Genomic DNA, 99,190 nt, shown 5'->3' with positions numbered 1-99,190 from the left:
CGCGAGGGCGAGGTGCTGGTTGAGGTGAAGGCGACCGGCATCTGCCACACCGACGAGTTCACGCTGTCGGGCGCCGATCCGGAAGGCATCTTCCCGGCGATCCTCGGCCATGAAGGTGCCGGCGTCGTCGTCGATGTCGGCAAGGGGGTGACCAGCCTGAAGAAGGGCGACCATGTCATCCCGCTCTATACGCCCGAATGCCGCTCGTGCCCGTCATGCCTGTCGCGCAAGACCAACCTGTGCACGGCGATCCGCGCCACCCAGGGCCAGGGCCTGATGCCGGACGGCAGCTCGCGCTTCTCGATCGGTGGGGAAAAGATCTTCCACTATATGGGCTGCTCGACCTTCTCGAATTTCACGGTGCTGCCCGAGATCGCGCTGGCCAAGGTCAACCCGGACGCACCGTTCGACAAGATCTGCTACATCGGCTGCGGCGTCACCACCGGCATCGGCGCCGTCATCAACACCGCCAAGGTGGAGGAGGGCGCGACCGCTGTGGTGTTCGGGCTCGGCGGCATTGGCCTGAACGTCATCCAGGGGCTGAGGCTTGCCGGTGCCGACATGATCATCGGTGTCGATCTCAACAACGACAAGAAGGCCTGGGGCGAGCGCTTCGGCATGACGCATTTCGTCAACCCGAAGGAGGTCGATGGCGACATCGTGCCTTACCTGGTCAACCTGACCAAGCGTGGCGCCGACCAGATCGGCGGTGCCGACTACACCTTCGACTGCACGGGCAACACCAAGGTGATGCGCCAGGCGCTGGAGGCGGCGCATCGCGGCTGGGGCAAGTCGATCGTCATCGGTGTTGCCGGTGCCGGCCAGGAGATCTCGACGCGCCCGTTCCAACTGGTGACGGGCCGTACCTGGATGGGCACGGCGTTCGGCGGCGCGCGCGGCCGCACCGATGTGCCGAAGATCGTCGACTGGTACATGGACGGCAAGATCGAGATCGATCCGATGATCACCCACACGCTGAAGCTCGACGAGATCAACAAGGGCTTCGATCTCATGCATGAGGGCAAGAGCATCCGGTCCGTCGTGCTATATTGAGGCGGTGGCGACTGTAATCCGCGACAGTAAACAGGGGAAAGCAGAGGAGGAAATCATGACCAATTCGGTAACGATACATCCGGCACTCGACGGCGGGATAAAGCCGGGCGATGCTGGCTTCAGCGGCGGCACGCTTGTTTGCGCATGCAGCAGCCGGCCGGTGAAGGTGGCAATCAAGGGGCAGATCGCCCATAACCATGCCTGTGGCTGCACGAAGTGCTGGAAGCCGCAAGGTGCCAGGTTCTCCGTTGTCGCGGTGGCTGCCCATGAGAATGTCACCGTGCTCGAGAACGGTGACAAGTTGGCGGTCGTTGACCCCTCCGCTCTGATCCAAAGACACGCCTGCAAGGAATGCGGCGTGCACATGTATGGTCCGGTCGAGCGCGACCATTCGTTCAAGGGGCTGGATTTCATCCATCCTGAGCGCTTCGAGAAAGGCGGATGGGCCGAACCGGGCTTTGCCGCCTTCGTCTCCTCGATCATCGAGTCGGGCGTCGATCCCTCCGAGATGGATGGCGTGCGCGCCCGCTTGAGAGAACTCGGCCTTGAACCCTATGACTGCTTGTCGCCCGGATTGATGGATTACATCGCCACCTGGACAGCCAGGAAATCCGGAGCTCTTCCGAGCTAGTGTCGGTTTTGCAGGTTGGGCTTAGAGCGTTTCCGCTGTTGACGGAAACGCTCTAACTCTTTGTTTTTACGCAATTCTGGACGGAAAACCGTTACATACTTCTCTTGGAATTGCTTCGCGCCGGGAGCGCGAGCAAAGGCACTCATCGGCACGAGTCCGGTGAGCTTGCCTGGCGCTGCTCGGTTAGGCGATGACAGCTCGGTTCGCCCTGCCGTCAGCGCGCGTCTTGCGTCTGGTTGGATTGTGAAAATTTGGAGCGGGTAGCGGGAATCGAACCCGCGCGTTCAGCTTGGGAAGCTGACAGGCTACCATTACATCATACCCGCGCGTCGCCTCGTTAGCATGGCCGCAGCGCTTACGGCAATGACAAAGCCGCAACTTGAAGCGCGCGCCTCGAACGCGTATCTCAGCGGAGGAACTTCGAAGGAGAAGAGCCTTGTCCGCATTGACCCGCTTTCTCGGCGACAGCCCGCTCAAGGTGTTTTTGAAGCTGCTGGTGGTGTCGTTTCTCGTCGGCATCGTCATGAGCGCGTTCGGCTGGTCGCCGTTCGACGTGCTCTATGGCATCCGCAACTTCTTCGTCGATCTGTGGAACCTCGGCTTCCGTGCCGTCGATCGTTTCGTCGGCTACATCCTGCTCGGCGCGGCCATCGTCATTCCGGCCTTCATCCTGCTCAGGCTGGCCAGCTACCGCAAATAAGGGCGTTCCCGGCGCCCTGAACGCTAGGCCACGGCGGCAGCCTCCTCGAACAGGATGGCGTGGCGGGCGGCAAGCGTCGGCACGTCCGTCGAATAGCCGCCGCCGATGACGCCACACAGCGGCATGCCGCGCGCCCGGAAATGCTCGATCACCAGCCTGTCGCGGGCGCGGATGCCGGCATCGCTGAGCGAGAGCCGGCCAAGCCGGTCCCCCGCATGCACGTCGACACCAGCATTGTAGAAGACAAGATCCCAGCGTCGCCTGCTTGAAAGCTCCGGCAGGATATCGGCCAGCCGCTCCAGATAGGCGTCGTCCTGCATCCCGTCGGGCAGCCCGATGTCGAGATCGGATGCGATCTTGCGCACCGGATAGTTGCGTTCGCCATGCATGGAAAAGGTGAAGACGCGCGTCTCGTCACGCAGGATATCGGCAGTGCCGTCGCCCTGATGCACGTCGAGGTCCACCACCAGCACATTGGCGACAAGGCCTTCCTCCATGAGCGTCAGCGCGGCAACGGCGACATCGTTGAAGGTGCAGAAGCCTGCGCCTTGCGCGCGCCTGGCATGGTGGCTGCCGCCGGCGGCATTGCAGGCGATGCCGTGTTCGAGCGCCAGCCGTGCCGCCAGCACCGTGCCGGCCGCCGCAAGCTGGGCGCGCAGCGAAACGCGGGGGCCGACCGGAAAACCGATCTCGCGCTCGATCCTGGCCGGAACGGCGCAGCCGATGACCTGATCGACATAAAGAGCGTCATGCGCAAGCTTAAGCCATTGCGGCGCTGCCTGCCTCGGCTGATGCAGCGCCTCCGCCAGCCCGCGCGCGACCAGCGCCTGCATCAGCAGCGGATATTTGCTCATCGGGAAACGGTGGTTGACGGCGAAACCGGCGTCATAGTCGGGATGGTGGGCGATCTGCAGGGGCAAACGGCGGATACCTCGGGCCAGGACGACAATTCGATTGCCCGGGCCGCAATGTCAGTTGCGTGGCAGGGCGAAATTGGGCCACATCTGCCACCCGTTCAAGACATTCCGTGGGAGAGAAAGCTGGATCAGGCGTCGTCAGCGGCTGCGAGCCGGCCGTTCTCCGTCACCAACCGCTCGGTGCTTGCCATCGCGGTGCCGATGACGCTCGCCTATCTCACCACACCGCTGCTCGGCCTGGTCGATACCGCGGTCGTCGGCCAGTTCGGCGATGCGGCGCTGCTGGGCGGGCTTGCCGCGGGAGCGCTGGCGTTCGACGTCGTCTTCACCACCTTCAACTTCCTGCGTTCCGGTACCACCGGGCTGGTCGCCCAGGCCTTCGGCCGTGGCGACGGCGCCGAGGAGCAGGCCGTGTTCTGGCGTGCGGTGCTGATCGCCGTCGTCGCCGGCGTCGTTCTTGCTGCGCTCGCGCCGGTCGTATCCTTGCTTGGCCAGAAGTTCATGGGCGCCGATGCGCGCGTCAGCGAAGCAATGGACACTTACGTCCGCATTCGCCTGCTGGCAGCACCCTTTTCGCTCGTCAACTATGCCATCCTCGGCTACGTGCTCGGGCGCGGCGAGGGCAACCTTGGCCTGTTCCTGCAGATCGTGCTCAACGGCATCAACATCGCACTGTGCATCGTGCTTGGCCTTGAGCTTAACTGGGGCGTGGCGGGCGTTGCCTGGGCAACGCTGATCGGCGAGTTCTGTGCCATGCTGCTGGGGCTGGCGATCGTGCTCAGACGCTTTGCGCGCATCGGGCGCCTGCCCTTGAGCCGCATTCTCGACTGGCCGGCCTACAAACACATGATGTCGCTGAACCGCGACATCATGATCCGCTCCTTCTCGCTGCTGGCCGCCTTTGCCCTGTTCACACGCCAGGGCGCGCAGTTTGGCACCGTCACGCTCGCCGCAAATGCCGTGCTGATGAATTTCTTCCTGATCGCCGGCTATTTCCTCGACGGCTTTGCCACCGCGGCCGAACAACTCGCCGGCCGCGCCATCGGCGCCCGTGCCGAAAGCTCGTTCCGGCGTGCCGTGCGGCTTACTTTGTGGTGGGGCTACGGGCTGGCCGGCACGGCGACCGTGGTGCTGCTGTTCGGCGGGGCGGCGCTCGTCGGTGTCGTCACCACCTCGGATGCGGTGCGCACAATAGCCGACACCTATCTGCCCTGGGCGGCTTTCACGGCAATGAGCGGCGTGCTGGCCTTCCAGATGGATGGCGTCTTCATCGGCGCCACCTGGTCACGCGACATGCGCAACATGATGCTGCTGTCGTTCTGCGTGTTCCTCATGGCTTTGCTGACGCTGACGCCAGCCTTTGGCAATCATGGCCTCTGGGCCTCGCTGCATGTCTTCCTGCTGGTGCGCGGCATCAGTCTCTATTCGATCATGCAGCGGCGGATACGCCAGGCGTTCTAGGGCAATTCCAGGAAAAGTGCGTTGCGGGTTCCGTCCGCAATTTGCGTAAAAACAAAGAGTTAGAGCGTTTCGGCGTTTCCGGGAAAAACGGAAACGCTCTCGACGCTGCGTCCTCGCGCGTAGACCGAATGGCGCTGCCTGCAGCCGACAATTCCCCTTGGCCGACCCGCTGCTGCTGCAATCTCGCGGATCACATGCGTCGGCGGTTCGGTCACGATTTTTCGTATCCTGTCTGACAGGTTGACAGGTATGCTAAAGGCGTGCATTTGTCAGCCATGTCTAAACTGGATGTTCCCCTCGAACCGCTCAGGCAAAGGCGGCTGTCCGAACAGGTGGCCGACCACATCGTGCGCCATATCGTGGAGAACCGCCTGTCGCCGGGCGATTCTTTGCCGAGCGAAGTCGAACTGGCACGCCTTCTGGGGGTGAGCCGGCCGGCCGTTCGTGAGGCGACCAACACGCTTGCCGGACGCGGGCTGATCCAGATCGTCAGCGGCAAGCTGCCCACCGTCCATTCCCTCGCGGAGGGGCCGTTTTCCGTGCTCGTCAACCACGCCCTGGTGACGGGCCAGGTTTCGATGCTGAAGGTGCTTGAGGTCCGCAAGCCGTTGGAAGAGCAGGCGGTCGTGCTTGCCGCACGTCATCGGCGCGATGAAGACATCGAGGCGCTGAAGGCGCTTTTGCCGAAGCTCGAAGCCTCCGTCGGCGACGTCGATGCTTTTTCACGGCACGACATGGCATTTCATCGGGTGATCGCAAACGCCACCGGAAATATCCTGCTCGCATGCATTCTGGCCGGCATCGCGAATGTGTCGCTGGAGTCGAGCCGCACTGGCCTTTGGCAGGCGAAAAACGATGCCGAATGGACGGAGATCGTTGAATTGCATCTCAAGATTGCGGAGGCCGTCATTGCCGGCGACTCCGAAGCCGCCTCCCGGCATATGCGAGCGCATTTTGCGTCCGCACAAGGCCGGCTTGAACGCGATGAGCAGGAGAAAACGACAGAATGACGCAGAAGATCAGCGACGCCGATGCCAGGACTTTCGAGCTCGTTCGCGAGAACCTCTTCACCGCCGTGCTCGGCGACGTGATGGACGCCTTGGGCCTCAGGCATCAGTTCCTTCCGCCCGCGATCAGAATGCAGGTGCCCGGCACGAAGATCGTTGGACGTGCGATGCCGGTGCTCGAAGCAGACTGCGCCAGCGACGAAAGCGCAAACAGCGGTGCTTTTGGCCTGATGTTCGAGGCTCTGGACAGCCTGCAGCCGGGGGAGATCTACATCTGCACGGGATCCTCCCCACGCTACGCGCTTTGGGGCGGTCTGATGAGCACCAAGGCGAAGGCCCTTGGCGGGCTCGGCGCGGTCGTCGATGGATTTCACCGCGACACGCATGAGATCCTGGCGCTCGGCTTTCCCGTTTTTTCGAACGGCTCCTATGCCCAGGACCAGCGCGTTCGCGGACGCGTCATCGATTATCGCTGTCCGATCGAATTTGGAAATGGCTGCCGCGTCGAACCGGGCGATCTCGTCGTCGGTGATATCGACGGCGTCGTCATCGTCCCCCGGAAGCACGAGACAAAGGTGCTGGAAAGTGCGTTGGCCAAGGTGCGAGGCGAGGAAGAGGTGCGCTCGATGATCCTTGCAGGCACATCGACCGTCGAAATCTTCGCCAAGACTGGAATCATGTGAGGTCGGGGCAAAAGAGCGGACGATGACGGAAGGCAAACCAATGACGCAGACCGAATCGACCATGCGCGGCGCGCTGCCGGCGAAAGAAGCAGCAAAGGCCGCGAACATTCGCCGCGCGGTCACGGCAGCAACCGTCGGCACGGTCATCGAATGGTATGACTACGCGCTCTACGGGGCGGCGTCCGGTCTGATCATAAGCAAGCTCTTCTTTCCCGATCTGTCGCCGGTCAACGGGGTGCTCGCCGCCTTCGCGACCTTTGCCGTGGGATATTTCATCCGCCCGCTTGGCGGCCTCGTCATCTCGCATATCGGCGACCGGTTCGGCCGCAAGCCCGCCTTGATCTTGTCGATCTCGCTGATGGGGGCGGCTACCGTCGCCATGGGCTTCCTGCCTGTCCATGCCCAGGTCGGCATTCTGGCGCCGATTCTTCTCATCCTGCTGCGGCTGTTGCAGGGGTTCGGGGCAGGGGCGGAACTCGCCGGCGCGATCACGCTGGTCGCCGAATATGCGCCGGCCGACAAGCGCGCCTTCTACACCGCGATCCCGAACGCTGCCACCGTCGTCGGCATCATGCTGGCGACCCTGGCGTTCCTGGCGATTTCCTATGTGCCGGAAGAGATGCTGCTAGGCTGGCTCTGGCGCGTGCCTTTTCTCGTTTCGGCTCTTCTCTTTGTCGTGGCCCTCTATATCCGCAACCAGTTGGACGAGACGCCCGAATACAAGGCGGCAATGGAAAACGCCGAAACGCGCAGGCACGAACAGAAGGTGCCGGTCGGCGCCCTCTTGCGTGGCAGCCCCCGGGAGGTGGTGTTCGGGTTTCTCACGGTCACCGGCCACAACGCGAATGCCTATATTCTGAGCGCGTTTGCCCTCAGCTACATGACGAACACGCTCGGCATGTCGCGGACGTCGAGCCTGACCGCCACGGTGGTCGCCACCGTCTGCGGCATCGTCGGCGCGCCGCTGCTCGGCATGCTTGCCGACCGGATCGGCAGCGCGAAAGTCTATATGCTCGGTGCCGGGTTCGTGCTTGTCTTCGCCTTCCCGCTGTTTTGGGCGCTCGACACGCGCAATATCGTCCTGGCAGCGATCGCCATGGGCCTTTGCTATGGAATAGGATTCGGTGGCATGGCGGGCGCGCAGGGAGCCTTCCTCGCCAACCTCTTCCCGACCCGCTACCGCTTCTCGGGAATAGCCGTCACACGCGAGCTCAACGGCGTCCTCGTCGCCGGACCCACGCCGCTCATCGCCTCGGCGCTTGTCCAGTATGGTGATGGCCGTCCCACCTATGTGGCCCTCTACCTGATGTTGTGTTGCGCGCTGACGATCGTCTCGGTGCTTGCAGTCCGGCACCTTTCAGCGCACGACTAAGAGCAATTCCAGGAAAAGTGCGTAGCGGTTTTCCGTCCGGAATTGCGTAAAAACAAAAGGTTGGTTTCTGCGTGTCCGTCTTTCTTGGAAACGGTTCCGGATTGCAGGGCGGGCCTGCCCGTTCAAGCCGGTATCAGGAAAAGTACGGCCGCAGATTGCTGCGAACCCGGTCCAGCACTGTAGCGCCGGAAAGATCGGGGACGAAGGCCTTCCCGGTGATGACTTCGTAGGCCTGTTTATAGACCTCCGACGTCTGTTGAATGAGTTCCGCGGGGATTTCCGGAATGGCGTCCTTGTATGGATCGCAACGCTCCGCCACCCAGGCGCGAATGAAATCCTTGTCGAAGCTGCGCGGTCGCTCGCCGGTTTCGAAACTCTTCCCGTAGCTTTCCGCGATCCAGTAGCGGCTGCTGTCGGGGGTATGGATCTCATCGGCCAGGACGATCTTTCCTTCCCTGTCCGTGCCGAACTCATATTTGGTGTCGACCAGGATCAGACCGCGCTCCGCGGCACGGGCCTGGCCGCGCGCGAAAAGCGCCAGGGCGTAGTCCGAGACGGTTTTCCACTGCGCTTCCGTCAGGAGGCCTCGTTCGAGGATCTCCGTGCGGGACAGCGGCTCGTCGTGGCCCCCGTCGAAGGCCTTGCTGGTCGGCGTGATGATCGTCTGCGGAAGCTTCTCGTTGTCGCGAAGGCCATCGGGCAGGCGAACGCCATACATGTCGCGTTCGCCGTTTCGGTATTTCGTCAGGACCGACGTGCTGGTGGTTCCGGCAAGATAGCCGCGGACGACGATTTCGACGGGCAGGATGTCGAGCCGGGTGCCGATGACGACATTGGGGTCGGGATAATCCAGCACGTGGTTCGGGCAGATATCCGCGGTTTCCTCGAACCAGTAACGGGCCGTCTGGGTCAGGACCTGGCCTTTGAACGGGATCGAAGCCAGGACGATATCGAAGGCGCTGAGACGGTCGGTCGCGATGATGATACGGCGGCCATCCGGCAGATCGTAATTCTCGCGGACCTTGCCTTTGTAATAGTTGGGAAGCTCGGGGATGAAGGCATCCGAGAGTGTTGGTGAAGCGCTCATCTTGGGCTCCTAGATCGGCTTGGCCAGCCACTCGGCCAGTCTGCTGTCGCGCAGGTCGCGGATGGATTTCAGGCCGTCCTTCTCCACCGTGCGCAGCATGCCGGTGACGATGCGCCCCGGCAGCGCCGGGCCAGCATAGATCATGCCGGTGTAGAGCTGGACGAGGTCGGCGCCGGCGCGGATCTTTTCCAGCGCGGTTTCGGTGGAGTCGACGCCGCCGACGCCGATGATGGCGCGGTCCGGGCCGAGCAGCTTGCGCATCCGGGCCAGCACCGCCGTCGAGCGTTCGAACAGCGGCTTGCCGGAAAGCCCACCCGTTTCGCCGGCATGGGCAGCGCTCTTCAGCGTCGGGCGCGTTATCGTCGTGTTGGAGACGATGACACCGTCCACCGCTTTTTCGGTGACCTCCGCAGCGATGTCCTCGAGCTCGGCCTCGACCAGATCGGGCGCGATCTTCAGGAACATTGGCGGCTGGCTTGCCGCCTTGGCCCGCGCCGCCATGACACGCGACAGCAGTTCCCCCAATTGCTCGCGCGCCTGCATGTTGCGCAGGCCGGGCGTGTTGGGCGAGGAGATATTGACGGTGAGATAGGAAGCCAGCGCCGCGAAGCGTGTGACGCCCTTTTCATAGTCGCCGCTACGGTCGGCGCTGTCCTTGTTGGCGCCGATGTTCACGCCGACGATGCCACCGCGCCCTCTACGGGCCAGCAGGCGCTTTTCGGCCGCGTCATGGCCTTCATTGTTGAAACCCAGCCGGTTGATCACTGCCTCGTCGCGGGTCAGGCGGAAGATGCGCGGCTTCGGGTTGCCCGCCTGCGCCAGCGGCGTCACCGTGCCGACCTCGGCAAAGCCGAAGCCGAGGCCAAGCAGCGCGTCCGGCACCTCGGCGTTCTTGTCGTAACCCGCGGCCATGCCGAGCGGGTTCGGGAAATCCAGGCCGCACAAGCTGACCTTGAGGCGTGCGTCGCGCGGCGGGCGCGAAGCCACCGGCATGCCGCAGCGCAGGGCGGTGATGGAAAGTCCGTGCGCTGTCTCGGGATCGAAGCTGAACAGGACCTGCTGGCCGATGCGGTCGATCAGGCTCATTCGGCCTCCAACAGCGGAAACACATGGTTGCCGTCGGCGTCGAGCGGCAGCGGCTTCACCCAGGCCACGGCATCGAGCGTGAATTCGGCATAGAGGTGCGGGAACAGATCGCCGCCGCGCGAAACCTCGTATTTCAGCGCCGGCCCGAGCTTCGCCTCGTCGAGCGCCACCAGCACCAGGTCGTCCAGTCCGGCGAAATAGCGGGCCGCCGTTTCCTTGACCTGGGCGCCTGTCGAGAAGTGGATGTACCCGTCGGCAAGGTCGATAGGGGCGCCGGTGAAACGGCCGGCGGCTTCGGCTTCCTGCCACAGCGACTGCGGCGCGATCTTGTAGATAAATCGTGACATGGCAGCGCTATAGTCCGATTGTGGCGGCCGGGAAAGAGCGCGATCCGCGCTCTCCCCATTTCTGGCATAAAGCGCGACCACACTGCGCGAAACGGCTGAAGGAGAACACCATGCGTATCGAAAGGCTCATCGTTCCAGCCGCATTGGCCGGGTTTCTCGCGGCTCCCGCGCTCGCCGAAGACGCCAATCGCTTCAAGCTGGAAAAGACCAACGAAGGTTACGTGCGCATGGATACGCAGACCGGCGCGATGTCGATCTGCAATGAGCGCGACGGCCAACTGGTGTGCCGTGTCGCCGCCGACGAGCGCAGTGCTTTCCAGGACGAAGTGGACCGGCTGCAGGGCACGATCAAGACGCTGGACGAGCGTGTCACCAAGCTCGAGAACTCGCTGGCGGCGCGGCTGGAATCCAAACTGCCGTCCGAAGAGGAGTTCAACAAGACGATGGGTTACATGGAGCGTTTCGTGCGCGGCTTCATGGGCATCGTCAAGGACATGGAAAAGGACACCGATCCGACCAAGCCGGGACTGCAGAAGACCTGAATGGGTTGGATTGCCAGCCGGTTTTCCCTGGCTGGACGGCTAGCTTGGTCCTTCGACTTACCTGCTTCGGGCTGGTCCCTGTCGTTTCTTCAGCGTTCCGGAATGGATCCCCGACACTCTCCAGTCGCTTCGCTCCCTAGGAGGTCGAGGATGACGGGAGGATGGATGTTTCGGCCAATCTCCAACGCTGGCGATGACACCGGTGTTGGAGATGACACCAACGTTCGCAGATGACGCAAGGCGCAGGAACTTCGTCATCCTCGACCTCGTGAGCGACCGGAGGGAGCGGAGAGTGTCGGGGATCCATTCCGGAACGTCGATGATAATGTCGCAATTGGCCATGCTTCGTTTCCTGCTGCTTGCGGGACTGCCTGTTGGAAAATACCCGCCACGATCTTTGCCGCTTGAAAACGCCGGCCGTGACCGCATAATCCAGTCCGCTTGATCCTGCGGGAGAAGACAGGGATCGGGGAGGACCATTTGCCGGCAGGCTACAGCTTCGTCATCGCTGACGATCACCCCTTGTTTCGTGGTGCCCTCAAGGCAGCGCTTGCCGGCGTCGGCGACGTTGGCGCTATCCATGAGGCCGGCGACTTCGAAAGCGTCAAGGCGCTGGTTACCGTCAATGAGGATATCGATCTCCTGCTGCTCGACCTGTCGATGCCCGGCGCCAGCGGTCTCTCTGGCCTGGTTGCCTTGCGCGGCATCCACCCGTCGGTGCCGATGGTCGTAGTCTCGGCGCATGACGATCCCGTCACCATCCGCCGCGCGCTGGAACTTGGCGCTTCGGGTTTCATCTCGAAATCGGCCAGCATGGAAGAGATCCGCGACGCGGTGAAGTCCGTCCTCGCCGGAGATATCGCCGCCCCCGCGGGCATCGATCTCGGCGTCGAACGCGACCCGGAAATCTCCGACCTCATCAAGCGCCTGCAGACGCTGACCCCGCAGCAGACGCGGGTGCTCGGCATGCTGGGCGAAGGGCTGCTCAACAAGCAGATCGCTTACGAACTCAACGTCTCGGAAGCCACGATCAAGGCACATGTCTCCGCGATCCTGCAGAAGCTCGATGTCGACAGCCGCACGCAGGCGGTGATCCAGCTGTCCAAGATCGGCACCGACCCGCTCCAGGGTGGCAGTTAGGTTCTTGGGCATTCCGCAATGATCGAGTGCCTGCTGGGTTCTGCGCTATAGCCCCCTCTCCGTCTCGGCTTCGCCGATCCACCTCTCCCCCATTTCATGGGGGCGAGGAACCCAGGCTGGAGAAGCGCCGGCGTCGCGACAGCGATTCCTCGTCCTGCCGAAGGCGGGGAGAGGTGGATCGGGCGAAGCCCGAGACGGAGAGGGGATCTTTTGCGCGGCGAATAAGACGGACCAGCCAACCTATTCCGCTGCCGGCGCCAGCGGTTTCACGCGCGCCATCATGGTGCGCAGCGCAGCCGGTTTCACGGGTTTGTTGATCACCGGAACATCGAGTTCGGCCGCCGCCATGCGCACTTCGCCCGAACGGTCCGCCGTCACCAGGACCGCAGGTATCGCGTCGCGGTAATGCCGACGCAGCCGGACAATCACGTCGAGCCCGGTTTCTCCATCGAGATGGTAGTCGGCCAGGATGAGGTCGGGTTGAGGTGCCTTGTCCCCCCTTGCCTGAAAATCGGCCGAGCCGGAAAAAGTTGTCACCGTGCAGCCCCAGCCTTCTATCAAAAGCCGCATGCCCTCCAGGATGCGCGCGTCATTGTCGATGCAGGCGACCGTCAGGCCCGCCAGTGTCGAGCCGGCGCGGGCAGGGGGGCGTGGCCGGACTTCGGGCGCGGCTTCGGCTGCTTCCGCCAGCGGCAGCACGATCGAGAAGCGGGTGCCCTTGCCCTGGTTGGAGAACAGCCTGATCTCGAGCCTCAGCACGCGCGCGATACGATCGACGATGGAAAGGCCGAGGCCCAGCCCTTGCGCCTCGCGCGCGCCCTCGTCCAGCCGGGTGAATTCGCGGAACACCGTGTTCAGCTTGTCGCCGGCGATGCCGATGCCGGTGTCGATCACCTGCACCTCGGCCAGTTCGCCGCGCCGCCGTACCCCGACGAGGATCTGGCCCTTGCGGGTGTATTTGATCGCGTTGGAAACCAGGTTCTGGATGAGGCGGCGCAACAGGTTACGGTCGGTGGTCACCGACAGCGATGAGGGCATGATGGTCAGCTTCAGCTGTTTTTTTGCGGCGAGCGGCTTGAAGTCGGTGCCGATCTGGGCAAGCAGGCCATCGAGCCGGAACGTCGTTTCTTCCGGCTTCATCGCGCCGGCGTCGAGCCGCGAAATGTCGAGCACGGCACCCAGGATGGTTTCCACAGATTCCAGCGAGGACTCGATGTTCATCGCCGCCTGGCCGGCGACGCCCTTGCCGGCCTTTTCTATCAGCGAGGCGCAATAGAGCCGCGCGGCATTCAGCGGCTGCAGGATGTCGTGGCCGGCGGCGGCCAGGAAGCGCGTTTTGCCGAGATTGGCTTCCTCGGCCAGCATCTGCGCCTGCGCCAGTTCTTCGTTGACGCGGGTAAGCTCGGCGGTGCGGCTCTTGACGCGCTGCTCCAGCGATTCATTGGCGCGTTTCAGCGCAAGGTCCGCCTCCACGCGTGCCGAGATGTCGGCATAGGTCGCGACCAGCCCGCCATCCGGCATCGGGTTCGAGCGCAGTTCCAGGATGCGGCCGCTGGTCCTGAGTTCCATCTGCCAGGGGCCGGCGAAATTCGCGAGCCGGTCGAGCACCGTCAGCCGCGTTTCCTGCAAGATGTCGCCACGGTCGGCGAGATGGCGCAGGATCTGATCGAGCGACACGCCGACCTGGCCCATGTCGTCAGGCAGGTCGAACAAGGCGCGGTACTGCCGGTTCCAGCAGATCAGGCGGAAGTCGCGGTCGAAGACGGTGATCCCTTGCTCCATCTGGTCGAGGGCTATCTGAAGCAGGTCACGGTTGTGCTGGAGAGCTTCCGTCGCGTCGTCGAGCAGGCGAAACGCGTCCTTGGATTCGCGGTCGTTGCGGCGAAACAAGAGCGACAGGACCAGCCGTGCCGAAGACGAGCCGACAGCGCTCGCCAGCAGCTGTTCGGAAAAGCGGATCACCTCCATGCTGGCCTGCTCGTTGCCGTACAGGGTGATGCCGTTGTCGCGCTCGAAACTCTGGAACGACCGTTCCGTGCGCTCGACGCCGAGATAACGGCCGATCGTGTCCTTGAGGTCGTTGACCGTCGTGGCGGTGCGGAAGCGGCGCAGGCTGGGCATCGGGCCCGTATCGCGCGGCACGAAGATCGCTGCCTGAATGCGCTCCAGCGGCACGGAAATGCGTGACAGGGAGCCCAGAACGAAAAACAGCGCGTTGATCGACAGGCTCCACATCACGCCGTGGTTGAGCGGTTCGGCGACCGTACCGAAAAGGGCCTGTGGCCTCAGCGCCTCGATGCCGAACAAACCGTTGGCCACGATGGCGTTGTCGGGTGCTGCGAGCGAGGGAAACAGCAGCGTATAGGCCCACACCGCAATGCCTGCCACCATGCCGAGCGCGGCACCCCTTCCATTGGCGCGGCGCCAGATCAGGCCGCCGATCAGGGCCGGCGCGAACTGTGCGATCGCCGCGAACGACATCAGGCCTATGGAGGAGAGGCGGGCGCTGTCGGTCGAAGCGCGGTAGTAGAGGAAGGCGATGAACAGCACGATGAAGATGGAGCCGCGCCGCACATTGAGGATGAGCGTCGACCAGTCCTCGTTTTCCGATGCGCTGTTCTTCAGCACACGGCGCACGAACAGGGGGATGACGAGGTCGTTGGAGATCATGATGGCGAGCGCCACGCTCTCCACGATGACCATGGCCGTGGCTGCGGAAAGCCCGCCGATGAAGGCGGCCATCGCCAGCCCGTCATGGCCGCCGAGCAACGGCAGCGACAGCACGTAGAGATCGCTCGATGTGCGGTCGCCGACAACGGTCAGCCCGGCCAATGCGATCGGCAGCACGAACAGGTTGATGGCGATGAGGTAGAGCGGGAAGACCCAGGTGGCGGTGCGCAATTCGCGCTGGCTGCGGTTCTCGACGATCATCACGTAGAACTGGCGTGGCAGCATCACGATGGCGAAGGCGCTGAGGCCCGTCAGCACCAGCCAGGTGGCAAGCGAGGTTCGGTAGCTCATCGCCTGCTGCACCTGGGCGTTGGCGCTGAGCCGGTCGAGCATGTCGCCGGGACCGCCGAAGATCAGGAAAGTGACGAGCAGGCCGATGGCAACGAAGGCGGCCAGTTTCACCACCGATTCCACGGCGACCGCCAGCACCAGGCCGTCCTGGTGTTCGGTGGCATCGGCGTGGCGCGTGCCGAACAGCACGGCGAAGACAGCCAGCAGCATCGCCACGATCAGCGATATGTCGGAAACGAACGGATCGAAGGAAGGCGGCGAACCGGAATAGTGCTCGACCATCAGGCTGACCGAGCCGGAGATCGCCTTCAGCTGCAGCGCGATATAGGGCACTGCGCCGACGGTTGCGATGAGTGTGGCGATCGCCGCCACGGTAAAGCTCTTGCCGTAGCGGGCGCCGAGGAAGTCGGCCACCGAAGTGATCTTTTCGGCCTTGGCCAGCCGCACGATGCGCGACAGCAGCGGAAAGCCGAAGGTGAACAAAAGCACCGGGCCGATATAGATGCCGAGGAATTCCCAGCCGCGCCCGGACGACAGCCCGACCGAACCGAAGAAGGTCCAGGAGGTACAGTAGATGGCAAGGCTGAGCGCATAGATCAGCGGCCGTGGCCGGCCGGGCCCGCTTACAGCGGCGCGCCGGTCGCCGATGCTGGCCACCGCGAACAGCAGCGTCACATAGGCGAGCGCTATGATGACGATGAACCAGCCCTGCACGCCGGATGTTCCTCCCTGACCAATTGTCGCTTCGAGGCAATCACAGCTTCACAGAACTGTCCATTACGACCTTGGGTGCGACCCCACAGCCGACGCATCGCAACTCTACGTTTCGTTTTTGCTCGTGCTGCGGTGCGTTTTTGTTATTGTTTCTGCGAATCGGCAGAAGGGCCGGTTGCCGAGGGTCGCGGCATTGGGCCGCGAAAAGGAGGACAAAATGCTGAAAGAGTTTCAGGAGTTCATCTCCAGAGGCAATGTCATGGATCTGGCGGTCGGTGTCATCATCGGCGCCGCCTTCAGCAAGATCGTCGACTCGCTGGTCAACGACATCATCATGCCGATCGTCGGCGCGATCTTCGGGGGGCTGGATTTCAACAATTACTTCTTCGGCCTGGCGTCGTCGGTGACGGCCACTTCGCTGGCCGAAGCCAAGAAGCAGGGCGCCGTCTTCGCCTATGGTTCCTTCATCACCGTGGTGATCAATTTCATCATCCTGGCCTGGATCATTTTCCTGATGGTCAAGGCGGTCAACAATGTCCGCCGCCGGCTGGAAAAGCAGAAGCCTGCCGAAGCACCCGCCGCACCGCCGGCCGACGTCGCGCTGCTCACCGAAATCCGCGACCTGCTCGCCAAGAAGTAATCTCAGTCCTCTGGACCAAGAACCCGGTCGCTTGCGGCCGGGTTTTGCTATTTTCGGGGCAAGGCAAACACGATAGCACTCCGGGACAATTTCAAGCCGGAAGATACCCATGGATCTGGTCGAGACCCTGCGCGCGGAAGCACGTGCTGCACCTGAAAGCGGCATTGTCGCCGTCATGAACCACGGCCGCGGCCGCGACGGCATGATTCCGCTCTGGGCAGGCGAGGGCGACCTGCCGACGCCCGCCTTCATCACGGATGCCGCGAGCCGTGCACTCAGCGGCGGCGAGACCTTCTACACCTGGCAGAAGGGCATCCCTGAGGTACGGCAGGCGCTCGCCCGCTATTACGAGCGCCATTTCAACAAGAGCTTCGCGCCGGAGGAGTTCATCCTGACCGGCTCCGGCATGCACGCCATCCAGCTTGCGCTCGATGCCGTTGCAGGCAAAGGCGACGAGGTCATCTATCTTTCGCCGGCCTGGCCGAATTTTGCAGCGGCGGCGGGCATCAGCGGCGCGGTGCCTGTGCCGGTCGTGCTCGACCTCACCGACAATGCTGGTTCCGGGGGCTGGTCCTGCGATGTCGAAAAGATCGCGGCGGCGATCACGCCGCGCACGAAGGCGATCTTCGTCAACACGCCGTCGAACCCGACCGGCTGGACCGCCGACCGCGAAACGTTGCAGGCGATCCTGGAACTCGCGCGCGCCAGGGACCTCTGGGTCATCGCCGACGAGATCTATGCGCTGTTCCACTATGATGGCGGCCGTGCGCCGTCCTTCATCGACATCATGCGCGACGACGACCGCATCCTGTTCGTCAACAGCTTCTCGAAGAACTGGTCGATGACGGGCTGGCGCGTCGGCTGGATCAAGACGCATCCTTCCCTGCAGCAGGTGTTCGAGAACCTGATCCAGTATTCGACCTCCGGCGTGGCGCAGTTCATGCAGCGCGGGGCGGTGGCTGCCCTCGATGAAGGCGACGCTTTCGTCTCCAGCCACGTTGCGCATGCACGCCAGGCACGCGATCTTGTCTGCGGCATCCTCGGGCAGACCGGCAAGGTGCGTTTCGCGGTTCCGCCCGGCGCCTTCTACCTGTTCTTTTCCGTTGACGGTTTGAACGATTCCCGCGCTGCCGCGTTCGACATTGTCGACCATGCCAATGTCGGGCTGGCGCCGGGTACCGCTTTCGGAGCAGGCGGCGAGAAATTCCTCAGATTGTGCTTCCTGCGCCGGCTGGACCAGCTTGAAGAAGCCGCGACCCGCATCGCCGACTGGACGCGGCGCTTGTAATTTCGCGCAAGATTGTTACGAGCAATATTATTACGTGCCTCTGAGAAGGCGAGATCTGCCGTTCCCGACGGAAGGCTTGAGGAAAGTACGCCAGATGACTGCCCAGACGACTGCAAAGCCGCGCATTGAACTGATCCCGCATGCCTCGCCGACCTCGCCGGAGGCGCGTGCCGCGCTGATGGCCAATCCGGGCTTCGGCAAGGTGTTCTCCGACCATATGGTCACGATCACCTGGACCGTGGAACGCGGCTGGCACAACGCGCAGGTTCGTGCACGGGCACCCTTCGCCATCGACCCGGCGGCGGCGGTGCTGCACTACGCCCAGGAGATCTTCGAAGGCATGAAGGCCTACCGCACCCCGGACGGGCTGGCACTGTTCCGCCCGGAGGAGAATGCGCGCCGCCTCAATCTTTCAGCCGAGCGCATGGCGATGCCGGCGATCCCGGAAGAGCTGTTCATCGAGGCGGTCGAGACGCTGGTGCGCACCGACGCGGCCTGGGTGCCGGAAGGCGATGGCAGCCTCTATCTGCGTCCGTTCATGTTCGCCAGCGAAGCCTTCCTCGGCGTGCGCCCGGCCACGGAATACATCTTCTGCGTCATCGCTTCGCCGGTCGGCGCCTACTTCAAGGGCGGCTACAAGGCAGTGAGCGTCTGGGTGTCGGATGATTATACCCGCGCGGCGCCCGGCGGCACCGGTGCCGCCAAATGCGGCGGCAACTATGCCGGCAGCCTGATTGCCCAGGCCGAGGCTACCCGCAACGGCTGTGACCAGGTCGTCTTCCTTGACGCGGCCGAGCGCCGCTGGATCGAGGAGCTCGGCGGCATGAACGTCTTCTTCGTCATGGACGACAAGCGCATCGTCACCCCGCCGCTCGGCACCATCCTGCCCGGCATCACGCGTGCATCGATCATGAAACTCGCCGCCGAAGCCGGCTACACGGTCGAGGAACGGCTCTACAGCTTCGACGAGTGGCAGGCCGATGCAAACAGCGGCAAGTTGCGCGAGGCGTTCGCCTGCGGCACCGCCGCCGTCATCGCCGGCATCGGCACGGTGAAATTCCGCGAAGGCTCGTTCTCGATCGGCAACAGCGGCGACGGCGAGGTCACCTCGCAGCTGCGCGCCAAGCTGGTCGGCGTGCAGCGCGGAACCGTCAAGGACGACCACGGCTGGATGCGCAGCATCTGATACGGCTCGACCGCTGCATTGCGGTCCTGTTTCCGGAATTGCCTGAAAAACCAAGTGCCAAAGTGGTTCTGCTGACAAGCGGAACCACTCTGGGGCGTTGCATGCCTTGCTGAAGTGTTGGAGCTAAACAAGATGTCGTTCATTCCCAGAATCGTCGTGGCTTTGGTGGTCGCGCTCATCGTCGGCTTCGGGTTCATGGTTTACGACAAGAAAACCGGCGCGGAATGGGTGGTCTCGCCCGAGCAGATCGCTGCCGGCAATGGCTCCGTGGAGACGCGTCCCGGCACGGTCGCGGTGCGTGCGATCCGCAGCGAGACCGCCGACGTGCTTCCCTACAAATGGGCGATAAGCGGCATCATCGCGGGCGGGCTGGCCTTTTTCATGCTGCGCCGCAGGAACGCCTGATCCCCGAGCGCGCGACGTGGCACCGTCAAGAACGACGGCTGAATGCGCGGCTACTGATATTTTCCAGAACGCGTGATTGCCTTTAGCAGGCAGCTTCGTAATATCTCTCTGAGTATAACGGAGCTGCCGTATGAAGCCATTCGCGCCTTGCTGCCCGTCCTGATCCTGCTGGCGACACCGGCCCTGGCCACGGACGGCATCGCGCTTTCAGGTGCGGGCATCACCACGGGCACACTGACCGCCGCGGACCTCGACAAGTTGCCGGCAACCGAGCTGGACGTCTCGTTCAAGACCAGGAACGGGATGGAGAAAGGCCACTTCAAGGGCGTTCTCCTGTGGTCGCTGCTACAGGAAAAAGGCCTGTCCAGGCTCAGCCAGGAGCATCACGAAGACCTGAAGCACACCTTCCTGGTCACCGCGGATGACGGCTACAGCATCGCCTTTTCGATCGGCGAAATCGCGCCGGATTTCGGCAACCGCGCCATCATCCTCGCCATCGAGCAGGACGGAAAGCCGCTGGTTCCCGGCGAAGGCTTGCGGCTGGTCGTACCGGGCGATGCCCGTGGCGCCAGGAGCGTCAAGGGCGTGGTCTCGATCGAAGTGAAATGAACTTGTCGCGCAACGTGTGCGGCGCGATCACAACATGCGCGAAACCGCAGGGGCGAACCTGAGAGATCGCGGCGTTGACGCTCTAAGGTGCCAGCCGCACGGTGATCGCTGCGTTCGGGGCGGACAGTTGCTCCGCGAGACCCTGGGCTTTCGTCGTATCGAAGCCGTTGATCGTGATCATGCCTTGAAGGATAGGTTCTCGAACAACCGGTTCCAGGATCACTGTCTCGCCGACCAGAAGCTGCGTTTTTTGGCCGATCGCGGCGCGGGTGAAATCGCCGAAGACCTTGGCGCTGTCCGGTGTCAGCACGATGCTCACGACGGTTTCGCCGTAAAGCGGATCCCTGGTGGTTTCGGCCTTCGCGATCTTGAGCGAGATCGGGGCAATGGCTTTCGGTGGTTCTGCCGCTGCTTGTTGCTCTGCCGGTGCGCCAGACTTGGCCTCGCCGTTGAACCCCTCCAGGTCGGAAGGCTGCGTCGTGGTCTGTCCCAGCGGGCTGACGCTCTGAGCAGAGACGACCTTGGCCTTCCACGCCGGTGGCTCGGGCAGGGTCGGCAACTGGTCGTCGCGCCAGATATGGGTGACGATGGTGAGCTTCGTGCCGGCACTGTCCACCGTCACGTTGTCCAGGGCTTCCACTGTCGAACCGTCCTGCAGCGACACGACCAGCGTCAGGTCACGGGATTTTTGCGGGCTTAGGACCCGCGTCATCTGTTCATCCGTCAGTTGTTTCGCGCGTTCGCCGAAGCCCGCGATTATCTTTTCGGTTGGCGCTTTCGTAGCCGCCTGGAGGGCTGCCGGATCGAAGCTCTGCAGCATGCTGAAGGTGGCGATGCGCCTGGCGCTGTCGGTCGACACGAGTTTCCATGCCGATGTCGCGGAGACGATTCCATCCCCGATGCTTTCGTCGCCTTTTGCGCTCCACGCGCTGCCGACCTCGATGGTGGCGTCCTGCGAGGCCTGTCCCAGGCTGAGAGCAATGACCTCGGGGATGAGCACGTCGACCACCTTGAGTGGGTTGTCCTTGACTGCCTGAACCATGCGGCTGGCGACGCTGTCGGCTGGCACCGTCGCCCCACCTGGTCCAGGTGCTGCGATGAGGCTTTCCATGTGGGCAACAATCTGGTCGGCTCCCGCCAATGCAGTCGGATAGCCGGTCAGATCCGTCTCGACCTCCAGCTGCTGCACGCCGTAGGCGGTGAGCGAATTCCGATATTGCGCATTCATCGGGTAGGAATCCGCGGTGCTCAAGGCCGCCGGCGGAAGATCGGCCGAAAGCACCCAGCGCACCCGCATGCCCTTGTCGTCGCGCGAGACCACCGCGGTCTGCTGGCGGAAATCTCCGCGCATCACCATCGCGGCTGCTTCGGGCTTGTCGAACCACAGCGACATATCGGTCTCGGTCGTCTTCTGGATGCGGTAGGTATGGACGGTGCCGATTTCCGGCTGATACCGGGGAATGGTGACGTTTTCCCCCGCCTGCACGACGGCTGCGGTGATCACCTGGCCGCCCACTGCAAGGACAAGCAGGGCCAGCGTTCTCAGCCGGGGCTTGAAACGATCATCGATGACGCGAAATGGCATGAAGGTTATCCGGTCTAAGTGCTCCGGCGCCAACCTAGAGCAATTCCAGGAAAAGTGCGTAGCGGTTTTCCGTCCGGAATTGCGTAAAAACAAAAAGTTAGAGCGTTTCCGCGTTTCACTGAAAAACGGAAACGCTCTGGAGTATCCATTTTTGGCCAAGGAAGAGGCGGCGCGTCATTCCTGTGCCCGCGCGTCGACGCGTTCGCTGATACGCACCTTGCCAATGCGGCGCTTGTCGAGCGAGAGCACTTCGAAGCGCCAGCCGTTGGTCTCGAACGCCTCACCTTGCTTCGGCAGGTGGCCGAGTTCGGTGAGGATATAGCCGGCGAGCGTGGCATAGCGGTTCGCGTCATCGACCAGGTCGTTCTCGATGACACTGCTGAGCTGGCGGATGTCGATGAAGCCGTCGGTCAGCCACGCCCCGTCCTCCTGGCGTTCCAGCGCCGCAGCCTCTTCATCCATGTCCGGGAACTCGCCGGCGATGGCTTCCAGGACGTCGGTCGGTGTCGCGATGCCTTCGAGCGAGCCATGCTGGTCGACGACCATGGCCATCTGCACCGGCGAGCGGCGCAGTTGCTCCATCACCTCGAGCACATTGGCCGCCTCGTGCACGATCACCGGCTGCCGGGTCATGCGCGCCCAGTCGATTGCGTTGCCGTCGAGCAGCGAATTGGACAGATCATTGGTGATGGCGACCCCGACGAAATCCTCGACGCTGCCGCGCGCGAGGACAACGCGGCCATGCGTGAGCCTGAGGATGTTGGTTCGCAGCGTCTCTGCATCCTGGTCGAGGTTCAGCCATTCCAGCTCGTTGCGCGGCGACATGATGGAACTGACGGGTCGTTCGCCGAGGCCGAGCACGCCGCGGATCATTTCCTTCTCTTCAGGCTTGAACAGGTCGCCTTGCCTCGCCTGCTCGGCAATCACGTCGACGATCTCGCCCAGCGGCTGTTCACCGATGCGACCGCCAAGCAGCCTGAAGACGGCCTCGGATGTCCGTTCGCGCAGATCGCCGGTGCTGATGACCTTTTCGCGGTTGCGGCGACCAAGCTGGTTGGCCGCCTCGATCAGGACCGAGAAGCCGATGGCGGCGTAGAGATAGCCCTTCGGAATATGGAAACCGAAACCTTCGACCACGAGGCTGAAGCCGATCATCAGCAGGAAGCCGAGGCAGAGGATGACCACGGTCGGGTGCCTCGAGACGAACGCCATCAGCGGCCTGGAGGCGGCGGTCATGACGGCCATGGCCACGCAGACGGCGGTGATCATCACCCAGAGCTCGTCGACCATGCCGACGGCGGTGATGACGCTGTCCAGCGAAAACACGGCGTCGAGCACCACGATCTGCACGATGACCTGCCAGAAGGCCGCCTGGAACACCTTGCCCCGCTTTGGCTTGTGTCCGCCCTCCAGGCGTTCGTGCAGTTCCAGCGTGCCCTTGGCGAGCAGGAACACGCCCCCGAGGATGAGGATGACGTCGCGGCCCGAGAACGAGAACGGGGCGATCGAAAACAGCGGTTGAGTCAGCGTCACGATCCAGGAGATCGAGAACAGCAGCACGATGCGCATCATCAATGCCAGCGACAGGCCGATCAGGCGCGCTTTGTTGCGCAGGTGTGGCGGCAGCTTGTCGGCCAGGATCGCAATGAAGACGAGGTTGTCGATGCCGAGGACGATTTCGAGGACAATAAGGGTGATGAGGCCGGTCCAGATGGTTGGATCCGCGAGGAGTTCCATTGTCGGTCCTAAACGTTGTTGCGTGAACGCAGAAAGCCCCCGGCGGGAACACCGGAGGTCAAGACAAAGCGAAGCGGATCATGAAATGAACAGAGGCAGCTGGTTCCGCATCGCGGAGCCAGCTGCCTTCGGTGTCGACCGTCGCCGGCACTACTGTCGCTGGTACTGTCGCCGTCGTCAGGCAAGAGCGTGTAACGTCCCGTTACGCGTGTAATTTCTGCGGCGCCACTCTAGAGCGTTTCCGTTTTTAACGGAAACGCGGAAACGCTCTAATTCCTTGTTTTTACGCAATTCCGGGCGGAAAACCGTTACACTTTTCCTGGAATTGCTCTAGCAGCCGCACATCAGGTCCGAAAGTCGATCACGGACAGTTCATGCGATCGATCCCGCTCAGCCGCCGGACTTCGGCACCAGCAGCGGGATGACACGTTCGGTCTCGGTAACGGCCGGGCGCCCGGTGGAGCCGTAGGGAATGCCGAGCGCATCCCAGGTCTCGACCAGCGCGTCGCGCAGGCCGTCGATCAGCGCGTCGTCGTGGAAAGGCGTCGGCGTGATGCGCAGCCGCTCCGTGCCGCGCGGCACGGTCGGATAGTTGATCGGCTGGATGTAGATGCCGTGCACGCCGAGCAGGCGGTCGCTCGCCATCTTGCAGAGCTCCGGCTCGCCGACCAGCACCGGCACGATATGCGTGGCGGAGTTCATCACCGGCAGTCCGGCGGCGGCCAGCACCTGCTTGGTACGCTCGGCCTGGCGCCTCTGGCCGTCGCGTTCGACCTGCGAGGCCTTGAGATGGCGGATCGAGGTTGTGGTTGCGGCCGCGATGGCCGGCGGCAGCGCCGTGGTGAAGATGAAGCCCGGTGCGTAGGAGCGCACCGCGTCGATGACAGCGCGCGGGCCGGTGATGTAGCCTCCCAGCGTGCCGAACGCCTTGGCCAGCGTGCCTTCGATGATGTCGATGCGGTCGACCAGGCCTTCCTGCTCGGTGATGCCGCCGCCGTGCGGACCGTACATGCCGACGGCATGGACCTCGTCGATATAGGTCATGGCGTTGTATTTGTCGGCGAGGTCGGCGATCGCCTCGATCGGCGCGATGTCGCCATCCATGGAATAGACGCTTTCGAACACGATCAGCTTGGCGCGCTCGCGCCCGGCGCTCTGCAGCAGGCTTTCCAGGTGCGCCACGTCGTTGTGGCGGAAGATCTTCTTCTCGGCGCCCGAGCGGCGGATGCCTTCGATCATCGAGGCATGGTTGAGCTCGTCGGACAGGATCAGGCAGTTCGGCAGCAGCCGCGCGATGGTCGAGATGCCTGCTTCATTGGAAACGAAGCCGGAGGTGAAGACCAGCCCGGCCTCCTTGCCATGCAGGTCGGCCAGCTCGAGCTCAAGTTCCACCAGCGGGTGGTTGGTGCCGGAAATGTTGCGGGTGCCGCCGGCACCCGTGCCCATGCCGCCGGCAGCAGCCTGCATCGCGGCGATGACATCGGGGTGCTGGCCCATGCCGAGATAATCGTTGGAGCACCAGACGGTGATTTCCTGGGCACGGCCATTGGCGCGCCAGATCGCGCGCGGAAACTTGCCCGCGATGCGTTCCAGATCGGCGAATACCCGGTAGCGGCGCTCCGCATGGAGCTGGTCGATCGCTTCCTCGAAGAACCGCTGATAGTTCATCTGTGCTTCCCAATTTGCGGCCGGATCATAGTCACAGCCCCGTCCGGCGTCCATGGACCAGCTTTGGTCAAAATGCCACGGCCAATCCGCGAATGTCCATTGAACCAAATTCTAACGAACACGGTCTGTGAACTATTCCCTTGATGTGGATCAAAGGCTGCGTCGCAAAAATGACGATGCCGTCACATTGCTTCTTAAGGCTTTCCGGCTAGCGTCTGCAACAATCCTGCGCATGAGAGTGTTTGCGGATTTTAGAGGGGAGTAGGCCGCATGGCCGTGTTGGTGACGGGTGGGGCCGGCTATATCGGCAGTCACATGGTTTGGGAACTTCTCGATGCCGGCGAAGAGGAGGTTGTCGTCCTGGACCGGCTATCGACTGGTTTCGACTGGGCCGTGGCGCCGGAAGCCAGGCTGGTTGTCGGCGATGTCGGAGACAAGGATCTTGTCGCCAGAATCATTCGCGAGCATGGCATCGACGCCATCATCCATTTCGCAGGTTCCATCATCGTTCCGGAATCGGTGGCCGATCCGCTCGCCTATTACGAGAACAACACCTCCAAGACCCGCTCGCTGATCGAAGCCGCGGTTCGAGGCGGGGTGGCGAATTTCATCTTCTCTTCGACCGCGGCGGTCTATGGCGGCAGCCGGTTGGAGCCGGTGACGGAAGACGCGACTACCATGCCAGAATCGCCTTACGGCATGTCCAAGCTGATGAGCGAGTGGATGCTGCGCGATGCCGCCGCCGCCTACGGCCTGCGTTACTCGGCCTTGCGCTATTTCAATGTCGCCGGTGCCGATGCCAGGGGCCGCACGGGACAGGCTTCGCCGCGCGCAACGCATCTGATCAAGGTGGCCAGTGAGGTTGTGCTCGGCAAGCGGCCTTCGCTCGAGGTTTTCGGTACCGACTATCCGACACCCGACGGGACCTGCCTCCGTGACTATGTCCATGTCAGCGATCTCGTGACCGCGCATCGACTGGCCCTGCAGCGGCTGCGTGCCGGTGCTGGCAACCTCGTCGCCAATTGCGGTTACGGCCACGGCTATTCGGTACTCGAGGTGATCGAGGCGGTGCGCCGTGTCAGTGGCCGCGACTTCGTTGTCACCATGGGACCGCGCCGTCCCGGCGATGCCGCATCCGTCATCGCCAATGCCGATCTGGCCCGTGGGGAATTGGGCTGGGCGCCGCACCGCGACGATCTCGATCTCATCGTGCGCGATGCGCTTGAGTGGGAGCGTGTGCTGGCAGGGAAGAACTCCGCGCGCAACTGAACCCCGTAAAATCTGGACTATCAGGTCGAGGCTCGAAATGCCCACCGATTGCCGTTATGAGGACGCGGCGTCGCGGGCGCCTCAAAGCATGATCCGGAACGAAGGTCAGCGAAGCAAAAGGTGCGGACCTTTCGGGCAAGGTCATGCGGCAAAGGCAAGCGGCGTGATCCCGAAGGCGATCGCTTGGTTGGGGAGGCGATTTTGAAGATTGTGGTTCTTGGCGCCGGCGTTGTCGGCACGGCGGCGGCCTACTACCTGGCCAGGGACGGCCATGAGGTCACCGTCGTGGAACGTCACGAGACGGCGGCGCGCGGCACCAGCTATTCCAATGCCGGCCTGGTCTCGCCAGGCGATGCGACCGCCTGGGCCTCGCCGGCCGCGCTGAAGACCTTCCTGCGGGCGCTCTACAACCATGATCTCGGCATCAAGGTGAGACTGCGTTTCGATCCTTATTTCCTCGCCTGGAGCCTACGGTTTCTCAGGCAATGCACCCGGGAACGCCTGCGCGCCAACAGCGAGGTGAAGCTAAGGCTCGCGCTCTATTCGCGCGACTGCATCAATGCGCTGCAGCAGCATACCGGCCTGTCCTATGACGAACGACGCCGGGGCATTCTTTACTTCTTCCGCACGCAGAAGAGCCTGGAGCACGGCACCGCGAACTACGAGTTCCTGGCCGAACACGGCCTGCCGATCGAGATCGTCGATCGCGACCGTCTGGTCGAGCTCGAGCCCGGCCTTGCCGGCGCCAGGGACAAGATCGCCGGCGGTGTCTATTCACCGATCGACCAGACCGGCGATTCCAGGCAGTTCGTCGAAAATCTTGCCGCTTTCGCCGTCGAAAGGCTGGGCGTGAAGTTCCTCTACGGAACCACGGTGGAAGGCCTCGACATCGAGGGCGACACAGTCCGCAATGTGATGACGTCCAACGGGCCGGTTTCCGGCGATGCGGTGGTGATCTCGATGGGGCCGGAAAGCGGTCTGCTCGGCCGTCGCTACGGCATCGACCTGCCGGTCTATCCCGTCAAGGGCTATACCGCGACGGTGCCGCTGGAGGACGAAAGCAAGGGGCCGACCATGGGCGGCGCCGACGAGGACCAGTTGATCGCCTATTCGCGGCTCGGCAACCGCCTGCGCATCGCCTCGACGGCCGAGTTCACCGGCTTCGACCGCAGCTACCGCCCGCGCGATTTCACCGCCATGTTCCGGACGGCGAAGGACCTGTTCCCCGGCGCTTTCGACGAGAAGAAAGCGGAGCTGTGGTCGGGTCTCAGGCCGATGATGCCGAATTCGGTCCCGGTCATCGGCCGGGCCAGGTACAGGAACCTGTACCTCGATACCGGACACGGCCATGTCGGCTGGACGATGGCCTGCGGCTCCGGCGCCTTCCTGGCCGATCTCGTTGCCGGCCGCAAGCCGGAGATCGACCCGCAGGGTCTTGTCTACAAGGGTTAGGTCACAGCGCGGCATTCAGGTGCACGGCGAGCGAGGAGGCTGACCCGCTCGACTAAAGCGGTTGAGAACTCGCCGGCTGCAACGTCATCACCTCGACTTCCCGATTTTGCCGGGAAATGATCGCTGCTTGGGCAATGCCGGCAAAAGCGTGGCGGGTTGCCTTGTGGTGGCGGAGGGTGTGATGCGGCGTTTCCTGAAGATCATTTTTGCGGTGCTGGTGGTGTTGATTGTCGCCGGGCTCGGCTTTTTCTTCTTCGTGCTGCCTGCGCGTGTCGAGCAGGCGATGAACGGTGTGATCAATCCTCCGCCTTATGCCGCGTCGGACAGGGCCAAGGCGCTGCATGAGACGCTGACGATCGCCGATCTGCATGCCGACCCGCTGTTGTGGGGTCGCGATCTCCTGGCGCGTGGCACCCGTGGCCAGGTCGACATACCGCGCCTGGACGAGGGCAACGTCGCCCTGCAGGTCTTTGCCGTGGTCAGCAAGTCACCGCGTGGCCAGAACATCGAGCACAATGACGGTTCGACCGACAACATCACGCTGCTTGCGATCGGCCAGCGCTGGCCGATTTCCGCGATCTTCAGCCTCAAGGAGCGTGCGCTTTACCAGGCCGCCAGGCTGAACGACATGGCGGCGCGCTCCGATGGCCATTTCGTCGTCATCAGGTCGAAGCGCGACCTGCGCCGTTTCCTCGATCGCCGCAAGGTGGAGTCCGGCCTCGTTGCCGGTCTGCTCGCCATCGAAGGCGCCCAGGTGCTGGAGGGCGATCCGGCCAATGTCGACGCGCTCTTCGATGCAGGCTTCCGCATGATGTCGCCGGCGCATTTCTTCGACAGCGAGATGGGTGGGTCCGCGCATGGCGTCGACAAGGGCGGGCTGACCGACAAGGGCCGCGAGATGGTCCGCCGCATGGAGGAAAAGGGCATGATCCTCGATCTCGCTCATGCCTCGTCGGCCACCATAGACGATGCGCTCGCCGTCTCAACGCGCCCCGTGGTGGTTTCCCACACCGGGGTGAAGGGCACCTGCGACAACAACCGCAACCTGTCCGACGATCAACTGAAAGCCCTGGCGGCCAAGGGTGGGTTGATCGGCATCGGTTATTGGGAAACCGCCGTCTGCGGCAAGGACGCAACTGCTGTCGCCGAAGCAATCCGGCATACGGCCGACGTGGCCGGCATCGACCACGTCGCGCTCGGCTCCGATTTCGATGGCGCCGTCACGATGCCGTTCGACACCACCGGGCTCGTCCAGGTCACCGACGCCTTGCTGACGGCCGGCTTCAATGACGAGGATACCGGCAAGGCGATGGGCGGCAACGAAATCCGTTTCCTGCTCGAAAACCTGCCGGATTGAGATCTGTCGTTTCGGCCAGCACTTGGGGGGTCTCATTTTTCCAGCGTTCCGATACGGCGACGACAGCAAGGCGATCCAGACCCCAGCTTCGTCCCGCTGCGCATTGTGCCGATTATTTCCCGCACATGGCGCCTTGCGTCGAAACGCGTTTGGGGCGAGTCATTGGTCCCGTCGTGAATCACCACTCTGGGGCGGGGGTATCTCTGGAGAAATGGTCATGCAACCAGTCCGCCATGCGCTGATATCCGTCAGCCTTGTTGTTGCGCTCGCCTTCGCGCCGCTTGAGCTTGCCATCGCCGCTTCACCGGCGCCGGCCAAGGGCGAAAACGGCATGGTCGTCACCGCGCAGCGCCTGGCCACCGAGGCCGGCGTGGAAGTGCTGAAAAAGGGCGGTAACGCCGTCGACGCGGCGGTCGCCGTCGGCTACGCGCTCGCCGTCACCTATCCGATCGCCGGCAATATCGGCGGCGGCGGGTTCATGACCATCCGCTTCAAGGAAGGCAAGACCACCTTCCTCGATTTCCGCGAGCGTGCACCGCTTGCCGCCACCAAGACCATGTATCTCGACAAGGACGGCAACCCGATCAAAGGCGCCAGCCTCGACGGTTATCTGGCCGTCGGTGTGCCGGGTTCGGTCGCGGGCCTGGAAATGGCGCGCGAGAAATACGGCACCTTGCCACGCGCCGACCTGATGGCGCCGGCGATCCGGCTTGCCGGCGATGGCTTCACGCTGGAGCAGGGCGATGCAGCCGCTCTTGCCTCCGACGCCGAGCGGCTGGCCAAGGACCCGGCGGCGGCTGCCATCTTCCTGAAGCCGGACGGCAAACCCTTCGGCATTGGCGAGAAGCTCGTCCAGCCGAATCTCGCTGCCACGCTCTCCACGATCTCGGAGAAGGGTGCTGATGCCTTCTACAAGGGCGGTATCGCCGATACCATCATTGCGGCATCGAGCGCCAAGGGCGGCATCCTCGCCAAGGCGGATTTCGAACAGTACAAGGTTCGCGAACTCGCCCCCATCACCTGCAATTATCGCGGCTACGAGATCATTTCTTCGCCGCCGCCGAGCTCCGGTGGCGTCATCATCTGCGAAATCCTCAACGTGCTCGAAGGCTATCCGCTCGGATTTCTCGGCTATGGTTCGGCCGATACGGTGCACCTGATGGCCGAGGCGATGCGTTATGCCTATGTCGATCGCAACTCGGCGCTCGGCGACCCGGACTTCGTGCAGAACCCGGTCGAAAAGCTGCTCGACAAAGGCTATGCGGCACAGATCCGCGCCAAGATCGATCCGTTCCGCGCCGGCGTTTCGAAGGATCTGATGCCGGAGGGCTTCGGCGAGAGCAAGGAAACGACGCATTATTCGATCATCGACAAGGACGGCAACGCGGTTGCCGTCACCTACACGCTGAACGGCGCCTTTGGCGCCGGCGTGGTGGCAGATGGTACCGGCATCCTGCTCAACAACGAGATGGACGATTTCACCCAGAAGCCAGGCGTGCCCAATCTTTATGGCCTGGTGCAGGGCGAGGCGAATGCGATCGCGCCGAAGAAGACCCCGCTGTCCTCGATGAGCCCGACCGTCGTCGCCAAGGACGGCAAGCCATTCATGGTCATCGGCAGCCCTGGCGGCTCGCGCATCATCACCATCACGCTGCAGGCGATCCTCAACGTGATCGACCATGGCATGAACATCCAGGAGGCGATCGACGCGCCGCGTATCCATCATCAGTGGTTGCCCGACACGCTCTATGTCGAAGACAACGGCCTGTCGCCCGACACGCTGAAGCTGCTGGCGGGAATGGGCTACAGCCTGAGCGTTTCGGAAGAAGGCAAGACCTGGGGGCAGGCCGCTGGCATCCTGGTCGGCGGACGCAGTCTGGGTGAGATCCAGAAGGGTGGCGGCGCACGCTACAACGGCGCCATCGACAGCCGCGCGGTTGCAGGAGAAGCGCAGGGATACTGACCACCCCGGCATCGCGAGCGTGGATGGACGCTGGTGTTTTATCACATCCTGACCTACAGCGCGGATCATGACCGTCGCGTTCCGCCGTTTCTGAGGGGGCGTCTCGCCCCTGTGCAGCTTCGTCGCTACACCGATCTCGATGGCGAGCCCCGCGACAACCATTGGAGCGAAGCTGAGTTTCGCTACGTCTTTGACGGCCCGCTGTGGTACACCTCACGCGAGAGGCGGATCGATCTCGATTTCTATCCGATCTATGATGGCTTCCTCGCCTCAGAGAGATTGATCGGGCTTCTTGAGCATCATATTCCGAGCGGGCTTCGCGTTCATCCCGTCGAGATGGTGCATGAAGACGGGCAGTCGAATTCGACGCGGAAAATGAGTTTCTGCCAGATCCGCGACCGGCGACCGGCCTGTGACCTGTCTTGCATGGATATCGGCGGAGCGATCCACCCGGAATTGGCAGGTCCGAATCGGATCCAGACGCTACGGGGTCGGACAGTAGTCGCCTGTGCGCAGAGCATTGTCCTCCAGCCGAAACTGCCACGCTGGTTCGAGGCAACAGATGTTATCCCGTTTGGCTTCTTGGTCGATGACGGGGTGCGGACCGAATGTGAAAAGGCCGATATTGTTGGTCTCCGTTTCGTTGATCTGCGCGAGGTAGTTATCGTTGACTTCATGCCGAGTGCTTCGAGCGGATATTCGCTGCAGGGCCCGCAATGGCGGCTGCGTGATGATCTGAACAGGTGGCGAGAGATCAACGGTCCGCCGATCCGCGATCAGTTCTTTGATCCATCAAAGCCAGATCCCGAGATCGCGGCTCTGATTGCCAATGCGAAAACAGCCTATGGCAAGCTATGATCTCCTGGTTATCGCAGCTCTTCGCTGCCTTTAGATAGAGTGCGCAAACCAAAAAGGGGCGCAGGGGAGGCGATTACCCCCCCGCACCCCGGCCAAACCCGGCAGGGGGCTTAGGGGTTCGGCATCTCGGCCTGCTTTGCGGCAAGCAGTTCCCCGGCGGCGCGATCGGCGTCGGTGACTGAGGTCAGCGGCCGCAGCCTGCGTGCCAGCCATCCGTTCAGGTCGTCCATGACGGTGAACATCACCGGCACGAACACCAGCGACAGCAGCGTCGAGGTGATCAGGCCGCCGATCACCGCGATTGCCATGGGTGCGCGGAAGCCGGCATCGGCGCCGACACCGATGGCCGCCGGCGCCATGCCGGCCACCATGGCGATCGTCGTCATGATGATCGGCCGTGCGCGGGTCGTGCCGGCCTTCATCAGAGCTGCGCGCCGGTCGAGGCCCCCACGCCTGGCTTCGATCGCATAGTCGACCAGCAGGATCGAGTTCTTGCCGACGATGCCCATCAGCATCAGGATGCCGATGACCGACGACAGGTCGAGCGCGGAGCCGGCGATGAGCAGCGCCAGCGCCGCGCCGCCCAGCGACAGCGCGATCAGGATCGTCACCGGCTGCAGGAAATCCTTGAACAAAAGGACCAGCACGGCAATCACCATGAGCACGCCCGCCAGCACCGCGAGCGCGAAGTTGCGAAACATCTCGGCCATGGATTCGGTGTCGCCATACTCCTTGAGGCTGACGCCGGCCGGCAGCTGCTTGTAGGCCGGCAACTCCATGATCGCCGCCATAGCGGTGCCGAGCGTGGCATTGTTGTCGAGATTGGCTTCGATGGCGACCTGGCGCTTGCGGTCGAGGCGCTCGATCTGGCCTTCCTCGGCACCGAAGCTGATGTCGGCCACCGAAGTGAGCGGCACCATCTTGCCGCCCGACGTGCCGACGCGCAGCTTGCGCAGCGCTTCCAGGTCCGCCCGGGCGGAGCTGTCCAGCAGCACGCGGATCGGCACCTGGCGATTGCCGAGATTGAACTGCGCCGAGGCTGAATCGATCTCGCCGAGCGTTGCGATACGGGCGACGGTTCCGAGCGCCATCGACGATACGCCAAGGCGGGCGGCCTCGTCCGGCCGAGGCTTCACCACCAGTTCCGGCGCCAGCGGCGGCTCGCTCGACAGCACGTTGGCGAGCTGAGGAAGGCCGCGCATTTCCATTTCGAGCTTGCGCGCCGCATCCGACAGCACCTGAGTATCCTCGCCGACAAGGTTGATCGCGACCTCCTTGCCGCCACCGTCCGACAGGAAGGTGAACTGGATATCCGGCGTCGTCGCAAAGATCGACCGCACCGCCGCCTCAAACCCCTTACGGTCCTCGTTGCGCTCGCTGCGTGGCGTCAGCCGGATCAGGAAATTCGCCTGGTTCACGTTCTCGGACGTCACCAGCACCGTTTCCACTTCCGGCCTGGCCAGCAGTTGTTTGACGATGCCGTCGGTCACGCTTTCGGTCTCGTTGAGGCGGGTGCCGGGCGGCAACGTAACCTTCACCTGCGAAAGGTTGCCGTCGCTGGTTGGCAGGAAGCCGGTTGGCAGCATGGTGAGCAGCGCGACCGAGCCTGCGAAGATCACCGCCACGATGGCGAGCGCGGTCTTGCGGTGGTCGAGCGTCCAGGCGAGCAGGGCGGTGTAGCCGGTCGAGATCCTGGACGGTTTCGCGTCATGGTCGATGTGTTTCGCTGGCTGCATCAGATAGGCGGCCATCAGCGGCGTGAGCAGGCGCGCGACCAGAAGCGAGAACAGCACGGCAATGGCGACCGTCAGGCCGAACTGCTTGAAATATTGTCCGACAGCGCCGCCGATGAAGCTCACCGGCGCGAAGATGGCGACGATGGTCAGCGTGGTGGCGACCACCGCCAGCCCGATGGCGTCTGCGGCCTCGATCGAAGCGATATAGGGCCGTTTGCCCATATGGATGTGGCGCTCGATGTTCTCGATCTCGACAATGGCGTCGTCAACGAGGATGCCGATGACCAGCGTCAGTGCCAGCAGGCTGATCGAGTTCAGCGTGAAGCCGAGCAAATCCATCGCCGCGAAGGTCGGCAGGATGGAAAGCGGCATTGCCAGCGCCGAGATCATGGTGGCGCGCCAGTTGCGCAGGAACAGGAACACCACGATGACCGTCAGCACCGCGCCTTCCACCAGCGCGGTGGAGGCCGCATCATAGCTTTCCATCGTGTACTGGACCGTCGAGATCAGTTCCTTGATCTCGATATCCGGCGAGCGCGCCTGGATTTCAGCGATGCGGGCACGGGTGGCGTCGGCGACGGTGGTGTCACTGTAGCCCTTGCCGCGCGACACGGAGAAACCGACGGTGGACTCGCCGTCTTGCCGCGCGAAGAAGCGCGGCTCCGCCGAACTGTCGGTGACGGTCGCAATGTCGGCCAGTTTCACCCAGCGCTTGTCCGGCAGCGGCACGGAAAGCTGCGCCAGCTCCTCCACCGTCTTGACGCTGCCAAGCGCGCGGATCGACTGCTCGCGTCCGCCGATGGTGCCGCGGCCGCCTGGAATGTTGGCATTGATGTCGCGCAGGGCGGAATTGACCTGGTCGGCGGTCACGCCCAGTGCCAGCATCTTGTCGGGGTCGAGCGAGACGCGGATTTCGCGGGCGACGCCGCCCAGCCGCTGCACTTTCTGGACGCCGCTGACGGCAAGCAGTTCGCGGTTGATGGTGTCGTCGACGAACCACGACAGTTCGACCGGCGTCATGCGCGGCGCCCTGACCGTGTAGTAGAGGATGGCGCTGCCATCGACGTCGACGCGCGCAATCACCGGTTCCTGGATCGATTGCGGCAGGTCCGAGCGGATCTGCTGGATCGCCTCGCGCACGTCATTGGTGGCGCGGTCGGGATCGGTGCCGATCTTGAATTCCACCTCGGTGGTGGAGGAGCCGGTCGTGATGGTCGACTTGATGTGGTTGACGCCCGCAAGGCCGGACGCCGCACCTTCGACGCGCCTGGTAACCTGCGTCTCCAGTTCTGCCGGGGCGGCGCTCGACTGCGTCACCGTGACCGTCACGATCGGGAAGGTGACGTTGGGGTTGGCGTTGATCGGCAGCCGCATGAAGGCGGCGAGACCCGCGAAGGTCAGCACGATGAACAGGACAATGGTGGGGACCGGCTTGCGGATCGCCCAGGCGGAAATGTTGCTGGTGTGCATTTTTTAACTCGGTGGTCCTTCCGAAAATCGATCTCGATTTTCGGGGCCTGTCATTTCTTGACGCTGCCGGCCTGCACCAGGTCGACGGCGGTCACGGCGTCGCCCTCGCGCAGGGCTGCACCCGCCTTGGCGACAATCCGTTCGCCGGGCTCGAGGCCAGTGCGGATCTCGACCCTGCCGCTCCTGCGCAGGCCCGTTTCGACCGGGCGACGCTGCACGCGGCCGTCACTGACGACGAAGACGGCGCAATCGTCGGTGCCGCGTCCGTAGACCAGCGCGCTGTCGGCGACGACGATGGCCTCGCGTTTGGCGAAGATCACTTCGGCCCTGCCGAAGGCTCCGACAAACAGCGGCTCCGTGGTGTCGAGCGTGATCTGCGCCGATCCCAGCCGGGTTTCGCGGTCGATCTTCGGGGCAACGATGCGCACCTTGCCACTGACCTCAACGGTACGGCCGGCAAGCTTCACCTTGACCGGCTGGCCGATAGCCAATGCGGGCAGGTCGGCTTCCGGAACCTCGGCGGCGAACTCGACCGCGCCATCGCGTATGAGGCGGATCAAAGGCTCGGCACCGGCCTGCGCGCCGGCGCGGGCCAGGCGTTCCGAAACGACACCGTCGGCGGGCGCGCGAATGGCTGCGCGTTCCAGTTGTCGCTTAGCCTCGGCGCGCTGTGCCTGTGCCTCGGCATTCTCCGCCCGCTGCACGGCAACGCCTTGCCTCGCTACCGCAACGGCCGAGGCGCGATCCTCATAAGCCTGCTCGGAGATCGTCCGGGTCATTCTCAGACGCTCGGCGCGTTCGTACGCCGACTGGGCTTGCGCCAGCGTTGCCTCCTGCTGGGCAAGGGAGGCTTTGCTGCGCGCTACGCGGCCTTCCGCTTCGCGCAGCTTGTTCTCCAGCATCGCGGTCTCCAGCTGGACCAGCACCTGGCCGGCCTTGACGTGCTCGCCGACTTCCACCTCGACTGAAGCGATGCGCTGATCCTGCAAGGACGTTCCGACAGCGATCTCGTCGCGCGCCACCAGAACGCCGGTAAAGGTCAATGTCCATTCGGCTGGCTGCCGTTCCGCGATGAAAGTCGAGACGGTGCGCTGGGAAAGATCCGCCCGGGCCGATGCCGCGGCCCCTTCGGCCAGCAGCGGTCCGGTGCCCGCCGCCACGATAAAAATGGATGCCGCCGCTGCCCTGAAGCAATTCCAGGAAAAGTGCGAAGCGGTTTTCCGTCCGGAATTGCGTAAAACCAAAAAGCGAGAGCGTTTCCGCGTTTCCGTGGAAAACGGAAACGCTCCGGCAAAGCGAGAAACGTAACGCATGGGTCCTATTCGCCTATATCTGCGGCGTCCCTGCCGCTTATTAAATTATTAGACTAGTCGATCTAATTAACGACTCAGCCGAATGTCAATGCGCGGAAATGTGATGGTTTCTGCGTTGACACGGGCACATATCGCCATTTATTAGACTGAGCAGTCTAAAAATAAAAAGGCGGAATTGAGGCGGTATGCGCAAGGTCGACCCCGAGAAGCATGAGGCGAAGCGCCAGCAGATATTGCAGGCAGCCGTCACCTGTTTCGCGGTCAAGGGATTCCATCGCACCTCGACCGCCGAGATCTGCGCCGAGGCCGGCATGAGCCCGGGGAATCTTTTCTATTATTTCCCGAACAAGCAGGCGATCATCGCCGCCATCGTCGAAGAGGAGCGACGCCAGACCGCCGACTATTTCGAAGGCACGGTGCAGTCGGCGGACCTGTTTGCCGAACTGCTCGACTTCATGGACATCGTGCTCGAGCTTGCTTCCGATCCCACCTATCTCAAGCTGGCATTGGAGATCGCGGCCGAAGCAATGCGCGACGAAGAGATCGGCAAGCTCGTCACCAAGAACGACAACGAACTGCAGGTGTCCCTGAACACGCTTCTGCGCAACGCGGCTGCCCGCGGCCAGGTCGATCCGACGCTCGACCCGGCCGACAGTGCCCGCTGGATAGCCGCACTGATCGACGGCGTCTTCAGCCGTGTCGCCATCGATCCCGGTTTCAACCCCCTGGAGCAGCGGCCGATGCTGCGGCTCCTCATCACGCGCTTCCTGCGGCCAGGCGCGGCGCCGACGACCTGAAACATCCGAGGCGCTATGCGGTCGCGCTGCTGCAAGGCAACCGTTCATCACCATGGCAGACGATCCAAAGGCACTGCGCCCGGCGCGCACCATATGGCCCTATACCGGGCTCCAGGCTGCCAGCGTCACCGTCAATCTCGCCAACGCGATCACCGCGGTGGTCTATCCCTGGCTGGTCTACGATTTGTCGGGCAACGCGAGCTGGATGGGCATCATCGCGGCGCTGACGCTGTTCCCGGCCATCTTCGGCTCGGCCTTCGGCGGCATCATTGCCGAAAAGGTTGGCATCCGCCGCATGGCGCTGGTCTCGGTGGCGATGGGAGCGGCCGCGGCTGTTGCCGCGGCCGCTGCCCACGATGCCGGCCTGCTCACCATCGGAGTGCTGGCGACGCTCGCCTTGCTTGGCGCCGTCCTGGACGGGCCCGGCGGCATTGCCATTGAGGCACGTGTGCCGGAGATCGCCCGGTTGGCGCGCCTGCCGCTGATCCGCGCCAATGCGATCGACGATCTGGTCGACAATGGTGCAGCGATAGCCGGGCCGGCGATCGCGGCTTTCCTGGTCGCAGTCACCAGCACGACGGTGCTGTTGTGGATCATCGCCGGGATCAATCTGCTTGCCGCCATGCTGGTGGCGGCAAGCCTGCCGCGTTTCCGGTTGCGCCGCATCGCCGGGTCGACATTGGGTCAGATGAAGGCGGGGCTCGGCTTCATCTTCGGCCAGCCGGCCTTGCGTTCCGCCCTCATCCTGGCCGGCATCGGCACCAGCGTGTTCGTTGCCGTCGAGAGCATTGCCCTGCCGGCAATCCTGCGCATGGAAGGGAGATCGGCAGCCTTGCTCGGCATGTTCCTGGCCGCGGCTTCGGCAGGCGCTATCGCATCCAATGTCGCCTTGGCCTTCGCCAGCCAGGCGCCGTCACTGCGCGGCATCTTCAGCGTGGCCTTTGCCGGGCTCTCCGCCGGCGTCGCATTGTTGCTGTTTGGACGTTCCGCGCCGATCATGATCGCCTCCGGTGCGATGCTGGGCATTGCAGCCGGACCTTTGTCGCCGGTCTTTGCGACGTTGCTGCAGTCGAGCGTGCCGAAGGACCTGCGCGCCAATGTCATCGGCATCTCGATGAGCCTCGTGCTGCTCGGTGCGCCGCTGGCGGCATTGATCACAGGTGCCGCATTGGATGCCTTCGGCTCGACCGTCGTGCTGATCGCCTGTTCGAGCCTGCTCCTGTCCTGCGCGCTCGCAGCAACCGGCATGTCGGGTCTGCGCGGAGTGACGGCGGACCTCTCCGGTAAGACGGTGAAACAGGATTAGTCCAGTTCTCCCCGGTTCGCCGATTTCTGTTCTGCCAGGCATTGCCACAAAGTATAATTTCATTGCCCGATCAGAGCGATATCGTCGCCGTGCTCTATTCGTGCGGGGATGCATCGTCGTACGAGGGCAGGCCCGTCTGCAGGCATACGCCTACAAAAGAGCAGACGGGCTTTGCTTTTTTCAGGATTGTGGATAGGGCTAGTGCTGCGACGGGTAGCGCCTGCCGGTTCCCGGCCTCAAAATCAGCTCATTCCCTCAGATCATCCTATTCATTGTGCTGCTCCTGGCAGGCGAGCCAAGACCGATTACCCAATCGCTCTCGTATCTGTATAGATATGGCATTGCGGAAGGATGGCCTCATGCGCGTTGCTGTAGCTTGTATCGCAATTGCCCTGGTTCTGGTTGGCTGCGCGTCTCCGTCGCGCGTTGTCGGCAGCGGCGCGAATGTCACGGTCGCACCAGACCTGCCGCTGCACGCATCGATCATGCAGCGGGTGAGCGCCATGATTTGCGCTGACAGCTTTATTGCTCCGACGCCTTCGAGTGCCGACGCGTTGAAAGCCCTGCAGGATGAAGCAGCGGCAATTGGAGCTTCCGGCGTCTACAAGGTGAAATATGCGCAGACCGGATTGCTCGACCGCTGCGGCCTGCTGCCTGGACTGGAGGCGACCGCAATCGCGTATCGGATGTGAGAGCGCCCCCCGCGGCATTGCGGGCTGAGCCAAAAGGTTTGCACATTCCAGTCAGCTTTCGGCAGCACAAGGCAGCCCCGACCTGTGGCATGCGGCGGAGTGAATTGGCGATACGCCGCAGAGGCACGCCGTGTGCGACCGTCAATGTCGCCAGCGGCATAGGGCGTGGCCGCGATTGTCAGCATTCTTCCCGAAAATAGAGGAGGATAGGGGATGCGTTCCATTCGCAGCTTGGCCTTGGCCGTGTTGTTGCTGGCAGTGCCTGTCGTGGCTGTTGCGGAGGAGATACCAGCTCCGAGCCAGGCCGAATGGGCAGGCGCGAAGAAAAGCATCGATCTGCCGAACGGCCAGAAGATCGCCTATGTCGAGATGGGCGACACGACCGGCAAGCCGCTGCTGCTTATCCACGGCTATACCGACAACAGCCGCAGCTGGTCGCTGCTGGCACCCTATCTGAAATCGAGGCATGTGTTCGCCATCGACCTGCGCGGCCACGGAAAGTCGAGCGCACCGGATTGCTGCTACGCCATCACCGACCTGGCAAACGACGCATCGCTCTTCCTAGACGCCGTGGGCGTGAAGAAAGCTGACGTCGTCGGACACTCGCTGGGATCGATGACCGCGCAGATGCTGGCGGCGACCCATCCCGAGAAGGTCGATCACCTGGTTCTGGTCTCGTCTTCGCTGAAGCCGGGCGGCGGGCCAGGTTCCTGGCTGTGGGACAACATCATGCCGCTGCAGGCACCTATCGACCCGAATGGCAAGTTCATGACCGACTGGTACTGGAACCCCAATCCAGTGGACATGGACTATATCGACCGCGAGCGAGCCGAGAGCGCCGGGGTTCCGATCCAGGTCTGGCACGGCGTCATGTGGGGGCTGTCTGCCTATGACTTCAGCAGCCTGGCACCGACCATCAAGGCGCCGATGATGATCTTCTGGGGCGACCAGGACCAGCTCTTCGACAGCAAGCATCAGGACGCTTTGAAGAAGGCCTATCCAGCCGCGAAATTCGAAGCCTTTGCCGGCGCCGGCCACAACATGTTCTGGGAGTTTCCCGAGAAGGTGGCGAAGTCCTTGAACGGGTTTCTGGACGCGCCGTGAGACTCCTGGAAGCCGACCGGGCAGAGAATGCTCTCCGGCCCCGGAAGCCCCCTAGATCGCCGATGAATATCCCTTTGTAAAAGGATCGGTCGCGCCCGATATCACGCCCTCCGGGCTCCGGAGCACGATGGCAGGCCGCGCTAACTCGTAGCCGAATGGCGCGAACTGCTCTTCGACAAGCCGCGTAGGATATCTTTTCTGGTCCCAATGCCTGACGTTATGCGCCAGACGTTCCGACACGAGGATCGCCGGTCCGCTGGCGTCGATCCGGGCCGCAAGGACGCTGCCTTCGGCATTCATGCGCCTTTCGATGATGTTGATCGCCAACTGGACAACGGCACTTATGATCCGGCGTCCGCCGGGCGCTCCCAGCGCGGCCCGGGCCTCGCTGTCTTTCGTCAGGATCATTGGAGCCATGTTGGCGAGCGGCCGTTTGAGGCCGGCAATGCTGTTGGCTGCGTTCGGGCGCGCGTTGAACCATCCCATGGCTCCGTCGAAGAGCAGCCCGGTCCGACGACAGACCACTTTGCTGCCGAAGTGATTGGCGGCCGTGTGCGTCAGCGAAACCGCCATTCCCTGGGCATCGATGACCGAGACGTGTGTCGTGCCGGATGTCGGTTCGGTCGAACCGGCCGCTATCCACTCCTGCCGTCGCCTCCGGGAGCTGTCATGCGCCCACGGGTCATGGGCCGCGATGCCGGCGAACATCTCCCATGGCGATGGATCGCCCGGCAGGCTCCGGGGTGCAGGTGCCTCGGTTTCGATCAGCGTTGCGATTTCGTCGATATAGGCGTCGGACAATAGACCGTGCTCTGGCACCGGCACGAAATCCGGATCCGCCAGCCAATGATAGCGGTCGGCGAAAGCATGCCAGCTGACATCGGCCAGACGCTGCAGCCGCTCGTCGGTATCCGACTGCGGCCCGCCGGTCGGAAACAGGCGCTCCCAGAGCTTGAGCATCTGAAACTGCGTGAGTGTGCCGCAAGGCGCACTCGGCCCCCAGACATCATGGTCGCGGAACCGGAGGCGCCGTGCCTCGACAATGCGCGTCGTTTCCTCGCGCAGGTCGTCTCTGGAGAGAAGTCCTCCCAGTTCTTGGGCTGTCTCGACGAGGTTGTCGCCGATCGCGCCGTGGGTGAGAGCTGTTATGCCATCTTCGGCAATCATCGCGAGCGTCTCTGCAAGCCGTGCCTGCTTGACCATCGGAGGCGTTCCGAGACTGGTTTCGCCCAGATGGGCAACCGGGATCGGGTCGCCATCCGACAGAAAGACCTCGCTCGCCCCCGGATTGCGGCGAAGGGCTGCGAGATTGGCCAGAACCTCGAGCGCGAAGTAGGAATCCGCCGGAAATCCATCCCTGGCAACCGCGATTGCGGGCTCGACGACTGTCCTGAGCGGCAATTTCCCGAACCGCTCATGTCCTTTTATCAGGCCCGACAGAGTCGCCGGCACGCCAGCAGCCTTGATGCCTTCCAGGTTCTCGTCATCGACAACGGTGGAGATCCCCAGGCCACGATCCGTGCTCCTGCTCGTATCGATACGGTACATGCCGGGGGATGCGGCGCCTGGCGCGCGGGGCGCGAATTCCACGGAGAAGGTCTTTCGCTCCTCTGGCGAATGGACCAGCATGAAACCGGATCCGGCCAGCGTGGTCTCCATCGGTTCGATGACCCCGGCGACCAGACCTGCGGCGACCGCGGCATCCACCGCATTGCCGCCCAGTTCGAGCATGGCAATCCCGGCATCGGCGCTTTGTTGCCTCGCGGCCGAAACCGAGCCCTTGCGGCCGCTGGCGCTTTGCTTGGTGATGGATTGCTTGGATACAGACATCGTTCGCTCGCTCCTTCGTCAGGATTTTGGGCTCAGCTCGGACTGATAGGTTTCCCTGAGGCTGATAAGACTGAGGAGGCTCAGCAGCGCGCCGACCGCGACGAACGCCGACACGGCATAGATCGTCCCGAAGCTCGAAAAGAGCCAGACGGCGATGAAGCTCGACGGCCCGCTCCAAATCACCGAAGCAAGCTGGTAGCTGACCGAAACGCCGGTGTAGCGGATCTCGGTCGGAAACGCCTCGGCGAGATAGCTGGACTGCACCGCATAGGTGCCTGCATGTCCAACTGCCCAGGCAAGGATGCTGGCGACGATCATGCCCGCCAGGGTCTGGGTGTTGATGAGCCAGTAGAAGGGGAATGCGATCACGAGCCAGCCCAGCAGTCCGATCACATAGACGGCCTTTCGGCCAATCCGGTCGGAGAGCGTGGCGAAGAAGAAATATGCCGGGATGCTGGCGACGGCGCCGATCATGCCGGAAATCAGCACCCAACTGGCTGGAAGGTGCAAAGTGCCCTTGGTGTAGGCGCCGTAGAATGAAATCAGCGCATAGGCGCCGAATGAAAAGGCTGCCTGCAACAGCACGGTCAGCGCCAGCACCTTGAAGTGGTCGCGAAAGAGAACGGAAAACGGGATGCTCTTCTTCCTGGCATTGGCTTCGGATTGCTTGGTCTCGAGGAAGACCTTCGATTCGGTCACGGTCAGACGCACATAAAGACCGAAAACGACCAGCACTCCGCTCATCAGAAAGCCGATGCGCCATCCCCATTCCAGGAACGCGGCTTCGCTGGTCAGGAAAATGACGACCTGCAGCACGGCGTTGCACAGGAAAAAGCCGATCGGATTGCCGATCTGGCTGAACGCGCCGAAGAAGCCGCGCTTGCCCTTCGGAGAATGTTCGATCGCCATCAGTGCTGCGCCGCCCCATTCGCCGCCGATGGCCACGCCCTGGGCGAGACGGAGGATCACCAGGATCACCGCTCCCCACACGCCGATCGTGGCATATCCGGGAACGAGACCGATGAGAAAGGTGGCGATCCCCATCAGAAGAAGGGTGGTGACGAGAGCCGCCTTGCGTCCGACCGTGTCTCCGAAATGCCCGAACAAGGCGGCTCCGAGCGGCCTTGCAAGGAAGGCGACCCCGAACGTCCCGAACGAGGCGAGAAGGGCCGTGGTTTGGTCGGCTTCGGGGAAGAACACATGCGGAAAGACCAGCGCGGCGCAGATCCCGAACAGGAAAAAGTCGTACCACTCGACTGCCGTGCCGATCAGACTTGCCATTGCGACCCGCATCGGCGGCACGGCATTGACCTTCTCGGATGGCAATGCGGATTGGGTGGCTGCACGAGCCGTCATAAAAATCCTCCCAGGATTTGATAAAACGTTTTGGCAAAAGTTGCCAAAACGATTGGGCAATGTCAAATCTTTTCAAAACCAGCAATGAGGGCTGAATTGTCAGCGACGATCAAGGATGTTGCGGAGGCTGCTGGCGTCTCCATAACGACGGTTTCCCACGTGCTGAACGGCAAGGGACGCACGGGAGAGAAAACGCGTGCCGCGGTTCTCGCCGCAGTTGAACGCGTCGGCTACCGGGCCGACCCGGTCGCCCGGAGCCTCCGAACCGGGAAGACCGGTGTCCTTGGCATCGTGTTCCGGCCGAGCGACGCCATCCGCGGTTCGATGAGCGGAACCGAGTATCATATCCGCCTGGCGGGCGCGGCAGCGGCAGCGGCGCTGTCCAGAGGACTTGGCCTGTTGCACATTCCGGAGCTCAAGGAGGGGGCTTTGTCGGCACTGCCCATGGACGGTTGCATCGTTGTCGCCCCTCACAGGAGCGATCCCGTTGCCGCGCTGCTCAGACAACGGGAGGTGCCCTTCGTGTTTGCCGACCCGGAACCCGACGATCCCACCTTTGAGTGGAGCGTTCGGCGTGACGACTACAATGGCGTCCGCTCCCTGCTCGACCATCTGCGCGGCAACGGCGCCGGAAGCATATCGTTCTTTTGCGGTCGGGACGAAAACAGCTGGCTTGTCGAGGCGAGACGGGCGTGCAGCGACTGGGCGACGGAGACCGGCATCCGCGTGCGCACCGTCCTTGTGGACGAGGTCGGGGGCGCGGAGGCCGCACGCCATGCAGCCAGGACCGAGCTGACCTCTCCACAACGGCCCGATGCCATTATCGCCGCGACGAGCCGGTTCGCCGCCGGTGTGGCGCTGACGGCGGAAGACCTTGCCATCCCGATCCCGGGCGAGCTCATGCTGTCCACGCTTTCAGACAGCGAGATCGCCCGTAGCCATCCTGTACCCGTCACGGCCCTGGACCTCCATGGCGCCGCCATGGGCCGCGAGGCCGTCGCGCTTCTCGTCAGGAGACTTGAAGGGGAACGCCTTGACGTGCCCGTGGTGATTGAACCAACACTCCGCGAGCGCGCGTCGACGGCACGACCGAACAGCGGGCACGCTCTAGACCTGGAATAGTCTCACGCGTTGAATTGTGATCAGCCAGCCACCTTGCTCGCCCCTTGCGTTCCAAGATTTGAGAAATGCTCTGTTTTCGAGAAGCTCGGCTTCTTCGATCAGGCGGGGACGGATTGTCTCTTTTCGGGTGCGAACGTTCCTGGACCGTCGACATTGACGACGGTCTCGCCTTCGCCGCGGGAAATAGGCGTAATCGCCTTTCCCGATTTCGAAAGAGTCCTGTCCGTTCTCACCGAAATCGACGCGGATACGACCTGACAGCATGTACATCACGCTGTCGAATTCCTCGTGGTGGTGCCACTGGCTCGGCGCATCCAACGCCGTGACATGGCATTGGCCGACCCAAAGGTTGCCGGCTGCGAGCGCCTTTCTTCGGTTCTGACCTGGCGTAATCGGGCCATCGACCAGCTGGTTCGCTTTGACGTATCCGATCTTCTGAAAGAGACCCATGCTCATGGTAGTTTCCTCTTTGGTTTGGAAAATGCGCTTCTTGAAAGAAGCCGCGTTTAACTTAAGCTAGCCAAATGAAGACAACTGGCCAATTTCTGTCGCCAACAAGACAAGCTGAAATTCTGCCGTTCGAGACCGCCCCGCGGCCGATCGTGGGCTTTGCCTGCGATTACCCGTCAGGCTTGTCGTCGGGCTTTCACAGCCACCCGAGAGCTCAACTGCTGTATGCGATCTCGGGTGTCATGCGTGTGGAGACGCAGGCCTCGAACTATGTCGTACCGCCGACGACGGCACTGTTCCTGCCGGCTGGCGCGCAGCATGCGGTGAACATGGATGGGCCGGTGGCGATGCGGGAACTCTTCCTGCGGGAGGACGCCGCAACGCGGGTCGGAGGAGAGCCGAAGGTCATCGCCGTCTCCGGCCTGCTGCGTGAAGTGATCGTTGCGGCGTGTGCCGAACCCGTGGAGTGGGAGCCGCATGGCCGAGGTCACCACCTGGCGGAATTGGCTCTCGACGAAATCGCAAGAGCGACGCCTCTGCCGCTCGGCTTGCCTTTGCCTCGAGATGTCCGCTTGCGCAGGGTGGTTTCAGCACTCCGCGAGCGGCCTCATGACCAGCGGAGCCTGGAGGAATGGGGGGAGGTCGCCAATGCCTCGAGCCGAACGCTGGCTCGGATGTTTCGGGCTGAGACAGGATTGAGCTTCAGGCAGTGGCGCCAGCAGGCTCGTTTGACCGAGGCCTTGAGTGCGCTGACGATGGGGGCGCAGCCTGCGAAAGCAGCCTCGATTGCCGGCTTCGAGAGCATCCCCGCCTTCGGGGCGGCATTTCGTGTCTTCTTCGGTATCACCCCGGGGCAGGCGCGGCTTCTTCATCCCGGCGCTCGCCGGCAGTGAGAGTTGTCGGCCGAGCACGGCGTGGTGTCGGCGCCGCGCTGTCAGCCCTCAGGCCGACGACCTTGAAGGCGAACATAAGATTGCGACAGTGGTAGCGGCGTATTCGAACCCGAAGGGTTCGCAAGGGCGATCGCCCGTCGGCCGATCAGGCCGCCCCATCGGAGCGGTGAGCGAAGCGAACTCGCGTGAGATAGAAGAAATGGTGCCCAGGGGCGGAATCGAAGGAAAAGAGATTTCTATATATTTTCAGTTATTTAGAAACATCCTCCGGCGAATTCATCCAACAGAAATACCAACAAAATAATTCTGTGGATTGATCTGATTCCGGCATGCTCAATGCCATCGGAGTGCTGTTGCGCTGCTCTCCAGCCTCTCCCCAAGCGTAACGCGCATCTCAGCGTATATAAAAGCCATACCTGACCTTAGGCATCTAGCAGATGCTTGGCGCACCACCGTAGTGGTTCAATCAGCCGAGCCAGATCACATGAAGTCCCACCCACACGGATACGAATTTGCCCAGATTGCGGGTCGCCAAAGGCGGATCTAAGAATGGTGCGTGGGGCGAAGTTTCACGAAGCGCAACTATCGGCGGAGAAACTCGAAAGAGTTCTAGCTGTAGCTGCCTACTTGGTCGTTCGCCATGGAGATGCTTATTCGCCAACCTTCGAGCGGTTGGAAGATGAGCTCGACCGAGCACGGCGCCGCCTCGGAAATTGGGAACGGGCCCGGCTCGTGCTAGCCGAGTTTAAGCAGAATGGTACTGGGCAAACGGATGCTGGCGGCGGCAATAGGCTGCACAGCGATCATGCTCCAAGGCAGCTGGCGAAACCCTCCCTCATTCGACGCTGATATGGGCTAGTGGTTAGATGCTGGCGGGTTGAAAGCGATCCTTTGAAGCCATTCGCGCTTTTGAACCAAGGACGGTCCTGCGCCGTATTTCGGGCGAATCCACTTGTGGCCCATCAAAGAGGCGACAACTTTCTCCGGCGCTTCAATCGCCGTTAATCGATCCTCGAAAGTATGCCGGAGGCTGTAGAGACTGTGCTTTGGTGTCGGCAGAAGTTTTTTGTTGGTCAGCGCTTTATTCACGAGCGCCGAAAGCGAGGCCGCTTTGTCCCGGTAACGCGGAAAGCCATTGGGATGAAGCTTGATCGCTTCCAGCGCGCAGCCGACTAGCGGGATGTCACGGGCGGAATGATCTGTCTTTAGGCGCCGACCGTTAGGGCGTACTTGCACATGCGGAACCTCGTGATCGAGACGGATCGTTTCCTCGGTTAGATTTGCCGCCTCGGAGAGGCGCATGCCTGTGTCAGCAATCAAATAAACAAGATCGCGCGCTTCATCGTTGAGCCCGTCGAGGGCTCCCTCGGCGAGCACTTCCCTTTGCACGAATTCCGCCGTGAATGCCGCGCGCTGGTTTGCCACGGCCCCCGAAAGACGCAAGTTCCCGAAAATCGGTTCCAGCCTGAGCTGGTGAGTAAGGTCTACAACACGCAGCATCTTGGAGATATGGCCGATATCTTTATTGGCTGTGGCAATGTCGAGGCCTTCTTTCACGATCCTTTTCTGCCACCATTCGCGAAAGCTGACAGCATCATCCCTCGTCAGGCGAACGATCTCCTTGTCGCCGACGACATCAATCAAATTTGCCAGCGCGCGATTTTTGGGGTTCCGCCATTTCTTTATCTGGTTCGCAGACATTGACAGGAAGGTCTGTTGTTCGATCGCCTCGAAGTCCTTCAGAAGTCCGCTTAAGCGTAGAGCTGGCCTCCGCTCTCCTCCCATCACCGCAGAGACACTGCTTGCGTCATCAACCGCATTTCTGTCGAGAGGCAACGTGATGCGGGCTAGAAGATCATCGAGTGGGCCCGCTGCCAACTCCTCGTTGGTGCGGTAAGTAAGCCCCAACGAACGCGCCCTTTTTCTTGCCTCCTCGAAGCGCCGCACCGCATCAGCGGAGTCGCCAGCGGCAAGTTTCCGCCAATAGGCTTCGAGCTCCGCCGCGAGTTGCCGCACGGCATCGGTCGCCCGCACGGCTCGAGGATCGTCAACTACGGCAATCCCGGTAGAGACGCGTACCAGCCCGCGCTGATCGAGTGCTTCAAACGCCTTGGGCACCCTGCGTATGAGGTACCAGATACCATCACGTTTATTCGGCCTTGGTGCTGCGGATTTCCGCATGCGCAAAACCTAATGTTACACAGTTTGTTACACAAAATAAGATATGTCGCGATTTTCAACGATCAAGGGCATGATGAACTATTTGAAAATAAAAGATTTTTTTTGGAGGATAGGTGGCGGAGAGAGCGGGATTCGAACCCGCGATACGGTTCCCCGTATACACACTTTCCAGGCGTGCGCCTTCAACCACTCGGCCACCTCTCCGTCCTCGCGCTGTCGCGGCCGGTTTCGCCGCGCCGGTCTCGAGGGAGCGCATCCCTTTCGGAAAGCGGATTTCCAATCCGCATCGAACTGCCGTGACCGATGGCTGGTTCTTTTCCAGCGCCCTGAGCCGTCAAAGCTTCGGGCGCGGGGCTCATCTAGTCGATCCAGCGGCGAATGCCAAGTCATATCGATGGTAATCCCGGTGCATCTGCGCGCTTTCTTGCGACGGTGACGAAAGGTGTGTGGTTCTCTCAGGTCGCGAAGCCACTCGGCTGCCTTCCGAATGTTAGTGCTGTCCGTCCGCGGGATATCCAGAAAGCGACGATGACGAAGGTGGAAAAGCTTTATCGCCCGTGTCCGATTGCGTGGCGCCGCATCACGCCATATCTGTAGGCAAACAGACGCTGGAAAGGTCTGCATGTTCCGTTTCCTGTTCAGACTTGCCGCCATGGTGGCGTTGGCCGTTGCGGTTATCATGGCCGTGCTTGACACCACTCGGACGGTTGCCGCTTCGCATCTGGTGATGACACCGCTCAAGGTAAGCTGGAGCGCGGTTTCGCCCGATACTTTGGCCAGGACGGAAGCGTTCGTGCGCGAGAAGGCAGGTGCCGTGGCCTGGGATGCGGTGATCGACAAGGCGCTCGATCTGCCGGGCTTCGTGCTGTTCGCCGTGCTGGCCTTCCTGCTCTACGCGATCGGCTACCGCAGGCAGCGACGCGCGGGGCATTTCGCGGCCAATGCGTAACATTCCGGCGTCTGCGGCGAATTAGAAATCGATGAACAGGGAGACATTCATGTTTTTCCTCAGTGATATGTTGAACAAGAAGATCAATCTGCCGAAACCAGAAGAGGCGTTGCCCGGCCGTGATCGGCCGATCCCGACCGCCTCGAAACACTTCGTCTCGAAACGACCGTTGAAGGGACCCTATCCGGAAGGGCTGGAAACGGCGTTGTTCGGGCTTGGCTGCTTCTGGGGCGCGGAACGGCTGTTCTGGCAGACCGAAGGCGTGTGGGTGACGGCAGTCGGCTATGCTGGCGGCATCACGCCCAATCCGACCTATCAGGAAACCTGCACCGGGCTCACCGGACATGCCGAGGTCGTGCTGGTCGTGTTCGATCCGAAGGTCGTTTCCTATGCAGAGCTGCTGAAGATATTCTGGGAGGCGCATGATCCCACGCAAGGCATGTGCCAGGGCAATGATGTCGGCACTACCTATCGGTCCGCCATCTACACCTTCTCGGATACCCAGCAGCAGGCCGCGATCGCCTCGCGCGATGCCTATCAAGCCTCGTTGCGTGCAGCCGGCCGCGACAAGATCACGACCGAGATAGCACCGGCGCCCGAATTCTACTTCGCCGAGGAGGATCACCAGCAGTATCTGGCGAAGAATCCTTACGGCTATTGCGGGCTCAAGGGCACCGGCGTGAGCTGCGCCATTCCCGCCGCCGCCGCCACGGCCTGACAACAGGCGGCGGGTGGCACCAGCCGCCGCTAGCGTCCTATTCAGAAACGATTTTCCATGGCGCCGCATCGGCGCCATGCTTTTTCCAAAGGGTCAAAATTCCACGTGAGTTTTGTTCCTAGCCGTGCAAGATAAAGCTTGAGCGGGAGGGAACAGCTCCTGCCGGACGCCGCAAGCCGGGCCGGAACCCCGACCTGCGGCAGACTGGAAAAATAAACCTCAGGGGTGTGGATCCTATGAAACGTATCGTTCTCGGCCTTCTGGCCGCAACCGCGCTGGCCTTCCCGGTCATGGCTGAAGATATCAAGCCTGCGTTGCTCTATGATCTCGGTGGCAAGTTCGACAAGTCCTTCAACGAAGCCGCCTACAATGGCGCCGAGAAGTTCAAGAAGGAGAGCGGCGTCTCCTATGTCGAATTCGAGGTGTCGAATGCCTCGCAGCGCGAGCAGGCATTGCGTCGCTTCGCCGAAGACGGCCGCAGCCCGATCGTCATGGCCGGTTTCTCCTGGGTCGATTCCCTGACCAAGGTGGCCAAGGAATATCCGGAACTGAAATTCGCCATCATCGACGATCAGGTCGACCTGCCGAACGTGCGCTCGCTGAAGTTCAAGGAACAGGAAGGCTCCTACATCGTCGGCCTGCTGGGCGCGATGGCCTCCAAGAGCAAGAAGGTCGGCTTCATCGGCGGCATGGACATTCCGCTGATCCGCAAGTTCGGCTGCGGTTATGTGGGCGGCGCCAAGGCAAACGGTGCGACCGACGTCATCTACAACATGACCGGCGACACGCCGGCGGCCTGGAACGATCCGGCCAAGGGTGGTGAAATTGCCAAGACCCAGATGGACCAGGGCGCCGACGTGATCTACGCGGCAGCCGGTGGTACCGGCGTCGGCGTGCTCCAGGCTGCGGCGGATGCCGGCAAGCTCGGTATCGGCGTTGATTCCAACCAGAACGGCTTGCAGCCCGGCAAGGTGCTGACCTCGATGCTGAAGCGCGTCGACGTCGCTGTCTACAGCGCGTTCATGGATGCCAAGGACGGCAAGTTCACCGGCGGCATCAACAATCTTGGCCTCAAGGAAGGCGGCGTGGACTACGCCCTGGACGACAACAACAAGGATCTCATCACCGCCGATATGAAGGCGGCCGCCGACAAGGCCAAGGAAGAGATCATCGCCGGCAAGATCGAAGTGCACGACTATTCCAGCGACAACAAGTGCCCTTATTGATCGACTGCTGAATCAGGATGAAGAACCGCCGGGCGAAAGTCCGGCGGTTCTTTTTTGGCCACCCTTCGCGGTGGTCCACCCGGCCGGCTGGCGTGAGCCTTGCCGTGTCGGTTCGATGCAGGCAGGTGTCCACGGCAGTTTCAAAGACCTGTCGCAGCCGAGCCGACGAGAACCGCCATGTCCCCGATCCTCCGCAAGATGCGGCATTCCGACCTGACGCCGCTCGCGGAGCTGCGACACATCACCTTCTTCGGCGACGGCAAATTCCCGCAGGAAGCGGATATGGCCGGGCTGGCGAAGCTGATTGACAGTGACGGCTTCGAGGTCGGTTTTGTCGCCGAGATCGATGACACGCTGGCAGGCTCATGCCTGTTCGTGCGCGAGGAGATCGAACAACTGCACGACGTTTCGCCCTGGCTCGCCGGATTGGTCGTCGCGGAAGCCTATCGTGGGCGCGGGCTCGGCAGCGCGCTGGTCGAGGCTGTCGAGAAACATGCGCGGTCGGTCGGCAGCGATGAACTCTATCTCTATACCGACAGCGCCGAGGCGCTCTATGCCAAACTCGGCTGGGTCGTCGTCGAACGAATGGACATCGACGGCGAAGCGCTGGCTTTGATGAAACGGAAACTTTAGTCGAGGATGCCTTCTGATCCTGGCTGTCTGCTTCAGCCTATGCCCATACGACCGACGAGATAGCCAAACGCGAAGGCGACGATCAATCCGGCAGCCACTGCAATGGCCAGTCGGCCAGGCAAGGCATGCAGGCCGATGCCGGCAGGGGCACGCGGCCCATCGATGATACGTCGGTCGGTCCTTGACGTTTCGTGTCCCACAGAAGGCATTTGCGGCAGCTCGGCTATGCGGGCGACAACCTCCTGCCAGGGCCGGCCAGCCTCCTGCGTGGTGGTGCGGTCGAACAGGTGCATGCGTTCGGCCAGTTGCATCACGGCATTGCGGAAGGCGGGGTCGATCTCAAGGTCGCGTTCCGCCCGCTCGCGGTCGCGTTCGTTCATCAGCCCGAGCACATAGTCGCTGGCGCGTGCGATGCGGTCGCTTTCTCCAGTCATCGCTGCGCTTTCCTTGCTAGAGCGTTTCCGTTTTTCACGGAAACGCGGAACACTCTAACTCTTTGTTTTTACGCAATCCCGGACGGAAAACCGTTGCACACTTTTCCTGGAATTGCTCCAATAGCGCTTCGCCTTCACCAGTGCGGCGGTTTGGTCACGGGAACGTCCGGCGCGGTCTGCTCCTCCAGCGCCAGAAAGCGGCTGGTCAGCGCGTCGAGCTTCTTCTGCAAGCGTTCGATTGTCTTCCATTGTTCGCCGACCTGACCGGACAATTCCTCGATGGTCTTGTCCTGCTCGGCGATGTGGATTTCCAGCGTCGTCAATCGTTCTTCGGACATGTCAATTTCCTTAGAGCGCCGCGCATCCATCTGGAGCCGCAAGGACGCCCCAACACTTTTGCATCTGCGCTGCATGCTTTGAGACTTGAGTTGCACAACACCGCCTGCCAATAGCGCATGCCTCGTGTGTTCGAAATTGACAAGCATGCCGGGATTTGTCGAGAGTGGATGCCATGGCCGGCCAATTGGCAGGGAACGGGCGCCGTGTTAGGCATTTTGACCAAACGATAAAAAACCTGTGGGAACGATCGCATGGCGGAAGCCGCAATCGAGCTGATCGGCATCAGCAAGAGTTTTGGCGCGGTGCGCGCCAACCGCGACATCAATCTCGAGATCACGCGCGGCACCATCCACGGTATCGTCGGCGAGAATGGCGCAGGCAAGTCGACACTGATGTCGATCCTTTACGGGTTCTACCAGGCTGACAGCGGCGAGATCCGCGTCAACGGCAAGCCGACCTCGATCAAGTCGTCCAACGATGCCATCGCGACCGGCATCGGCATGGTCCACCAGCATTTCATGCTGGTCGACAATTTTACCGTGCTCGAGAACATCATCCTCGGCGCCGAAAGCGATGCGCTGCTGAAATCCTCGATCGCGAAAGCGCGTTCGGAACTCGAGCGGCTCGAGCGCGAATACGGGCTGGAAGTGGACCCCGACGCCATCATCGAGGAACTGCCGGTCGGTCTGCAGCAGCGCGTCGAAATCCTCAAGGCGCTTTATCGCGGCGCCGAAATCCTGATCCTGGACGAACCGACCGGTGTGCTGACGCCGGCGGAGGCCGATCACCTGTTCCGCATCCTCAGGCAGCTGAAGGAACAGGGCAAGACGATCGTGCTCATCACGCACAAGCTGCGCGAGATCATGGCGATCACCGATTCCGTCTCCGTCATGCGCCAGGGCACGATGGTGGCGACGCGCGAAACCAAGCAGACAACCGTCGAGGAACTGGCCGAGCTGATGGTCGGCCGGCGCGTGCTTTTGAGGGTCGAGAAGGGCGAAGCCAGGGCTGGCGAGGTCAAGCTTTCGGTCAAGAATCTGGTGGTGAAGGACCAGCGCGGCGTCACCATGGTCGACGATGTTTCCTTCGACGTGCGCGCCGGCGAGATTGTCGGCATCGCAGGCGTTGCAGGCAATGGCCAATCGGAGCTGCTCGAGGCGATCTCGGGTATCCGCAAGGCGGTCTCGGGCAGCGTGACGCTGGACGGCAAGCCGATCGACCTGACCGGCGCTGCCGACCCCGGCGAGCTGCGTCAGCGCGGGCTCGCGCATGTGCCGGAGGATCGGCATCATGTCGGCCTGGTCCTGGCCTTCGAGGAAAACGAGAACTCGATCCTCGGCTACCACAACGACAAGCGCTACCTCAAAGGGCCATTGCTCGACGTCGATGCCATCATGGCTGACGCCAAGGACAAGATCGCGAAATACGATATCCGCCCTGCCAATCCGCGCTTGAGGACAGCCAATTTCTCAGGCGGCAACCAGCAGAAGATCGTGCTTGCGCGGGAAATCGAGCAGGATCCGGGCGTCCTGATCGTCGGCCAGCCGACGCGTGGTGTCGACGTCGGTGCCATCGAATTCATCCACAAGCGGCTGATCGCCATGCGCGACCAGGGCAAGGCGGTGTTGCTGGTTTCGGTCGAACTCGATGAGATCCGTTCGCTGTCCGACCGCATCCTGGTGATGTTTGCCGGACGCGTCGTCGGCGAGCGTGGGCCTGAAGCCAGCGAGGGCGAGCTTGGTCTGCTGATGGCCGGCGTCGAGCAGAAGGAAGCAGCCGAATGAGCACGCCCTATGCCAAGCTCCCGGCCTGGGCCGACTATGGGCTGATCCCGCTCATCAATCTGGCTGTCGCCTTCATCGTCGCAGGTCTTGTCGTGCTGCTGGTGGGGGAAAACCCCTTCCGCGCCGCTGCCATCCTGGTGGAAGGAGCCTTCGGGCGCGGGCAAGGCATCGCCTACACGCTGTTCTACGCGACGAATTTCATTTTTACCGGCCTTGCCGTCGCGGTCGCGATGCATGCTGGCCTGTTCAACATCGGCGGCGAAGGCCAGGCTTATGTCGCGGGCCTCGGTGTGGGGCTGGTCTGCCTGGCGCTCGACAGGGTGGTGCCCTGGTATGTCACATTCCCCTTCGCGATTGCCGGCGCTGCCCTGTTCGGCGCGGCATGGGCATTCATCCCGGCCTATCTGCAGGCCAAGCGCGGCTCGCACATCGTCATCACCACCATCATGTTCAACATGATCGCGGCCAGCCTGATGATCTATGTGTTGCGCGACATCTTGAAGCCGGAAGCGATGCAGGAGGTCAAGACGCGCATGCTGGAGGCGGGTGCGCAACTGCCGCGGCTGAACTGGATCATCGAGCTGTTCGGGACAGCCAGGATCCGTTCCGCGCCCTTCAATGTCTCGTTCCTGTTGGCGCTGGTGATGGCCTATCTGGTCTGGCTGCTGATCTGGCGCACCAAGCTCGGCTATGAGATCCGCACCTTCGGCTTCAGCCAGAAGGCAGCGCGCTATGCCGGCATTTCGGAAGTGCGTGTCACCATCATCGCCATGCTGATTTCGGGTGCGCTCGCCGGCATGATGTCGATCAATGCCATCATGGGCGACCAGCACAGCGTCTATGTCGATCTGGCTGGCGGCGCCGGCTTCATCGGCATCGCGGTCGCGCTGATGGGGCGCGCGCACCCTGTCGGCATCATCCTCGCCTCGATCCTGTTTGGGATGCTCTATCAGGGCGGTGCCGAACTTTCCTTCGAGATGCCGGCGATCAGCCGTGACATGATCGTCATCATCCAGGGACTCGTGATCCTGTTCGCGGGGGCGCTCGAGCACATGTTCCGGCCCTATATCCAGACGCTGTTCGCTTCGATCAGCCCGAAGTCGGTCGGCATGGCCGCCGTGAAGGGCGAGGGGGCCTGAGATGAGTTTCTTCGACGTCATCATCCAGACGCTGGATTCCACCATCCGCCTGTCGGTGCCGCTACTGCTGGCCTGCCTGGCCGGTCTTTATTCGGAGCGGTCGGGCATTTTCGACATCGGTCTGGAAGGCAAGATGCTGGCTGCGGCCTTCGCCGGTGCCGCGGCGGCTTCGGTTTTCCATTCGGCCTGGATTGGGCTTGGCATCGCCATCCTGGTCTCGGTATCGCTCGCCCTGGTGCACGGCTTTGCCTCGATCACGCATCGCGGCAATCAGATCGTTTCCGGCCTCGCCATCAATTTCGTTGCCGCCGGCTCCACCATCATCCTTGGCCAGGCCTGGTTCCAACAGGGCGGCCGCACGCCGGCGCTGGCGCCGAACGAACGGTTCGAGGCGATCACGCTTCCTGGTGCCGACGCGATACGCGAGGTGCCGATCATCGGGCCGATCTACTCCGAATTGATCTCCGGCCACTCGCTGCTGGTCTACGTCGCCTTCCTTGCCGTGCCGTTCACCTGGTGGGTGCTGTTCCGCACCCGCTTCGGGCTCAGGCTGCGTGCCGTCGGCGAGAACCCGGCGGCGGTCGACACAGCCGGCATTTCGGTAGCCTGGCTGCGCTACCGTGCCGTGATCTGCACCGGCGTCCTCACGGCAATCGCCGGCGCCTATCTTTCCATGGTGCAGAGCGGCGGTTTCGTGAAGGACATGACGGCAGGCAAGGGCTACATCGCGCTTGCGGCGCTGATCTTCGCGAAGTGGCGGCCGGTCAACGCCATGTTCGCCTGCCTGCTGTTCGGTTTCCTCGACGCGTTGGCGATCCGCCTGCAAGGCGCGCCGCTGCCGATCATCGGCAAGGTGCCGGTGCAGCTCATGCAGGCGCTGCCCTACATCCTGACCGTGATCCTGCTGGCCGGCTTCATCGGCAAGGCGATCCCGCCGCGCGCCGGCGGCGTTCCCTATGTGAAAGAGCGCTGATCCATGTCGCATGACCTCTACCTCGCCGCCAGGGCGGCCATGGCCAAGGCCTACGCGCCCTATTCGAAGTTTCCGGTGGGCGCAGCGCTTCGCACCGAGGACGGGCGTATCTTCGCGGGCGCCAATATCGAGGTGGCCTCCTATCCGGAAGGCTGGTGCGCGGAGACGACGGCACTCGGGCACTACATCATGGGTGGCGGCGGCAAGATCGTTGAAATCGCCGTCATCGCAGAACGCATGGCGAAATGCTCGCCCTGCGGCGGCTGCCGCCAGCGGCTGGCGGAGTTCACACGGCCGGAGACCAAGCTCTATCTCTGCGACGAGACGGGCGTGGCCGAAACCGTTACCATGGGCGATATGCTGCCCTATGGCTTCAGGGGCGATATCCTCAAATGAAAGACGCGATCGATCGTCTCGTCGAACGGCTGGACGGCCTTGTGCCGAGTGTCGCGCTGGTGCTGGGCTCGGGGCTTGGCGGGCTGGTCGACCAAGTCGAGGATGCAGTCCGCATTCCTTACTCCGACTTGCCGGGCTTCCCGAAGAGTGGCGTGACTGGCCATGCCGGTGCGGTTGTTGCTGGTCATTTCGCCGGAAAGCCCTTGCTGATGCTGGCAGGCCGCGCCCACTATTACGAGCATGGCGATGCGGCCGTGATGCGCCCGGTGATCGAGACACTGGCCGGCATCGGCATAACGAAGCTGATCCTCACCAATGCCGCCGGCTCCGTCGATCCCGACATGCCGCCGGGATCGGTGATGCTGATCAATGACCACATCAATTTCTCGGGTTCCAATCCGCTGTTCGGCGAGCCGACCGACCGCCGCTTCGTCGGGCTGACCGAAGCCTATGATGCCGGCATGCGTGCGGCGATCGAGCGGGCCGCGAAGATCACCGGCACCAAACTGCACCAGGGCGTCTATATGTGGTTCTCCGGCCCGTCCTTCGAGACGCCTGCGGAAATCCGCATGGCGCGCATCATGGGCGCCACTGCGGTCGGCATGTCGACGGTGCCGGAAGTGATCCTGGCCCGTTTCTTCGGGTTGAATGTGGCGGCCTGTTCCGTCATCACCAACCTGGCTGCCGGCATGACGGGCGCCGAGCTTTCGCACACCGAGACCAAGGACATGGCGCCGATCGGCGGTGCCAAGCTCGCCAAGGTGCTGCACAAGGTGTTCCAGGATGGACTGCTGGACGGCGCCTGATGCTGCCTCAGGAAATCATCCGCAGGAAACGTGATGGGCTGAAACTGTCGGCCGAGGAGATCACGTCCTTCGTTTCAGGGGTTACCTCGGGCGCCGTTACGGAGGGACAGGCGGCTTCCTTTGCCATGGCTGTCTTCTTCAACGGCATGAACCGCGACGAAGCGGTGGCTCTGACCACGGCAATGCGCGATTCCGGCGACGTGCTCGACTGGTCGGACCTGCCCGGTCCCGTCACCGACAAGCACTCCACCGGCGGTGTCGGTGACAATGTTTCGCTGATGCTGGCGCCGATCGTAGCCGCCTGCGGCGCCTATGTGCCGATGATTTCCGGCCGTGGTCTCGGCCACACCGGGGGCACGCTGGACAAGATGGATTCGATCCCCGGCTATGTCAGCCAGCCCGACCTTGGCTTGCTGCGCAAGGCCGTGCTGGAAGCGGGTGCGGCCATCATTGGCCAGACCGGCGACCTGGCTCCCGCCGACAAGCGGCTCTATGCCATCCGGGACGTCACGGCCACCGTGGAATCGGTGCCGTTGATCACGGCCTCGATCCTGTCGAAGAAATTGGCTGCCGGGCTGCAGTCACTGGTTCTGGACGTGAAGGTCGGCAACGGCGCCTTCATGGAAAAATCGCGCGATGCGACGGCGCTGGCGACCAGCCTGGTCGAGGTGGCCACTGGCGCAGGCCTGAAGACCAGCGCGCTGGTCACAGGCATGAACGAGCCGCTTGCTTCGGCCGCCGGCAATGCGGTGGAGGTGCAGAATGCGGTCGATTTCCTGACCGGCCGCAGCCGCGACAGGTGCCTAGAGGCGGTGACGTTGGCGCTTGCCGCCGAGATGTTGCAATCGACCGGCATCGTTGCCTCCAACCAGGACGGACTGCAGCGCGCCATGGAGGCGTTGTCGAGTGGGCGAGCCGCAGCAGTGTTCGGCCGCATGGTTTCGACGCTCGGTGGTCCTGCGGATTTTGTCGAGAAGGCCGCAAAATACCTGCCGCAAGCGCCCGTGCGACTTGAAGTGAAGGCGGATCGCAAAGGATTTGTCACCGGTATCGCGACGCGCGAGATCGGGCTGGCCGTGGTGGCATTGGGTGGCGGCCGGACACGGCCAGAAGACAAGGTGGACCATGCAGTCGGGCTTACGGCCTTGCTGCCGGTCGGCGCGGAGGTGCATCCGGGTGATGCAATCGCGCTTGTACATGCGCGCTCGCTGGCGGCGGCCGAGCAGGCTGCCGTGGCTGTTTCGGCCGCCTATGCGGTCGGTCGCACCAAACCGGCCACGGAAAAGGCGATCCTGCGCCGCGTTGCCCCGCGCGGATAGGTCAAAGACAGGCGCCTACTGCACCATCAGCAATGCGCCGTCCTCGACAGCGTATTTGCCCAGGCGGCTCAAGAAGCTCATGCCGATCAGATTGGTGCTGAGTGCCTTGTCGTCGATGACGACCGCGTCGATGTTCTCCAGCGCGATCTTGCCGACCTGCAGACTGGAGAGCCGCACCACCGCCACCTTGACCGGACCATTCGCAGTCGAGACCTGCTGGGTGAAATCGGAAGGGCTGATCGAAAGCCCGACACGCCGCGCCGTCGAGGTGTTGAGCGCCACCAGCGTCGCACCCGTGTCGATAAGGGCATCCACCTGCCGGCCGTTGATCTTGAAGGGCGAACGGAAATGTCCGGTCGCATCGGCCTTGATCAGTACCTTGCGGCCGAGGGGCTGCTGCGAAGTTTGTGCGGCCGCACCCGAGTTGCTCGGCAGGTTGACCGCCGTGGCAGATGCCTCGCTGCCCCTGCCGAGGAGATTGTTGAGGAGGTCCGGGTTCGATTGGAAAACGGACGGGATTGCCGCCGTGCCGCCGGCGAAAACACCCAGAATGACCAATTTACGCAGCATGGAACGCCCCCGTTCGAGGCGATCCTAGGCACTCTTGGTATCCGGCGTTTTAATATACGGCGCTGTCTGTCCTGCAGGGGGCCGAAACCACGTGGATGCGTAAACGAAAGGTAAAGGTCTATTTCGTTCCGAACATGCGGTCGCCGGCATCGCCGAGGCCGGGCAGGATATAGCCTTTTTCGTTGAGCTGGCGATCGATGGATGCGGTAAAGACCGGCACGTCCGGATGGGCCGTGGTGAAGCGCTCGATGCCTTCGGGGGCTGCGAGCAGGCACAGGAAAAGGATGTTGGTCGCGCCGCGCTCCTTCAGCTTGTCGATCGCCGCGATCGCCGAATTGGCAGTGGCGAGCATCGGATCCACCACGATGATCAGGCGGTCGGCGAGATCGCTCGGTGCCTTGAAGAAGTACTCCACCGCTTCCAGCGTTTCATGGTCGCGATAGAGACCGATATGAGCGACGCGGGCGGCAGGCACCAGGTCGAGCAAACCCTCGAGTAAACCATTGCCGGCGCGCAGCACGGAAGCAAAGACCAGCTTCTTGCCTTCAAGCGTGGGGGCCTCCATCGTCTCCATTGGAGTTTCGATGGTGGTCTTGGTGAGTTCCAGGTTGCGCGTCACCTCATAGCCGAGCAGCAGCGAGATCTCGCGCAACAGCCGCCGGAACGACGCCGTCGACGTCTCCTTGTTGCGCATGATGGTCAGCTTGTGCTGGACAAGCGGGTGGTCGACGACGGTTACGCCCTTCATGGTCTTCTCCTCGATACTTGGAACGACCCTAGCGATTTAGCTCCGGCCAAGAAACGCCCAGAGGCGCGCCAACCACAGTTTTTGCGGGTTTTCAGCGCACGCTTGCCTTGTCCAGCCGCGCGATGAGCGCGGCTTTGGTCTTCTTGTCGACGAATGCGGCGTCGATCGCGGTGCGCGTCACGGCCGTCAGCGCCTTGTCGTTCAAGCCGAAGTGTTCGGCCGCGATATCGTACTCGCGCTTCAATGAAGTCCAGAAATAGGGCGGATCGTCGGAATTCAACGTTACCTTGCACCCGGCTGTCTTCAACGCCGGGAACGGATGGTCGGCAAAACTGTCGAATACCTTCAGCGCGATGTTGGAACCGGGGCAGCATTCCAGCACCACGCCTTCATCGGCAATGCGGCGCACGAGATCCGCGTTCTCGATGGCGCGGACGCCGTGGCCGATGCGTGACGGGCGAATATGGTCGAGCGCTGCCCGCACGCTTTCCCAGCCCATCAGCTCGCCGGCATGGATGGTGATGCCGAGACCCGCTTCGCGGGCGATTTCGAAGGCGCGTACATAGTCCTCGAAATCACCCATGCGTTCGTCGCCGGCGACGCCGAAGCCGGTCACCAGTGGATGACCGCATCTGGCTGCGAAGCGGGCGGCCTTCTCGATCGCCTCGACGCCGACATGCCGAACCCCGGTGACGATCATGCGTCCTTCGATGCCGGTCTTGGCCTTTGCGCGCGCCATGCCTTCGCCAAGAGCGTCGGTATAGGCCTTGGGCGACAGGCCGGCGCGCACCGCGTGGTCCGGAGAGGTGAACACTTCCGAGTAGATGGCGCCATCGCGCGCCAGGCTGGTCAGATAGTGCTCGGCGAGCACCGCGTAGTCCTCTTCCGAGCGGAAAAGATCGGCGGAAAAGTCGTAGGCGGCGAGGAAAGAGGTGAAGTCGTGCCAGACAAACGAACCGTCACGGATGAAGGGGGAAGGGTCCTTGCCGTATTTTCGCGCTTGCCGGACTACGAGTTCCGGTGCTGCCGCTCCTTCGATGTGGCAGTGCAATTCGGCTTTCAAGACCATGAGGCATTCCTGTGAACGGGCCGTCCGGCGCGGCCGAACACCGCGCCTTTGACAATAGCTTCGCCTACTGCGATCGGCTATGGTCCGGCCGATTTTAAGGCGGATCGAAACAATGTCTGTTGAGAGAACCACTGCGACCGGGGGCATGGAGACCTCCTATGGCTTCCGGCAGGTCGGGACCGGCGAGAAGCAGCCGCTGGTCAACGAGGTGTTCCACAAGGTCGCCAAGCGCTACGACCTGATGAACGACCTGATGTCGGCCGGTCTGCACCGGCTGTGGAAGGATGCCATGGTCGCCTGGCTCAACCCGCCGAAAAGGCCGGGCTGGAGGGTTCTGGATGTGGCAGGAGGCACCGGCGACATCGCCTTTCGCATCATCGACGCCAGCCAGGGGCAGGCTCAGGCCACCGTGCTCGACATCAACGGCTCGATGCTGGCAGTCGGCCGCGAACGAGCGGAAAAACGCGGGCTGGCCGCGAACATCGATTTCGTCGAAGCCAATGCCGAGGACCTGCCGTTCGCCGACAATTCCTTCGACGCCTATACGATCGCCTTCGGCATCCGCAATGTACCGCGTATCGAAGTTGCACTGGCCGAAGCCTTCCGGGTGCTCAAGCCTGGCGGACGGTTCCTGTGCCTCGAATTCTCCGAAGTGGAGATGCCGCTGCTCGACAAGGTCTACGAAGCCTGGTCCTTCAACGCCATTCCGAAGATCGGCAAGGCTGTGACCGGCGATGGCGAACCCTATGCCTATCTGGTCGAATCGATCGCCAAGTTCCCGAACCAGCAGAATTTCGCCGCGATGATCGGCAGGGCCGGTTTCGAGCGCGTCAGCTTCCGCAACTACACCGGCGGCATCGCGGCCGCTCATTCGGGCTGGAAGCTTTGAGGCGGGCGCGTTCATGAGTTCTGTCGGAGCAGCATTCCGGCTCGTTCGGGCCGGCTGGGTGCTGGTGCGCGAGGGCGTCGTCGCGGCGATCCCGGGCGACCAGCTGTCCGGCATGCCGAAATTCGGCTGGCGGATGGCCAGGCTGTTCACACGCCGGCGAGCGCTCCGCGAAGGCCGCAGCGACCGCATGGCGCATGCCGTGGCGCGGCTTGGGCCGTCCTATGTCAAGCTCGGTCAATTCCTGGCGACGCGGCCGGACGTGGTCGGCAACGACATCGCGCTCGATCTTGCTCTTCTGCAGGACAAGATGCGCACCTTCCCACAGTCGGCGGCGATCACGGCAATCGAAGCATCGCTCGGCCGGCGCGTGTCCGACCTTTATGTCCGCCTGGAGGAACCGGTGGCGGCGGCTTCGATCGCGCAGGTGCACGAGGCGGAAGTGGCATATGACGGTGTGCCGACCAAGGTTGCCGTCAAGGTGATACGGCCGGGGGTGCGCAAGCGTTTCCACCACGACCTCGAAAGCTATTTCCTGGCCGCGCGCCTGCAGGAAAAATATATTCCGTCGTCGCGACGCCTGCGTCCAGTCGAAGTGACCGAAACACTGGCGCAGACCACCAAGATCGAAATGGATCTGCGGCTCGAAGGGGCGGCGCTTTCGGAGCTGGGCGAAAACACAAAGGCTGATCCGGGTTTTCGCGTTCCGGCTGTCGACTGGGAACGCACCGGCCGCGACGTGCTCACCATGGAGTGGGTCGACGGCATCAAGATGAACGATATCGCCGGCCTAGCCGAGGCCGGTCACGATCTCAAGGCGATTGCCGCCAACCTGATCCAATCCTTCCTGCGCCACACGCTGCGCGATGGCTTCTTTCATGCCGACATGCATCCGGGCAATCTGTTCGTGGAGGCAGATGGCACCATTGTCGCGGTCGATCTCGGCATTGCAGGCCGCCTCGGCAAGAAGGAGCGGCGTTTCCTGGCCGAAATCCTCTACGGTTTCATCACCCGCAACTACCTGCGCGTGGCGGAGGTGCATTTCGAGGCCGGCTACGTGCCGCACAAGCATGATGTCGCTGCCTTCGCGCAGGCGATCCGCGCGATCGGCGAGCCGATCCACGGTCAACCGGCGGAAACCATCTCGATGGCCAAGCTGCTCACGCTGCTGTTCGAGGTGACGGAACTGTTCGACATGCAGACGCGGCCTGAACTGGTCCTGCTGCAGAAGACGATGGTGGTGGTGGAAGGCGTTGCCCGCACACTCGACCCGGCTTTCAACATGTGGAAGACGGCCGAGCCGGTGGTCGGCGACTGGATCCGCTCGAACCTTGGCCCACGCGGCATGCTGGACGATGCCCGCGAGGGCGTCGGCGCGCTGGTCTCGCTCGCCAGGCAAGCGCCGGACCTTGCGGCGCGTGCCGAGCGGCTATCGCGCGAGATCGACTTGATGGCCGAACACGGCCTGCGTTTCGACGACGCGACCGCCAAGGCGATCGGCAAGGCGGAGGCGCGTCACACGCGCTCCGGGCGGGTCGCGCTCTGGGTGATCGCGCTGACCTTGATCTTCATTGCCTGGAAGCTAATCTGACGGCATTGCTGTTGAGAGCAAAGCATGACCCTTTCCGAAAAGCGTATCCTTCTCGTCATCGGTGGCGGCATCGCGGCCTACAAGTCGCTTGATCTGATCCGACGGCTGCGAGAACGCGGCGCGGCCGTACGTTGCGTGATGACTTCGGCGGCTCAGGAATTCGTCACCCAGCTTTCGGTTGGCGCGCTTTCGGCGGATCATGTCTTCACCGATCTGTTCGATCGCCAGGACGAGCACGATGTCGGCCACATAAGGCTGTCGCGCGAAGCGGATCTGATCGTCGTGGCGCCGGCCACAGCCGATCTGATGGCCAAGCTTGCCAATGGCCATGCCAACGATCTTGCCTCGACGGTACTGCTCGCCACCGACAAGAAGGTGCTGATGGCGCCCGCGATGAATCCCAGAATGTGGGCGCATCCGGCAACGCGGCGCAACCATTCCACGCTTCTCAAGGATGGCGTGACCTTCGTCGGCCCGGCCAAGGGCGAGATGGCCGAAAGCGGCGAAGCCGGCGAAGGCCGCATGGCCGAACCGTTGGAGATCGTGGCGGCGATCGAGGCGCAGTTCGACGGCCAGCCGAAACCGCTGGCTGGCAGGAAGATCATCATCACATCCGGTCCGACGCATGAGCCGATCGATCCCGTGCGTTACATTGCCAACCGCTCGTCGGGGAAACAGGGCCACGCGCTGGCCGGCGCTCTCGCAAGGCTCGGTGCCGACGTCCATCTGGTCTCTGGTCCGGTGACGATCGCCGATCCGGCCGGCGTGGCAACGATCCATGTCGAGACGGCGCGGCAGATGCAGGCAGCCGTCGAAGGTCTGTTGCCCGCCGACGCAGCGGTGTTCGTCGCCGCCGTGGCCGATTGGCGGACAGCGAATTCGGCTGGCGAAAAGATCAAGAAAGTGGCGGGCGAGGGGCCGCCAGCGCTGCAGATGGTGGAGAACCCCGATATTTTGGCAGGTGTTGGGCATCATGCGAAGCGCCCGCGTCTTGTGGTGGGTTTTGCCGCCGAGACACAGGAAATTCAAAAGAACGCAGAAGCCAAGCTGAACAGGAAAGGCGCCGACTTCATCGTTGCCAACGATGTCTCGCGCGACAGCGGCGTCGGCCCCACCGGTGTCATGGGCGGTGACCGCAATCGCGTTCGTATCGTCTCGAAAAATGGCGTCGAGGAGTGGCCCGAGCTCACCAAGGCAGAGGTGGCATCGCGGCTGGCAGAGCTGATTGCGAAACGCCTGAAAACCGTCTGATCGGCGTCGGCAATTTTACGCTTCCTGCGGTTGTCCTGGTCGCCGTGGCTCCGAGGACAGTTTGAACGCTGCGATGGAGCCGAGCAATCCCAGCGGTACGAAAGCCAGGAAGAGCCAGACCCCGGCATTTGCCGCGGCTGCGCGGTTGATACCTTCTGAAAAGCCGCTGGCGTTGGCGACAATGCCGGCGCTCGCAGCGCCTACCGCATAACCGATGCGCTGCATGGTCGGTACGGCCGATGAAGCGATGGTCTGCTCGTCGGTGGGCGCGGAGGCAACGATGACGCGTGTTACGAAAGGCCAGGCGATGCCGAAGCCGCCGCCCTGCAAAAGCGCGCAGAAGAGGATGAGCGGAATTGAACCGTGCGGCACCGCATAAGCGAAGCCGGCGACACCGGCTGCGATCATGAAGGCACCGCAGACGATGATGCTCCGTTCGCGTTCCGGCGGCGCATTGGCGACCAGAATCGAAAGGATCGACCACGCGATCGATTCCGCTGCAATGATGTAGCCGGTGGTCAGCATCGAGATGCCGTGCAGGTTGGTCAGGATCAGCGGTCCGTAGACCGCAAAGGAGCAGGTGGCGACCGAGAACGCGGCGATCATCGTCATGCCGCTGCCGACCGGCGTGCGCCATGAAAACAGGTTTGCCGGAAACAGTCTGGATTGCGGTTTCAGCGCATCGATCCGAAAAAACAGCGCCAGCCCCAAAAGTCCCAGGCTGAGCAGCAAGCTCGAACGCAGCAAGGCGACATCGACGCCTGCCGAGGCGATCAGGATCACACCGAGCGCCAGACAGGCCAGTGGGACAAAGGGGAAAGGCGCAGGCCCTGTGCCTGCAATTTGCCTGTGTCGAGCTTCCGGCGTGTTCAGTACCGCCAGGCTCGCCAGCGCCATTGTCCCGCCACCGATGACGAAAACGCCGAAGGCCCAGCGCCAGGACAGCAATTCGGCCATCAGCGCCCCGAGCATCGGGCCGCTGAAGGCTGCCACGCCCCAGATCGCCGACATGATGCCGAACAACTGGGGCCAGATCGCGCGTGGGAACAGGCGTTCGACCGAGACGAAAGCCAACGAGACCAATGCGCCGCCGCCGAGACCTTCGATGAGACGGCCGGCAAGGAAGATTTGCATGGATGGTGCTGCGGCGCAGATGAGGGCACCGGTTGAATAGAGCAGTGCGGCCGCCATGACGTTGCTGCGCAGGGCGACGTAACTGACCATGCGGCCCGCCGCTGCGCCCGCGACGATCGCGCCCAGCTCGTAGATGGCCAGCGACCAGCCGACCAGTTGCACGCCCGCCAGGTCGCCCACCATGGCGGGCATGATGGTCGCCACCATCGTCTCATTCGTGGCGTGCAGCAGAATCCCCAATGAGATGAAGCAGAAGCGCGCGAGATCGCCGCTGGCCCACAATGCGCGCCAATCCACCCGGTTCGCTTTGTCCCGCGCCATGCCTGTTCACTCGAAGTCGCCAGCCGCGGCTGGTCTTATATTTTCCAAGTTTCTACTTGTAAAACTTCAAGTTCGGTTGAACGCAAGCGTTATTTTTCAGCCCTGCCGATTGTTGGAACGATTTATGTTGAGCCAATCCCCGCGGTATCCGGCTTGAGGCCGAATCCGGAGGAGCGGCCGTCTCCGCCGGGCGGTGGCGGTGAATTCGGTCGGGGTCGTGCCGACGGACGGGGTTCGGACCTGTCTGTCAGTCACCGAGAGCATTGGAAAGTGAAGGATTGTGCGAACCGCGGGCGCTATCCGCGGTCATTTGGACGCCGGCGCCGGCAAGGAAATCGCGCGGGGCGCCAACGCCCCGCGCAGAAAATTCTGCTTATTTCAGTGAATGCAGCAGTTCCAGCGAGGTTACGGCGGCCGCGACATTGAGACCGGTCTGCGCCTGTACGGAAAGCGGCTGCAGCGCATAGGAGTTGTCGAAGCCGCCGACGAGTAGATTCAGGCCGCCACCGGTCACGACGCTGGCCTCGGCGTTGACGCCGAAATATTTGCCGGCAAGAGCACCGGAATCGTAGCTGCTCGAGGCAGCCAGAACGGCCCAGGACAACTGCCCCTGGTGCGTCATGCCGAGATCGACGCCGACCTTGGAGATGACGCCGGTATAGAGTTCGGACCTACGGCTGTTGTAGGGACGGTAGGTACAGGTGACGCCCTTGTTGGAGGCGACGACATAGGACTGACCGCCGTCGATGACGCAATCGAGAACGCCGAGTTCAACCCTGCCGGCGCTCGCCGGCGCGGCGACGGTCGTCATGGCCAAGGCGGCTAAACAAGCAAGTTTTTTCATTGTGGCGATCCTTCTGAAGTTCATGCCGGACAACGGCTCAGTACGAAGAGCGTTCCCTCAAAACCGTGGCGCCATGGTGGCGCAATCATGGTGGTGTTGTCGCATGGTTAAAATGGGGGAACGCCGTTGCCGATCAGCCACGGTAAGGCATGGCGTGTCCGTTCTGACACGCAAATATCGCACTGATACCCGGGTCCGTACGTCGTCTTGCCGATTCCGGCGTCGGTCGGTGCGCCGCGCAGGCAGCAATGGATTTGCTGGCTCAGGCTCCGCCCGCGCGTGACAGGCCATCGCGCGCCGGCTGATAGGTCGGCGCCAGTCGAACGGCTTCCTTGTATGATTTTATGGCCTTGGCTTTTTCGCCCTTGCGCTCATAGATGAGCCCCTGGTTGGTCCAGGCTTCGGCATTCTTGCCGTCAAGCTTGATGGCCATGTTGAAGTCGGCGAAGGCGTTGTCGTCCTGGTTGAGCGCCAGATAGGACAGGCCGCGGCCGTTATAGGGTTCGGACGCCTCCGGCGACAACGAGATCGCGGTCGAAAAGTCCTCGATGGCGAAAGTGTGCTGGCCCTGGCTCTGATAGATCAGACCACGGTTGTGGTAGGCGCGTGCGTCGGTGGTGTCGAGCTGGATCGCCTTCTGGAAATCATTGAAGGCGTCCTGCGTGCGACCGGCCTTGCGATAGAGGTTGCCGCGGCCGATATAGGCGGCATCATAGTTCGAATTGATCTGGATGGCGCGATTGTAGTCGGCCAGTGCCTTCTGCTGATCGCCGATGAAGCGATAGATCAGCGCGCGGTTGGAATAGGCCTGGTAGAAATCGGGCTTCAGCTGGATCGCGGTGTCGAAATCCTTCAGGGCAGCCTGGTACTTGCCGCCGCGGCCGTAGGCCGAACCGCGTACGTTGTAGGCTTCAGGATCGCGTGGATTGCGGTCGACCACCGAAGAAAGCGACGAGATATTTTCGCTGGACCCCTGAGCCTGGTCGATCGAGCCGAGCTCACCCGTCGGCGTCGACTGGCAGCCGGCAAGCGCCAAGCTCACCATCAAGGCGGCACTCAAGACAAAACCATTCAAGGAGTTTTTGCGCTCCGTGGTCAAAACATGCATCGGCTGCCGTATCCTCAACATCGACGCCCGGCATTCCGGGCTATCGCTCTCCGACCCCTGTCCCGCCGTTCTGCGTTATACAAATATCAGCTTGCGTCAAACAAAAAGGTGGCGGCGATTTACATCGCGCCACCTTGTGTATCCTTCGAAAAGGACGAAATGCAGGCAGGATTAGCGCGGAGCGCGCGCAGCACCGGCGCCGGCAGGAGCCGGGCGCGGGGTCGAAGGCAGCAGGCCTTCGCGCTGGGCGCGCTTGCGGGCCAGCTTGCGGGCGCGGCGCACGGCCTCGGCCTTCTCACGCGCACGCTTCTCGGACGGCTTCTCGTAATGACCGCGCATCTTCATTTCACGGAAGATGCCTTCGCGCTGCATTTTCTTCTTGAGCGCGCGAAGCGCCTGATCAACGTTGTTGTCGCGGACGAGTACCTGCACGGGCAATCCTGTCTTTCGATTTGAAATCAATAGGTAAGTGGCAATAGCCACAAACCTCCGCGGCGGCTTCCACCACGAATTCCGGCGGCTGATAGCAGAATCGGGACTGATTGTCCACAGTTGCTTGTCCGGCTTGCGCGGTTTTTGCCCCGCTACGCCATTCAATGCCACCAATACGCACACCATGAAGCGCCCGGAGGCAACCGTCAATTCAAACAGTCGCGATCCCGTCCGGACGCTTCGTCGCCGTCTCTATCTCTTGCTCAGGTGCGGTTGATGGAGACACCGCCATCGGCAAACAGCGCGGTGCCCGTGGTGAAGGAAGAGGCGTCCGACGCCAGATAGAGAGCCGAGCGGGCGATCTCCTCCGGACGCGCGATGCGCTTCAGGGCATGCAAACCCTCGACAAAGGTGCGTTCGTCTGCCGTCTTGAAGGTCGCGGCAGGCGTATCGGTGCCCCCGGGCAGGAGCGCGTTCACGCGGATGCCTTCGCGACCATACTCGGCGGCCAGCACCTGGGTCAGGCCCAGCAGGCCAGCCTTGGCGGCGGCATAAGCGGCCATGCCCGGCATGCCTGCGGTGACGCCGACGAAGCTCGAGGTGAAGATCAGCGAGCCGTTGCCGCGTGCCAGCAGCGCAGGGATCTGGTGCTTGGCGGCCAGGAAGGCGCTGGTCAGATTGGTGTCGAGCACGTCTTCCCAGGTTTGGCGCGGCATTTCGGACACCGGTCCCATAGGGCCAACGGCACCGGCATTGTTGAAAGCAATATCCAGTCCGCCGAAGCGGCCTTGCGCCAGCTCCACCAGTGCCTTGGCATAGGCTTCGTCGTTGACGTCGCCGGCAAGAGCGACCGCCTCACCGCCGTCCTCGGCGATCTCGGCGACCAGGGCATCGAGTTCGGCCTGGCGGCGGGCGGCGGCGATGATCCTGGCGCCTTCCCTGGCAAACAGCCGCGCGGTGGCGCGGCCGATGCCGGAGGACGCGCCGGTGACGATGGCGACCTTGTTGGTCAGTGCGAGCATGGTCCTGTTCCTTTCCAGAAGTGGATGAGGCTTGCTCGCAGATCGGTAGGAGACGAACCACCCGAAACCGGCTCGACGATCGGGGAACGGTACGGCGCAAAACGGCAATTGCCGTCGCAAACAGTGCAAGGATGGCAGCGAGGTTTCGCTAGTGATACTCCTCGCGCGTCGGACGCCCGATTGCCATACGCGAGGCCAGATAACGTGAAGAAATATTCGGTATTCGCCATTGCCCGCGAGGCCATGCGCGGTCACAAAGGCTGGGAAGAGCAGTGGCCTTCGCCGGAGCCGAAGAAGAGCTACGATGTCATCATCGTCGGCGCCGGCGGGCATGGGCTGGCGACAGCCTATTATCTTGCCAAGGAACACGGCATCACCAATGTCGGGGTGATCGAGAAGGGTTGGCTTGGCGGCGGCAATACCGGCCGCAACACCACCATCATCCGTTCCAACTATCTCTATGACGAGAGCGCCGGCATCTACGACCACGCCGTGAAGCTGTGGGACGGGCTTTCGCAGGACCTCAACTACAACGTCATGTATTCGGCGCGCGGCGTGATGATGCTGGCGCACAATGTACACGACGTCCAGGTGCTGAAGCGCCACGTCCACGCCAACCGCCTCAATGGCATCGACAATGAATGGCTGACGCCGGAAGAAGCCAAGGCCTATTGCCCGCCGCTCAACATCTCGCGCAACGCGCGCTATCCGGTGGTGGGTGCTGCGCTGCAACGGCGTGGCGGCACCGCCCGCCATGATGCGGTCGCCTGGGGCTATGCCCGCGGTGCGGCGGCGCGCGGCGTCGACATCATCCAGAACTGTGAGGTCACCGGCATCCGGCGTGACGCCAGCGGCGCGGTGACCGGTGTCGAGACCTCGAAAGGGTTCATCGGCGCACGCAAGGTCGGCGTGGTCGCTGCCGGTCATTCCTCGGTGATCATGCAGATGGCCGATGTGCGCATGCCGCTTGAAAGCTATCCGTTGCAGGCACTGGTATCCGAGCCGGTCAAGCCGGTGTTCCCCTGCGTTGTCATGTCCAACACGGTGCACGCCTACATCTCCCAGTCCGACAAGGGCGAACTGGTGATCGGTGCCGGCACCGATCAATATGTTTCCTATTCGCAGACCGGTGGACTGCACATTCTCACCCATACGCTGGACGCGATCTGCGAGATGTTCCCGATGTTCACGCGCATGAAGATGCTGCGTTCCTGGGGCGGTATTGTCGACGTGACCCCGGACCGTTCACCGATCCTGGCCAAGACCCCGGTCAAAGGGCTCTATGTGAATTGCGGCTGGGGCACGGGCGGTTTCAAGGCGACGCCGGGTTCGGGCCATGTCTTTGCCCACACGATTGCACGCGACGAACCGCATGCGATCAACGCGCCCTTCACCATCGAGCGCTTCCGCAGCGGGCGGCTGATTGATGAGGCGGCCGCGGCCGCCGTGGCGCACTGATGCAAGCGCTGGCGGCGACCATGGCCCTGGCTGCGCCCTTTGTGCTGACCGGCGAGAAGGGATTGTTCCATTTTCCCGATGCCAGCGAGGTGAGGTTGCAGGATATCAGCCGCGCCGCGCATGAAGACGATTGGCCGTTTTCGGTTTCGTCCGGCTATCTAGGCTGCGTATGGAGCGCCGGACGCAAGACGGTATCCTTTGTGGAGAAGCGAGAGCCCTCTCATGATGGCGCTGCTTCGGACCCACGAATGGTCATCGTTACGACCGACCCGTTTGAACTGACCCTGCTCAACATCACCAACCGTGACCTTTTTGCGCCGGCAGACTCGGTCGAGGCACTGATTAAGCGCGTCGCACCCTTTGAGGTGCTCGGCGAAAAGCTCTGCGACCAGCCGCAAGGCGCGCGCCTCGGCGACGGCGAACTCTAGGATCAAGACAATGCTTCTCATCCGCTGCCCCTATTGCGAGGAAGAGCGTCCGGAACTCGAGTTCCGCAACGCCGGCGAGGCGCATATCGCGCGTCCGACCGATATTGCCGCCATCAGCGACGACGATTTCGAAAAATTCTTTTTCATCCGCCAGAACCCGAAAGGGATCATCTACGAGCGCTGGCGGCACGTGCATGGCTGCGCCCGCTTCTTCAACGCGGTGCGCGACACCGTCAGCGACAAGTTCGTGATGACTTACAAGGCCGGCGAGCCGAAGCCTTCCAAGCTGCCCGGAGTTTCGAAATGAGCGGGGCTTTTCGCATTGGCAATGCCGGCCGCTTGACGCCGGCCAGGACCGCCCGCTTCACCTTCGACGGCAAGGCCTATACCGGCGTCGAGGGCGATACGCTGGCTTCGGCGCTGCTCGCCAACGGCGTGCATCTGGTCGGCCGTTCCTTCAAATACCACCGTCCGCGCGGGTTCCTGTCGGCCGGTGCGGAGGAACCGAACGCGCTGGTCGAGATCGCGCGCGACAGCGCCCGCAAGACGCCCAATGTGCGCGCCACCGTGCAGGAGCTTTATGACGGGCTGTCGGCCAAATCGCAGAACCGCTGGCCGTCGCTGTCCTTCGACGTGGGCGCGGTCAACGATGTGGCTTCGCCCTTCTTCTCCGCCGGCTTCTACTACAAGACCTTCATGTGGCCGAAGTCGGCCTGGAAGAACATCTATGAGCCGAATATCCGCTCGGCCGCCGGTCTGGGCGTCGCGCCAGACCAGCCGGATCCCGATCACTATTCGTCCCGTTTCGCGCATTGCGATGTGCTGATCGTGGGCGGTGGTGCCGCGGGCCTTGCCGCGGCGCTCGCGGCAGCGGAAACCGGCGTACGCGTCATCGTCGCCGACGAACAGGCGGAATTCGGCGGTGCGCTGCGCTTCGAGAGCGGCGCTGGGATCGAAGGCCAGGATGGCTGGGCCTGGGCACAGGGTGTCGTGGCCAAGCTGAAGAGCATGGGCAATGTACGGGTGCTGCCGCGCACGACGGCGTTCGGCTACTACGCGCAGAATTTCGTCGCCTTGGTGGAGCGCGTCAGCGAGCATCTGGCCGATCCCGGCCATGACGTGCCGCGCGAGCGGCTGTGGCAGGTGCGCGCCAAACGTGTCGTGCTCGCCACCGGCGCCATCGAACGGCACATGGTGTTCGCCGACAACGATCGGCCGGGTGTGATGCTGGCGTCCGCTGCGCGGACCTATCTCAATCACTATGGCGTTGCGGTCGGCCGCAATGTCGGTGTCTACACCGCCAACGATTCCGCCTATGCTGCGGCGATCGACCTGAAGAAGGCCGGCGTCAATGTCGCGGCCATCGTCGATCTGCGCGACAATCCTTCCGGTGCGTTGATCGACCAGGCCCGCGCTGCCGGCATCGAGATCCACGACGGCCGTGCGGTCACACGCGTCGGCGGCAAGCTGCGCGTCTCGTCGATGATCGTGCAACCGAAGAACGGCGGCGGCGAGCGCACGATCGCCATCGACGCCTTGCTGATGTCGGCCGGCTGGACGCCGTCGGTGCATCTGTTCTCGCAATCGCGCGGCAAAGTCGCGTTCAACGAGGACAAGCGTTTCGTACCTGGCACCTATGCGCAGGACTGCGTTTCGGTCGGCGCGTGCAACGGCACCGACGGGCTCGCCGCCTCGATGGACGAAGCCTATGCCGCCGGCGCCAAGGCCGCGAAGGAAACGGGCGGCAAAGCGGCCAAGGCCAACAAGCCGAAGGTCGATGCCGACGAGGTCTGGTCGCGCGGCATGCTCGGTTCCGCACCCGGCGCTGGTCCGGATGCGACGGTGAAGGCCTTCGTCGATTTCCAGAACGACGTCACCGCCAAGGATATCCGTCAGGCTGTGCGCGAAGGCATGCGCTCGATCGAACACGTCAAGCGTTTCACCACCAACGGCATGGCGACCGACCAGGGCAAGACCTCCAACATGCACGGCCTGGCGATCGCCGCCGACATGTTGAGCAAGCCGATCCCGGAAGTGGGCCTCACCACCTTCCGCGCGCCCTATACGCCCGTCACCTTCGGCGCCATCATCTCGCACGCGCGGGGGCCGCTGTTCGACCCGACCCGACGCACGCCGATGCATGGCTGGGCCGAGAAGCATGGTGCCGTGTTCGAGGATGTCGGGCAGTGGAAGCGGGCCTGGTATTTCCCGCGCGCCGGCGAAGATATGCACGCTGCCGTCGACCGCGAATGCGTGGCGGTGCGCAAGACGGCTGGTCTTTTCGATGCCTCGACGCTGGGCAAGATCGAAGTGGTCGGGCCCGATGCCGCCAAATTCATGGAGCTGCTCTACACCAATCCGTGGGAAAAGCTGGAAGTCGGCCGCTGTCGCTACGGCATCATGCTGCGCGAAGACGGTTTCATCTATGACGACGGTGTGGTCGGTCGTCTTGCCGCCGACCGCTTCCATGTGACGACGACCACGGGCGGTGCTGCCCGCGTCATGAACCATATGGAAGATTATCTCCAGACGGAGTTCCCGCAACTCAATGTCTGGCTGACCTCGATTTCCGAGCAATGGGCGGTCATCGCGGTACAAGGGCCGAAGTCGCGCGAGATCATCGCGCCGCTGGTCGAAGGCATCGACATGTCCGACGAGGCGATGCCGCATATGTCGGTGCGCGAGGGCAAGATCTGCGGCGTGCCGACACGGTTGTTCCGCATGTCGTTCACCGGCGACCGCGGCTTCGAAGTCAACGTGCCGGCCGACTACGGACAGGCGGTCTGGGAAGCGCTCTGGGCCGAAGGGCAAAAGCATGACGCTGCAGCCTACGGTACCGAGGCCATGCACGTGCTGCGCGCCGAAAAGGGCTACATCATAGTCGGCCAGGACACGGACGGGACCGTCACACCGAACGATGCCGGTCTCGACTGGGCGGTCGGCAAGAAGAAGACCGACTTCGTCGGCATTCGCGGCCTGACGCGGCCCGACCTCGTTGCCAAGGGCCGCAAACAGCTGGTCGGTCTCAGGACCAAGGACCCGAAGATCGTCCTGGAAGAAGGCGCGCAGGTCGTCGACAACCCGAACCAGCCGATTCCGATGAAGATGATCGGTCATGTCACGTCGAGCTACTGGTCGGAGAATTGCGGGCGCTCGATCGCGTTGGCGCTGGTTGCCGGCGGGCGTGACCGTATGGGCGAAACGCTTTATGTGCCGATGCCTGACAAGGTGATCGAGGTGGAAGTCACCGGCATGGTGTTCTTCGACGAGAAGGGAGAACGCCTCAATGGCTAAGGCTGCCCAGAAAACCGGAATTGTTCAGGCGGAGCGCCACCCCGCCCTGGCGGGACGCAACGCGTCGGCTGCCCATGTTGCGCTGACCGCGCTGGACCCGGCCGAACGCATTTCGCTGCGTGCTCCGGAGGCTTCGCTCGCTGCCCTCTCCAAGGCGCTTGGGCTGACGCTCCCAAAGAAGCCGAAAACCTCAGCCTCGAAGGGCGGTCGCCTTGCGCTTTGGCTGGGGCCGGACGAGTGGCTGGTGATCGACGAGGCTGGCGGTGACCCGCTGGCCGATTGTGCCAAGGTCAAGCAATTGCATTCCGCGGTCGGCATCTCGCACCGCAATGTGGCGATCGGCGTGACCGGTCCAGGTGCGGAAGCGACACTCAGCGCTGGCTGTCCGCAGGATCTGTCGTTGGCCGGTTTTCCGGTTGGCGCCTGTTCGCGCACCATCTTCGGCAAGGTCGAGATCGTGCTTCATCGGACAGCCGAAGACGCCTTCCGCGTCGAATGCTGGCGCTCCTTCTCCGACTATGTCTTTACTTTCCTTTCAGAGGCAGCACGCGATGCGGCGGCATAAAGTGCCGCGTGTCCCTTCGGATGCGCGAGGAACCAAAGACGGGCCGCGCCGTTCTGTCCGAAGGATAGAGGGAGTGATCCATGGCCAGTCCGTCCAAGCCCGCAAGGTCATCTAAATCGAAGAAAACAGCTGCTGTTCGCTCATTTGAACATGAACGGCACAGCGGGCACGATGCTGAAGAGGAACTGGAAGAGGGGCTGGAGGATACGTTTCCGGCCAGCGATCCGGTCGCGGTAACGAACACGTCCATCTCGGGAGCGCCCGCGAAACCCGGAAAACCGAAGCTCTAAGGCCGCTTTCCGGCGAGATCTCCGGCGAAACTCCCGTCCGCGTTTCAAAAGAAAAAAGGCGACTGGAAATCCAGTCGCCTTTTTTGCCGTTCAGTCCGTAAGGGAGGGGGAGAGCCTTACCGGATGGTCGGCATGGTCCATGGGCTCACGTCAACGCCGAGGCGCGGGCCATTGGTGTTCTTGTCCTGCTTGATCGAGCCGGTCGAGGCATAATCGAGCTTGCCCTTGACTGTGGTCTGGGCATGGGTGGCGGGGGCGTGGGTCTTTACGGTTTCGCCTGCGAAGGCGGTGCCCGAAAGGGCAACCAGGGCGGCGAGGGCAAGAGCTGTCGTTTTCATCGACTTTCTCCGGTTCAAGATCTGAATTCTATTTCCGTACATGTACGCTGCTTCGCACATGTATGCCCGTCTTGAAGGAAGTTCAAGAGGAAATCGTACGTGTACGAAAGTTTTCTTTGAGCATGTGCCTGGTACGATCTCCAGCCCGTGCGCGTGTCGAAGCCAAGTCATTGAAAGGACGGGCTGAAGACGTTCAGAGAATGGTGCGGTTTGTGGCAAGCGCAGGAAAGCACCGGTCGCCACGGTATGAAACCAAATCGCAGAGTTCCCGGTCGCGGATCCGGCGTCGCCAGAGCATCGATTGCGGCGCTACGGCCTCAGCATTTCTTGGGAGGTTGGTCGCCGAGAGGAGGAATATCTTGGCCTTGCAGCGCCGCCAGGCCGAATTCGCACATCCGTTTCACGAAAGCCTGCTGGTCGCCGAAATGATAGAAGGGGAACGTGATCAACAGCGAGATCGTGCCGTGGCCGGTTGCCCACAGCATGGTGGCGATGGCGTGGGGATCGCCCTTCAACTTGCCGGCAGCGACGCAGGCTTCTACGCGGTCGATGAGCAACTTCATCGCCGGGTTTTCTTCGTCAAGCTTTTCGAATGAACGGCCTTCGGGCAGCTTCGTCTTCTCCGTCATGAAGACGGTGCGGTATTCGTTGGGATTGCCAAGGCCGAAGGCGGCATATTCGGTCATGACCGCACGCAGCGCATCGATCGGGTCGTCGGGGGCATTCTGTTCGATGCGCTTGGCCAGTATCTGGAAGGCATCTTCAGCCAGAGCAAACAGGATATCCTGCTTGTCGGCGAAGTAAGAATAAACCGACATCGGCGCATAGCCGACCATCTTGGCCAGCTTGCGGATGGTCAATCCCTCGTAACCTTCCTCCTGTACCAGCTTGTGAGCTGCGGCCACGAGTTCGGATCGCAATGCCGCCTTTTGTTGTTCGCGGCGTGTTTGCGCAGTCTGGGGCAATCGTGTTGCCTTTCTTATTTTGCTCCCATTCCCCACTCGCGGGCAGTATATACTCAGCCCAGCCATCCGCAAGATATCGTTAGGGAAATTGCCTTCCAGGACCTTAATCAGATGGCTCCGATGCCGCCGTCGACGGCAAGCGAGTGGCCCGTCATGAATGTGTTTTTCGGGTCCGCGGCGAAGAGCATCGCTTCGACGATCTCCGGCACCTCACCGACACGCTTCATCGGCACACCGCGCGCCAGTTCCGAAAGTGCCAGAGCCTCCGGCGCACCCGATAGTTTCACGAAGTCATCGACCATTTTGGTGCGCGTATGTGCCGGACAAATGGCATTCACCCGCACGCCCTTGGTGGCGTATTCGGCCGCGGCCGATTTGGTGAGGCCGACAACGCCGTGCTTTGCCGCAGCATAGACCGACAGCTTCGGCGCGCCGACCAGCCCCGCCACGGACGCGACGTTGACGATGACGCCACCTCTGCCATTTGCCTTGAATTGCCGTTCCATCTGCGGGATCTGGTGCTTCATCGCATAAAAGACACCGAACAAGTCGATTTCGAAGATACGGCGGGCTTCGTCCGAGGAAACCTGCGGCAGGCGCACGAAACTCTGAGCGATACCGGCATTGTTGACAGCAACGTCGAGCCGATCGAACCGTTCGACGGCAAGTTTCACCAGTGCTTCTGAAAGCGCTTCGTCGGCTATGTTGCCGGCCAGAGTTGCCGTTTCGGTGTCGAGCGTCGTGGCAAAGCGTTCCAGCGCATCGGTATCGATATCGGAGAGGACCAACCGTGCGCCTTCGGCGGCAAAACGCTTGCACGCTCCTTGACCGAGACCGCCGGCAGCGCCCGTGATAAGCACCGTCGCCCCATCGAAACGGCCCATGGTCATTTTCCTTTTTCGATCAGTTGCGCGGCAAGGTGAGTGAGCAGCTTCACCGCATCGGCATAGACTTTCGCCTTGGCGGGATTGGAAGCGTTACCGTCCAGGGCACGCTTGTAGACGCCCTGGCAGATTGCCGCGAGCCGGAAGAAGGAGAAGGCAAGCAGGAAGGTCCAGTTGTCGATGCCGGTCAGGCTGCGGCGACGGCAATAGGCTGCGACATAGTCATCTTCCGATGGCAATCCGACCCCCGCGCGGTCGATGCCGCCGAGTCCTTTGAACCCGGATTGATGCGGCAGGCGCCACTGCATGCACTGATAAGCGATGTCGGCGAAGGGATGGCCGAGCGTCGACAATTCCCAGTCGAGCACAGCGGTCACATCGGGACGATCCAGCGCGAACATCATGTTGTCCAGCCGGTAGTCGCCATGCACCAGGGCGAGTTGTCCGTCGTCTGCCGGCTTGTTCGCCTCCAGCCAGGTGATCAACGCCTCCATCTCGGCCCTGTGCTCGGTTTCGGAGGCGCGATACTGGCCGGTCCAGCGCCCGAGCTGACGCTCGAAATAGCTGCCGGGCTTGCCGTAGTCGGCGAGACCGACCGCGTCGATGTCGACGCTGTGAAGAGCCGCCAAAGTCGCGTTCATCGCATCGTAGATCGCCGCTCGTGCTTGCCTGCCGGAAACCTCCGGCAGGGCCGGATCCCAGAAGATCCGACCTTCCACAAAGGCCATGACGTAAAACATGCGCCCGATCGGCGAGTCCTCGCCGGACAGATGCAGCATGCGCGGCACCGGCACATCGGTCGCGGCCAGCGCCCGCATGACGCGGAATTCCCGGTCGACCTGGTGGGCTGATTTCAGCAACTGCCCGGACGGCTTGGCGCGCAGCACATATCGACCGCTTTTTGCCGTCAGCAGATAAGTCGGATTGGACTGGCCCGACTTGAACTTCTCGATCGACTGCAAATCCGAAAAGCCGGGAATTTCCCGCTCGAGATAGGGAGCAAGCAGCGCAGGATCGAGCGTGTTCGGGTCGGTCATGTGTCCTGCGTTTCGGGTTCCACGAAGGTCAATGTCAGCCAGCGGGCGGTGAGTGCCGGTTTCAGCGAGCCTTCGATCTCGATGGTCACGTCGTGTGAAGTCTGCACCCAGCCGGACGGCCGCGCTTTTACATCGGCCAGCACGAAACGGGTGCGGATGCGGGCGCCGGTTTTGACCGGTGCCAGGAACCGCACTTCGTCAAAGCCATGATTGACGCCCATCTTGCCCTTCGCGAGCGGGGGAAGGGTTTCAAAGGTCATGGCCGAAAGCAACGACAGTGTGAGAAAACCGTGTGCGATGGTGCCGCCGAACGGCGCCTCCGCTGCGGCGCGTTCCGGATCGCAGTGAATGAACTGATGATCGTCGGTCGCGTCGGCGAACTGGTCGATCATGGTCTGCGTGACCACGCGCCAAGGTGAGAGGCCCACTTCCTTGCCGACACTGGCGAGCAATATTTCGAGACTGATGGGTTGCACGGACATCTCCTGGTGGCGGCTCGGCCTTCATTCCTTGAACAGGGTCAGGCCGTGCTGCACCGATTGTCCGCCATCGATCGGCAGGATCGCGCCGGTGACATAGCTGCCAGCCCGGCTGCACAAATAGAGCGTGGCGCCGCCAATGTCATCCGGTTGCCCGATGCGGCCGATGGGAACATGGCTGCCGATATGCCTGGCCTGTTCATCGGTACCCGTCGCGAAAGCCGTCATGCGGCTCTGGAAGGGCCCTGGGGCAAAGGCGTTGACCGTGATGCGCCGGGCGGCAAGCTCTATGGCGAGCGTCCGGGTGAGATGGTGAACGGCTGCCTTGGAGGCGGTGTAGGAATAGGCGTCATCGGCCAGCGGTTGTGTCCCCATCACCGAACCGAGATTGATGACGCGTGCCGGATCGGTATCGGTAGCCGCCTTTTCCAACAGCGGCAGCAACTCGCGCGTCAAATGGAAGACGGCCGTGACATTGACGCCGAATACCTTGGCCCAGGCATGATAGGGAAAATTCTCGAGCGGTGCTCCCCAGGAAACGCCGGCATTGTTGATGAGAATGTGTAGCCGGTCGGTGCGGGCCTTCACCGCTTCGACCAGCGCGGCGATGCCGACTTCGGAAGAGACATCTCCGGCGAAACCTTCCGCACGGCCGGATGCGCCGAGATCGTTCAGCTCGTCCGCGACCTTGGCGCAATCCTCGCCTTTGCGCGAGGCGATCATGACGGTGGCGCCACCGAGCACCAGTGCGGTTGCGGCCATGCGGCCGATGCCGGTTGCGGCTCCCGTCACCAGCGCCGTCTTGCCGGTCACCGAGAACAGTTCATCGATATAGCTCATCGGTCCTTCCGTTATCTTCCGGCTCCGATCGGCGGTCTTCCGATTGACAACATACCGAGTAGTATGTTGAACTTCGATCGTTGTAAAGCCGGCAAAAAATCGAGGGGCAATGGCAGCGGGATCGCATTTGGCGGTGCGGGAAGAGGAGGCCAGAACCGTTGGCGGCGTCACCGTCGCCGACGGTTCCCGCGCCGCGATCCTCGATGCGGCTGCCGCCTGTTTCATGGCCAAGGGTTATGCGGCGAGTTCCATCGACGATGTCGCGCGCAGCCTCGGATCGACCAAGGGTCGTATCTACCATCACTACCCGTCGAAGGGAGACCTCTTCGCCGATGTCTTTCGGACCGGCATGGAGGCGAATTATGCAGCGATCGAGCCGCTGCGCGACATCGCCGGATCGGCGGTTGCACGGTGGCGGCGGATGGCGATGGTCCACACCCGCCAGATGATCGTGACCCGACCCTACCAGCGTGTCGTGTGGGAAGGCGTCGAACTCTATCTGCGCGGCGCCACCACACCGGAACAGCGCGAGGAGTTCGCGCGACTGATGAAATACCGCAACGACTATGGCGCGATCTTCCGGCAGGTGATCATTGCCGCCCGCGAGGCAGGCGATATGCGTTTCGACGATCCTCGCGTCACCGAACAGCTGATGTTCGTCTCGCTGAATTCGCCGCTGTTCTGGTACACGCCGCGTCCCGGCGAAAGCGAGCGCGACATCGAAATGATCGTGGCGCAGGTCGTCGATTTCACCGCACGCGGATTGGGTGTTCGCACATGACCCCGAAAATCGGCACCGATTTTCGGAAAGCAAGGGCGGCATCCGCGGCCCGTCATGCGCCAGATCAAAATGTCAGAGCGTTTCCGCGTTTCCGAGACAAACGGAAACGCTTCGAGGAAGGGAGCCTGTGATGGCCGACATGAATCTCGGCATGACGGAGCGGCTGAAACCGATCCACGCCCAGGTTGCCGCGATGGTGCGCGACGAGGTGATACCGCTGGACGAGGAATTCCTGGCGGAAGTCGGCAGGGCGGGCGACCGCTGGACCCATACGAAACGCCAGACCGAGATTCTCGAAGGACTGAAAGCCAAGGCGCGAAAGCGCGGACTGTGGAATTTCTGGCTGACCGGCTCCGATCGCGGTTATGGGCTCAGCACCGTTGAATACGCCTATCTCGCTGAAGAGATGGGCAAGGCTCATCTCGGCGCGGAAACCTTCAATTGCTCGGCGCCCGACACCGGCAACATGGAAGTGCTGGAACGCTACGGCTCGCCTGAGCACAAGAAGGCGTGGCTGGAACCGTTGCTGGCGGGCAAGATCCGTTCGGCCTATCTGATGACGGAGCCGGATGTGGCGTCTTCCGATGCCACCAACATTTCCATGCGCTGCGAACGCGACGGTGGCGATTACGTGCTGAACGGCGAGAAATGGTGGGCCTCCGGTGCCGGTGATCCACGCTGCGCCATCTATATCGTCATGGTGAAGACCGGTGGCGACAGCGAACCCAAGCACAAGCAGCATTCGATGATCCTGGTGCCCGCTGACAGCAAGGGTGTCACGAAGGTACGCGCCATGCAGGTCTATGGCGACGATGACGCTCCGCATGGCCATATGCATCTGCGCTTCGATAATGTGCGGGTACCGGCCGCCAACATGATCCTTGGCGAGGGCAGGGGCTTCGAGATCGCGCAGGGCCGGCTGGGGCCAGGCCGTATCCATCACTGCATGCGCGCCATCGGTCAGGCCGAAATGGCGCTGGAGCTTCTGTCCAAGCGGTCGATGCGGCGCGAGGCATTCGGCCAACCGCTGGCCAGGCTCGGTGCCAATTTCGATATCATCGCCGAGTGCCGCATGGAGATCGAAATGGCCAGGCTGCTCTGCCTCAAGGCCGCCTGGATGATCGATCAGGGCGATGCGCGCGCCGCTGCGCCCTGGATCAGCCAGATCAAGGTGGTGGCGCCGCGCGTTGCGCTGAAGGTGGTCGACGAGGCCGTGCAGATGCATGGCGCGCAAGGCATCAGTCAGGACACGCCCCTGGCGCGTGCCTGGACGCATCTTCGTACGCTGCGGCTGGCCGACGGGCCTGACGCCGTGCATCGCCGCCAGGTCGCGCGTGAGGAACTCAGGAAGTATACGCAGGAAAAGCTTTAGGCGCTCGTTCGGCGTATAAAGCGAGGTCGGGAGAAGAGCATGAAAGCCATCATTGCCCGCGCCTTCGCGCCGCTCGACCAACTCGTCTACGGCGATTGGCCGGAACCCGAGGCCAAGGGCGATGCCGTGGTCGTCGAGGCCGAGGCCATCGGGGTCAATTATCCTGACGGGTTGTTGGTCCAGGGGCTCTACCAGATGAAGCCGGCGATACCTTTCGTGCCGGGCATGGAGGTGGCCGGAAGGGTTGCTGCTGTGGGTCCGAAGGTGACCGGTCTGAAAGTCGGCGACCGGGTGGCCGCGCTTACGGTCGTTGGCGGCTACGCCGAAAAAGCGGTCGTTTCCGAGGCCATGACGATGAAGCTGCCCGACGCCATGAGCGCTGCGGATGCCTGTGCGCTTGTCTGCGGCTACGGTACATCTCATCATGCCCTGAAGCAGCGTGGCCAACTCAAGCCCGATGAGACACTTTGTGTGCTGGGTGCGGCTGGCGCCACCGGCATCGCCGCCGTGCAGATCGGCAAGGCGATAGGCGCCAAGGTCATCGGCGTGGCATCTTCGCCCGAGAAGCAGCGCCTTGCCCTGGAGGCCGGCGCCGATATCGCGATCGGCTATGACAATCTGAAGGAAGCACTCAAGGAAATCACCGGCGGCAAGGGTGTCGATGTCGGCTTCGACCCGGTCGGTGGCGATGCATTCGAGGCGCTGGCGCGCGCCATGGGCTGGAACGGCCGCCTGCTGGTCATCGGGTTTGCCTCCGGCACCATCCCCAAATTGGCCGTCAATCTGACTCTCGTGAAGGGGTTCTCGGTCGTGGGTGTCTATTGGGGCGATTTCACCGTGAAGGAGCCTCAAGCCTATGCCGGCAACATGCGCGAGCTGATCGGCTGGTATCTCGCCGGCAAGGTCAAGCCGGTGATCGAAGGCATCTACCCTTTGTCCGATGCGGCCAATATCCTGAAACGCGTGTTGGGCCGCGGCGCCTCCGGCAAGCTGATCCTCAAACCGTAACCCATGTCCCAGGCAAGGAATGCTGCGATGACCATTCCCTCCGAAATGCAGGCGCTTCTTCTGGTCGGTGACGGCTATGCACGCGAGCCAAGCGGCAGCGTGCTGGAAGCGACGGAGCCTTATCTGCGGTCCGGCGTCATCGGGGTGCCGGTGCCGGGTGCAACGCAGGTTCTCATCAAAGTGAGCCTGGCTTCGATCAATCCTTCCGACGTGATGTTCGTGAAAGGGCTGTATGGCCAGCCACGCGTGCAAGGCCAGCCTGCCGGCTTCGAAGGCGTGGGCACGGTGGTTGCGGCCGGTGAGGACAGCTATGCGCAGAGCCTCGTCGGCAGGCGCATTGCCTTCGCCACCGGTCTCACCAACTGGGGCGCCTGGGCCGACTATGCGCTGGCCGAAGCACTCGCCTGCATTCCCTTGATCGACAGCGTCCGCGACGAGGACGCGGCGGCGATGATCGTCAATCCGCTGACCGCGATCGCCATGTACAGCATCGTCAAGGATGAAGGGCACAAGGCATTTGTCATGACCGCCGGTGCCAGCCAGTTGTGCAAGCTGATCATCGGGCTTGCGGAGGAGGACGGCTATCATCCGATCGTCACGGTTCGCCGGGATGACCAGATCGCGCCGCTGAAGGAGCTGGGCGCGGCGCATGTGCTCAACGAAAAGGCGCCGGATTTCGCCAGGACACTGCGCGAAGTGATGAGGATGGAGCAGCCGCGCATCTTCCTTGACGCGGTCACCGGTCCACTCGCTTCGCTGGTGTTCGACGCCATGCCCAAACGCTCGCGCTGGATCATCTATGGCCGGCTTGACCCGTCGGACACGCTAATCCGAGAGCCTGGCCAACTCATCTTTCAACAGAAGCAGGTGGAAGGTTTCTGGCTGACCGACTGGATGCGCAAGCACAAGGACCGCAGGGGGCCGGCAGCCCTCGAAGTGCAAAGGCGCTTCTCCAGTGGGAGCTGGTCCACCGACGTGACCGCGGTGGTGCCGCTGGACCAGGCGATGGAGCGCATTCCGGCGGAGCTCGCCAAACCCAACGGCAAAGTCTTCATCCGGCCCTGATCGCAATTCTGCGGCAATGTTGGCCGCATAGACAGCTGTCTTGACGATCACCTCCGCGGCGCCTGGGCTGTACCGCACAACCCAGGGCATGATATGCCGCGCCGAATAAAAAGGCGGCTCCGGATTTCGCGAAGCTGCCAACGTTGGGCAATGTTGGGTAATGGCAAAAGTCAGGCAGTCTTGGGACTGGGGTGGTCTTGTCCTGTGGATCGGCGGCTTTGTCGCCATCCTGGTCATGGCCGGCATGGCGCCGGACCATCGGTCGGTGATGCGCAGCTACCGTATTGCCAGCGATATGTTCCTTGCCGGCAAGCCGCTCTACGATCTCGACATCGCCATGGGCTATCTCTATTCGCCCGCCTTCGCTGCTCTCTATGTGCCGTTCATGAAGCTCGGCCCGGTGGTCGGCGACAGCTTGTGGCGTGTCCTGAACTTTGCCGTGCTGACCTATGCCGTCTGGCGGCAGGTTCGCACGATCGACCCGGCGAACCGTCTCTGGATGTTCTCCTATGCGCTTTTTCTGGCCGTGCCGATCACAGCCGGGGCACTGCGCAACGGTCAGGCAACCATCCTGCTCGCCGGCGCCTGCTGGCTGCTGGTGCTGTCCGCGCTGGAGGGGCGGCGTGCAGAGACCTTCCTATGGGCAACGGTCGCCGTTATCGCCAAGCCGACCGCCATCATCGTCTTTCTGCTGGTCGGAGCGCTTCGACTGCGGCTTATCCCGATACTTGTGTTGTCGCTGCTCTCGGTACTGGCACTTCCCTATGCCTTTGCGCCGGCCGGCTATGTCAACCAGCTTTACCGCGACTTCGCCACGTTGATGACCTCGATGTCGGTCGACAAATCGATCGCCTTCGAGATGGCCGACTTCACGGCTCCCTTCGCCGCACTCGGCATGCCCATCTCCACCCAGGCCGCGACCCTGATAAGGATCGTGGTTGCCTTGCCGACGCTTCTCATGGTGCTGTGGTACGATCGCAACCTCGACCGCCGGCTCGCCGGTCTCGCGATCTTCCTGACTGCTGCGTTCTATATGAGCCTGCTCAACCCGCGCGTCGAATACAACACCTTCGCCTTGCTTGCGATGCCGGCCGGTGTGGCCCTGGCTGCGATCTGGGACAATGAGGATGGTGGCGCCCTGCGAAGCATCCTGGCCATAGCCTTGTTTGCCGCTGGCCTCAGCGGCATCAACTCGCATCTCCAGGATGCCTTGCGTCTCTGGTTCCGCCCCGTTGCCATGACGGCCATCACGCTGCCGATCCTGTGGTGGTTCTGGTCGGTCGCGCAGGGAAAATTCAGGCGCGCCGGAGCTCAAGCTCATGTCTGAAGCCAAACCGACGCTCGATATCGTTGCGCCGTTCTGGAACGAGGCTGCCTCGGCGGAAGAGTTCGCGCGGCTTTTGGCCGATATGGAAGCAGAGGTCTCGCGCCGTTTCGGTTTCAGGACACGCAAGATCCTGGTCGATGATGGCGGCACCGATAATGGTGCCGAGCGTTTCGCCAAAGCACTGACGGGTGAGTGGGAGATTGTCCGGCTCAGCCGCAACTTCGGCAAGGAGGTGGCGGTTCTGGCCGGTCTCGACAGGACGCAGGGCGACATGGTGCTGATCATGGACGCCGATCTGCAGCATTCACTGGATGTCAGTCTCAAGCTCATCGCCGAATTGGTAGAGGACCCGGACGTCGACGTGGTCTATGCCCGAACCAATCGCCAGGGTGCGAGCTGGAAGCGCAGCCAGCTGGCCAAACTTTTCTACAGTTTGATCAATTCGAGCCAGCGCTTCGATATTCCGGAAAATGCCGGCGATTTTCGCGTCATGCGCGGCCCGGTGGCCAGGGCATTGACTCAGCTGCGCGACAAGCGGCGCTTCAACAAAGGCCTCTATGCCTGGGCGGGATTCCGGCACAAGGCGCTGATCTACACACCAGCGGACCGCGCCAGCGGCACCAGCAAATGGAGCCGGCGCAACCTGCTCGCCTTTTCGCTCGAAGGCATCGCTTCCTTCTCCGTTGTGCCGCTGCGCATCCTCAGCCTGTCAGGGTTGGCAACAGCCCTTGCAGGCATCGTCTACGGCCTCAAGATATTCTTCGAAGTCGCCTTCTACGGGATCGCCGTACCTGGGTTTCCCAGCCTGCTGATTGCCATCGTCGTGCTCGGTGGCTTCAATCTCGCGTTGCTCGGACTCATCGGCGAATATGTCTGGGTGGCGCTGAGCGAGAGCAAGGACCGGCCGGTCTATATCGTACGCGATGTGATTAGCCACGGGTCGGACGGCCAAGAGCCGTGACGCGGCAGATCCGCCTGATCGCCGACGACTACGGGCTGGCGCCCGGTGTGTGCGATGCCATTCTCGAACTGCTCGAGCGCGGGCGCCTGACGGGCACCGGTTGCATGACCGGTTCGCCGGAATGGCAGCAGGCTGCGGTGCGCATCAAGCCACTGATCGGTCGCGTAGCGGTTGGCCTGCACCTCACCTTGACGGATCAGCCTGCACTGTCGGCGGATTCCAGTCTGGTATCTGCCGGATGCCTGCCGCCGCTCAGAGACCTTGCTGCGCCATTCAAGCGGAGGCGTATCAAGGCCGACGATGTTCACGCCGAGCTCGATGCGCAGCTTCGCCGCTTTGTCGATACACTTGGCTGCACGCCGGACTTCATCGATGGGCACCAGCATGTGCATTTCCTGCCTGTCGTTCGCGACTGGCTGAAGGTGCGCTTCGCCGCTTCCGAAAAGCCGGCGTTGCGCGGCGCACCGGTGGTGCCGCTCGAAGTCGGCGCCATCGCTGTGAAAACGGCCGTCATCGCGGCGCTTGCGCATGGCTTCGACCGGACCATGCAGGCGGCGGGATTTCCGATGTTGAAGCCGCTGGCCGGCATCTACGACTGGAAGCGGCCGGAGGATTTCGCGCCAACCTTGCGAGCGGCTGTTGTCACTCTACCCGAAGACGGCGTTTTCATGTGCCATCCCGGCCATGTCGATGCGGAGCTCGTGTCGCGCGACCCGATGCAGAAAGTGCGCGAGGTCGAATATGCCTTCCTCATGTCCAACGAATTCGGCGCGATCCTGGCGGCGCATGATGCTGTTGTGCGGAGTGGCGTGTCGTGAGCAGCGAGCCTGGCCGTTCACTCGGCAGCAAGATGATCCGCTTTGCCGTCGTCGGTCTCGCGAACACGGCAATCGATCTCGCCGCCTTCACGGTGCTGCTCTGGCTTGCCATGCCGCCGCTGACGGCCAATGTCGGTGCGTGGCTGGTCGCGGTCGCTTTCTCCTTCCTGGCAAACCGCTTCTGGTCCTTTGAGCGCGACAGCTCGATCCCGCTCAGTCACTCCGTGTTCCGCTTCGTCTCGCTGGGCGCGTTGATTTCGCTTGGCGTGTCCAGCGCCTTCATTGCCGGACTTGCCGGCTGGATTGGCATTTGGCCTGCCAAGATTGCCGGCATCATCGTGGCGGCGGCATTGAATTTCCTCGCTGCGCGCTGGTCGATCGAGGGCCGGTTGTTGCGCTAGGCTTGTCGGTCAGCGCAGGCCTTCCATCTCGCGGATGCGTCTGGCGCTGTCCGGTTCCATCTGACGGGTCACCGCGCCGATCAATGTCTCGGCAACGACAAACAAGGCTGCGGAGGAATCCCAAGGTGAAGGGACGGCGGTGCGCCCGGCAATGACATGGCGGGCGAAGCGGGCAATGGGCGACAGCCACTGATCGGTGAACAGCACGATCTGTACGCCGCGCTGATGCGCCTTCTCGGCGAAGCGGATCAGGCTGTCCTGGTAGCGGCGGATGTCGAAGATCACCAGCACGTCGCGCTTGCCCATATCGATCAGCCGGTCGCGCCACATGCTTTCCTGGCCGACAAGGTGGAAGACGTTGGGTCGGATGATGGCAAGATGGGCAGCCATGTAACGCGCCAGCGGGTCGGTGAAACGCCCACCGATCAGGAACATATGACCGCGATGATCGGCCATCTTCTCGGCAATCTCGTTCAACTGTTTGTCCGACAGGTGGCGGAAGGTCTCGCGCAGATTGTCGAGTGTGGCCTCGATCATCGGCGAAGCGGCATCACTTCTGCTCGGAGCGGTGACTGTGCGCGAGGCTGGTGACTGCAATTGCGCGGCGAGCTCGTCCTGCAGGGCGGACTGGAATTCCGGATAGTTCTGGAAGCCCAGCCGGGCGACGAAACGCAAAATGGTCGGCGAGGAGACACCTGCCTGTTGCGAGAAATCGGCCACGGTCTTCAGGCCGATGACGGGATAGTTGGCGACCAGCGTCTGCGCGGCGCGACGTTCGCCCGTGGGCATGGAATCGATCCGGTCCGCGATCAGCTCGGCGATGGACGTGGTCGTCGTCTCAGTTCCCAACCCGGTATCCCCCAAGCTTTTCGGAAAAGGCGTTTGACAAAGACGGGCAAAGTGTATGAAATCATTCATGGGAGCGCAATGAGACAAAATACGTAACATACGATACGTTCCCGGGGACGGCGGATCGGATGGAGAGGACAAGCCGCAACAGGCATCCAGGCGCGGATTCCGTGAGGGTTACGAACCCCGACGGCGCGGGTGTCTTTGTCTTCACCTGCGACCATGCCTCGAACTTCCTGCCTGCCGAATTCGGCACGCTCGGTCTTCCCGCCTCCGACCTTGCCCGTCATATCGCCTGGGATCCTGGCGCGCTGCCCGTGGCGCAGATCTTGAGTGAACGGCTCGACGCACCTTTGGTCGAGACCCGCGTTTCACGTCTGGTTCTGGACTGCAATCGCCCCCTCGGCGCGCCGGACCTGATCCCGCCCGTCAGCGAAACAACTACCATTCCCGGCAACGAGAACCTTTCGGCCGAAGCGCGCCAGGCGCGCGTTGACCGCTGCTGGAAGCCCTTTCACGAAACGATCGAAGGCCTGATCGAGGCGCGGACGGCGCGCGGTCTGGAGACACGGCTGGTGTCGGTGCATTCCTTCACGCCGATCTACAAGGGCATCGACCGTCCCTGGCATATCGGCATTATCCACGACGACGATACACGGCTATCGGCGCCCCTGATCGCGGCACTGAAGCGGGAGGGTGGCTTTACCGTCGGCGCCAATCAGCCCTATTCGCCGGCAGACCGCGTCTACTTCACGCTGGAACGGCATGCGCGCTCGCGTGGCCTGTTGTGCGCGATGATCGAGATCCGCAACGATGAGATCCGGGATCAATCCGGACAGGAAAAATGGGGAGAACGGCTGGCGGGCATCTTCACCGGCCTCGAACCCGCGCGGCTGCCGAAGCCGCCGCCGATGAAAACGGTACGAACGATCGAAGGCACCATCTGAAAGTACAAATAAGGGAACACTCTTATGGCAGCGCCTGGTTACTCTGAACATGACAAGAGCGAGGACATGAAGGTCCTCCACTCGATGGGCTACGCCCAGGAACTCGAGCGGCGGCTCTCCCGCTTCTCCAACTTCGCCGTTTCCTTCTCCATCATCTGCATCCTGTCGGGCGGCATCAATTCGCTTGCCCAGGCAACCTCCGGCGCCGGTGGCATCGGCATCGGTATCGGCTGGCTGGTCGGCTGCTTCGTGTCGCTGACATTCGCCGTGGCGATGTCGCAGATTTCCTCCGCCTATCCGACAGCCGGTGGCCTCTATCACTGGGGCTCGATCCTCGGAAATCGCGGCACCGGCTGGGTGACGGCCTGGCTCAACCTGTTTGGCCTCGTCACCGTGCTCGGCGCCATCAATGTCGGCACCTGGACGTTCTTCATGGGTGCTTTCGGTCCGACGCTCGGCATCGAGAACACACTGACGACGCAGACCATATTCCTGATCATCATCACCGGCGCACAGGCGCTTATCAATCACCTCGGCATCAAGCTGACCGCCAAGCTGACGGACTTCTCCGGCTACCTCATCTTCTTCGGTGCCATCCTGATCGCGCTGGTTTGCCTGTTCTCGGCGGAGACCTGGGATTTCAGCCGCCTGTTCACCTTCAAGAACTATTCAGGTGACGCGGGTGCGGGTGTGTGGCCGCAGGTCTCCGACTGGTGGGTGTTCTCGCTCGGCCTCCTGCTGCCGATCTACACCATCACCGGTTACGATGCCTCCGCGCATACTTCCGAGGAAACCATCAAGGCCGCGAGTTCCGTGCCGCGCGCCATGGTCATGTCGGTCGTCTGGTCGGCGTTGTTCGGCTACGCCTTCCTCGCTGCTTTCGTGCTGATGATCCCCAACATGGACGAAGCGGCCAAGCAGGGCTGGAACGTGTTCTTCTGGGCCTTCGACCAGCGGGTCGGCTCTGGCGTCAAGGAACTCGTCTATATCGTCGTGTTCCTGGCACAGCTGCTGTGCGGCCTGGCCACTGTGACATCGGCCTCGCGCATGATCTTCGCCTTCTCGCGCGATGGCGGCCTGCCTGCCTCGGGAGCGCTGTCGAAGGTGAGCCCGACATATCGCACGCCGGTGGCTGCGATCTGGACGGCATCGATCCTCTCGGTGCTGTTCGTCTGGGGTTCTTCTCTTGTGTCGGTTGCCGGTACCTCGGCCTACACCATCGTGGTGTCGTGCACCGTCATCTTCCTGTTCCTGTCCTTCACGGTGCCGATCGTGCTCGGCATGATGGCCTGGGGCACCACGAAGTGGGACAAGATGGGGCCGTGGAACATGGGTAAGGGCGTGTTCATGCTGTTTGGCCTGCTCTCGATCATTTCGATGATCCTGATCTTCATCATCGGCATCCAGCCGCCGAACGACTGGGCGCTCTACATCACCATCGGCTTCCTGGTGCTGACCGCGATCGTCTGGTTCGCCTTCGAGGCCCGTCGTTTCCAAGGTCCGCCGATGGGCGAGATCGTGGCGGCGCGTCAGGCCGCGATCAAGGCCGCCGAGCAGGCGGTCGGCGAAACCGGTGGCTCGCACTGACCGATCATCGATCAAGATCGTGGCCGGTTCGCCGGCCACGATCTTCCCTCCAAGAATTCCGTTCCTGAAAAAGTGAAAGCCGGAGTGCTCTAAGAATGGCAGGCAACCTTTCGTTCGACCAGTTGAAGAAGGCGGTACAGGCAGGGGAGATCGACACCGTTCTCGCCTGCGCCGTCGATATGCAGGGCCGACTCGTCGGCAAGCGTTTCCTGGCGCAGTACTTCGTCGATTCCGCGCATGACGAGACGCATGGCTGCAACTATCTGCTGGCGGACGACATCGATATGGAGCCTGTGCCCGGCTACAAGGCCGCGAGCTGGTCGAAGGGTTATGGCGACTTCGTCATGAAGCCGGATCTGGCGACGCTCAGGCAGATACCCTGGCTCGAAAAGACGGCGCTGGTGTTGTGCGATCTGCTCGATCACCACAGCCACGAGGACCTTGCCCATTCGCCGCGCGCCATCCTGCGCAAGCAGGTGAAGCGGCTGACCGAACGGGGTTATATCGGCTATTTCGCCTCCGAACTCGAATTCTATCTGTTCAGCGAGAGCTACGACGCTGCGCGAAAGAAGCACTGGCAAGGCATCGAGACAGCGTCTCCCTATATCGGTGACTACCAGATCGGCATCACCACCAAGGAAGAAGGCATCATGCGCCGCCTGCGCAACGAGATGCAGGCCGCCGGCATTCCGATCGAGAACTCAAAGGGCGAATGGGGCCCGGGCCAGGAAGAGATCAATGTGCGCTACGCCGAGGCGCTGGAGATGGCCGATCGCCACGTCATCCTGAAGAACGGCGCCAAGGAGATCGCCGATGCCGAAGGCAAGGCGATCACCTTCATGGCCAAGTACAACTACAGCCTTGCCGGCAACTCCAGCCACATCCACAATTCGCTGTGGAGCGCGGACGGCAAGACTCCGCTGTTCTACGACAAGAAGGGTCCGTGGACGCTGTCGGCACTCGGTCAGGCCTGGTCGGCCGGACAGCTCAAATATGCCAAGGAGTTCACCTGGTTCCTGGCGCCTTACATCAATTCCTACAAGCGCTTCCAGTCCGGCACTTTCGCACCGACCAAGATCATGTGGTCGGAAGACAATCGCACCGCCGGCTTCCGCTTGTGTGGTGAGGGCACCAAGGGCATCCGCATGGAATGCCGTATCGGCGGCGCCGACCTCAATCCCTACCTTGCTTTCGCGGCACTGATCGCGGCTGGCCTGGCCGGCATCGACGAGAAGCTGGAACTGCAGCAGCCTTTCGTGGGCGATGCCTACCAGGCTTCGCGCCTGCCGGAGATTCCGAAGACCCTGCGCGAAGCGACCGAGACCATGGCCAAGTCGAAGATGCTGAAGGCTGCTTTCGGCGAGGATGTGATCGGGCACTATGTGCACACCGCCCGCTGGGAACAGTTCGAGTACGACCGCCGCATCACTGACTGGGAACTGCACCGCGGCTTCGAACGGTATTGATGACCACTGCCTTTCCGGTGACGGAAAGGCAATCCGCATGAGCCCGAGCAAGGGTGTTTGACGGAAGGCATTTCGTTTAGACGCTGCTCGGCCTATCCCGCTTGCTGATGCTTTGTGCGAAAGCAGCGAACCATTTTGATTTGAAGGACTCCGATATGACCGAGACGGTCAAACTCACATCCCCCATCGACGGCTCGATCTATGTGGAGCGACCGATCGCGACCGACCAGGCCGTCAACGCCGCTGTGGAGCGTGCCCGCACCGCACAGGCCGATTGGGCACGGCTGCCGGTGGCGGAGCGCGCCAAATACATGCTGAAGATGCTGGAGGCGCTCGTCGGCATGGCCGACGAGATCGTTCCGGAACTGGCCTGGCAGATGGGCCGCCCTGTGCGTTATGGCGGCGAATTCGGCGGCGTCAAGGAACGCACGCAATACATGGTCGAGATCGCCGAGCGCGCGCTGGCGCCGGTGCCTGCCTCCAACCCAAAGGACGGATTCCGGCGCTACGTGAAGAAGGATCCACTCGGCGTCGTCATGGTGATCGCGCCGTGGAACTATCCCTACCTCACCGCGGTCAACACCATCGTGCCGGCCCTGATCGCCGGTTCCACCGTCATCCTCAAGCACGCCGCGCAGACGCTGCTGGTCGGCGAGCGTTTCGCCAAGGCCTTCGAGGCGGCGGGTCTGCCTAAATACGTTTTCCAGAATGTCGTGCTCAACCATGCGCAGACCGAGAAGCTGCTGGGCTCGGGTAAGATCGATCATGTCAACTTCACCGGCTCGGTCGCCGGCGGCCGCGCCATCGAGAAGGCGGCGGCTGGCACCTTCATGACGCTCGGCCTCGAACTCGGCGGCAAGGACCCGGCCTATGTGCTGTCCGACGCCAAGCTCGACCATGCGGTGGCCAATCTCGTCGAAGGCGCCTTCTTCAATTCGGGCCAATGCTGCTGCGGCATCGAGCGCGTCTATGTGCACGAGAAGGTCTATGACGATTTCGTCGAAGGCTTCATCGCAGAAACCAGGAGCTACGTGCTCGGCAATCCGCTCGATCAGGCAACCACCATGGGCCCGATGGCGCAGGCGCGCTTTGCCGACTTCATCCGCGAGCAGAAAGCCGAGGCGCTGCGTAAGGGTGCTACCGCGCACATGAACACCAAGGACGTCGCCGACAAGGCCGGATCGCCCTATCTGCCGGCCGAGGTGCTGACCAATGTCGACCACCAGATGAGCGTGATGCGCGAGGAAAGCTTCGGGCCGATCGTCGGGATCATGAAGGTGCGCAACGACGAGGAGGCGATCGCGCTTATGAACGACAGTCCTTACGGGCTGACGGCTTCGATCTGGACGGCCGACACCGATCGCGCCGTTGCCATCGGCGACCGTGTCGAAACCGGCACCGTGTTCATGAACCGTTGCGACTATCTCGATCCGGCGCTGGTGTGGACCGGGGTCAAGGACACCGGCAAGGGTGCCGCGCTGTCACAGATCGGCTACGACAACCTGACTCGGCCGAAGAGCTTTCATCTCAGAGAGACGATCTAGCCCCAGGCGCCCTTCATCGTCGCAAGCGATAGAGGGCGTTTCTTCTCAGCAGACCTATTTCATCTTTGTTTCCGAAAGAACCGCACCATGTCCAAGCTCGTCTCGAAATGGAATTACCCCACCACCGTGCGTTTCGGCGCCGGCCGTATCTCGGAACTGCCGGATGCGCTGGCCGCGACCGGCATCAAGAAGCCGCTGTTCGTCACCGATCCGGGCCTTGCCAAGTTGCCGGTGGTGGCATCCACGCTGAAGATTCTCGACGAGGCCAAGGTTCCCTACGGCGTCTTCTCGGAAGTGAAGCCAAACCCGATCGAGTCCAACCTCACTGCCGGCATTGCCGCCTTCAAGAAAGGCAAGCATGATGGCGTCATTGCCTTTGGCGGTGGCTCGGCGCTCGATCTCGGCAAGTTGATTGCCTTCCAGGCCGGCCAGACCCGGCCGGTCTGGGACTTCGAGGACATTGGCGACTGGTGGGCGCGTGCGAATGCCGACGCCATCGTGCCGATTGTCGCTGTGCCGACCACCGCCGGTACCGGTTCGGAAGTTGGCCGTGCTGGCGTCATCACACATGAGGAGAGCCACACCAAGAAGGTGATCTTCCACCCGAAGATGCTGCCGGGCATCGTCATCGCCGATCCCGCGTTGTCGGTCGGCATGCCTGCCTTCATCACCGCGGGTACCGGCATGGACGCGCTCGCCCACTGCCTAGAGGCCTATTGCGCGCCCGGCTATCATCCGATGGCCGACGGTATCGCGGTCGAAGGCGTGCGCCTGGTGTTCGAGAACCTGCCCAAGGCCTACGCCGACGGCAAGGACCTGACCGCCCGTGCCCATATGATGAGCGCGGCCGCCATGGGCGCCACCGCTTTCCAGAAAGGACTCGGCGCGATCCATTCGCTGTCGCATCCGATCGGCGCGCTCTACGACACCCATCATGGCATGACCAATGCCGTCTTCATGCCCTATGTGCTTGCCTTCAACCGCGAAGCCATCGAAGGCAAGATCGAGCGCCTGGCTGCCTATTGCGGCATCAAGGGCGGCTTCAATGGCTTTGCAAAGGCCATCATCAAGCTGCGCAAGGAACTGAAGGTTCCGCACACGCTTGGCGGCCTCATCAAGGACCTCGACATGGACAAGAAGCGCAAGGCTCTGATCGCCGATATGGCCATCGTCGACCCCACCGCCGGTGGCAACCCCGTTAAGCTGACTAAGAAAGCGGCGCTGTCGCTGCTGGAAAACTCTTTGTCGGGAACGGTATAAGAGACGCGCGAGACAGGTGCGACTGTCTTTCGAAAACTTGCGAAAAAACAAAAAATGCAAGGGGAACGAAAGGGCTGGGAGGAGGCGCCAAAAGCTTAGCCGGAAAATGATCGGGCACCCGATTGCGGGTGTCCGGGAGTTGTAGTTAACTTTTCGTGCCCTTCGGGGCGCGGGGGCGGTCCGCCTTCATCGGACTGTCATATATCAGGGATACCAGCCACTTGCTGGCGTCTCACGGCGCAGTTCAACGGAGAGAAAAATGTTCAGATTCACGGGAAAAGTGCTTTCCCTTACGGCGGTCGCCTTGATGGCCACTTCCGCCTTCGCTTCGGCCCAGTCGCTGGACGAACTGGTTGCTGCAGCCAAGAAGGAAGGTGAGCTCACCACGATCGCGCTGCCGCACGACTGGTGCGGTTATGGCGCCGTCATCGACGCCTTCAAGAAGAAGTATCCGGAAATCAAGGTCAACGAACTCAATCCCGACGCCGGTTCAGGCGATGAGGTTGAGGCGATCAAGGCCAACAAGGACAACAAGGGCCCGCAGGCTCCCGACGTCATCGACGTTGGCCTCTCCTTCGGCCCTTCGGCCAAGAAAGATGGTCTGATCCAGCCTTACAAGGTCTCGACCTGGGATTCGATCCCCGACAGCGCCAAGGATCCGGAAGGCTTCTGGTACGGCGATTATTACGGCGTCCTGTCCTTCATGGTGAACAAGGATCTGGTCAAGAATATCCCGGCCGACTGGGAAGACCTGCTGAAGCCGGAATACGCGAACTCGGTCGCGCTGGCCGGTGATCCGCGCGCGTCCAACCAGGCGATCCAGGCCGTTCACGCTGCGGGTCTCGCCTCCGGCGCCGCTGCCGGCAAGGCCGCTGGCGAAGCCGGCCTTGAGTTCTTCAAGAAGCTCAACGCCGCCGGCAATTTTGTTCCGGTCATCGGCAAGCCGGCGACGCTCGCCCAGGGCCAGACGCCGATCCTGATCAACTGGGACTACAATAACCTGTCCGGGCGCGACACGCTGAACGGCAATCCGCCGACCGAGATCGTCATCCCGGCCAAGGGCGTTGTGGCCGGTGTCTACGTGCAGGCGATCAGCGCCTATGCGCCGCATCCGAACGCCGCCAAACTCTGGATGGAACATCTCTATTCCGACGAAGGGCAGATCGGCTGGCTGAAGGGTTATTGCCACCCGATCCGCTTCAACGACCTCGCCAAGAACGGCAAGATCCCGCAGGAACTGCTCGACAAGTTGCCGCCGGCCGCCGCCTACGAAAAGGCCGTGTTCCCGACGCTGGACGAGCAGAGCGCTTCCAAGGAAGTGATCACGAAGAGCTGGGACTCGGCGGTGGGCGCCAACGTCAAGTAATTTACTGACGACTATCCGGGCGGCGCCATGCCGCCCGGATTCTTCCTAAAAAGACGGGCCGGCATGACAGATATCAGCCTTTCAGGACCGGCTGCTGCCGGGAAAACCCTACCGCCGGCGCAGGCGCGCGCGACGCGGTTGCCGACGCAATGGTTGGGTGTGGCGCCATTCATCATCTTCGCGCTGATGTTCCTGATCCTGCCGACGCTATATTTGATCCTCGGTGCATTTCAGAATGCCGACGGCGTCTTCACCCTGGAGAATATTGTCGAGCTCGCACAGCCGACGATCCGCGCCGCCTACTGGATCTCCATCAAGGTCTCGGTCGCGTCGTCGCTTCTTGGCGCGTTCATCGGCCTTGCCATTGCCATCGCCATCGTGCGCGGAGGACTGCCCAACTGGACCCGCTCTGCGACGCTCACCTTCTCCGGTGTCGCCTCGCAATTCGCCGGTGTGCCTTTGGCTTTCGCCTTTCTCGCGACGCTGGGCCGTCTCGGTCTCGTCACCGTGCTTCTGCGTTCGGTCGGGTTCGATCTCTACCAGCACGGCTTCAACGTGCTTTCCTTCTGGGGCCTGACGCTCACCTATCTTTACTTCCAGATTCCGCTGATGGTCGTGATCATCACGCCGGCGATCGACGGTATCAGGAAGGAATGGGGCGAGGCCGCCGCCACGCTTGGCGCTACCCAGTGGCAATATTGGCGCATGGTCGTCATCCCGGTGATCTGGCCGAGTTTCCTCGGCACGGTCATTCTGCTCTTCGCCAACTCCTTCGGCGCGATCGCCACCGCCTATGCATTGACCGGTTCGTCGCTCAACATCGTGCCGATCGTGCTCTACGCGCAAATCCGCGGTGACGTGCTGCACAACGCCAATCTCGGCTATGCGATAGCGTTCGGCATGATCTTCATCACCGGGCTGGCCAACATCTTCTACATCTGGTTCCGGACCCGTTCGGAAAGGTGGCTGAAATGAAGTCTGGCAAGTTCTGGGCCTGGATCACCTTCATTCTGGGTGCCGCATATTTCTTCATTCCGCTGATCGCGACCATGGAGTTTTCCATGCGCATGAAGCGTGGCGAATATTCCTTCGAGGCCTACCGGGTCGTGCTCGGCGACCCGCGCTTCCAGGAGAGCTTCACTTTCTCTGTGGTTGCCGCCGTGTTCACCATCATCCTTGGCGTGCTGCTGGTGGTGCCGACCGCCTACTGGATCAGATTGCGCCTGCCGCAGCTTCGGCCGGTGGTCGAATTCGTCACGCTGCTGCCGCTCGTGATTCCTGCCATCGTCATCGTCTTCGGCTACATCCGCATGTATGGCTCGAATTCGCCGCTGCCGTTCCTGTCGAGCGACATCGGCACCAGTGCGCTGCTGGTCATCGGCTATGCGACGCTCGCGCTGCCTTATATGTACCGGGCCGTCGACACCGGCTTGCGGACCATCGATGTACGCACCTTGACGGAAGCTGCGCAGATCCTTGGTGCCGGCTGGACCACCATCATCAGCCGCGTCATCCTGCCCAATGTGCTGATTGCCGTGCTGTCGGGCGCATTCCTGACCTTCGCCATCGTCATCGGCGAATTCACCATCGCCAGCCTGCTCAACCGCCCGGCCTTCGGCCCCTATCTGCAGAACATCGGCGCCAACCGTGCTTATGAGCCAGCGGCGCTCGCCATCATCGCCTTCGTCATCACCTGGGGTTGCATGTCGATCATCCAGGTGCTGTCCCGTTTTGCGCCGAAATCGGCGAACCGCCCGAATTGAGCCCCGAGAAAGTCCAGCCCATGGCCGACCCGTTCCTTTCGATCCAGCATGTGAAGAAAACCTTCGGTCCCACCACTGTGGTCGAGGACTTCAACCTTGACGTTGAGCGTGGCGAATTCGTCTCCTTCCTCGGGCCTTCCGGTTGCGGCAAGACGACGGTGCTGCGCATGGTCGCCGGTTTCGAGGAGCCGACCGCCGGCTCGATCATCGTCGGCGGCAAGGACGTGACCCGGCTGAAGCCGAACCAGCGCAATGTCGGCATGGTGTTCCAGGCCTATGCGCTTTTCCCGAACCTCACTGTGGCGCAGAATGTCGCCTTCGGCCTCAAGGTCGCCGGCGTGGGGAAGGCAGAGAGCGACAAACGCGTGGCCGAGATG

Annotated in this window: 92 protein-coding genes and 2 tRNA genes (1 of these 94 running past the window's edge); 61 read left to right on the top strand and 33 right to left on the bottom strand. The window is 62.4% G+C overall.

Annotation, left to right across the window (positions count from 1 at the left end):
* On the top strand, positions 1-1,053 hold a 1,053-nt coding region (locus tag AO692_RS25730; RefSeq protein WP_054312907.1), incomplete at its 5' end, for an S-(hydroxymethyl)glutathione dehydrogenase/class III alcohol dehydrogenase.
* Between the two features lie 55 nt (positions 1,054-1,108).
* A complete protein-coding gene (gene gfa, locus AO692_RS25725; protein ID WP_054312906.1) occupies positions 1,109-1,684 on the top strand; it encodes an S-(hydroxymethyl)glutathione synthase in 576 nt (191 codons plus the stop codon).
* A 252-nt stretch (positions 1,685-1,936) separates the two neighbouring features.
* On the opposite strand, the gene AO692_RS25720 is transcribed toward gfa, so the two are convergent.
* Positions 1,937-2,010, bottom strand: a tRNA-Gly gene (locus AO692_RS25720).
* Between the two features lie 110 nt (positions 2,011-2,120).
* Here AO692_RS25720 and AO692_RS25715 point away from each other — a divergent pair.
* Positions 2,121-2,384: a DUF6460 domain-containing protein gene (locus AO692_RS25715; protein WP_054312905.1), complete on the top strand. Its 264-nt coding sequence runs from the start codon at positions 2,121-2,123 to the stop codon at positions 2,382-2,384.
* Between the two features lie 23 nt (positions 2,385-2,407).
* On the opposite strand, the gene AO692_RS25710 is transcribed toward AO692_RS25715, so the two are convergent.
* A complete protein-coding gene (locus tag AO692_RS25710; RefSeq protein WP_054312904.1) occupies positions 2,408-3,304 on the bottom strand; it encodes a histone deacetylase in 897 nt (298 codons plus the stop codon).
* A 120-nt stretch (positions 3,305-3,424) separates the two neighbouring features.
* Between AO692_RS25710 and AO692_RS25705 the strand changes: the two genes are divergently transcribed.
* From AO692_RS25705 to AO692_RS25690, 4 genes are all read left to right on the top strand, one after another.
* Positions 3,425-4,762 (top strand): MATE family efflux transporter, encoded by a 1,338-nt coding sequence (locus tag AO692_RS25705; RefSeq protein WP_054312924.1) that lies wholly within the window; start codon positions 3,425-3,427, stop codon positions 4,760-4,762.
* 275 nt (positions 4,763-5,037) lie between these two features.
* A complete protein-coding gene (locus AO692_RS25700) occupies positions 5,038-5,772 on the top strand; it encodes a FadR/GntR family transcriptional regulator (protein WP_082407559.1) in 735 nt (244 codons plus the stop codon).
* Entirely contained in the window at positions 5,769-6,452 is a 684-nt protein-coding gene (locus AO692_RS25695) for an RraA family protein (protein ID WP_054312902.1), read from the top strand. The genes AO692_RS25700 and AO692_RS25695 overlap by 4 nt, the downstream gene beginning before the upstream one ends.
* Before the next feature lie 40 nt (positions 6,453-6,492).
* Entirely contained in the window at positions 6,493-7,824 is a 1,332-nt protein-coding gene (locus tag AO692_RS25690; protein WP_082407558.1) for an MFS transporter, read from the top strand.
* Between the two features lie 133 nt (positions 7,825-7,957).
* Here the strand turns inward: AO692_RS25690 and AO692_RS25685 are convergent, their stop codons facing one another.
* Genes AO692_RS25685 through AO692_RS25675 form a run of 3 tightly spaced genes read right to left on the bottom strand, consistent with a single transcriptional unit; the run spans position 7,958 to position 10,344 of the window.
* Complete coding sequence (locus tag AO692_RS25685) at positions 7,958-8,911, bottom strand: phosphoribosylaminoimidazolesuccinocarboxamide synthase (RefSeq protein WP_054312901.1); 954 nt, start codon at positions 8,909-8,911, stop codon at positions 7,958-7,960.
* Positions 8,912-8,920: 9 nt separating this feature from the next.
* The gene (locus tag AO692_RS25680; RefSeq protein WP_054312900.1) at positions 8,921-9,997 is read right to left on the bottom strand and encodes a quinone-dependent dihydroorotate dehydrogenase; all 1,077 of its coding nucleotides are present in this window, start codon (positions 9,995-9,997) and stop codon (positions 8,921-8,923) included.
* Complete coding sequence (locus AO692_RS25675; protein ID WP_054312899.1) at positions 9,994-10,344, bottom strand: DUF952 domain-containing protein; 351 nt, start codon at positions 10,342-10,344, stop codon at positions 9,994-9,996. Before AO692_RS25675 ends, AO692_RS25680 begins: the two co-directional genes overlap by 4 nt.
* Before the next feature lie 110 nt (positions 10,345-10,454).
* Between AO692_RS25675 and AO692_RS25670 the strand changes: the two genes are divergently transcribed.
* A complete protein-coding gene (locus AO692_RS25670) occupies positions 10,455-10,886 on the top strand; it encodes a hypothetical protein (RefSeq protein ID WP_054312898.1) in 432 nt (143 codons plus the stop codon).
* 480 nt (positions 10,887-11,366) lie between these two features.
* On the top strand, positions 11,367-12,026 hold the full coding sequence (locus tag AO692_RS25660; protein WP_054312922.1) for a response regulator transcription factor: 660 nt from the start codon (positions 11,367-11,369) through the stop codon (positions 12,024-12,026).
* Between the two features lie 240 nt (positions 12,027-12,266).
* Here AO692_RS25660 and AO692_RS25655 read toward each other — a convergent pair whose 3' ends face one another.
* Positions 12,267-15,761, bottom strand: a complete 3,495-nt coding sequence (locus AO692_RS25655; RefSeq protein WP_054312896.1) for a PAS domain-containing hybrid sensor histidine kinase/response regulator — start codon at positions 15,759-15,761, stop codon at positions 12,267-12,269.
* Positions 15,762-15,978: 217 nt separating this feature from the next.
* Between AO692_RS25655 and mscL the strand changes: the two genes are divergently transcribed.
* The 5 genes from mscL to AO692_RS25630 all read left to right on the top strand — a co-directional run bounded on the left by mscL (position 15,979) and on the right by AO692_RS25630 (position 19,889).
* Entirely contained in the window at positions 15,979-16,401 is a 423-nt protein-coding gene (mscL, locus tag AO692_RS25650) for a large conductance mechanosensitive channel protein MscL (protein WP_054312895.1), read from the top strand.
* 109 nt (positions 16,402-16,510) lie between these two features.
* The gene (locus AO692_RS25645; protein WP_054312894.1) at positions 16,511-17,689 is read left to right on the top strand and encodes a pyridoxal phosphate-dependent aminotransferase; all 1,179 of its coding nucleotides are present in this window, start codon (positions 16,511-16,513) and stop codon (positions 17,687-17,689) included.
* A gap of 94 nt (positions 17,690-17,783) precedes the next feature.
* Complete coding sequence (locus AO692_RS25640) at positions 17,784-18,875, top strand: branched-chain amino acid aminotransferase (RefSeq protein ID WP_054312893.1); 1,092 nt, start codon at positions 17,784-17,786, stop codon at positions 18,873-18,875.
* Between the two features lie 132 nt (positions 18,876-19,007).
* Positions 19,008-19,280, top strand: a complete 273-nt coding sequence (locus tag AO692_RS25635; RefSeq protein WP_054312892.1) for a hypothetical protein — start codon at positions 19,008-19,010, stop codon at positions 19,278-19,280.
* 147 nt (positions 19,281-19,427) lie between these two features.
* Positions 19,428-19,889: a molybdopterin-dependent oxidoreductase gene (locus AO692_RS25630; RefSeq protein WP_054312891.1), complete on the top strand. Its 462-nt coding sequence runs from the start codon at positions 19,428-19,430 to the stop codon at positions 19,887-19,889.
* A gap of 82 nt (positions 19,890-19,971) precedes the next feature.
* Here the strand turns inward: AO692_RS25630 and AO692_RS33215 are convergent, their stop codons facing one another.
* The 3 genes from AO692_RS33215 to hemA all read right to left on the bottom strand — a co-directional run bounded on the left by AO692_RS33215 (position 19,972) and on the right by hemA (position 24,879).
* Entirely contained in the window at positions 19,972-21,474 is a 1,503-nt protein-coding gene (locus AO692_RS33215) for a hypothetical protein (RefSeq protein ID WP_054312890.1), read from the bottom strand.
* A 174-nt stretch (positions 21,475-21,648) separates the two neighbouring features.
* On the bottom strand, positions 21,649-23,211 hold the full coding sequence (locus AO692_RS25620; RefSeq protein ID WP_054312889.1) for a TerC family protein: 1,563 nt from the start codon (positions 23,209-23,211) through the stop codon (positions 21,649-21,651).
* A gap of 390 nt (positions 23,212-23,601) precedes the next feature.
* A complete protein-coding gene (gene hemA, locus AO692_RS25615) occupies positions 23,602-24,879 on the bottom strand; it encodes a 5-aminolevulinate synthase (RefSeq protein ID WP_054312888.1) in 1,278 nt (425 codons plus the stop codon).
* 270 nt (positions 24,880-25,149) lie between these two features.
* Here hemA and galE point away from each other — a divergent pair, with 270 nt between their 5' ends.
* The 5 genes from galE to AO692_RS25590 all read left to right on the top strand — a co-directional run bounded on the left by galE (position 25,150) and on the right by AO692_RS25590 (position 31,778).
* Positions 25,150-26,148 carry a UDP-glucose 4-epimerase GalE gene (gene galE, locus AO692_RS25610; RefSeq protein ID WP_054312887.1) on the top strand — a complete coding sequence of 333 codons (999 nt, stop codon included), beginning with the start codon at positions 25,150-25,152 and terminating at the stop codon, positions 26,146-26,148.
* Between the two features lie 201 nt (positions 26,149-26,349).
* A complete protein-coding gene (locus AO692_RS25605) occupies positions 26,350-27,600 on the top strand; it encodes a D-amino acid dehydrogenase (RefSeq protein ID WP_054312886.1) in 1,251 nt (416 codons plus the stop codon).
* 181 nt (positions 27,601-27,781) lie between these two features.
* Positions 27,782-28,957 (top strand): membrane dipeptidase, encoded by a 1,176-nt coding sequence (locus tag AO692_RS25600; protein ID WP_054312921.1) that lies wholly within the window; start codon positions 27,782-27,784, stop codon positions 28,955-28,957.
* 217 nt (positions 28,958-29,174) lie between these two features.
* Positions 29,175-30,920: a gamma-glutamyltransferase gene (gene ggt / locus AO692_RS25595; protein ID WP_054312920.1), complete on the top strand. Its 1,746-nt coding sequence runs from the start codon at positions 29,175-29,177 to the stop codon at positions 30,918-30,920.
* Positions 30,921-30,953: 33 nt separating this feature from the next.
* Positions 30,954-31,778: a hypothetical protein gene (locus tag AO692_RS25590; RefSeq protein WP_054312885.1), complete on the top strand. Its 825-nt coding sequence runs from the start codon at positions 30,954-30,956 to the stop codon at positions 31,776-31,778.
* Positions 31,779-31,888: 110 nt separating this feature from the next.
* Here AO692_RS25590 and AO692_RS25585 read toward each other — a convergent pair whose 3' ends face one another.
* A complete protein-coding gene (locus AO692_RS25585) occupies positions 31,889-34,984 on the bottom strand; it encodes an efflux RND transporter permease subunit (RefSeq protein WP_054312884.1) in 3,096 nt (1,031 codons plus the stop codon).
* Positions 34,985-35,034: 50 nt separating this feature from the next.
* Positions 35,035-36,144: an efflux RND transporter periplasmic adaptor subunit gene (locus tag AO692_RS25580; protein ID WP_054312883.1), complete on the bottom strand. Its 1,110-nt coding sequence runs from the start codon at positions 36,142-36,144 to the stop codon at positions 35,035-35,037.
* Between the two features lie 338 nt (positions 36,145-36,482).
* Here AO692_RS25580 and AO692_RS25575 point away from each other — a divergent pair, with 338 nt between their 5' ends.
* The 4 genes from AO692_RS25575 to AO692_RS25560 all read left to right on the top strand — a co-directional run bounded on the left by AO692_RS25575 (position 36,483) and on the right by AO692_RS25560 (position 40,196).
* Complete coding sequence (locus AO692_RS25575; protein WP_054312882.1) at positions 36,483-37,094, top strand: TetR/AcrR family transcriptional regulator; 612 nt, start codon at positions 36,483-36,485, stop codon at positions 37,092-37,094.
* A 52-nt stretch (positions 37,095-37,146) separates the two neighbouring features.
* On the top strand, positions 37,147-38,400 hold the full coding sequence (locus AO692_RS25570) for an MFS transporter (protein WP_054312881.1): 1,254 nt from the start codon (positions 37,147-37,149) through the stop codon (positions 38,398-38,400).
* A gap of 359 nt (positions 38,401-38,759) precedes the next feature.
* Positions 38,760-39,092 carry a hypothetical protein gene (locus tag AO692_RS25565; RefSeq protein ID WP_054312880.1) on the top strand — a complete coding sequence of 111 codons (333 nt, stop codon included), beginning with the start codon at positions 38,760-38,762 and terminating at the stop codon, positions 39,090-39,092.
* 213 nt (positions 39,093-39,305) lie between these two features.
* Positions 39,306-40,196, top strand: a complete 891-nt coding sequence (locus AO692_RS25560; RefSeq protein ID WP_054312879.1) for an alpha/beta hydrolase — start codon at positions 39,306-39,308, stop codon at positions 40,194-40,196.
* A gap of 51 nt (positions 40,197-40,247) precedes the next feature.
* On the opposite strand, the gene AO692_RS25555 is transcribed toward AO692_RS25560, so the two are convergent.
* Positions 40,248-42,026, bottom strand: coding sequence for a gamma-glutamyltransferase (locus AO692_RS25555; RefSeq protein WP_054312878.1), 1,779 nt, complete (start codon positions 42,024-42,026; stop codon positions 40,248-40,250).
* Between the two features lie 18 nt (positions 42,027-42,044).
* Positions 42,045-43,382, bottom strand: a complete 1,338-nt coding sequence (locus AO692_RS25550; protein WP_054312877.1) for an MFS transporter — start codon at positions 43,380-43,382, stop codon at positions 42,045-42,047.
* A gap of 96 nt (positions 43,383-43,478) precedes the next feature.
* On the opposite strand from AO692_RS25550, the gene AO692_RS25545 reads away from it, so the two are divergent.
* Positions 43,479-44,504 carry a LacI family DNA-binding transcriptional regulator gene (locus AO692_RS25545; RefSeq protein WP_161808129.1) on the top strand — a complete coding sequence of 342 codons (1,026 nt, stop codon included), beginning with the start codon at positions 43,479-43,481 and terminating at the stop codon, positions 44,502-44,504.
* Here AO692_RS25545 and AO692_RS32455 read toward each other — a convergent pair.
* Complete coding sequence (locus AO692_RS32455) at positions 44,490-44,960, bottom strand: cupin domain-containing protein (RefSeq protein ID WP_082407556.1); 471 nt, start codon at positions 44,958-44,960, stop codon at positions 44,490-44,492. The two genes, AO692_RS25545 and AO692_RS32455, sit on opposite strands and share 15 nt — an antisense overlap.
* A gap of 68 nt (positions 44,961-45,028) precedes the next feature.
* Here AO692_RS32455 and AO692_RS25535 point away from each other — a divergent pair, with 68 nt between their 5' ends.
* Positions 45,029-45,847 (top strand): helix-turn-helix transcriptional regulator, encoded by an 819-nt coding sequence (locus AO692_RS25535; RefSeq protein ID WP_054312875.1) that lies wholly within the window; start codon positions 45,029-45,031, stop codon positions 45,845-45,847.
* An 855-nt stretch (positions 45,848-46,702) separates the two neighbouring features.
* Here the strand turns inward: AO692_RS25535 and AO692_RS25530 are convergent.
* The gene (locus tag AO692_RS25530; protein ID WP_054312874.1) at positions 46,703-48,028 is read right to left on the bottom strand and encodes a tyrosine-type recombinase/integrase; all 1,326 of its coding nucleotides are present in this window, start codon (positions 48,026-48,028) and stop codon (positions 46,703-46,705) included.
* 114 nt (positions 48,029-48,142) lie between these two features.
* A tRNA-Ser gene (locus tag AO692_RS25525) sits at positions 48,143-48,232 on the bottom strand.
* Between the two features lie 418 nt (positions 48,233-48,650).
* Here AO692_RS25525 and AO692_RS25520 point away from each other — a divergent pair.
* The 4 genes from AO692_RS25520 (at position 48,651) to AO692_RS25505 (ending at position 51,554) form a co-directional block, all read left to right on the top strand.
* Positions 48,651-48,977 (top strand): hypothetical protein, encoded by a 327-nt coding sequence (locus AO692_RS25520; protein ID WP_054312873.1) that lies wholly within the window; start codon positions 48,651-48,653, stop codon positions 48,975-48,977.
* A gap of 49 nt (positions 48,978-49,026) precedes the next feature.
* Complete coding sequence (msrA, locus tag AO692_RS25515; RefSeq protein WP_054312872.1) at positions 49,027-49,695, top strand: peptide-methionine (S)-S-oxide reductase MsrA; 669 nt, start codon at positions 49,027-49,029, stop codon at positions 49,693-49,695.
* 236 nt (positions 49,696-49,931) lie between these two features.
* Entirely contained in the window at positions 49,932-50,921 is a 990-nt protein-coding gene (locus AO692_RS25510) for a BMP family ABC transporter substrate-binding protein (RefSeq protein WP_054312871.1), read from the top strand.
* 177 nt (positions 50,922-51,098) lie between these two features.
* The gene (locus AO692_RS25505) at positions 51,099-51,554 is read left to right on the top strand and encodes a GNAT family N-acetyltransferase (RefSeq protein ID WP_054312870.1); all 456 of its coding nucleotides are present in this window, start codon (positions 51,099-51,101) and stop codon (positions 51,552-51,554) included.
* A gap of 32 nt (positions 51,555-51,586) precedes the next feature.
* On the opposite strand, the gene AO692_RS25500 is transcribed toward AO692_RS25505, so the two are convergent.
* Complete coding sequence (locus AO692_RS25500; protein ID WP_054312869.1) at positions 51,587-51,988, bottom strand: hypothetical protein; 402 nt, start codon at positions 51,986-51,988, stop codon at positions 51,587-51,589.
* 134 nt (positions 51,989-52,122) lie between these two features.
* On the bottom strand, positions 52,123-52,326 hold the full coding sequence (locus tag AO692_RS25495; protein ID WP_200911783.1) for a SlyX family protein: 204 nt from the start codon (positions 52,324-52,326) through the stop codon (positions 52,123-52,125).
* Between the two features lie 252 nt (positions 52,327-52,578).
* Here AO692_RS25495 and AO692_RS25490 point away from each other — a divergent pair, with 252 nt between their 5' ends.
* The 6 genes from AO692_RS25490 to deoA are packed head-to-tail and all read left to right on the top strand — an operon-like array spanning position 52,579 to position 58,744.
* Positions 52,579-54,111 carry an ABC transporter ATP-binding protein gene (locus AO692_RS25490; RefSeq protein ID WP_054312868.1) on the top strand — a complete coding sequence of 511 codons (1,533 nt, stop codon included), beginning with the start codon at positions 52,579-52,581 and terminating at the stop codon, positions 54,109-54,111.
* Complete coding sequence (locus AO692_RS25485; protein WP_054312867.1) at positions 54,108-55,250, top strand: ABC transporter permease; 1,143 nt, start codon at positions 54,108-54,110, stop codon at positions 55,248-55,250. The genes AO692_RS25490 and AO692_RS25485 overlap by 4 nt, the downstream gene beginning before the upstream one ends.
* 1 nt (position 55,251) lies before the next feature.
* Positions 55,252-56,223 (top strand): ABC transporter permease, encoded by a 972-nt coding sequence (locus AO692_RS25480; RefSeq protein WP_054312866.1) that lies wholly within the window; start codon positions 55,252-55,254, stop codon positions 56,221-56,223.
* Positions 56,224-56,226: 3 nt separating this feature from the next.
* Entirely contained in the window at positions 56,227-56,619 is a 393-nt protein-coding gene (gene cdd, locus AO692_RS25475; RefSeq protein WP_054312865.1) for a cytidine deaminase, read from the top strand.
* Positions 56,616-57,425 carry a purine-nucleoside phosphorylase gene (locus AO692_RS25470; RefSeq protein WP_054312864.1) on the top strand — a complete coding sequence of 270 codons (810 nt, stop codon included), beginning with the start codon at positions 56,616-56,618 and terminating at the stop codon, positions 57,423-57,425. Before cdd ends, AO692_RS25470 begins: the two co-directional genes overlap by 4 nt.
* Complete coding sequence (gene deoA, locus AO692_RS25465; protein ID WP_054312863.1) at positions 57,425-58,744, top strand: thymidine phosphorylase; 1,320 nt, start codon at positions 57,425-57,427, stop codon at positions 58,742-58,744. The genes AO692_RS25470 and deoA overlap by 1 nt, the downstream gene beginning before the upstream one ends.
* Positions 58,745-58,759: 15 nt before the next feature.
* Here deoA and AO692_RS25460 read toward each other — a convergent pair whose 3' ends face one another.
* From AO692_RS25460 to AO692_RS25450, 3 genes are all read right to left on the bottom strand, one after another.
* Entirely contained in the window at positions 58,760-59,314 is a 555-nt protein-coding gene (locus AO692_RS25460) for a TIGR02281 family clan AA aspartic protease (RefSeq protein ID WP_054312862.1), read from the bottom strand.
* 118 nt (positions 59,315-59,432) lie between these two features.
* On the bottom strand, positions 59,433-60,062 hold the full coding sequence (upp, locus tag AO692_RS25455) for a uracil phosphoribosyltransferase (RefSeq protein ID WP_054312861.1): 630 nt from the start codon (positions 60,060-60,062) through the stop codon (positions 59,433-59,435).
* Positions 60,063-60,153: 91 nt separating this feature from the next.
* A complete protein-coding gene (locus AO692_RS25450) occupies positions 60,154-61,131 on the bottom strand; it encodes an adenosine deaminase (protein ID WP_054312860.1) in 978 nt (325 codons plus the stop codon).
* A gap of 112 nt (positions 61,132-61,243) precedes the next feature.
* Between AO692_RS25450 and ubiE the strand changes: the two genes are divergently transcribed.
* From ubiE to coaBC, 3 genes are read left to right on the top strand one after another with little or no spacing between them, the layout of a single operon-like run.
* Positions 61,244-62,020: a bifunctional demethylmenaquinone methyltransferase/2-methoxy-6-polyprenyl-1,4-benzoquinol methylase UbiE gene (gene ubiE, locus AO692_RS25445; protein WP_054312859.1), complete on the top strand. Its 777-nt coding sequence runs from the start codon at positions 61,244-61,246 to the stop codon at positions 62,018-62,020.
* Positions 62,021-62,033: 13 nt separating this feature from the next.
* Complete coding sequence (ubiB, locus tag AO692_RS25440; RefSeq protein WP_054312858.1) at positions 62,034-63,608, top strand: 2-polyprenylphenol 6-hydroxylase; 1,575 nt, start codon at positions 62,034-62,036, stop codon at positions 63,606-63,608.
* A gap of 24 nt (positions 63,609-63,632) precedes the next feature.
* Complete coding sequence (gene coaBC / locus AO692_RS25435; RefSeq protein WP_054312857.1) at positions 63,633-64,859, top strand: bifunctional phosphopantothenoylcysteine decarboxylase/phosphopantothenate--cysteine ligase CoaBC; 1,227 nt, start codon at positions 63,633-63,635, stop codon at positions 64,857-64,859.
* A 15-nt stretch (positions 64,860-64,874) separates the two neighbouring features.
* Here the strand turns inward: coaBC and AO692_RS25430 are convergent, their stop codons facing one another.
* The 5 genes from AO692_RS25430 to AO692_RS25410 form a co-directional block, all read right to left on the bottom strand.
* Positions 64,875-66,314 carry an MFS transporter gene (locus AO692_RS25430; RefSeq protein ID WP_054312856.1) on the bottom strand — a complete coding sequence of 480 codons (1,440 nt, stop codon included), beginning with the start codon at positions 66,312-66,314 and terminating at the stop codon, positions 64,875-64,877.
* A 373-nt stretch (positions 66,315-66,687) separates the two neighbouring features.
* Positions 66,688-67,158 carry a DUF992 domain-containing protein gene (locus tag AO692_RS25425; RefSeq protein WP_054312855.1) on the bottom strand — a complete coding sequence of 157 codons (471 nt, stop codon included), beginning with the start codon at positions 67,156-67,158 and terminating at the stop codon, positions 66,688-66,690.
* A 262-nt stretch (positions 67,159-67,420) separates the two neighbouring features.
* Positions 67,421-68,266 (bottom strand): tetratricopeptide repeat protein, encoded by an 846-nt coding sequence (locus AO692_RS25420; RefSeq protein WP_054312854.1) that lies wholly within the window; start codon positions 68,264-68,266, stop codon positions 67,421-67,423.
* Between the two features lie 171 nt (positions 68,267-68,437).
* On the bottom strand, positions 68,438-68,698 hold the full coding sequence (gene rpsU, locus AO692_RS25415) for a 30S ribosomal protein S21 (protein ID WP_024926224.1): 261 nt from the start codon (positions 68,696-68,698) through the stop codon (positions 68,438-68,440).
* 263 nt (positions 68,699-68,961) lie between these two features.
* A complete protein-coding gene (locus AO692_RS25410; RefSeq protein ID WP_054312853.1) occupies positions 68,962-69,720 on the bottom strand; it encodes an SDR family oxidoreductase in 759 nt (252 codons plus the stop codon).
* Between the two features lie 204 nt (positions 69,721-69,924).
* Between AO692_RS25410 and AO692_RS25405 the strand changes: the two genes are divergently transcribed.
* The 6 genes from AO692_RS25405 (at position 69,925) to AO692_RS32450 (ending at position 75,755) form a co-directional block, all read left to right on the top strand.
* Positions 69,925-71,178, top strand: coding sequence for a sarcosine oxidase subunit beta (locus AO692_RS25405; protein ID WP_054312852.1), 1,254 nt, complete (start codon positions 69,925-69,927; stop codon positions 71,176-71,178).
* Positions 71,178-71,606 (top strand): hypothetical protein, encoded by a 429-nt coding sequence (locus tag AO692_RS25400; protein WP_054312851.1) that lies wholly within the window; start codon positions 71,178-71,180, stop codon positions 71,604-71,606. Before AO692_RS25405 ends, AO692_RS25400 begins: the two co-directional genes overlap by 1 nt.
* A 10-nt stretch (positions 71,607-71,616) precedes the next feature.
* Positions 71,617-71,913 carry a sarcosine oxidase subunit delta gene (locus tag AO692_RS25395; protein ID WP_054312850.1) on the top strand — a complete coding sequence of 99 codons (297 nt, stop codon included), beginning with the start codon at positions 71,617-71,619 and terminating at the stop codon, positions 71,911-71,913.
* A complete protein-coding gene (locus AO692_RS25390; RefSeq protein WP_054312849.1) occupies positions 71,910-74,900 on the top strand; it encodes a sarcosine oxidase subunit alpha in 2,991 nt (996 codons plus the stop codon). The genes AO692_RS25395 and AO692_RS25390 overlap by 4 nt, the downstream gene beginning before the upstream one ends.
* On the top strand, positions 74,893-75,465 hold the full coding sequence (locus AO692_RS25385) for a sarcosine oxidase subunit gamma (RefSeq protein WP_054312848.1): 573 nt from the start codon (positions 74,893-74,895) through the stop codon (positions 75,463-75,465). The genes AO692_RS25390 and AO692_RS25385 overlap by 8 nt, the downstream gene beginning before the upstream one ends.
* A gap of 80 nt (positions 75,466-75,545) precedes the next feature.
* Positions 75,546-75,755: a hypothetical protein gene (locus tag AO692_RS32450; protein WP_082407555.1), complete on the top strand. Its 210-nt coding sequence runs from the start codon at positions 75,546-75,548 to the stop codon at positions 75,753-75,755.
* 116 nt (positions 75,756-75,871) lie between these two features.
* Here AO692_RS32450 and AO692_RS25380 read toward each other — a convergent pair whose 3' ends face one another.
* The 6 genes from AO692_RS25380 to AO692_RS25355 form a co-directional block, all read right to left on the bottom strand.
* Entirely contained in the window at positions 75,872-76,093 is a 222-nt protein-coding gene (locus tag AO692_RS25380) for a hypothetical protein (RefSeq protein ID WP_054312847.1), read from the bottom strand.
* 317 nt (positions 76,094-76,410) lie between these two features.
* Entirely contained in the window at positions 76,411-77,058 is a 648-nt protein-coding gene (locus AO692_RS25375) for a TetR/AcrR family transcriptional regulator (protein WP_054312846.1), read from the bottom strand.
* A 107-nt stretch (positions 77,059-77,165) separates the two neighbouring features.
* The gene (locus AO692_RS25370; RefSeq protein ID WP_054312845.1) at positions 77,166-77,942 is read right to left on the bottom strand and encodes an SDR family oxidoreductase; all 777 of its coding nucleotides are present in this window, start codon (positions 77,940-77,942) and stop codon (positions 77,166-77,168) included.
* Positions 77,943-77,944: 2 nt separating this feature from the next.
* Entirely contained in the window at positions 77,945-78,979 is a 1,035-nt protein-coding gene (locus AO692_RS25365; protein WP_054312844.1) for a phosphotransferase family protein, read from the bottom strand.
* Positions 78,976-79,461 carry a MaoC family dehydratase gene (locus AO692_RS25360; protein WP_280138666.1) on the bottom strand — a complete coding sequence of 162 codons (486 nt, stop codon included), beginning with the start codon at positions 79,459-79,461 and terminating at the stop codon, positions 78,976-78,978. The genes AO692_RS25365 and AO692_RS25360 overlap by 4 nt, the downstream gene beginning before the upstream one ends.
* Before the next feature lie 21 nt (positions 79,462-79,482).
* Complete coding sequence (locus AO692_RS25355) at positions 79,483-80,298, bottom strand: SDR family oxidoreductase (protein ID WP_054312843.1); 816 nt, start codon at positions 80,296-80,298, stop codon at positions 79,483-79,485.
* A 109-nt stretch (positions 80,299-80,407) separates the two neighbouring features.
* On the opposite strand from AO692_RS25355, the gene AO692_RS25350 reads away from it, so the two are divergent.
* The 8 genes from AO692_RS25350 (at position 80,408) to AO692_RS25315 (ending at position 88,031) form a co-directional block, all read left to right on the top strand.
* Positions 80,408-81,079, top strand: a complete 672-nt coding sequence (locus AO692_RS25350; RefSeq protein WP_054312842.1) for a TetR/AcrR family transcriptional regulator — start codon at positions 80,408-80,410, stop codon at positions 81,077-81,079.
* 130 nt (positions 81,080-81,209) lie between these two features.
* Positions 81,210-82,451 (top strand): acyl-CoA dehydrogenase family protein, encoded by a 1,242-nt coding sequence (locus AO692_RS25345; RefSeq protein WP_054312841.1) that lies wholly within the window; start codon positions 81,210-81,212, stop codon positions 82,449-82,451.
* A gap of 39 nt (positions 82,452-82,490) precedes the next feature.
* Positions 82,491-83,459, top strand: a complete 969-nt coding sequence (locus AO692_RS25340; protein WP_054312840.1) for an NADPH:quinone oxidoreductase family protein — start codon at positions 82,491-82,493, stop codon at positions 83,457-83,459.
* 27 nt (positions 83,460-83,486) lie between these two features.
* Positions 83,487-84,524, top strand: a complete 1,038-nt coding sequence (locus AO692_RS25335) for a zinc-binding dehydrogenase (RefSeq protein WP_054312839.1) — start codon at positions 83,487-83,489, stop codon at positions 84,522-84,524.
* Positions 84,525-84,684: 160 nt separating this feature from the next.
* The gene (locus AO692_RS25330; protein ID WP_054312838.1) at positions 84,685-85,851 is read left to right on the top strand and encodes a glycosyltransferase 87 family protein; all 1,167 of its coding nucleotides are present in this window, start codon (positions 84,685-84,687) and stop codon (positions 85,849-85,851) included.
* Complete coding sequence (locus tag AO692_RS25325) at positions 85,844-86,812, top strand: glycosyltransferase family 2 protein (protein ID WP_054312837.1); 969 nt, start codon at positions 85,844-85,846, stop codon at positions 86,810-86,812. The genes AO692_RS25330 and AO692_RS25325 overlap by 8 nt, the downstream gene beginning before the upstream one ends.
* Positions 86,809-87,630: a ChbG/HpnK family deacetylase gene (locus tag AO692_RS25320; protein ID WP_054312836.1), complete on the top strand. Its 822-nt coding sequence runs from the start codon at positions 86,809-86,811 to the stop codon at positions 87,628-87,630. The genes AO692_RS25325 and AO692_RS25320 overlap by 4 nt, the downstream gene beginning before the upstream one ends.
* Positions 87,627-88,031 (top strand): GtrA family protein, encoded by a 405-nt coding sequence (locus AO692_RS25315; protein WP_244483490.1) that lies wholly within the window; start codon positions 87,627-87,629, stop codon positions 88,029-88,031. Before AO692_RS25320 ends, AO692_RS25315 begins: the two co-directional genes overlap by 4 nt.
* A 9-nt stretch (positions 88,032-88,040) precedes the next feature.
* On the opposite strand, the gene AO692_RS25310 is transcribed toward AO692_RS25315, so the two are convergent.
* Positions 88,041-88,880: a MurR/RpiR family transcriptional regulator gene (locus tag AO692_RS25310; RefSeq protein WP_280138665.1), complete on the bottom strand. Its 840-nt coding sequence runs from the start codon at positions 88,878-88,880 to the stop codon at positions 88,041-88,043.
* Positions 88,881-89,008: 128 nt separating this feature from the next.
* On the opposite strand from AO692_RS25310, the gene AO692_RS25305 reads away from it, so the two are divergent.
* The 9 genes from AO692_RS25305 to AO692_RS25265 all read left to right on the top strand — a co-directional run.
* Complete coding sequence (locus AO692_RS25305) at positions 89,009-89,827, top strand: N-formylglutamate amidohydrolase (RefSeq protein WP_054312835.1); 819 nt, start codon at positions 89,009-89,011, stop codon at positions 89,825-89,827.
* A 24-nt stretch (positions 89,828-89,851) separates the two neighbouring features.
* The gene (locus AO692_RS25300; RefSeq protein WP_054312834.1) at positions 89,852-91,414 is read left to right on the top strand and encodes an amino acid permease; all 1,563 of its coding nucleotides are present in this window, start codon (positions 89,852-89,854) and stop codon (positions 91,412-91,414) included.
* A 95-nt stretch (positions 91,415-91,509) separates the two neighbouring features.
* On the top strand, positions 91,510-92,880 hold the full coding sequence (locus AO692_RS25295) for a glutamine synthetase family protein (protein WP_054312833.1): 1,371 nt from the start codon (positions 91,510-91,512) through the stop codon (positions 92,878-92,880).
* A gap of 155 nt (positions 92,881-93,035) precedes the next feature.
* A complete protein-coding gene (locus tag AO692_RS25290; RefSeq protein ID WP_054312915.1) occupies positions 93,036-94,424 on the top strand; it encodes an aldehyde dehydrogenase family protein in 1,389 nt (462 codons plus the stop codon).
* Positions 94,425-94,511: 87 nt separating this feature from the next.
* Positions 94,512-95,684, top strand: a complete 1,173-nt coding sequence (locus AO692_RS25285) for an iron-containing alcohol dehydrogenase (RefSeq protein ID WP_054312832.1) — start codon at positions 94,512-94,514, stop codon at positions 95,682-95,684.
* A gap of 259 nt (positions 95,685-95,943) precedes the next feature.
* Positions 95,944-97,050, top strand: coding sequence for an ABC transporter substrate-binding protein (locus tag AO692_RS25280; RefSeq protein ID WP_054312831.1), 1,107 nt, complete (start codon positions 95,944-95,946; stop codon positions 97,048-97,050).
* 186 nt (positions 97,051-97,236) lie between these two features.
* Positions 97,237-98,025 (top strand): ABC transporter permease subunit, encoded by a 789-nt coding sequence (locus AO692_RS25275; protein WP_244483493.1) that lies wholly within the window; start codon positions 97,237-97,239, stop codon positions 98,023-98,025.
* Positions 98,022-98,813, top strand: coding sequence for an ABC transporter permease (locus AO692_RS25270; RefSeq protein ID WP_054312829.1), 792 nt, complete (start codon positions 98,022-98,024; stop codon positions 98,811-98,813). Before AO692_RS25275 ends, AO692_RS25270 begins: the two co-directional genes overlap by 4 nt.
* A 20-nt stretch (positions 98,814-98,833) precedes the next feature.
* On the top strand, positions 98,834-99,190 hold the 5' portion of the coding sequence (locus tag AO692_RS25265; RefSeq protein WP_054312828.1) for an ABC transporter ATP-binding protein. 708 nt of this gene lie beyond the right edge of the window; only the first 357 of its 1,065 coding nucleotides appear in the window; its start codon is at positions 98,834-98,836; the stop codon falls past the right edge of the window.

It is taken from the genome of Mesorhizobium sp. 1M-11 (genome assembly GCF_001303895.1).
Lineage (GTDB): Bacteria > Pseudomonadota > Alphaproteobacteria > Rhizobiales > Rhizobiaceae > Mesorhizobium.
This window is presented reverse-complemented; position numbering and strand designations above follow the sequence as displayed.

Coding starts and splice junctions, on each gene's coding strand:
- AO692_RS25585 (WP_054312884.1), bottom strand. CDS start 34,984: ATGCACACCAGCAACATTTCCGCCTGGGCGATCCGCAAGCCGGTCCCC.
- AO692_RS25620 (WP_054312889.1), bottom strand. CDS start 23,211: ATGGAACTCCTCGCGGATCCAACCATCTGGACCGGCCTCATCACCCTT.
- deoA (WP_054312863.1), top strand. CDS start 57,425: ATGCTGCCTCAGGAAATCATCCGCAGGAAACGTGATGGGCTGAAACTG.
- AO692_RS25510 (WP_054312871.1), top strand. CDS start 49,932: ATGAAACGTATCGTTCTCGGCCTTCTGGCCGCAACCGCGCTGGCCTTC.
- galE (WP_054312887.1), top strand. CDS start 25,150: ATGGCCGTGTTGGTGACGGGTGGGGCCGGCTATATCGGCAGTCACATG.
- ubiB (WP_054312858.1), top strand. CDS start 62,034: ATGAGTTCTGTCGGAGCAGCATTCCGGCTCGTTCGGGCCGGCTGGGTG.
- AO692_RS25400 (WP_054312851.1), top strand. CDS start 71,178: ATGCAAGCGCTGGCGGCGACCATGGCCCTGGCTGCGCCCTTTGTGCTG.
- AO692_RS25395 (WP_054312850.1), top strand. CDS start 71,617: ATGCTTCTCATCCGCTGCCCCTATTGCGAGGAAGAGCGTCCGGAACTC.
- AO692_RS32455 (WP_082407556.1), bottom strand. CDS start 44,960: ATGAGCATGGGTCTCTTTCAGAAGATCGGATACGTCAAAGCGAACCAG.
- AO692_RS25490 (WP_054312868.1), top strand. CDS start 52,579: ATGGCGGAAGCCGCAATCGAGCTGATCGGCATCAGCAAGAGTTTTGGC.
- AO692_RS25520 (WP_054312873.1), top strand. CDS start 48,651: ATGTTCCGTTTCCTGTTCAGACTTGCCGCCATGGTGGCGTTGGCCGTT.
- cdd (WP_054312865.1), top strand. CDS start 56,227: ATGTCGCATGACCTCTACCTCGCCGCCAGGGCGGCCATGGCCAAGGCC.
- mscL (WP_054312895.1), top strand. CDS start 15,979: ATGCTGAAAGAGTTTCAGGAGTTCATCTCCAGAGGCAATGTCATGGAT.
- AO692_RS25360 (WP_280138666.1), bottom strand. CDS start 79,461: ATGTCCGTGCAACCCATCAGTCTCGAAATATTGCTCGCCAGTGTCGGC.
- AO692_RS25340 (WP_054312840.1), top strand. CDS start 82,491: ATGAAAGCCATCATTGCCCGCGCCTTCGCGCCGCTCGACCAACTCGTC.
- AO692_RS25675 (WP_054312899.1), bottom strand. CDS start 10,344: ATGTCACGATTTATCTACAAGATCGCGCCGCAGTCGCTGTGGCAGGAA.
- AO692_RS25275 (WP_244483493.1), top strand. CDS start 97,237: ATGTTCCTGATCCTGCCGACGCTATATTTGATCCTCGGTGCATTTCAG.
- AO692_RS32450 (WP_082407555.1), top strand. CDS start 75,546: ATGGCCAGTCCGTCCAAGCCCGCAAGGTCATCTAAATCGAAGAAAACA.
- AO692_RS25570 (WP_054312881.1), top strand. CDS start 37,147: ATGGCAGACGATCCAAAGGCACTGCGCCCGGCGCGCACCATATGGCCC.
- AO692_RS25290 (WP_054312915.1), top strand. CDS start 93,036: ATGACCGAGACGGTCAAACTCACATCCCCCATCGACGGCTCGATCTAT.
- AO692_RS25330 (WP_054312838.1), top strand. CDS start 84,685: ATGGCAAAAGTCAGGCAGTCTTGGGACTGGGGTGGTCTTGTCCTGTGG.
- AO692_RS25635 (WP_054312892.1), top strand. CDS start 19,008: ATGTCGTTCATTCCCAGAATCGTCGTGGCTTTGGTGGTCGCGCTCATC.
- ggt (WP_054312920.1), top strand. CDS start 29,175: ATGCAACCAGTCCGCCATGCGCTGATATCCGTCAGCCTTGTTGTTGCG.
- AO692_RS25350 (WP_054312842.1), top strand. CDS start 80,408: ATGGCAGCGGGATCGCATTTGGCGGTGCGGGAAGAGGAGGCCAGAACC.
- AO692_RS25335 (WP_054312839.1), top strand. CDS start 83,487: ATGACCATTCCCTCCGAAATGCAGGCGCTTCTTCTGGTCGGTGACGGC.
- AO692_RS25680 (WP_054312900.1), bottom strand. CDS start 9,997: ATGAGCCTGATCGACCGCATCGGCCAGCAGGTCCTGTTCAGCTTCGAT.
- AO692_RS25280 (WP_054312831.1), top strand. CDS start 95,944: ATGTTCAGATTCACGGGAAAAGTGCTTTCCCTTACGGCGGTCGCCTTG.
- AO692_RS25370 (WP_054312845.1), bottom strand. CDS start 77,942: ATGGGCCGTTTCGATGGGGCGACGGTGCTTATCACGGGCGCTGCCGGC.
- AO692_RS25700 (WP_082407559.1), top strand. CDS start 5,038: ATGTCTAAACTGGATGTTCCCCTCGAACCGCTCAGGCAAAGGCGGCTG.
- AO692_RS25485 (WP_054312867.1), top strand. CDS start 54,108: ATGAGCACGCCCTATGCCAAGCTCCCGGCCTGGGCCGACTATGGGCTG.
- hemA (WP_054312888.1), bottom strand. CDS start 24,879: ATGAACTATCAGCGGTTCTTCGAGGAAGCGATCGACCAGCTCCATGCG.
- AO692_RS25430 (WP_054312856.1), bottom strand. CDS start 66,314: ATGGCGCGGGACAAAGCGAACCGGGTGGATTGGCGCGCATTGTGGGCC.
- AO692_RS25685 (WP_054312901.1), bottom strand. CDS start 8,911: ATGAGCGCTTCACCAACACTCTCGGATGCCTTCATCCCCGAGCTTCCC.
- AO692_RS25345 (WP_054312841.1), top strand. CDS start 81,210: ATGGCCGACATGAATCTCGGCATGACGGAGCGGCTGAAACCGATCCAC.
- AO692_RS25500 (WP_054312869.1), bottom strand. CDS start 51,988: ATGACTGGAGAAAGCGACCGCATCGCACGCGCCAGCGACTATGTGCTC.
- AO692_RS25505 (WP_054312870.1), top strand. CDS start 51,099: ATGTCCCCGATCCTCCGCAAGATGCGGCATTCCGACCTGACGCCGCTC.
- AO692_RS25640 (WP_054312893.1), top strand. CDS start 17,784: ATGACTGCCCAGACGACTGCAAAGCCGCGCATTGAACTGATCCCGCAT.
- AO692_RS25385 (WP_054312848.1), top strand. CDS start 74,893: ATGGCTAAGGCTGCCCAGAAAACCGGAATTGTTCAGGCGGAGCGCCAC.
- coaBC (WP_054312857.1), top strand. CDS start 63,633: ATGACCCTTTCCGAAAAGCGTATCCTTCTCGTCATCGGTGGCGGCATC.
- AO692_RS25560 (WP_054312879.1), top strand. CDS start 39,306: ATGCGTTCCATTCGCAGCTTGGCCTTGGCCGTGTTGTTGCTGGCAGTG.
- AO692_RS25470 (WP_054312864.1), top strand. CDS start 56,616: ATGAAAGACGCGATCGATCGTCTCGTCGAACGGCTGGACGGCCTTGTG.
- AO692_RS25495 (WP_200911783.1), bottom strand. CDS start 52,326: ATGTCCGAAGAACGATTGACGACGCTGGAAATCCACATCGCCGAGCAG.
- AO692_RS25300 (WP_054312834.1), top strand. CDS start 89,852: ATGGCAGCGCCTGGTTACTCTGAACATGACAAGAGCGAGGACATGAAG.
- AO692_RS25365 (WP_054312844.1), bottom strand. CDS start 78,979: ATGACCGACCCGAACACGCTCGATCCTGCGCTGCTTGCTCCCTATCTC.
- AO692_RS25270 (WP_054312829.1), top strand. CDS start 98,022: ATGAAGTCTGGCAAGTTCTGGGCCTGGATCACCTTCATTCTGGGTGCC.
- AO692_RS25600 (WP_054312921.1), top strand. CDS start 27,782: ATGCGGCGTTTCCTGAAGATCATTTTTGCGGTGCTGGTGGTGTTGATT.
- AO692_RS25305 (WP_054312835.1), top strand. CDS start 89,009: ATGGAGAGGACAAGCCGCAACAGGCATCCAGGCGCGGATTCCGTGAGG.
- AO692_RS25550 (WP_054312877.1), bottom strand. CDS start 43,382: ATGACGGCTCGTGCAGCCACCCAATCCGCATTGCCATCCGAGAAGGTC.
- AO692_RS25325 (WP_054312837.1), top strand. CDS start 85,844: ATGTCTGAAGCCAAACCGACGCTCGATATCGTTGCGCCGTTCTGGAAC.
- AO692_RS25480 (WP_054312866.1), top strand. CDS start 55,252: ATGAGTTTCTTCGACGTCATCATCCAGACGCTGGATTCCACCATCCGC.
- AO692_RS33215 (WP_054312890.1), bottom strand. CDS start 21,474: ATGCCATTTCGCGTCATCGATGATCGTTTCAAGCCCCGGCTGAGAACG.
- AO692_RS25535 (WP_054312875.1), top strand. CDS start 45,029: ATGAAGACAACTGGCCAATTTCTGTCGCCAACAAGACAAGCTGAAATT.
- AO692_RS25565 (WP_054312880.1), top strand. CDS start 38,760: ATGCGCGTTGCTGTAGCTTGTATCGCAATTGCCCTGGTTCTGGTTGGC.
- gfa (WP_054312906.1), top strand. CDS start 1,109: ATGACCAATTCGGTAACGATACATCCGGCACTCGACGGCGGGATAAAG.
- AO692_RS25410 (WP_054312853.1), bottom strand. CDS start 69,720: ATGCTCGCACTGACCAACAAGGTCGCCATCGTCACCGGCGCGTCCTCC.
- msrA (WP_054312872.1), top strand. CDS start 49,027: ATGTTTTTCCTCAGTGATATGTTGAACAAGAAGATCAATCTGCCGAAA.
- AO692_RS25380 (WP_054312847.1), bottom strand. CDS start 76,093: ATGAAAACGACAGCTCTTGCCCTCGCCGCCCTGGTTGCCCTTTCGGGC.
- AO692_RS25670 (WP_054312898.1), top strand. CDS start 10,455: ATGCGTATCGAAAGGCTCATCGTTCCAGCCGCATTGGCCGGGTTTCTC.
- AO692_RS25295 (WP_054312833.1), top strand. CDS start 91,510: ATGGCAGGCAACCTTTCGTTCGACCAGTTGAAGAAGGCGGTACAGGCA.
- AO692_RS25285 (WP_054312832.1), top strand. CDS start 94,512: ATGTCCAAGCTCGTCTCGAAATGGAATTACCCCACCACCGTGCGTTTC.
- ubiE (WP_054312859.1), top strand. CDS start 61,244: ATGTCTGTTGAGAGAACCACTGCGACCGGGGGCATGGAGACCTCCTAT.
- AO692_RS25460 (WP_054312862.1), bottom strand. CDS start 59,314: ATGCTGCGTAAATTGGTCATTCTGGGTGTTTTCGCCGGCGGCACGGCG.
- AO692_RS25575 (WP_054312882.1), top strand. CDS start 36,483: ATGCGCAAGGTCGACCCCGAGAAGCATGAGGCGAAGCGCCAGCAGATA.
- upp (WP_054312861.1), bottom strand. CDS start 60,062: ATGAAGGGCGTAACCGTCGTCGACCACCCGCTTGTCCAGCACAAGCTG.
- AO692_RS25450 (WP_054312860.1), bottom strand. CDS start 61,131: ATGGTCTTGAAAGCCGAATTGCACTGCCACATCGAAGGAGCGGCAGCA.
- AO692_RS25355 (WP_054312843.1), bottom strand. CDS start 80,298: ATGAGCTATATCGATGAACTGTTCTCGGTGACCGGCAAGACGGCGCTG.
- AO692_RS25420 (WP_054312854.1), bottom strand. CDS start 68,266: ATGCATGTTTTGACCACGGAGCGCAAAAACTCCTTGAATGGTTTTGTC.
- AO692_RS25645 (WP_054312894.1), top strand. CDS start 16,511: ATGGATCTGGTCGAGACCCTGCGCGCGGAAGCACGTGCTGCACCTGAA.
- AO692_RS25530 (WP_054312874.1), bottom strand. CDS start 48,028: ATGCGGAAATCCGCAGCACCAAGGCCGAATAAACGTGATGGTATCTGG.
- AO692_RS25690 (WP_082407558.1), top strand. CDS start 6,493: ATGACGCAGACCGAATCGACCATGCGCGGCGCGCTGCCGGCGAAAGAA.
- AO692_RS25390 (WP_054312849.1), top strand. CDS start 71,910: ATGAGCGGGGCTTTTCGCATTGGCAATGCCGGCCGCTTGACGCCGGCC.
- AO692_RS25425 (WP_054312855.1), bottom strand. CDS start 67,158: ATGAAAAAACTTGCTTGTTTAGCCGCCTTGGCCATGACGACCGTCGCC.
- AO692_RS25695 (WP_054312902.1), top strand. CDS start 5,769: ATGACGCAGAAGATCAGCGACGCCGATGCCAGGACTTTCGAGCTCGTT.
- AO692_RS25555 (WP_054312878.1), bottom strand. CDS start 42,026: ATGTCTGTATCCAAGCAATCCATCACCAAGCAAAGCGCCAGCGGCCGC.